Here is a 113,743-nt window from a genome sequence, read left to right on the forward strand (position 1 = left end):
CGCGATTTCAAGGGCGATATCGCAGGAGGTTTCCGGGATCGGGATCACCACGTCGATATCCAGATCTTCCCACTCGCGCGCGATTTTCTCGCCGAGCTTTTTACCCATTTCCACGCGAGCGCTGTAGACGGAAATCTTGTCGATAAAGGAGTCCGGACGCGCGAAGTACACATACTCAAACAGGCACGGGTTGCTGACCGGGTTGTCAGCGCACTGGCGCGTGAAGAGCTGGCCTTTTTCGCTGATATAAACCGCTTCGCCAGGCGCTACGTCGCGCAGGAACTCAAAGCCCAGCGTATCGAGCGCCACGCTTTCGGACGCCACCATGTACTCGGCGCGGCCGTTACCGGCGTCGCGTTTGCCAAGCACCAGCGGGCGGATGCCGTTAGGATCGCGAAACGCTACCATGCCGTGGCCGATAATCATCGCCACACACGCGTATGCGCCGCGGATCAGGCGGTTCATCGCCGCGATGGCCGCGAAAATGTTGTCCGCTTCCAGCGGGTAGTGACGGAAGTTATCCAGCTCGCTGGCGAAAATATTGAGCAGGATTTCAGAATCTGAGGTGGTGTTGATATGACGGCGCTTCTCTTCAAAGAGCATTTTGCGCAGTTCATGGGCGTTCGTCAGGTTGCCATTGTGGGCAAGCGTAATACCGTAGGGCGAGTTCACATAGAACGGCTGGGCTTCGGAGGCGCTGGAGCTGCCTGCCGTCGGGTAGCGCACATGGCCGATACCCATATTGCCCTGCAGACGCTGCATGTGGCGGGCTTCGAATACATCATTCACCAGGCCGTTCGCTTTACGCAGACGGAAGCAATTATTCGCATCGATGGTGATGATGCCTGCGGCATCCTGCCCGCGGTGCTGAAGCACCGTTAACGCGTCATAAATCGACTGGTTGACCGGCATAACACCGGCGATCCCGACAATACCGCACATGTTGTCTTTTCCTCAATTCAAAGACCGCCCCCGGCACGATTACCGGGGCAGGAAACTTGACGAGCTTTGCAGATAGTCAAAGAACCATCTGATGATGAAACTGAACTGCGGGATGAGCTGCGACTTTTGCCAGTCCTCGCTTTTGGACAGGCCCGTGAAGGTATCAAGAAAGAACAGAATGGCGGCGACAATCAGCACGCCTCGCAAGGCGCCGAAACAGATCCCCAACACCCTGTCTGTACCCGACAGGCCGGTTTTCTCCACCAGTGCGCCAATCACATAGTTGACTATCGCACCGACGATAAGCGTCGCGATAAACAGCACCGCGATAGCTATCCCATTACGTACCAGTTCGTCTTCAAAGCCGGTGAACCAGACTGCCAGGTAAGTGTAGTAATGACTGGCGACAAAGAAAGCACAGCCCCAGGTGACCAGCGACAGCGCCTCTCTCACGAAGCCGCGGATGAGGCTGACCAGACACGAGAAACCCACTACTGCAATGATGGCGTAATCTATCCAGACCATGAATGTGTCCCACGATAAAACGCCCTGACATCCGGTTCGGGGCGCATTCTAACAGAAAAAGAAAACGTTTGCGTAGGGATTTCCTTTCCACGCGTTAATAAAAAATGGCGTTGAAAAAATCTTCAACGCCATCCGTCCGTTACGCCCGCGGGCGGCAAAAAAGCGCCGTAAGCGGGCCGTCTGTGGCGCGATGCGGTTTCTCGGTGCGCCTTTAAAAAAGACGCCAGACCGCTTAATTCACGCTGTAATTCATTATTACGCCGTTAAGCCCTGACAGGCTGTTCAGCTCGCCAAGCGACGATTTTAACTTATCCTTCGACGCCTCCGGCCCTACCAGAATGCGGGTGATTTTCCCTTGCACCGGCGTGGACGGCGACGTATACGCCCGATAACCCGCCGAGCGCAGTTTGCCGACGATTTCATTGACTTTATCGGCGTTTTTCAGCGCGCCGAGCTGCACGACATACGCCTTGCCCGCAGGCGGCGTTTGCGGTTTCTCCGGCGGCGCGGTTTTCGCAGGCGCGGGCGCTTCGGCCTCGCTCACCATCGCGAGCTGCTCGTCGGTTTTATCACGCTGCGGCTTGCTCTGGGGCTTATCGGCAGTCCGTGTTTTCGCAGGCTCCGTCGCTTTAGGCTTCGCAGGCGTCACCGGCACTTCATCCAGATCCGCGCCGGTATCGGCAGGCAGTCGCGTGGTGTCTATCGATGTCGCCGCCGCGTTACCGGCTCTCACCTCTTCCGCCGCGCCTTCCGGCGGCTGAGACGGCAGCGCCTGCGTTGCAGCCGGCAGCATATCCGGCTCGTCGCGATCGCCAGGTTTCGGCACCAGGGGGATCGCCGCGAACTCATCCTGATAATGTTTTTTCTGGCCGTCCAGCAGCCCTGGCAGCACGATAACGCCCAGCGCCACCAGCACAATTGTGCCGACTAATCGGTTCTGAAACTTACTCGCCACCTCGTCTCCCCGCGTCCATCTCTTCCATTACCGCTGCGACGGTATGAAACGACCCGCATACCAGCACCGTATCGGCGGGCTGCGCGTCGGCCAGCGCCGCGTGCCAGGCCTGCGCCACGCTATAAAAGACAGCGCTGGCCTGCAGATGTTCCGCAAGCTCTTCGGCGCGGGCGCCGCGCGGCCCGTCCAGAGGGGCACAATACCAGCTATCCACGACCCTCTCCAGACAGGCGAGCGTTCCGGCGATATCTTTATCATGCAGCATGCCGATAACCGCGAGCACGCGCCCGGCGGATGGCGACTGCGCGAGCCGCTGCGCCAGATAGCCCGCCGCGTGCGGATTATGGGCCACATCCAGAATGATGCGCGGGGCCTCGCTCACAATCTGGAAACGCCCCGGCAGCGCGGCGCGCGCGATGCCGTCGCGGTAAGCCTGCTCGCTAATCGCAAGACCGCTTGCGCGAAGCGCGGCGAGCGCAGTCGCCGCGTTAGGCTGCGGCACCTGCGGCAGCGGAAGATGAGTCAGTTCGCCGTCGCCATCACTAAAGCGCCAGCCGTCGCGTTCCGCCTCATAGCGCCAGGCGTCGTTCACACAAAGCAGTCGTGCGCCCTTCTCCTGCGCCACCTGCGCGATGGTGTGCGGCATATCCGTCTCGCCCACGACCGCCGGTTTGCCTGCGCGGAAAATACCGGCTTTCTCGCGCCCGATGCTTTCACGATCCGGACCCAGCCAGTCGGTATGATCGAGCGCGATGCTGGTGATGACCGCTACATCGCAATCCACCAGGTTGGTGGCGTCCAGACGCCCGCCGAGCCCGACTTCGAGGATAACGACATCCAGCTGCGCCTGCTTAAAGAGCCACAGCGCGGACAGCGTGCCGTACTCAAAGTACGTGAGGGACGTTTCACCACGCGCGGCTTCAATCTCCGCAAAGGCGGCGGTGTGCTGGCTTTCGGCAAGCTCCTCGCCCTGCACGCGCACGCGCTCGGTGTAGCGCACCAGGTGCGGCGAGCTGTAGACGCCCACGCGATAGCCTGCCGCCATCAGCACCGCTTCGAGCGTGCGGCAGGTGGTGCCTTTGCCATTAGTGCCCGCGACGGTAAAGACAAACGGCGCGGGTTTCGCCACATCAAGCAATGCCGCCACGCGCGAGACGCGCTCAAGGCCCATGTCGATGGTTTTACCGTGCAGGTTTTCCAGATAAGAAAGCCACGTGGCCAGAGGCGACGTGGCTTGGGGAAGGTGTTGCTTTTCCATGATGCCCGTATCCTGGTTACGGTTCATAAACAAGAAGGGCAGTGCCTTATGGCCCTGCCCTTCATGACTATCAGGCCTCGTGATCCTGGTCCGGTACCGGCGGCACGACCACCGCTTCACGCGGCGCGTCCGGGCTTGGTGCCGGAAGGTTCATCAGCTTCGCCAGAATGCTGGCAAGCTTGAGGCGCAGCTCCGGGCGACGCACGATCATATCGATAGCGCCTTTTTCGATCAGGAACTCACTGCGCTGGAAGCCAGCAGGCAGTTTTTCGCGCACGGTCTGCTCGATAACGCGCGGGCCAGCGAAGCCAATCAGCGCTTTCGGCTCGGCGATGTTGAGATCGCCAAGCATCGCAAAGCTCGCAGAAACGCCGCCCATGGTCGGGTCGGTCAGCACGGAGATGTACGGCAGTCCACGCTCCTGCATTTTCGCAAGCGCCGCGGAGGTTTTCGCCATCTGCATCAGCGACATCAGCGCTTCCTGCATACGCGCGCCGCCGGAGGCGGAGAAGCAGATAAGCGGGCAGTTGTCTTCCAGCGCCTGCTCAACCGCTCGCACGAAACGCGCGCCCACGACGGAACCCATTGAGCCGCCCATAAAGGCGAACTCGAACGCCGCCGCAACAACCGGCATACCGTGCAGGGTGCCTTTCATCACCACCAGCGCGTCTTTCTCGCCGGTTTCCTTCTGGGCGGTGGCCAGACGATCCTTGTATTTTTTGGAATCACGGAACTTCAGCACATCTTTCGGCTCAAGCTCACTGCCCAGTTCCACCAGCGACCCTTCGTCTAACAGGCTGTGCAGACGGTCGCGCGCCGCCATGCGCATGTGGTGATCGCATTTCGGGCAAACCTCAAGGTTACGCTCCAGCTCGGCACGGTAAAGTACCTGGCCGCAGCTGTCGCACTTGGTCCACACCCCTTCCGGGATGTTTGCCCTGCGAGTGGGAGTAATATTGCTTTTATTGAGAATTCGTTCAATCCAGCTCATTGATAACCTTTCTGCCTGAACCTGGTCGATGCCAGTTTTTCTGTGGGGGCGCATAATGCCATTATTGCCTTCCACAGACCATAAATGGTGCTCATTAAACCATAACGGCCCGCAACTTTGGATAAAAAAGTGGTCGAACCGCCAGAGGGCTTATTTTGTCTGGCGCGCCGCGGCGCGTTTGTGACGCACCACTTCATATACGCCCGGCAATACCGAGAAGATGATAATGGCGACGATCAGCAACTTCAGATTGTCCTGAATAAACGGCATCGCGCCAAAGAAATAGCCCGCGTAGGTAAACAGCAGCACCCACAACAGCGCGCCCACCACGTTATACAGGGCAAAATGACGATAGGACATATGCCCCATCCCGGCGACGAACGGCGCGAAAGTGCGCACGATCGGCACGAAGCGGGCGAGGATAATCGTTTTACCGCCGTGACGCTCATAAAACGCGTGCGTTTTATCAAGATAGCTCTGACGGAAGATTTTTGAATCCGGATTGCTGAACAGCCGCGCGCCAAAGAGTCGGCCTATAGTGTAGTTCACCGCGTCGCCGAGTATCGCCGCGATAACCATTAAAAGCGCCATCAGGTGCACATTAAGATCGTTGGACGGCAGCGAGGAGAGCGCGCCCGCCACAAACAGCAGCGAATCGCCTGGCAGAAACGGCGTCACGACAAGCCCCGTTTCGCAGAACAGGATCAGGAACAGGATCGCGTAAACCCAGATTCCATACTGCGCCACCAGCTCCGCCAGATGCACGTCGATATGTAAAATAAAATCAATCAGAAAGCGAATAATGTCCATACTGGTTCTTCTTCCCCGACTGCTGTCAGTCAGCTAAAAAAAGTGGGCCCATCGGCGGCTTCGGAAGCTCAAACTGCGCCGGATAATCCACCGACACCAGATAGAGCCCTTCCGCCTTCGCCGTCGCTGCCGCAAGCGTTCTGTCCTTAGCCGCCAGCAGTTCTGCCATCCAGCTCTCCGGCTGGTTACCGCAGCCTATTTCCATCAGGCTGCCAACGATATTACGCACCATATGATGCACAAACGCGTTAGCCTTGATATCCACCACAATGTACGCCCCGAAGCGCTCAACGTTGATATGCATCAGGTTGCGCCAGGGCGTGCGGGACTGGCACTGCACCGCGCGAAACGAGGTAAAGTCGTTTTCGCCGATAAGACACTGCGCCGCCCGGTGCATACGCTCTGCGTCCAGCGGCAGGTGGTAATGCGTCACCCCTTGCGAGAGCACCGCCGGTCGCAAACGGTGATTATAGATAACGTAGCGGTAACGGCGAGCCGTGGCGCTGAACCGGGCGTGAAACTCTGCGGGCACATCTTTCACCCAGCGCACCGCGATGTCACCAGGTAAATTCGCATTTACGCCGAGCGTCCAGGCGGCATCCTTGCGGATGGCGGTGGTTTCAAAGTGCACCACCTGTCCGGTGGCATGCACGCCCGCGTCGGTACGGCCCGCGCAGAAAACGTTAATCGGTTCGTTCGCCACCTGCGAGAGCGCCTTTTCAAGCTTCTCCTGAACGCTGCGCACTTCCTGCTGACGCTGCCAGCCGTAATATTTACTGCCGTCGTACTCAATGCCAAGCGCGATTTTAACTACCGGCTTTTCCAGACTCTCCGACATCAGTACAGGTACTCCTGCAGCAGTTTTTCCGCCGTTTTGATGGCCATCAGCGCGCCGCCGAAGCGCACGTTATCAGCGACCGACCAGAACTGGATCTGCTCCGGCATGCCGTAGTCGTTACGCACGCAGCCGATGGAAAGATGCACGCTGCCGGAGGCGTCGCCCACCTGCGTCGGATAATCGTTCTCTTCAGAGAGCGCGATGTCCTGATCGCGCTCCAGCGCGTCGCGGGCTTCTTCCGCCGCGAGCGGGCGCAGCGCTTCGAAATTCACCATCTGGGCATGACCGTAAAATACCGGTGCCTGTACGCTGGTGACGGAAATCATCAAGCCTTCGTCCTGCAACACCTTGCGGACTTCATCCACCAGACGGCGATCCTGACGCACGCTGCCTTCGCGGTCCGGCAGCAGCGGCAGCATGTTGAACGCCAGCTGGCGGCCAAAATGATCGTCTTCATCGACCGGCATCCCGTTCAGCAGGCGCGCGCTCTGGCCCGCCAGCGCGTCCACCGCCGTTTTACCCTGCGCGGAAACGGACAACAGGTTCGTCACCTGAATGCGCGACAGCCCGCCCGCTTCCATCAGCGGACGCAGCGCCGTCAGAAGCTGGCTGGTCAGGCTGTCGGCCACCGCCACTACGTTGCGGTTGCGGTAATCCGCCAGTACATACGGGTTGACGTCCGGCACCACCAGCGGCACGTCCGGCTCCAGCGCGAACAGGCCGCTGGAATCGATAACCAGACAACCGGCGTTGGTCGCGTCATCCACGTAGCGGGCGCTTGCTTCCTGGCCTGCGACGAAAAAGGCGAGCTGCGCCTGAGTCCAGTCGAACGCGTCGGCATCCTGCACCTGCACGCTTTTACCGTTGAAGCGCAGCGTTTCACCCGCGCTTTCATTGCGCGCCAGCGCATAAAGTTCACCCACCGGGAACTGACGCTCGGCGAGTTGCTCAAGCAGGGCCTCTCCCACGGCGCCCGTCGCGCCCAGTATGGCGATATTCCAGCCTTCAGACATGGTGGTTTTACTCCAGAAAATAAAATGCCTTCCCCGCGGGTTTGCGGGGAATAAGAGAATCAGTGATTAACGGATCGGATGATGGGTCGCGTTAAAACCCAGCTTTTGCAGCAGCGCGGCGGCGGCTTCGTCATTGCACTGCACATAGAGCGACGACCATTCGCGGCGCTCCTGGTAATTTTTGCGAAGCTTATCAAACTCGCCCGGCATGCCCGCCACACGGCGAAGCGGCGCGTCGTCGCGGCGCACATCATACACCAGATGCACCAGCCGTTTCAGCGTCGCCTGATCGAGCGGCCCCTGAAGCGTGATGCGGCCAAACTCCGGCGGCGGCAGCAACGTGGCAAGCGCCACCTGCTGCGGCGTGCCGAGAAACTGGCTGTACGCCTCAAAGACCTGCGTGGTGCCGCGCGCTTTGCCTTCCAGCGTATAGCCCGCGATATGCGCGGTGCCGATATCAACACGCTTTAAAAGCTCAACGTTAAGCGCAGGCTCCGGCTCCCAGACATCCAGCACGACACTGAGCGGCTGCCCCGCCTCAAGGCGCGCCAGCAGCGCGGCGTTATCGACCACCGGGCCGCGGCAGGCGTTAATCAGAATAGCGCCGGGCTTAAGGCGTGCGATGAGCGCCTCGTCGGCCAGATGCAGCGTTTTGTACGGCCCCTCTTTAAAGAGCGGCGTGTGGAAGGTGAGAATGTCTGCTTCGCGCACCAGCTCGTCGAGCGTGCGGAAATCGCCGCTGTCGCCGCGATCGGCACGCGGCGGATCGCACAGCAGCGTGCGTACGCCGAGCGCCTCCAGCCGCGCCTGCAAACGAGAGCCGACATTACCCACGCCGACAATGCCGACAGTGCGGTCGGTAAGCGCAAAGCCGTCGCGCTCAGCAAGCATCAGCAGCGCGGAGAATACATATTCGACGACGGCGATAGCGTTGCAGCCGGGCGCGGCGGAAAACCCGACGCCCGCCTCGCGTAAGTAATCTTCATCAACGTGATCGGTGCCCGCCGTGGCGGTGCCGACAAACCGGATGTTTTTGCCTGCCAGCAAATCGCGATTGACCTGCGTGACCGAGCGCACCATCAGTGCGTCGGCATCGTCCAGCGCCGCCTGCGGGATCGGGCGGCCAGGCACGGCCTGCACCTCGCCAAGACGGCTGAACAGCTCGCGTGCGTAAGGCATATTTTCATCAACGAGGATTTTCACGTTTCTCTACCTGTTTATGTGCGGGAGATAGCCGTTAAGTGTGCCATAATCTCGCCGCCAGGCATACTTAACAGCGTGGTTAGTTTCGCGGCACCGTCCGGTCAGGTTAAGGATTATTGATGATGCAACCCATTCATGGCGCCACGCCCCGCCCGGCGGGGGAGCCTCCCACATCGCCCCACTCCGCAGGCGAACAGCCGCTTTCCACTCAGCAGCGCACGGTGCTTGAGCGGCTTATCACCCGGCTTGTGGCGCTAACCCAACAGCAAAGCGCCGAAGTCTGGGCCGGTATGAAGCACGATCTGGGCTTAAAGAGCGATGCGCCGCTGCTTTCGCGCCACTTCCCCGCCGCCGAGCAGAATCTTAACCAGCGGCTAGGCCAGGCGCAGCAGACCCACACCCAGCGCCAGGTGTTGTCGCAACTGACCGAGCTTCTGAACGTCGGCAATAACCGCCAGGCGGTGAGCGATTATATCCGCCAGCAGTTTGGGCACACCGCGCTGAACCAGCTTTCCGGCGAGCAGCTCAAAAGCGTGCTGACGCTGCTGCAAAACGCGCAGCTGAGTATCCCACAACCACAGCAGCGCCCGGCGACCGACCGCCCGATGCAGCCCGCGGAGCATAATACGCTCAACCAGCAGGTAACGAAGCTTGCCGCCGCCACCGGCGAATCGCCGAAGCTCATCTGGCAGTCGATGCTGGAGCTTTCTGGCGTGAAAAGCGGCGAGCTGATTCCGGCGAAGCATTTCGCGGCGCTCTCGACCTGGCTTGTCGCGCGCCAGACGCTCGCCGACCAGCCCGCGCCGACGCTGCACAGCATTCAGGCCGCGCTGCGCCAGCCGCTGGAATCGCGCGAATGGCAGGAAATAAGCGACTACGCGCAGCAGCGCTTTCAGGCCACGCCGCAAACGGTGCTGACCACCGCGCAGGTGCAGGATATTCTTAATCAGGTGTTTATTCGTCGCTCGGAAGGGTCGCCGGAGACGCTTGAAGTGCGCCATATTCAGCCGATCTACAGCCCGCTTATCGCGTTTTTCACCCAGCCGATGAAGCAGATTTCCGCGAAACCCGGCCTTGCGATGTTCCTGCTGGTGCTGGTTATTCTTCTGCTCTGGCTGGTTATCTGACAGACAGCAAAAAGGCGTCTTACGACGCCTTTTTATTTTCCCCATACCCTGTATCAGAAACTTAACGACACGCCGGCCATCACGCTGCGGTTGCTGTTGCGCCCGTCGCTGGTCTCCTGCTCGCCCGTCAGATTCAGATTCAGCGCCGGGTTCACCTGCCAGCCGAGCGACACCGCGCTGGTCAGCGTTTTCTCCGGTGCCGTCACGCCGTGCAGCGGCACTGGCTGATCCACGCCGGTAAAGCTCGCCTGATAGCGGCCTTCATCCTGGCTCAACGCACGCTGCAGGTGAGTCTGGAAGCTCAGATCCAGCCGCCCGTGGGTTTGCAGATCGAACGTGTACGCCGCCCGCAGCCCGGCGCCCGCCTGCCAGCGCGTGGTGGTCTGGTTGTCAGCGCGCAGGCCAAAACCTGAGCCGCTCTTCTCGCTAAACGCATCCTGCTTCAGCATGATGTATTGCGTATCGATAAACGGCGTCACGGCGAAACCGTCCACGTTGAAGCGATAGCCGGTCTCGCTGCCAAGCGACATCCAGCTGCCGCTCTGACGGCTGCTGACGCGCTCGGAACGGCTGCCGAGCCACAACATACGGCGCTGCTGGCCGTCGTAGTACCCGGACGCCAGACGGCCGGTCAGGTAGTAGCCGCCGTAGATCTTGCCGCCGTACAGCGCCGCTTCACTCAGCGTGCCGGTGTTGCGCTCGCCGCCGCTGCTCAGCGCGCTGAACGTGTCGGTGCGCGACAGCGACGTGCCGATAAACGTGTGCTCATCAATAAACCGGTCCTGGCCGGTCACCCACCCTTTCATGGAGTAACTCACTGGCGAATACCCGCTGCGTCCGAGGCTGCCGTTCCAGGAGAGCGTATCGCTCCAGCTGCGGCTTTGCGGCGCGTCCAGCAGCGCGTTGATGTGAGTCGCGCTGCTGCGCTGGTTCACATTAATCGCCTGCCAGGTGAGCGCCGCCGTCGCTGCCGGAAGCTGGCCGGAGAGGCTCTCCAGCGCCGCGCGGGCAGACGGGTTATTCGAGATGTGCTGCAACTCGCCCGCCGCGGACGCAAACGAACTGGCGCGTACCGCCACGCCGGTCGCGACTTGTTTATCAAGCTGCGTAAACGCCTGTTCCAGACGCACGGCGGCGGACTGCGTGGCCGCAGACGTGCTGGCGACTTTGGTCTGTGTGACCTGCAAACGTTTGATGTTCAGCCATACCTGTTTCGTGCTGTAGCCCAGTGAACCTGTCAGGAACACACCCACCGACTGCGTAAAACGGCTGAACTTGCCGGACACCGCGCCCGCGTTGACGACAGGCTGACGCGCCTGGGTGATGTAGCCTGCCGGTACGCCCAAAAGATGCAGGTTACCGGCGAGCGTCGCGCGCCCTGCCACATCCAGCGTCGAGCCGAGCATAAACGCCAAGCTGCCGGTGGTGCGCTGCGTATAGTTGGTCATAAAGCGCGTTTTGCCGTCGCGCAGCAGCACGAAACCGCTGTTATCGACATTGCCTTTTACCGTGCGCACATCCAGCGTGCCCGCGCGGCCAATGTTCACCGCGGAGGCCAGACTTTTCGCCGATGACAGGCTACCGCCCAGCACCTGCGTGGTGCCGGTATAGCTGGCGTCCTGCGTCAGCACCAGCTTGCCGGTACCGCTTTTAATCAACCCGCCGCTGCCGCTGATGGCGTTGCTCCAGGTCGAGGTGTAGCTGTTAAACGCGACGCTCACGGTGCCCCAGTTAAACTTCGCCGGGCCGTTAATCGCCTTCGCAGCGTTCAGCAGGCCATAACCAAATACCGCGTCCACGCCCGGTGCGCCGATATCGGTCGCGGTGCCGAGCACCGTCTGGCGAACCAGGTCGTTAGTAAAATACGGATATTTCTGCCAGACCATCGCTGCCACGCCGGAAACCTGCGGCGCGGCAAATGAGGTGCCGCTCACCAGGCGCAGCACCGCTTTACCGGTACTGTCTGTCGACTGCACATACACGCTGCCGGGTGCCGCGAGGCAGCTGTTTTTCATTACGCCGCAGCGGTTAGCGTAGCTTGCGATATAGCTCGGGTTAAAGGTGTCGACCGCCGTGGCCACCAGCCAGCCCTTATCCAGCCCGGAGGCGGGGGCCAGCGATGGCAGTTTCGCAACGCCTACCGGATTCGCCGCGCCATCGTTGCCGCTCGCAAACACAATCAGTCCGTTATACGACGAAATAAAGGGTTTCCAGGCGTTTACAAAATAGGTAGTCGTGGCGGTGCTGGTCGGGTTCCAGTCAGGAATACCCCAGGAGTTATTGATAATTTTCGCGCCTGCACGCGCGAGATCGTAGTTAATCTGCCCGAAATTCAGGCTCTGCCGGGTATTGGCGACATCAGGAATGATAAGCGTCGCGCCCGGCGCAGTACCGCCGGTGAACAGGCCTGTGGCGCGGCCCGCGAGCGTCTGGGCGACCATCGTGCCGTGGCCGCGCACATCGCCCACGCTCAGATTATTGGCGCTCGCGTCGACATAGTTCAGCGTGCCTTTCACCACCCCCAGCAGCGCCGGATGCGTGGTCAGAATACCGGTATCCGCCACGCCGACTTTTATCCCGGCGCCGTTGACGCCTGCCGCGCGCGCCGTCGCGGCGCTGGTGATAAACAGCGGACGATTATAGTTGGTGCGCGTGACGACATCCGCCGCCGCCACAGAGGGGACATACGTGAAAGTATCATCCGCATTCTTCTTTGCGCTGGCAGAGGCGGCCCCTGAGCAGGACAGAATAATAAGTGGAATTACTTTTCCTGTGGTCAAAAAAGTCCCTTTACCCAGAGATACGTCTGTGGGCATGGTTGGTTTCCCCGGCTGGCAAGGCCTCGTGAGAGGCAAACAACTATTCCCTGAATTCCGCAAACTGATTTCGGATTTCTTTTATGCTGCGTCCTTCACTCTTATCTTTTTGAAAAGATTGAGAATGGCATTATGTGATATGCGTTTCCGCTACGAGTTACCGTTAATGCAAAGAAAACGGCTACTCAGATATACACGGATATATCGACAAAAAATGCCATAACTTTAAGAAAGAAGCCAATAAAGGCATTTTCATTAAACTAAATTATATTTATCAGCAGGTTAGAATTATTATAAATATATTTTTTACGACTTAAGTTAAATTAAATAAAAACAGAAAAGTTTAAGCCATGGTTAAATAAGGATTTTCATGAAACGACACACATCAGGAAGGAACAGTGTTTAAAACTATTAAATCAAAAGGTTATTCTTAATAAGGCAGGAGAGATGTCAGTAACTACAGGGAGGAGGAGATTAAGCCTGTTTCGGATAAAGAAACAAGAAATGTTAAAGGCGGAGAGTAAATATAAAAAAAGGAGCCTTTCGGCTCCATTTCTTTTAAAGAGACGTTACGCCTGATATTTACGCATAACCAGCGTGGCGTTGGTGCCGCCAAAACCGAAGCTGTTGGACATTACCGTCGTCAGCTCACGCTCAACCGGCGCGGTGATGATGTTCATGCCTTTCGCCTGCTCGTCCAGCTCTTCAATGTTGATGCTCGGCGCGATAAAGCCGTGCTCCAGCATCAGCAGCGAGTAGATAGCTTCCTGAACGCCTGCGGCACCCAGCGAATGGCCGGTCATCGCTTTGGTTGCGGAGATAGCCGGCGTGTTGTCGCCGAAGACTTCACGAATAGCGCCAAGCTCTTTCACGTCGCCAACCGGTGTAGACGTACCGTGGGAGTTCAGGTAGTCAATCGGCGTATCCACGCCATGCATCGCCATCTTCATGCAGCGCACCGCGCCTTCGCCAGACGGGGCGACCATGTCAGCGCCATCGGAGGTTGCGCCGTAGCCAACGATTTCCGCATAGATGTGCGCGCCGCGCGCCAGCGCGTGCTCCAGCTCTTCTACCACGACCATACCGCCGCCGCCTGCGATAACGAAGCCGTCACGGCTCGCGTCATAGGTACGGGACGCTTTGTCCGGGGTCTCGTTGTACTTAGTGGAGAGCGCGCCCATCGCGTCGAATTCACACGCCATTTCCCAGCCCAGCTCTTCACCGCCGCCCGCAAACACGATGTCCTGTTTGCCAAGCTGGATCTGCTCAACCGCGTTGCCGATGCAGTGCGCGGAAGTCGCACACGCGGAGCTGATGGAGTAGTTAACGCCGTGGATTTTAAACGGGGTCGCGAGGCAGGCGGAAACCGCAGAGGCCATCGCTTTAGTCACCACGTAAGGGCCGACCGCTTTCAGGCCGCGCGGGCTGCGCATCGCGTCAGCGCCGAACACCTGGGCTTTGGACGAACCACCGGAGCCCGCCACGATACCGACGCGCGGGTTGTTCTGATACACCTCGTCGCTCAGGCCGGCATCTTTGATGGCTTCCTGCATAGAGAGATAAGCATAAATAGAGGCGTCGTTCATGAAACGCACCACTTTACGGTCGATAAGACCGGTGGTGTCCAGCTTCACGTTGCCCCAGACGTGGCTGCGCATACCTGCGTCGAGAAATTCTTGAGAGAAAGTGATCCCCGAGCGTCCTTCACGCAGGGATGCCAGGACTTCCTGCTGGTTATTACCGATGCTGGAAACGATGCCCAGGCCAGTAATTACTGCACGTTTCATTCAATACCTCTTCGAGTACGCTAAGTAAGTTGTCGTGTCGCAAGATAGCGTACAGTTGTACGCCGAACAAGTCCGATCAGCCAGATTGGCAAGAAATTTGCGATGTCTGACCGGGCTCGCTAAGATCGTGCGACTGCCTGTCATTCGAGCCATTTACGTGAAACCTATCGCCATACAGCCCGCCAGCCTGACGTTTAATAATGAGGGTACACCTGTTTCCCGAGATTTTGATGACGTTTATTTTTCCAATGATGACGGTCTGGAAGAGACCCGCTATGTCTTTCTGGACGGTAATCAGCTCCCTGAACGCTTTATGACACACCCGCGTGACAGCTTTATTGTCGCCGAAAGCGGATTTGGCACCGGGCTGAATTTCCTGACACTCTGGCAGGCGTTCGCGGCGTTTCGCGACGCGCACCCGGACGCTACGCTGCAACGCCTGCACTTCATCAGTTTTGAAAAATTCCCGCTGACGCCTGCCGATCTTAAAAGCGCGCACGCCCACTGGCCGGAACTCGCGCCGTGGGCGCAACAGCTCCAGGCACAGTGGCCGATGGCGCTGCCGGGCTGTCAGCGGCTGGTGCTGGATGGCGGACGCGTGACGCTCGATCTCTGGCTTGGCGATATCAACGAACTGGTCGATACGCTGGATGACACGCATAACCGCCAGGTAGACGCCTGGTTTCTGGATGGCTTCGCGCCGTCGAAAAACCCGGAAATGTGGACGCCCGGCCTGTTTACTGCGATGGCGCGCCTCGCCCGCCCCGGCGGTACGCTCGCGACATTCACCTCGGCAGGCTTTGTGCGCCGCGGGCTGATTGAGGCCGGGTTTGACGTGGTGAAGCGCAAAGGATTCGGGCGCAAGCGCGAAATGCTGACGGGCACGCTCAGCCATGACGCGCCGCCGCCTGCCCGCGCGCCCTGGTATGCGCGTCGTCCGGCAAGCGGTGATAAAGACGTAGCGATTATCGGTGGCGGTATCGCCAGTGCCCTGCTCGCGCTCGCCTTACAGAGGCGTGGCTGGCAGGTTACGCTCTACTGCGAAGATGACGCGCCGGCGCAGGGGGCATCGGGCAACCGCCAGGGCGCGCTCTACCCCCTGTTAAGCCATCACGACGCCGCGCTGGCCGCCTTCTTCCCGGCGGCCTTTACCTTCGCGCGCAGGCTCTATGACGCGCTGCCGGTCAGTTTCGATAAAGACTGGTGCGGCGTGACGCAGCTTGGCTGGGATGAAAAGAGCCAGACGAAAATCAACCAGATGCTGGAGCTCGGTCTGCCGGACGCGCTGGCGCGCGGCGTTGACGCGCGAGAAGTGCGCGAACGCTGCGGCGTGGAGACCGGCTGTGGCGGCATTGAATATCCGCAGGGCGGCTGGCTCTGCCCGGCTCAACTGACTGCAGGCGTGCTGGAACTTGCGCAGGCGAACGGCCTGCGGGTGCATTACGGGCGCAGGGTGAGCGCGCTGCATCAGGACAGTCAGGACTGGCAACTCGATTTCGCGAACGGCGCGCAGGCGCGCCACGCCGCTGTGGTACTGGCGAACGGGTATCAGCTCAGCGGCTTCCCGCAAACCGAAAAGCTGCCGGTCTACCCGGTCGGTGGCCAGGTAAGCCATATTCCCACCACGCCGGGCCTCGGCGCGCTGCGCCAGGTGCTCTGTTATGACGGCTACCTGACGCCGCAAAACCCGGCGAATGCGATGCACTGCATCGGCGCCAGCTATCACCGCGGCGTGAGCGAAATGTGCTACCAGGAGGAAGACCAGCAGCGCAACCGCCAGCGGCTTCTCGACTGCCTGCCCGCGGCCAGCTGGGCGCAGGAGGTGGACGTGAGCGCGGGCGACGCGCGCTGCGGGGTACGCTGCGCCACGCGCGATCATCTGCCCATGGTCGGCAACGCGCCGGATCACGCCGCCACGCTTCGCGATTACGCGACACTTTCCCAGGATGCCAGCGCGCCGGAGACGGTCATGCCCGCGCCGGTGCTCAAGAATCTCTTTGTGCTGGGTGCGCTTGGCTCGCGCGGGCTGTGCAGCGCGCCGCTGGCCGCTGAGATTTTAGCCTCGCAAATGAGCGGCGAACCGCTGCCGCTTGATGGCGCGACGCTCGCCGCGCTGAACCCCAACCGGCTGTGGGTGCGTAAGCTTCTCAAGGGGCGTGCGGCAGGTTAATACGATAATGTCGGGCAGGTGACGTGGCTGAAAGCGTAAACGCTAAAAAAACCTGCGCGCCGGGCGGCGCGCAGGCTGTGGGGCTTAGTTGAGCTTCGCCTGCTGGAACAGGTTGTCCCACATGCCCAGCACCAGCGCCTGGTCGCGCGGCGAGAGTTCGCCCGCGTGGATCGCCGTCTCAAGGCTGTTGGTTACTTTGGTGTACACCGCCTGCGGCGAGTGGTCGTCGCCCTGCTCCAGCGCCGCGACGGCAAGCGTCAGGTGTCCGCGCAGGTAGCCGCTGGCGAACAGTTCGTCGTCGCTCGCGTGCTCCACCATCTCATCAATCAGCGCCAGAATACGTGCTTCAAATTCGGCAATCATTCGTTTTCCTCGGTTAATAACATGGCGATTAGCACAAGTCTTCCGGCCATGGGAATTGTTGCGCCGCCAGCGGCGGCGTCTGGTAAAAATCCTGTAAGGCCGCGATAAAGCGCGCCGGACGTTCGGGAATGCCGTTGGTCAGATATTGCATCACCTGCGCGTGCACCCGGCGCTGAAACGCGATGCGATCCGGATCGAAATCGCCGTTAAGATTGTCGCAGCTGACGTTAAACGGAAAGCCCGCCGCCACGCAGAACAGCCATTCCAGCGCCTGCGGTTTGACTTCGACGTCTTCAAACTGGCTCTGGGTTTGCGCATCGCGCCCGTCCGGGCAATACCAGTAGCCAAAATCCACCAGCTCGCGCCGCGCTTTCCCCGCGATGCACCAGTGCGAAATCTCATGCAGGGCGCTGGCGTAAAAGCCGTGTGCAAACACCACGCGGTGATAAGGCGCATCGGCATCTGCCGGAAGATAGATCGGTTCGTCGTCGCCTTTAATCAGACGGGTATTAAAATCACCGGCAAAACAGCCGTCGAAAATAGTAATTAAATCCTGATAGTGGTGTTCACGCATTACGCCATCCCCAGCCAGTGGAGGATCTCCTGTCCGTGGCTGTCATATAACAATTTGGCGCTCATCACCGCCGAAACGATAACGATCATCGGGCGGATCAGGCGCTGTCCTTTACTTAATACCAGACGCGAGCCTAAGCGCGCGCCGAGAAACTGTCCGGCGAGCATCACAAAGCCGGTGCCCCAGATAACTTTGCCGCCAATGATGAAGAGCAGCAAACCGCCGACGTTAGACGTGGCGTTAAGCACTTTCGCATGGGCGGTGGATTTGGCGAGGCCAAAACCGGCGAGCGTCACAAACGCCAGCGCGTAAAACGAGCCTGCGCCGGGGCCGAAAAAGCCGTCATAAAAGCCGACGCAGCCGCCCGCCACCAGCGCGAAAGGCAGGCCATACAGCCTGCGCTGGCGATCGTCTTCGCCAAGGCGCGGCATCAGCAGAAAATAGAGACCAATGGCAATCACCAGCACCGGCAGGATCTGGCGCAAAATATCGGACTGCACATGCTGCACCAGCAGCGCGCCGCTGGTGGAGCCGATAAACGTCATCAGGATATTGAGCTTCTGGTCGCGCAGGCTGACCACGCCGCGGCGGATAAAATAGAGCGAAGCGGAAAGCGAGCCGCCGCAGGCCTGCAGTTTATTGGTCGCCAGCGCCTGGGCAGGCGACATGCCCGCCGCCAGCAGCGCAGGCACGGTCAGAAGCCCGCCGCCGCCCGCCAGGGCATCGATAAACCCTGCCAGCATCGCGACAAAGAAGAGTGCTGTGAGCAACAGCGGCGAAACCATAAACCAGTCCATCACGGCCATCCTTAGTCGGTGTTAAAGAACGTGTTTGTCGAGCAGCGCCTGACACGACGGCGGCAGTGGCGGCGGCGTGGTTTTCTCAGGCTTGCTGCTGCCAGGTGCCGCAGGCTTAAACCAGCTTTGCAGCTCTTCACCACAGCCATCGCCCGGCGGCGGCGGGTCTTGCTCCACGCACTCCAGGCTGTCCGGCGGGCAGCGCAGACGCACGTGCATATGAGCGCGATGCTGGAACCACGGGCGCACTTTACGCAGCCAGTCGCGATCCGGCCCGGCATCCAGGCAGAGCTGCTGTTTGATGGCCGGGTTTACAAAAATACGCGTCACTTCATCATCAAGCGCCGCAAGCTTAATCAGCCCGCCGATCTCCGGCTTCCAGAGTGACTGCACCACCGATTTCCCGTCGCTTGAGACTAAATCCAGCGCCTGCGGACGACGCAGCTGCGCCGCGCTCCAGCGCGTTTTCGGCAGTTGCAGGAAAATATCGACGTCGAGCCCCGTCTGGTGGCTGGCGTGGCCGCCGTTAAAGCGCCCGCCCGCAGGCATTCCCATATCGCCCACCAGTACCGTGCCGAGCTGCAACTCGCTCACCTGGTTGCTCAGGCGCTCGATAAAGCGCACCAGCTCCGGGTGACCGAAATAGCGGCGCTGGTCGGTGCGCATGATTTGATAGTGCTCTGACTCGATCGGCAGCGGCTGCGCGCCGACGATACAGCCGTTAGAAAAGGTGCCGATCGACTGGGCCGCGCCCGGGATCGGCTGGGTGATTTTCTGCCACGGCGTGGCGGCGCTTGCCGCGCTGCAGGCAAGCAGCGTCAGCAAGGCTAAGCAGAGTTTTTTCATGACATTACCAGCGAGGAAGCGTGGTGGTGACATCCGCGTTCTGGGCGCGGTGACGCAGCAGGTGATCCATCAGCACGATAGCCATCATCGCCTCGGCGATCGGCACCGCGCGAATACCCACGCACGGATCGTGACGCCCGCGGGTGATCATCTCGACTTCCTCGCCAAAGCGGTTAACGGTACGGCCCGGCACCGTGATGCTGGAGGTCGGCTTCAGCGCGATATTCGCGACTATCTGCTGGCCGCTGCTGATGCCGCCGAGAATGCCGCCCGCGTGGTTGCTCTGAAAACCCTCTTTGGTGATTTCGTCACGGTTTTCGCTGCCTTTGAGCGCCACCACGCCAAAGCCTTCGCCAATCTCCACGCCTTTCACGGCGTTGATGCTCATCAGCGCGTGGGCGATATCGGCATCGAGACGGTCAAATACCGGCTCGCCGAGACCCGGCGGCACGTTATCAGCCACCACCGTTACTTTCGCGCCGATGGAGTCGCCCTCTTTTTTCAGCGCGCGCATCAGTTCATCCAGCGCTTCCAGCTTATCCGCATCCGGGGAGAAGAACGGGTTCTGCTCTACCTGCGCCCAGTCTTTGATCTCCAGCGGAATATCACCCATCTGAGTCAGGCAGGCGCGGATGACGATGCCGAATTTTTGCGCCAGATACTTTTTGGCAATGGCACCTGCCGCCACGCGCATGGCGGTTTCACGCGCGGACGAGCGACCGCCGCCGCGATAATCACGCAGGCCATATTTCTGTTCGTAGGTGTAATCGGCGTGTCCTGGACGGAACACATCTTTAATCGCGCTGTAATCCTGGGAGCGCTGATCGGTATTTTCAATCAGCAGGCCGATGCTGGTGCCAGTGGTCACGCCCTCAAACACGCCGGAGAGAATTTTCACCTGATCCGGCTCGCGGCGCTGCGTGGTGTAACGGGAAGTGCCTGGGCGGCGGCGGTCGAGATCGTGTTGCAGGTCGGCTTCGCTCAGCGCAATGCCCGGCGGCACGCCGTCAATGATACAGCCGAGCGCCAGACCATGCGACTCGCCGAAAGTGGTTACGCGAAAGAGTTGTCCAAGAGTGTTGCCTGCCATCACGGCTCCGTTGTCGTGTCGTTGTGGTGTTTTTATGATTCAGCGGGCTTGCGCCCGCCTGTTGTTAATCTTTGTAGATGCTGAAGTGTTCGCGGGCGCTGATGAGCTGCGCTTTGGTCAGCATAAAGACGCCGTCGCCGCCGTTGTCGAACTCAAGCCAGGTAAACGGCACGTCAGGGTACTGCTCCATCAGATGTACCATGCTGTTACCGACTTCACAAATCAGAATACCGTTGTCGGTCAGGTAGTCCGGCGAGCAGGCGAGAATGCGGCGCGCGAGCTTCAGCCCGTCGCTGCCCGCCGCCAGGCCGAGTTCCGGCTCGTGGCGATATTCGTTCGGCAGATCGGACATATCTTCTTCATCCACGTACGGCGGATTGGTGACGATGATGTCGTACTGCACTTTCGGCAGGTCGCGGAACAAGTCAGAGCGGATAGGCGTGACGTGATGGATAAGCCCGTGTTCTTCAATGTTGTGCTCGGTCACGGCCAGCGCGTCGGCAGAGATATCCACCGCGTCAACTTCCGCGTTCGGGAAGGCGTACGCGCAGGCGATAGCGATGCAGCCACTGCCGGTGCACATATCAAGAATGTGCTGCGGCTCGTGGTCGATAAGCCCGGCGAAGCGGTTATTGATTAACTCGCCAATCGGCGAACGCGGCACCAGCACGCGCTCGTCGACATAAAACTCATGGCCGCAGAACCAGGCTTTATTGGTGAGATACGCCACCGGAATACGTTCGTTGACGCGGCGGATCACCCGCTCGACAATACGGTGACGCTCGCTGGAGGTCAGGCGCGCGGTGCGCATATCTTCCGGAATATCAAGCGGCAGGTAGAGCGACGGCAGCACCAGCTGCACCGCCTCATCCCAGGGGTTATCCGTGCCGTGACCATACCAGATGCCGGCCGCGCTGAAACGGCTCACCGCCCAACGCAACATATCCTGAATGGTATGCAGTTCACTGACTGCCTCATCGACGAAAATTTTATCCACACTGCCCTCCGCATGACGCTCCGCGTTAAATTCGGCGGCTAGTTTGCCATGAAGACGGCGATAAATCAGCAACCGGCGCGTCATCCCGGAAAAATGGCTTTTGTTTGGCGGCGCGCCAAACTCGGGTACACTGCCTGCGCAAAGAGAAAGAAGAGAAGAAGATGAAAAAGAAGCCATCGCTAAGCGAAGAAGAAAAGTCGCTGTTTCGCGCGCTGATGAGCGGAACGCGCGAGCTGAAACAGGACACCATCGTGCATCCGCCCGCGCGTAAAAAGCTGCGCGAAGTGCCGCCAAAACGCCTGTTACAGGAGCAGGTGGACGCGAGCCACTATTTTTCTGATGAATTCCAGCCGCTTCTGAACAGCGACGGGCCGATGCGCTATGTGCGCCCCGGCGTGGATCACTTCGAGCTGAAAAAACTGCGCCGCGGCGACTACTCGCCCGAGCTGTTTCTCGATCTCCACGGCCTGACGCAGATGCAGGCTAAACAGGAGCTGGGCGCGCTTATCGCCGCCTGCCGCCGCGAACATGTGTTCTGCGCCTGCGTGATGCATGGCCACGGTAAACATATTCTTAAACAGCAGACGCCGCTGTGGCTGGCCCAGCACCCGCACGTGATGGCCTTTCATCAGGCGCCGAAAGAGTATGGCGGCGACGCCGCGCTGCTGGTGTTAATCGAAGTGGAAGAGTGGCAGCCGCCGCAGTTGCCTTAAGCGTCACCTGCACTGCAGAAACAGAAAGAGCCGCATCAGCGGCTCTTTTCTTTTATGGTTCAGGCTTGAGTTAAATCGCTTTCGCCATTTTGAGATTGCAGGGGCTCATCTGCCAGTTAAAGACGCCCTTGTCGTTATCGCCCTCAACCGTCACACAGGCGATAGCGGACGTGGAGAACATCGGCGGCGTTTCGCCAGGACAGAGTTCCGCCACCAGATAACCGACCAGCGGCAGGTGGGAGATAACCATGACCGCGCTGACGCCATCACGGGCCAGAACGTGGAGGTAATCGCTCACCAGACCGACATCGCCGCACGGCGTGAGCTCCGGCAGAACTTCGGTTTTGACAGGCAGGCTCATGGCCTCTTTCACGACGTCCAGTGTCTGTTCGGCTCGCAGGAAAGGGCTCACCAGAACACGTTCGATATCCACCTTTTGACCTTTTAACCAGGTCGCCATTTGACGGGATTCATCACAACCGCACGCGGTCAGAGGACGAACCGAATCACTGGCGGCATCGAGTGCTGCGTCGCCGTGACGCATGATAAAAACTTGCATATTGCACCGCTTTTGTTGACCAGAAGCGCCAGCGAGAGCTTAAAAAGCAACGCGCTTTTTAAGGGTATCGTCTGGCGGTCGGGCATTGTGCCTGATCCGTACTTCGAATGAAACGCTGTTTTTTACCTTATTGACGTAAGTATAGTCAATCACTGTTTACAAATTAGCCAGCGCTGCGTTTTCGATATCAGGAACGTTCTTATATCAGACCGTCATTTCAGCTTGCGGGTTCCCCGCGAGCCAAAATGTTTGTCCGGTCTGCGCCATGCGCAACAGCCTGTCGCACGGGGTAAAACGGTCTCCATAACGGGTGGCAAGACGTGTGAGCGTCGCCACCACGGCCGCCGCGCCGAGCGTGTCCATATAGCGGAACGGGCCGCCAAGAAACGGCGGAAAACCGATACCAAACACCGCGCCGATATCGCCGTCTCGCGCGGAACGCACCACGCCTTCATCCAGACACCGCGCCGCCTCGTTAAGCATCATCATGACGCAGCGCTCGGCAATCTCCTCGCCGCTCAGTTTCCCGCCGGGTTTAACGCCAATAAGCCCGTAAACCGCAGGGTCAACCTGTTTTTTGCTTTTACGCCCTTTCGCCGGATAAAGATAGAAACCGCGGCCATTTTTTCTGCCTTTGCGATCGTCATTCAAAATTGCTGCAACGGCGTCTCCCGGCGCGCTGAATCGCGGCCCGTAAGCGCGCTCCAGCACCGGCATAATTTTGGTGCCGACATCAATGCCCACTTCATCAAGCAACTGAATCGGCCCCACCGGAAAGCCTCTTTTGACCAGCGCCTCGTCGATTTTCTCAATGCTCTCCCCTTCTATCAGGCAACGCATTGCCTCATTGATGTAGGGCGCCAGGATACGGTTAACGTAGAATCCGGCGCAGTCGGCCACCACGATCGGCGTTTTGCCCTGTTTTTTGGCAAGCTGAACGGTGGTGGCAATGGTTTCCGCGCTGGTGCCCGCGTGCGGGATAACTTCCACCAGCGGCATTTTATCCACCGGGCTGAAGTAGTGCAGGCCAATGACCTGCTCCGGGCGCGCGGCACCTGCGGCGATATCGCCGATAGGCAGCGACGAGGTGTTAGAGGCGAAAATCGTATGCGGCGCGGTGTGCGCCTCGATCTCTGCGACCATCTTTTGCTTGAGCGTTAAATCTTCGAAAACCGCTTCCACGACGATATCGCGCTGGTAAAAACCACGGTAATCGGTGCTGGCGGAGATGAGCGCCATCTGTGCGTCGCGCTCGCTGGCGCGCAGATGACGGCGACGCACTTTTTTCTCAAGCAGATCCCAGCTGTATTTCAGGGCATGGTTAATGCCTTTTTCGCTGATGTCTTTGATACGCACCGGCAACCGGGCTTTGGTGGCGGTGACACAGGCGATCCCGCCGCCCATCAGCCCGCCGCCCAGCACACCGACAGAATGCAGCGCGCGCGGGGCGGCCTCGCTGCCGGTCTCTTTTTTAAGCTCGGTAGTGGCGAAGAACAGCCCTCGCAGCGCGGCGGATTCCGGCGTCATCGCCAGTTCGCCAAAGGCGCGGGCCTCGGCCTGATAACCGCTGGCGCTGCCCTGCTCAAGGCCGGTGCGCACCACGTCAATAATGCGCTGCGCCGCCGGATAGTTACCGTGGGTTTTCTGGTGCGTTTTCTGGGTCACCATGCGAAACAGCAGCGCGCGGCCAATCGGGCCTGCAAGCAGACGCTCGCGAACCGGCAGGCGGCGCGGCGCGGGACGGTGCTTTTTCGCCAGTTCGGCAGCGGCTTCCAGCAAAATAGACTGCGGCACCACATCATCCACCAGCCCAGCTTTCAGCGCCTGACGCGGCCTCAGCTGTTTGCCCGCAAGGATCATCTCAAGCGCGGTGCTGACGCCAACGAGGCGCGGTAACCGCTGCGTGCCGCCGGAGCCCGGCAGCAGCCCAAGCTGCACTTCCGGTAGCCCGAGCAGCGTTTTCACATCATCGGTACAGATGCGGCTGTGGCAGGCGAGCGCCAGCTCCAGCCCGCCGCCGAGGCACGCGCCATGAATAGCCGCCACCACATGCACCGGCAGCGCGTGGATCTCCGCCATGATCTGCTGGCCCTGGCTTGCCAGCGCTTCAGCCTCCTGCGCGCTCTGGCAGTGCGCAATCATGTTGATATCCGCACCGGCGATAAAGTTATCCGGCTTGGCGGAGATAAATACCACGCCCGCGAGATCGCGGTTTTCCCGCAGCGTTTTGACAATCGCGCGGACGTCGCGGGCAAACTCCGCCTTCAGCGTGTTCATTTTCTCGCCCGGCACGTCGATGGTGACCACCGCAACATTGTCCGGGCGCATCTGTAAATTAAATGCGGATGTCGATTCCATTATTCGGCCTCCAGTACCATTGCCGCGCCGAGCCCACCCGCCGCGCAGGCGGTGACCAGCCCGAAACCGCCGCCGCGGCGGCGCAGTTCATTGAGCGTCTGGGTGATCATTCGCGCGCCGGTGGCCGCGAACGGGTGCCCGTAGGCGATTGAGCCGCCGAGCACGTTAAATTTGCTTTCATCCACCTCACCGGTAGCCTGGCTGCGGCCCAGCACCTCGCGGGCGAAGCGGTCGCTCGCCATCAGCTTCAGGTTAGTGAGCGTTTGCGAGGCGAACGCCTCATGCATATCAATAAGCGTGAGATCGGCCATCGTCAGTCCGGCGCGCTCGAGTGCCAGCGGCGTCGACCAGGCCGGGCCCAGCAGCATGTCCTGCCAGACATCGACCGCGGTAAAAGCGTAGCTGCGCAGATAGCCGAGCGGCGTCAGGCCAAGCTCGCGGGCGCGGGATTCCGTCATCAGAATGACCGCCGCCGCGCCGTCGGTGAGCGGCGTGCTGTTCGCGGCGGTCACGGTGCCGTGTTTACGGTCAAATGCCGGGCGCAGTTTCGCGTAATCGGCCAGCGACGAAGTTTTGCGGATGTTGTTGTCTTCGCTGAGCGGCTCGCGGTACGGCGGCGTGTAAGCGGTCATCACTTCTTCACGCAATTTGCCTTCCGCCCACGCCTGCGCCGCCAGCTGGTGCGAACGATGCGCCAGCGCGTCCTGCTGTTCGCGGGTGATGCCGTGCGTTTTCGCCATCTGCTCGGCGGTGTCGCCCATGCGAAGCCCGGTGGAATATTCCGCCACGGCGGGCGGCACCGGCAGCAGGTCACGCAGACGCAGGCGCGAGAAGAGTTTCAGTCGCTGTCCGGCGGTGCGGGCTTTATTCGCGTCCACCAGCGTGCGCGCCAGTTTTTTACTGACGCCAATCGGCAGCACGGAGGAGGAATCGGCCCCGCCGGCGATCCCGGCGCGGATAGTGCCCGCCATCAGGCTTTCGGCGACGTTCGCCACCGCCTGGAAACTGGTGGCGCAGGCGCGGCTGACGCTGTAGGCGTCGGTATGGACGCTCATGCCGGTGCCGAGCACGATTTCGCGCGCGATGTTGGGCGCTTCCGGCATCTGCACCACCTGGCCGAAAACAAGCTGTTCAATGACTTCAGGCGGGATTTCGCTGCGGGCCAGCAGTTCGCCGACCACCATTTTACCGAGATCGACCGCCGGAACGCCGTGGTACGCCGTTGCCTGACGGGCGAAAGGCGTGCGCAATCCACTGACAATGGCAATGCGATCCCCCTGCCGGGTGACCAGCGGTAGTGCCTGACTCATAACGTTCCCCTGTGAAAAGGCTAAAGATGAATTAAGTGGTCTGACCTGATAACAGTTTTAACCAGAATTTTACATTCAGCCAATCACATAAAGGAAAAATTGCGAGGCAAAACACGAATTACGTAACAAGAGATGCGCCCCGGAGTGCCGGGGCGTAAGCGATGGGATTAACGCAGACCTAACTGGAAAATAACGGTTTCCGCCTGGCAGGCGAAAACAAAATCGATATCCAGACGCACGCCGTCGGCTTCTTCAGTAAAGCGCGGGGTGATCTGGCACGGCTCAGATTCGACTTCACGCGCTTTGGCGGTGAGGGCCGCGAGCGTGGCTTCGGCGTCGGCGCGGTTTTCAAACACGCGGCTGTAAGAGGCGACGCAATCGGTATTATCAATAATGGTGCCTACATCAATACAGCAGCAAACCGGGGTTTCATCAGCACTGCATTTGGTCATGGTGATTTCCTCTGTATTTCCTGAAAAGGGATAAGGCTATTTTACGCCCCGCGCCGCCACCGCTCTACCTGTTCTTCCCGTTTACGCTTATAAGTGACCGAAATCACACTTAAAAATGATCTAAAACAATAATCACCAGATTGATGAATTTCTGAACCCCAAAATTTTGCTAAACGGATCGCGTTTCTTAGATCACAATTGAAAAAACTTATAAACATACTTGCAACATCTCTGCTGGTCGGACCTATACTCTCGCCACTGGTCTGATTTCCATGCCGTACCTCAGACCCTACACTCCGCGCTCCTGTTACGTCACGTAACATTATTTGAATAAAAATAAATGGATGAGGTTATGGTCATGCGCCAGAAAACCCTGTTTACCAAATCTGCTTTAGCAGTCGCAGTGGCAATCGTGTCTTCTCAGGCCTGGTCCGCAGGTTTCCAGTTAAACGAATTCTCTGCCTCCGGTCTGGGCCGCGCCTATTCCGGGGAAGGCGCTATTGCGGATGACGCGGGCAACGTCAGCCGCAACCCGGCGCTGATTACCATGTTCGATCGCCCGACATTCTCCGGCGGCGCGATTTTCGTTGACCCGGATGTGAATGTGTCTGGCCGTTCCCCGACGGGACGTAGCCTTAACGCCGATAACATCGCGCCGACCGCCTGGGTGCCGAACCTGCACTTTGTCGCGCCGATCAACGAGCAGTTTGGCTGGGGGGCGTCCGTCACCTCCAACTACGGCCTCGCCACCGAATATAGCAACAGCTATGCCGCAGGTTCTGTCGGCGGTAAAACCGATCTCGAAACGCTGAACCTGAACCTCAGCGGCGCGTATCGTCTCGATAACCACTGGAGCTTCGGCCTGGGCTTCGACGCCGTGTATGCGCGCGCCAAGATCGAGCGTTACGCGGGCGATCTGCCGCAAATCATCGCAGGCGGCTTACCGGGACTCGTGCAGTCCGGCAAGATCGATCCGCAGACTGCGGCACAGCTTGGCGCGGCTGCAGGCGGTATTAACAGCGACACCCAGATTGCGCACCTGAAGGGCGACGAGTGGGGCTTTGGCTGGAATGCCGGTATCCTGTATGAACTGGATAAGAACAACCGCTACTCGCTGACCTACCGCTCTGAAGTGAAAATCGACTTCGACGGCGACTATAAGAGCAGCCTGCCGGCAGCCCTTAACCCTGTTAACGCCGCGCTGGGCCTCGGCCTGCCTTACGGCACGGGTGGCAGAACCACCGGCGGCTCGCTGACCCTGAACCTGCCTGAAATGTGGGAAGTGTCTGGTTATAACCGTATCGCGCCGCAGTGGGCGATTCACTACAGCCTGACCTACACCAGCTGGAGCCAGTTCCAGGAGCTGAAAGCGACCAACAGCAACGGCGACACCCTGTTTAAGAAAGAAGAGAAATATAAAGACGCGTACCGCATCGCCCTCGGCACCACCTATTATATGGACGACAACTGGACCTTCCGTACCGGTATCGCCTTTGATGACAGCCCGGTGCCAGAACAACAGCGCTCTATTTCCATTCCTGACCAGGACCGTCTGTGGCTGAGCGCCGGTACCACTTACGCCTTCAATGAAGACGCCTCTGTCGATGCCGGTGTTTCTTACATGCACGGCCAGCACGTGGAATTCACCGAAGGCCCGTACACCTTCAAATCTGAAGGTAAAGCGTGGCTGTATGGCGTGAACTTTAACTACCGTTTCTGATTGCTCTGTCACGACAAAGGCGAGCTGCGGCTCGCCTTTTTTATTGCGCTTTATCGTTCGGAAATAAAAAAAGCGAGCCTCGGCCCGCTTTTTTTATTTACCTTAAGAATGATCGCATCCGGCGTTTTATTCCGAATCGATATCCTTGAGATCGCCTTCAATCGCCTGCGCGTTCGGGTTTTCATTTGGCTTAAGCTTACCGCCGTTGGCGATAAAGTCGTGACGCTGGAAATAGGCCTCACGCACCAGAATGTAAGGATCGGAAGACTGGCGCAGCAGGCCGTCGGAATCGAGCAGTTGCGCGCGGGTCTCCACGCCTTCCACCGCCCATTTGCCGAGCGACAGCGGCCAGGTCAGCCAGGAGAGCACCGGATAAGTGGTGTCCGCCATATCGCCGACATCTTCACGCAGCGTAAAGCTGCCGTAGAACGGCAACTGCACATACGGCCCGTAACCGACGCCATAGGTGCCGAGCGTGCTGCCGAAACGGTGCGGCTCTTCGCGCTGCAGTTTCGGGTTCGCCATACCGGCCACGTCGATGAAACCGCCCATCCCCAGCAGGGTGTTCAGGAAGAAACGGGTAAAGTGCACCATCCCCTGGTAGGGGTCGCCCTGCAGAAATTTATTAAGCATTGAGGCGGGTTCTTCAAGGTTGCTGGTGAAGTTGCCCAGCCCGTTGCGCGCCGGTTGCGGCACGTAGTCGCGCCAGGCGACAGCCACCGGGCGCAGCACATAAGGGTCCACCACGTCATAGTTAAAAGTAAACATGGTGCGGTTGAACCCTTCAAAGGGGTCGGAACGCCCTTGCTGCGGCTCTGACGAACTGGCGCAGCCCACTAAAAGCGTGGCCGCCAGCGCAAGCCCGGTAAGGCGAAAGTTCATAGCAGTCTCCCTGTAAATGGTAACTAACCCGCTCCTGATGGCGAAGGCGCGACCAGGACGTCCACCGGCGCTGCCGGGTTGAGCGTGGTGAAGCGGCGCTCGCCTGTCCAGTCTCCGGGTTGTACGGCCGCGTTGCCGTCCCGGGAAATATGCACCTTCACAATGCCCTGCGTGACGTGTTCAAGCCCCCTGTCCGGGAGCATCGCGTCAGCGTCATCAAGCGTAATTGTCAGCGGAAAATGGCCCAGCGGCAATTTTTTCACCAACACCGGTACGTTTGATGCGCCATCCGTCACGCTGATAAAGAGTATCCCTTTATCTGGTAAGGCTTTTTTCGAAACGGGTGAGAGCGTGATTTTAACAGCCAGTCTCGCGTTGTCCATGCCGCTGTCCACGCGCGCCTGCGCAATGCCGCGCACGACCGCCGCCCGGCGCGCATCGCCCGGCGGCAGGCGCGTCAGCATCGACTGCCAGACGGCAATCGCCTCCGTATAGCGCTGCTGGCGAAACGCGCTGAAGGCAAGCAGCCCCTGCGCGCGCAGATTATCAGGTGCCTGCGCCGCGACGTCTTTTAGCATTTGCTCGCCGAGGCGGTTATCGTCCGGCTGCGGCGAGCGCGCCAGCACTTCAGCATAGTCGAGCCGCGCTTCGATGCTTTGCGAATTGAGCTGCCAGGCGCGTTTAAACGCTTCTGTAGCGGTATCAGCATTATTGAGCACCATACCAATGCGCCCGAGCATCGCCCAGCCCGCGCCATTATGCGGGTCGTCCTGCAAACGCGTGCGCAGCCCAAGCCCGAGGCGCGTCAGCTCCTCCACCGTGAGCGGTGTTGCGTGCGGATCCATCACGCGCGCCACCAGTGAAGGCGTCTCGCGCACCGCCGCTTGCCAGTCATTCACCTGTTTAAGGCTATGCGTCGCCATGAACAGCCCGCCGCTCACCGCCACGACCAGCAGCACGCCTGCCAGCAACGCACCATTACCCGTGTGACTCGTTTTCTGCCCGCGCGGCTCGGGGATATCCGCCAGCAGGCTGTGTTGTAATTCCACCACCAGCGCCTGACGAGCCTCGGGCGGCTCCTCGTCAAGCTCCCGCAGGCGCGAGTAATAGAGTGTGCGGTTCAGCGCATCGCGGCTGACCGCGCCCCGCTCGCGCCACGGCCAGAAGACCAGCGCCGTAACGCCCACCAGCAGGACGACGATAACCATGATTAACGCGCTCACGGGCGTTTTCCTTCTTCGCGAAGCAGCGCGCGCAGCCGCTCCTGTTCGTCTTCGTCAAGCGCGAGCGGCTCCCGGCGGGTGCGACGCGCGCGGGTCACCAGCACGGCAACGCCGCCTGCCGCAAAGAGCGCGGGCAGCAGCCAGAGAAGGATCGTGCCGGGCGTAACGGGCGGATCGTAGGTCACGAAATTCCCGTAGCGCGCCACCATATACGCCACAATCTGTTCGCGGCTCTGCCCCTGCTGCATCAGCTCATAGACCTTCTGGCGCATATCGGCCGCGATCATCGAACCGGAATCAGCGATGCTGTTGTTCTGGCATTTCGGGCAACGCAGCGCGCTGGTCAGCTCGCGGAACTGCTGCTCCTGCGCCTCGTTCTGAAAAGGGTACGCCTCAATGGCGGCAGAAACATGACACGCCAGCAGCAGGCCAGCCAGCAGGCTTAACAGACGTTTCACGGCTCGACCTCCTGATTCAGCGCATCCCACAGTGGTTTGACGTCCTGCCGCCACACCTGGTCATTCAGATCGCCCGCGTGGCGATAGCGAATCACGCCGCGCCCGTCGATAACAAACGTCTCCGGCGCGCCATACACGCCCAGATCAAGCCCGAGCATTCCGCTGCCGTCAAACAGGCTCAGCGCGTAAGGGTTGCCGAGCGTGTTGAGCCAGGCCACGGCTTTAGCGCGATCGTCTTTATAGTTAAGCCCGACGATCCGTACGCCCTTCGCGGCCAGGCCGTTGAGAAACTGATGTTCGGCGCGGCACGTCGGGCACCAGGTCGCCCAGACGTTAAGCAGCAGCGGTTTGCCGTTCAGGAGAGCGGCGCGATCGTAGGTCACGTTCGGGTCATCAAGCGCGGCGAGCCGGAATGCGGGCAGCGGTTTGCCCACCAGCGTGGATTCGAGCTGAGACGGATCGTCCCCCGCCGCGTTGCGCGTCAGTTGCCAGAACAGCACGGCGGCGAGCAGCAGAAACAGCGCCAGCGGGAGAAGTAAAATACGGCGTCTCATGCGGCCTCCTGGATTTTTTTCAGCCGGTAACGCGGGTCGAGCAGACAAAGCAGCCCGCCGAACGCCATCAGCAGCCCGCCGTACCAGATCCAGCGGACAAACGGTTTGTAATAAAGGCGCACCGCCCAGCTGCCGTCATCGAGTTCTTCACCGAGCGCCGCGTAGAGATCGCGCGTCAGCCCGCCGTCGATGGCGGCTTCGGTCATCACCACGCGGTTGCTGTTATAGGCGCGTTTTTCGGCGCGCAGCGTTGCCTCGGGTTTACCGTCGCGCAGCACATCGATAATCCCGACCGCGCCGCGCCAGTTCGGCCCCTGCGCGTCGCGCACTTCGCGAAACACAAAACGGTAATGATGAATATCAACGCTGTCGCCCGCCGTCATGCGCACGTCGCGCTCCACGCTGTAGTTCTGGCTGAACGCGATGCCGATAACCGTTACCGCAAGCCCTACGTGCCCGAGCGTCATCCCCCACTGGCTGCGACTTAATTTCCCCAGCCCGCGCCACAGGCTATGACGGTGCGTGGCGCGCTCAAGCAGCTCCATCAGCGTTAACACCAGCACCCAGACCGCCATCATCAGCCCGGCGACCGTCATCGCGTTAATGCTGTCCTGCAAAAGCCAGGGCAGCATCAGCGAGGCAGCGAGCGTAACGACCAGCGCCACCAGCAGGCGACGGCGCAGCTTTTGCGGCTCATCGCGCCGCCAGCGCACCAGCGGCCCGACGCCGAGCAACAGCGCGAACGGCACCATCAGCGCGCTGAACAGCACATTGAAAAACGGCGCGCCGACGGAAATCGACCCCAGCCCCAGCGCCTTATGCACCAGCGGCAGCAGCGTGCCGAGCAGCACTACCAGCATGGCGGTGATAAGCAGAATATTGTTGCCGAGCAGAAAACTTTCGCGCGACCAGAGCGCATTGCCCACCCGCGCCCTGACGCTGCCGCCTTTCACGGCATAGAGCAGCAGCGAGCCGCCGATAACAATCACCAGCAGCGCCAGAATAAACATGCCGCGCGCCGGATCGGAGGCGAATGCGTGCACGGAGACCAGCACGCCGGAGCGCACCAGGAACGTGCCGAGCAGACAGAGCGAAAACGCGGTGATGGCGAGCAGCACTGTCCAGGCGCGGAAGCTGCCGCGCTTTTCCGTCACCGCCAGCGAGTGCATCAGCGCGGTGCCTGCGAGCCATGGCATCAGTGAGGCGTTTTCTACCGGGTCCCAGAACCACCAGCCGCCCCAGCCGAGTTCGTAATAGGCCCAGGCGGAGCCAAGCACAATGCCGATGGTCAGAAACACCCACGCCGCCTGCGTCCAGGGGCGCGACCAGCGCGCCCAGGCGGTGTCGAGCCGCCCGGTTAAAAGCGACGCCACCGCAAAGGCGAACGCGACCGAAAACCCGACATACCCCATATACAGCAGCGGCGGATGGAAAATCAGCCCGATATCCTGCAGCAGCGGGTTGAGATCGCGCCCTTCAATCGGGTATTCCGGCAGTGTGCGCGTGAAGGGGTTTGAGGTCAGCAGAATAAACAGCAGGAAACAGAAATTAATCCCGCCCATCACCGACAGCACGCGGGCGATCGCCTCCTGCGGCATGGCGCGGCTGAACATCGCGACCGCCAGCGTCCACGCGCCCATCAGCAGCACCCAAAGCAGCAGCGAGCCTTCGTGCGCGCCCCAGGTCGCGGCCACGCGATACCAGACCGGCAGCTCGGTGTTGGAGTTGCTCGCCACATAGAGCACCGTGAAATCGTTCACCACAAAGGCATGCACGAGGATAAGAAACGCGCCCAGCAGGCAGGCGAAAAGCGCGCAGGCGAGCGGGCGCGCCAGCGCCATCAGCCGCGGTGCCTGACGCATCGCGCCCCACTGCGGCCAGAGCGTGAGCAGCAGCGCGAGGCCTGCGGCGAGGCACAGCAAGAAATTCCCGATTTCCGGCATCATGGGCGGTTGTCCTTATACGCCTGCGGCGGACGCGTGTGGTTGGCATCCATCGCCGCTTTCACCTCCGGCGGCGTGTAGTTTTCGTCATGTTTTGCCAACACTTCGCGCGCGTGAATGCGCTGATCCTCGCCCAGCACGCCCTGCGCCACCACGCCCTGCCCTTCACGAAACAGATCGGGCAGAATGCCGTCGTAATCCACATCGACCACACCGCGCGCGTCATAGAGACGAAAGCTCACCTTCAGGCTCTGGCTGTCGCGCTTCACGCTCCCTGGCATCACCATGCCGCCGACGCGCAGCCGCTGGCCCGGTTGTGGTTTCTCCTGCGAGGCACCTTTGCCGTAGAGAATTTCACCCGGCGTATAGAAGAGATCGATATTGGCGCGCAGCGCGTAGAGCACCAGCGCCATCGTCAGCCCGAGGCCTGCCAGCACCGCAAGCGCGACCCACAGGCGCATTTTACGACGCGGGTTCATCGCGACACCTCCGCGCCCTGGCGTCGGCGCTCACGCGCCTGACGTTTCGCGATATCCCGGCGCAGCGCGCGGCGCGCCAGACGCGTATGCGCTATCAGCATCGCCAGCGGAATCACCGTCATCGCCACCGCCAGCCAGACGTAAAAGGCGTAGCCGCCCATCAGGAAAAATGAGGTCAACGCGGCGGTCATGATTTTTTCTCCAGCATCGCGGCCACCCACGGGCGATGGCGCTCCTGAAGCAACAACAGGTTGCCGAGGCGCATCAGCGTGAGCGTCACAAACAGGCACAGAAAACCGGCGATATTCCAGCGCAGCGGCGCGCGCATGCTCGGGTCGATACTCTGCTGCATATTGGTGGAGCCCTGATGCAGCGTGTTCCACCACTCCACCGAGTAGTGGATGATGGGCAGATTCACCACGCCCACCAGCACCAGTACGCCCGCGGCGCGGCCCGCGAGGCGGCGGTCGTCAAAGGCGTGCCAGAGCGCGATGACGCCCGCGTATAAAAAGAGCAGCAACAGCTCGGAAGTGAGCCGCGCATCCCAGATCCACCAGGTGCCCCACATCGGTTTCCCCCAGGCGGAGCCAGTCGCCAGCGCGATAAAGGTATAGACCGCGCCCACCGGGGCCATCGCCATCACGGCCAGGTCGGCCGCCCGGTTCTGCCACACCAGCCCGATAAACGCCGCGACCGCCATTGAGGCGTAAATGCCCATCGAGCCCATCGCCGCCGGAACGTGCAGATACATGATGCGGTAGCTGTCTCCCTGCTGGTAATCGGGCGGCGCAAAAACAAAACCCCAGATACAGCCCGTCGCGAGCATCACGGCGCCCGGCCACGCGAACCACGGCGTGAGCCGCTGGCAGAGGCCGTAAAGCCGTTCAGGCCGCGCCCAGGGGTGTAAGAATTTCCACATGCTATTGCTCACATAAAATTATCGCCCGCGAAACCGGGCCTACTGAATAGTGATACGCAGCGCCGCTGCCGTCGCGAACGGCATTAGCGTGACGCTTGCTGTTAAAAACGCGCCGGAGAGCGCGAAAAACCCGCCGACCGGCAACTGCATCACGGCGGCATCCACCGCGGCGGTGGAGAAAATCAGCAACGGGATCGCAAGCGGCAGAATAATCAGGCTCAACAGGATGCCGCCGCGGCGCAGCCCGGCCGTCAGCGCCGCGCCCAGCGCGCCGAGAAAGCTCAGCGTCGGCGTGCCAAGCAGCAGCGTCAGCATTAGCGTCAGCGTCGCATAGCCGTTCAGTCCCATCAGCAGCGCCGCCAGCGGCGAGAGCACGACCAGCGGCAGCCCGGTCGCCACCCAGTGAGCGGTCACTTTCGCGATAACCACCACCGGCAGCGGTGTTGGCAACAGCATGAGCTGTTCCAGCGCGCCGTCGCGCGCGTCGTCGCGAAACAGCCGGTCCATCGCCAGCAGCGAGGCGAGCAGCGCCGCCACCCACACCACGCCTGGCGCGATGCGCGCGAGCAGCTGCGGCTCCGGGCCTGCGCCAAGCGCGAACAGGACAATCACCACCAGAAAAAACCACAGCGGGTTAAGGAGTTCCGCCCGGTGACGCGCGGCGAGACGCAGCTCGCGGCGGATAATGCGGCCCATCATGCGGCGGGCTCCGGCGTCAGGGTTAATGTGCGGTGCGCAACGTTAAGCGCCAGCGGTTGGTGAGTGGTGACTATCACCGCGCCGCCGCGTGCCGCGTGCGCCTCAAGACGCCTCGTCAGCGTCGCCACGCCTGCGGCATCAAGCGCCGTTAGCGGTTCATCCAGTACCCACAGTGATGCTTCGCTAAGCCACAATCTTGCCAGCGCTACGCGGCGCTGCTGGCCTGCTGAGAGTTGTTCAACCGGGAGATCTTCATACCCGCCAAGCCCGATGGCGGCAAGCGCCTGCCAGCGCGCCTCGCGCCGGGTCTGCGTGTGATAAAACGCGAGATTTTCATCGGCGGTAAGCGCCACTTTGATACCCGGCAGATGGCCGAGCCACAGCAATTCCTGATGAAAGGCAGAGCGCTGATGCGCAAGCGGTTCGCCGCGCCAGTACACCTCGCCCTCTTCCGGGCGCGCCAGCCCGACCAGCAGGCGCAACAGCGAGGTTTTCCCGGCCCCGTTCGCGCCGGTCAGGTGCACAATCTCGCCCGGCGACACGCGAAACGAGAGCGCGCGAAACAGCAGCCGCTCGTCGCGCAGGCAGGCAAGATTCCGGGCTTCTAACATGGGACAGCTCCTTTCAGGCGAGTCGGGAATAGTACCACAGGGCAATGACGCGGCCACCCCGCGGACTGCGCAGGCGGTGAAACCCTGCGCGATGCCTCGCAAAATATTCATCACGCAGGCTGAATTGTCTGTTTTTCCTGATAACGTTCGCCGACGCGCTACGCTTAATGCATTCCCTTATTTAACTGGAGTACATAATGAGCAAACCTGGCGAGGAAAAAATCGGCGAGGCGGATGAGCTGGAAGTCGAAAGTGAAGAAAAAGAGAGCGGAGAAGAAATAGAAGTGGATGAAGAGGAACTGCCGTCGCGCGCGATGGCCATCCACGAGCACATCCGCCAGGATGGCGAGAAAGAGATGGAACGCGACGCGATGGCGCTGTTCTGGTCGGCCATCGCCGCCGGGCTGTCGATGGGCGCGTCGCTGCTGGCCAAAGGTATTTTCCACGTCCACCTGGAAGGCATTCCCGGCGGATTTTTGCTGGAAAGCCTCGGCTACACCTTTGGTTTTATCATCGTCATCATGGCGCGCCAGCAGCTCTTTACCGAGAATACCGTCACGGCGGTGCTGCCGGTGATGCAGAACCCGACCGGCACCAATATGCTGTTGCTCCTGCGCCTCTGGGGCGTGGTGCTGCTCGGTAATATCATCGGCACCGGCCTTGCGGCGCTGGCGTTTGAATTTATGCCGATTTTTGATGAGACGACGCGCGATGCGTTTGTGACCATCGGCATGGAAGTCATGCACAACACGCCAGGGGAAATGTTCGCGAACGCGATTATCTCCGGCTGGATCATCGCGACGATGGTGTGGATGTTCCCGTCTGCGGGTGCCGCGAAGATCGTGGTGATTATCCTGATGACCTGGCTTATCGCGCTCGGCAACACAACGCATATCGTGGTGGGCACCGTCGAGATCCTCTATCTCGTCTTTAACGGCACCATTCACTGGAGCGAATTCTTCTGGCCGTTCGCCCTGCCGACGCTTGCGGGCAACATCATCGGCGGTACGTTTATCTTCGCGCTGTTAAGCCATGCGCAGATCCGTAACGACATGAGCAATAAGAAGAAATCGGAAGAGAAAGCGCGTCTGAAAAAGGAACAAAAAGCGCGTGAAAACGAAACCGGGCGCGGCTCACAAAACCGCTGACGATGGCGATTGTTTAACCGAACAGGCGGCTAAGCCCTTAACGGCGGTGTAAAAATCGGTATACTGACGCCGCCTCGTCCCCTTAGTTAAATGGATATAACGAGCCCCTCCTAAGGGCTAGTTGCAGGTTCGATTCCTGCAGGGGACGCCATTTTGTTTGTGCTGCTTTTCTCTCACCATCGCGCTCACCGCAGACTCTGTCGCCGTACTGCTGTATTTATTCCAGAAAAACTCTTGTGCCTGAAAAGAGCATAAAAAATGCGGGCACAATAAAGAGATTATGCCCGCACGCTTTTAGTGATTTTCCCGGTAACGGGTTCGGCGTCAAAAGCCGAATCTTTATCCCGCTGATTCAGGCCGGTACGTCCCACCTTGTGAAGTAGCGCTTCAGTTTATCAACGGTGTGACGCCATTTCGGTGTGGTCGGTTTGCAGACGGTATTCTGGTTACCGAAGAAACCCACCTCGTTTACCGCATCCTGTTCACTGCGCGTCTCAAGCCATTTTACCGGCACAAAATATTCGGACTTGTCAGGGTCATCAGCATTACGCCGGTAGAGATCGCTGTATTTCAGCACCTCTGTTGCGAGCTTTTCGCCTTCTTCGGTATTAATTGTATAACTGCTGGCAGGCTCGACGGCGCTCTGCACGATACCGACGCCCACATACCCCTTCGCCGGAATTTTTACCCAGACGCGGTCGCCGGGCGCAAGCTGTTTGAACGTCTGGCTGTACCAGCTTCCACCGCCGGCGCTGACAAATCCGTAGAGGCGCGCCTCTTCCCAACATCGGCTGAGCGGATCACCAAACGAGACATAAAACTCGCCGTTCCACGGCTCTTTGGTACTGGCCCCGGTCGTCGACTGCACGGCGTTGGTTTGCGTCTCGCCTGGGTCAATAAGCCAGGCGCGGCTCAGGAACTGTTCCTCACCGTGCTGAAACACTTTAAAGAACATCACGTTAATCGAGATACCATTTTTACTGAGATAATCAACGATACGCTCGGTAGACGGATCCAGCTCCGCCGCCACGATGATGATTTGGTGCGACTGATTGAGCGACTCTTCTTCCAGTTCGGTGTTAAACCGTTGTTTGAAGGCGTCGCCGAGGTTGCCGCCGCCTGAAAATTTCTCATAGATTTGCGAGAGGCGATCGCCCGTTAAGTCATCCACCCAGGAGGCGTAATCCAGTGCCTGGGCGACCACCTCGCGCGGCGTGCGGTCGCACTTAAGCTCAATCAGGATCAGCGAGGCATCCGGCGCTATCGCCAGCAGGTCGATACGCCCTTTATCAAGGGTATTTTCCTGATGACCGATGATCATCCACTGGTCTGAGAGAATGGTCGGATCGTTGAGGATCATTTTCTCCAGCAATTGTTCGCTGGAGAGTTTGCTGATGGACAGCGGCTGAGGGTTTTCCCCCACCCGCCAGATAGCATGATGAACCGGCATTGTCTGTTCCCTTCCTTAGTTTAAGGCCGCGTCAGTGAGCGCATCCGCCAGGTGGAGCTGGGTTTGTTGGGCAGACTGGAGGCGGGATTTGAGGGTGTCGCAAACTTGAATAAGTTCATTCGCTTTCGAGATTATTTTATCCTGTTCATTTTGAGATAATAGAGGAAAAAGGGTCATTTCAAGCTGCTTAGTAGAAATGTGTGGCACACCATTACTTCTACCGGGATCAATGGCATTAATAAAATAATTAGACTCCAACCATTTACTTAAAAAGCCACTAAGTATCATATTTCCCACACTGTTAAACTTAGCTACTCGCTGTAGTAAAAGGCAGGGTAAATCGCACTCGCGTATAAATGCATATTTTAACCCACTATTAATTATAGGCCTATCAAGTGATATGACAATATCTCCAACATTCAAGCTAAATCCTTCAAACTCAGAGAGCCTAGACTCAGGCAATCTCGCTGAATCAGCCCAATTAATATGCCCATGGGATATATTGGCATTTCTGACCAATCGAATTCCATTATCGCTAAACCATTCACTTTTAAATGCATAGCCATTTAGGAAGTAAAATAATACACCCAACCGGCACCACTCCCACCCCTGCGGCAATTCAAAGGGTTTTTCTTCATCACTGACTGGCGGCAACGGTTTTTGTTTTTTAATTTTTCCTTCTTTCACCAGTTGCGCTTTTTCCTGCTCAATACGCTTAAGCAGTTCAGAAGCCGGTTCGTCGCTAGGATCCTGCGGCACCAGTTTTCCCATCACCGCCAGTTGCAGAATGGTTTGCTTAAGCGCGTCGATACTCGCTTCGGTGGTAAACAGCGTGTCGAAATGCTGGCTGATTCGCGCCCAGTTCTCAGTGAGTTCTTCGGCATTCTGGCTGTCGGTGAGCGTCGCCAACAGCGTTTCCACCAGTTGCTGATGGGCATCCAGGCTGGTCAGAGATTGTTGTTCCAGTTGGTCGCAGAGGGACATTAATTCATTGACTTTTAATACAATATTTTCTTGCTCATTTTGAGGAGGGATTGCAACCGCTAATCCATATGCATCATTTCGATTCAATCCTGGTTTAATTCCTTTACCCAATGAGTCAAGACCAAGTGTATGAAACTGCAGAAATACGAAATCGAGATTCATTGCTATAGGAGGGATAGTGCTATATGCAACATCTGTTACCCAACATCCGGGATTAAGAGATAAGTTCAATGCACCCGCAGAACCTTTTCTTCCAATAATTATACATGGTGAATTAACGCAGGCTGCGTTGTGCGTACCAACAACCCCATTGGAGCCATAAACATTATATTGACCAGTATTAGTTCTTTTTTCTTGAGGTAAGTTGTCGCCATATTCCATTTCGTAAATATTACCAAACCTCACCCACTCCCACCCGCTCGGCAATTCAAACGGTTTTTCTTCCTCGCGAATTTCCGGCAGCGGCTTCTGCTTTTTAATTTTCCCCTGCTTAACCAGCTCGGCTTTTTCCGCAGCAATACGCTTTAACAGCTCAGATGCCGGTTCATCGTTCGGGTCCTGCGGCACCAGTTTGCCGCGCACCGCCAGTTCCAGAATCAACTCGCGCAGCTTCTTAATGCCGTAGAGATCGATTTTGCCACTGCTGCCGCGCCCGGCAGTAGAGCGGGTTTGCAGCGCGGAAGACCAGATGTCGATATGGTCGGTTAATAATTTCTCAACGCGCATCAGTTCGCCTCCTTGTTACCAGAGAGTGCAGCGCCGAGGATATCGCGCAACTGGTTGCGCAGTTCGCGGATTTCCGTCTGTTGCGCCTGGTACTGTGCCAGCAGCTCATCCGGGTCGTGGCTGATGGTTTCACCCTGGTACGGGTTTTTAATATCAAGGTTGAAATTGCGGGCAATGACCTCATCGATGCTGACTTTCCACGCCTGATTGTTATCTTCGCGGCTGGCGAAGCCGTCGGCTTCATTGCCCCACCAGTCGATTTCCGCCTGGAACTCTTCAAACTTCATCGGTCTGGTTTTGCTGTAGTTCTTCACGCCATCTGGATACGGATGCTCGTAGAACCAAATCTCTTTGGTTGGCTGGCCTTTGGTGAAGAACAGAATATTGGTTTTGATACTGGTGTACGGGTTGAATACGCCGTTAGGCAAACGCACGATGGTGTGCAGGTTGCACTCTTCGGTGAGCAGCTTTTTGATTTTGGTTTTTACGCCTTCGCCAAACAGCGTGCCGTCCGGCAACACCACCGCCGCACGGCCTTTGTCGGCCAGCACTTCGATAATCAGCTGCAGGAACAGATCTGCCGTTTCACGGGTCTGCATCTCTGCCGGGAAGTTTTTCTCAATGCCGTCTTCTTCGGTGCCGCCAAACGGCGGGTTGGTGACAATCACATCAACCTGCTCATCCCAGGAGGAGAGCGGTTTGTTGAGCGTGTTGTCATGGCGGATTTGCACCGGCACTTCAATTCCGTGCAGCAGCATATTGGTGGTGCATAGCAGGTGCGGAAGCTGCTTTTTCTCCACGCCGTGGACCTGTCGTTGCAGCGTTTTATGGTCTTCAGTGGTTTTGACGTAATGCTCTTTTACGTGGTCAAACGCACAGGCGAGAAAGCCGCCGGTGCCGCACGCCGGATCCATAATCGACTCGCCCAATTTAGGGTCGATACGGTTAACCATAAAGCGCGTTACGGCACGCGGCGTGTAGAACTCGCCCGCGTTACCGGCGCTTTGCAGATCTCTTAAGATCTGCTCGTAAATATCGCCAAACAGGTGGCGTTCCTGACTGCTGCTGAAATCGATTTCGTTGAGCTTGTTGATCACCTGGCGCAGCAACGTGCCGTTTTTCATGTAGTTGTAGGCATCGCTGAACGCCTGTTTGACCACAAAGCCGCGCGGGTTTTTATCGATAGGCGCAGTGAGGTTTTTAAGCGTCGGGAACAGATCGTCGTTAACAAATTCCAGCAGCGCATCGCCGGTGATGCCCTCGCTGTTCGCCGCCCAGCTGCGCCATAAGTAGCGCTGCGGGATGGGGAACTGGTAATCATCCTGCTCCAGTTCCAGCTCTTCTTCTTGGGTATCGAAAATTTTCAGAAACAGCAGCCATGAAAGCTGCCCGAGGCGCTGAGCATCGCCGTCAACGCCAGCGTCTTTGCGCATAATGTCCTGAAGGGATTTAATGACTGAGCTAATCGACATGTGTTCTTTCCATACTTAAAAAAGGATGCCACCGGGCGCAGGCGCGGCCAGTGGCAACAGGGTTGTTCGTTATCAGGCTGAGCGCGGCGGTAGCTGGTAGATCTCGTTTTCCAGTTCGTTAACGGCTTTCTCATAAGCCTGTTTGTCGCCAAAGCGGGTTTTGATTATCTCTATTGGTCGGCCCAGCGTATCAAAGGGCTTTAGCTTCAACACTTTAACGTCTTCGATTTCCTGAACGCCGTCATCGGCATATTTATCAAGCAGTGTGCTAAGTACCTGCTGCGCCGGTTCAGCATATTTCGTGAAGTAATTGCGCTTACGCACGTTGGCGGCGCGTTCCTTACGCGTTAACGGCGGCTGACCGTACACGACATGGCAGAGCAAATCAAACGGGTCGAGATCTTTGCCCACCTCTTCCGCCAGGACATCCCACAGGATGCCCAATTGTTCCAGCTCTTCGATGATGACCTGCTTGCGTGGCGCTTCCTGCCATTTGCGCACGAAGCTATCCAGAGACGCGTACTCACTCTCTTTAAGCAAGGTTTTACGGGTGTAGTCCTGGAAGGATTCTGTCACGAGTTTGCCGTCGGCATCATAGTACTGGACACGTTTTGCCAGCACTTTCACCTGTACGCCATTTACATAGAACTTACGGGTTTTGCTTTCGTCATCGTCATAGAATTCACCGCTGCCTGCCATTTTGTGGCGGTCCACCTGATATTCTGCCAGGTCTTCCCGCGCTTCGCTGGCGGCGTCACTGGCATCATCAACGCTATCTTCTGAATCTAACCGATCGTTAAAATCGGAATCTTTATCAGAAATGTCGTTGGGTTTCACTACCAGCACTTTTTCTGGCACGCCGTCAAAACGTGGATCGGCAAACAGTTCTGTTGCCTTTTTGAAGTCGAGAATGGTAAACCACAGCTTGCCGTGTTTTTCGTTGATGCGCGTGCCGCGACCGATTATCTGCTTAAACTTGGTCATCGACTGGATGTTTTGATCCAGCACCACCAGCTTACAGGTCTGGGCATCGACACCGGTCGTCATCAATTCTGATGTCGTGGCGATGACGGGATAGGCTTTTTTGGGATTGATAAAGTTATCGAGCTGCGCCTTGCCGATATCGTCATCGCCGGTGATTTTCATCACGTATTTGTCGTTCTTCAACACTTCTTCTGCGTTCAGCACCACCAGCGCATGACGCATACGGTCAGCGTGATCGATGTCATTACAAAAGACGATGGTTTTATCCATCGGGTTTGTGCGTTTGAGATAATCAGTTATAGTTTGTGCCACCAGCATGGTGCGTTCATCTATCACCAGCGTGCGGTCAAAATCTTTTAGGTTGTAGATACGGTCTTCTATCTCTTTACCGTATTTATCAAGCTGGCCTTTAATCGGTCGCCAGCCCTGCATGTCGATGTCGATATCAACGCGGACGACTTTGTATGGCGCGAGAAAGCCGTCTTCAATGCCTTCTTTCAGGGAATAGGTATAAACGGGTTCACCGAAGTAATCGATATTGGAGACTTCTTCGGTTTCTTTCGGCGTCGCCGTCAGGCCAATCTGTGTGGCACTACTGAAATACTCCAGAATTTCCCGCCAGGCGGAATCTTCCGACGCGCTGCCACGGTGGCATTCATCAATCACAATCAGATCAAAAAAATCTGGAGCCACCTGCTTATAGGCTTTTTGATGCTCTTCCGGCCCGGTAATGGCCTGGTAGAGCGCCAGATGGACTTCATAGGCCGGGTCAATCGTGCGTCCGGTCACTTTAGTCATGGCGTTGCCGAACGGCTGAAAATCGTTGCGTTTAGTTTGATCGACCAGAATGTTACGGTCCGCGAGGAACAGGATGCGTTTTTTGTTTTTGGCTTTCCAGAGCCGCCAGATTATCTGGAAAGCGGTATAGGTTTTGCCGGTACCGGTCGCCATAACCAGTAAAATACGGTTCTTACCCGCTGAGACGGCATCTACCGTCCGGTTGATCGCCTGCATTTGATAGTAACGCGGGGATTTTCCGCTACCGTCATCATAGTAATCCTGACTGATGACGGGCAGTTGTTCCTGCGTAAATCCTTTCCAGGCGCAATATTTTTGCCAGAGCAGTTCGGGCGCAGGGAAGTCACTGAGAGCAATTTCAGTTTCGAGATGCTGCGGGTTGGTCTTATCGTGGAAAAGGAACCCGTCACCATTGGAGGCAAACACAAAGGGCACATCAAGCAGGCTGGCGTAATCCAGGCCCTGTTGCATTCCTTTGCTGATGGCGTGCTTATTGGCTTTGGCTTCGATAACTGCTAACGGTAAGTTCGGCTTGTGGTACAGCACGATATCGGCGGATTTTACTTTGATTCGCGAGGCAAGCTTACCGCGCACCACAATCTTACCATCACGAAGTTTCACTTCCTGGCGGATCTGAGACATCACATCCCAGCCCGCATCCTTAACTGCGGGCAAAATGTATTTCGTGATGATGTCTGTTTCCGTCAGGTGAGTTTTATTCACGCCAGCCATAGCATAGTTCTCAACGATATTGGGTGGGCTCTGATTTTACAGAAATTTGTACGCCAGATAAGGACTTCACAAAAAATTTCAGGCACAGGCCCGGTTTTTTGCTCTACGTTGTAATTCTATCAGTCTGTACCACGTTACAAGAGCAGTTCTGGCGGGGTTATAAGCTTTACTACAGTAATCATCACACGTGATCGCGCCCCTCTCCCGGGCTGGTTTTTGCAACACAACGACGCTTAGAGAATCACAAATAGTTTGTACATAGAGTTCATAGAAAAATCATACGGTATTTCTGATTAAATTTTTTACATCAGCATATATTAAAATATTTTTTCTTTTTTAATTAACTGTGAGATCAGGTTTATTAAGTGAATCAGGTTTTATGCATACTATAAAAGCCAAAGTAAAACTCATATTTAACTAATTTAAAATAAACATTAACTCAACAACACCTTAGCACAGGATAAATTCAACCTTTTAAATTCACATTGAATTATCATTTTTGCACAACTCGCAACATTTCCTTCCTGATTAAGAATAGCGCCTGGTTCCGTTATTTATTTTAAACGCTATGATATTCCGCCGCTAAATAAATACGTAGCGGTCATAGTGTAAATAAGGACAAATAATATGTTGAGAAAAAGTGCGGCTGAATTTTTCGGCACATTCTGGCTGGTGTTTGGTGGCTGCGGGAGCGCGGTGCTTGCCGCCGCGTATCCTGAGCTGGGCATTGGTTTTACGGGGGTTGCGCTGGCGTTTGGTCTGACCGTCCTGACCATGGCGTATGCCGTAGGGCATATTTCCGGCGGTCATTTTAACCCGGCCGTCACGCTGGGTTTATGGGCGGGTGGACGTATTACCTTTCAGGATGTCATTCCTTACATCATTTCCCAGGTCATTGGCGGTATTGCCGCGGCGGGCGTGCTGTATGCGATTGCCAGCGGTAAACCGGGCTTTGACGCCGTCGCGAGCGGCTTTGCCGCCAACGGCTATGGCGAACACTCGCCGGATGGCTATAGCCTTTCGGCAGCCATCCTGACTGAGCTGGTACTGACGGCGTTCTTCCTGCTGATTATCCATGGCGTCACGGATAAAAACGCGCCGGCGAAATTTGCGCCGCTGGCGATTGGTCTCGCCCTGACGCTGATTCATCTCATCAGCATTCCTGTCACCAACACGTCGGTGAACCCAGCGCGAAGCACCGCTGTGGCTATTTTCCAGGGCGGCTGGGCTTTACAGCAACTGTGGGTTTTCTGGGTCGTTCCGGTGGTTGGCGGCATAGTGGGCGGTCTGATTTATCGCTTCCTGTTGCAGAGCAAAGACTGATTACTGTCATTTGTTGAAGGTATGAACGGCGTTATTCAGCGCCCGGTAATAAACGCTACGCGTCTTTATTAAAAAGCCCCGACAGGGGCTTTTTATTGTTCGGGAATGGCTGCTCTGGCGAATTTATGGCATCAAAAAGTTCACTTCAATAATGCGTTCTCGTTCATCACGCGGATTATCCACGCTGTAATACGCCACATATTTATTGCCGCTTTCGAAATGATAACCCAGCGTCGGCAGACACTCGCCCTGCTGCGGATACAGCGCATCTTCACGCACAATTTTTTGAAAACTGTCACCTGCGCTGCTGTGATTAGCGATTTCAATGTATGAGAGACGATCGCCAGGCTTAACCGCATAAGTGATGCAGGGCGTATTGCCGTTCATTTCTACATGACCCGGCTGAATATCCGGTAAACGATCGCCTGGCCCTGCGCAGCCTGCCAGCAGTACTAATGAAAATTTCAGGAGATGTTCTTTCATCTGTCAGCCTCGTCCGGTGGCAATTTTCTGGTAAAGACGGGGAATATCGGCAAGCCGGTCTTTACCTCTGTATCTGCCCTGTTTTCCTTCGGCCTGGAAAGCCAACCAGGTTTGCATACCGTAAACAAGAAGTAACCAGTAGTCAGCAATAATCGAAGCCTGCTGCTCAAGTGAATAATCGATAAGCGTACTTTTATCAAGCTGATAAAAGTAATTTGCGGCCCAACTGAACAATCCCCGGGTTCGTACCCATTGTCCATGTTGATGCTGCCAGACATGACCAAGTTCATGGATAAAGACATGCCTCGACTGAATTAACACATTGCTGGCAGAAAAATCAGGCTTATAGCCCTCCTTCCTGAACCACAACTCTCCATCGGGTGCCATTGCAACGCCTTTACTTTGTAAGCCAAACGGAAAATAGCTGTCACAATGTATCCAGACACGGCTATACACAATGCTATTACCAAACACGCGTCGGGCCATCGCTATTTCGCCCAGCGTCATCAGCCGGAGGGTTCCCTCCCTGATATCGAAATTACTATTTCTCATTTTCATAAATCCTTTTACGTAAAGTTGGAACACGCATGCATAATGGAATAACTTCAACATCCATCTTAGAATCCAGAAGTGAATCACTGAAAACAAGCGCAACGGTATAAATATATTCTGATTTGAATACAGTTAGTGCCTGCATAGCATAACGAACATTAAAAACATACCGCATAATTAAAGTCCGGAAACAAAATAAATGTGACCACTATTACGCTAAAGGATCGTTGAAATGAAATTAAAGACAGTGGTTATTATAAATTTTACAATGATACTGCTACCGTCTTGTATTCAATGCAAGGTAACGAGAAAGTTGACATTGTGGACGTGCATCGCGACGATTTTGCGCCTGTGATAGTGGTTAAAAAGCTCCCCTCATCGCCTGAAGAAAAAATCACATGGTGGGTTAAGCAAAGGTCGGATCTTCTGGCTCGCTATTCGCTGAAAAATAAATCCGTTGCGATTTTCAGAAACTATTATATTTACGATTTTAGCAAAGGTTATCAAACGCTGGGTAAAGAAGATCGTCTCTGCTTTGACGGAATCAAAGCCCCTGATAATTGCCTCGATAAACACATCCTGATGATTGTCCGTGAACGCAAATATGGTCATACGCAGTTCGATATTAATAATGAAACCTGGCAAACAGACAGCCACGATAACATCGAAAAACACCACGAATAAACCTTTTACCTCGCCATAAAAAAACCCACCGCAGTAACGGTGGGCTTTCGGCATGTCCGAAAAGATAGATGATAAGAATTAACTAAATACCATACCGCCGTCGATCAGCAGTGACTGGCCGGTCATGTAGTCGGAATCCGGGCCTGCCAGGAACGAAACGCAGGCGGCGACATCTTCCGGCTCGGAGAGGCGGCCAAGCGTGATGCGTTTGGCGAACTCTTCGGTGCCGTAGCCGAGCGGTTTGCCGGCGGCTTCGGAGATCTGACGGTCGATTTCCGCCCACATCGGGGTTTTCACAATGCCCGGGCAGAAGCCATTTACGGTGATACCGAGCGGCGCCAGGTCGCGCGCGGCGGTCTGGGTCAGGCCGCGCACCGCGAATTTACTGGAGCTGTAGACCGCCAGTTCCGGGTTGCCGACGTGGCCCGCCTGCGAACAGGCGTTGATGATTTTCCCGCCGTGGCCTTCGGCTTTGAACGCTTCAATCGCCGCCTGCATGCCCCAGATAACGCCTTTAACATTAATGTCATAGACTCTATCGATCACCTCTTCGGTGATGGTCTCAATCGGCGTTGACGGCGCGATACCCGCGTTGTTGACGATAACGTCGAAGCCGCCGAGCGCTTTACGGGTCTGCTCTACTGCGGCGAACACCTGGTCGCGTTTCGACACATCCACGGTCACCGCCACGGCGCTGCCGCCCTGCTCGTTGATTTCCTGCGCCACGGCATTGGCCGTTTCAGCGTTGTAATCGGCAATCGCGACCGCAAAACCGTCTTTGACCAGTCGAAGGGCGATGGCTTTACCAATCCCCTGCCCTGCGCCGGTAACCAGTGCTACTTTTTTCATAATCCGTTCCTTTTGGTAAGTCAGAGAATCTGGCTGAGATGGAGCTGGCCCATCAGCAGCGGGTTATCGCTGTAGTCCACCGGAATGGCGACCACCGCCGGCCCGTCGACATCCATCGCGGCGCGCAGCGTCGGCTCCAGCGCTTCCGCGCTTTCCACCGCGAACCCGGCCGCGCCGAATGCTTCGGCGTAAACTTTGAAATCCACCGGCCCGAAGCTCACCCCTGAAAGCCGCTGGTATTTTTTCTCTTCCTGAATCGCCACCATGTTGTAGGCGTTATCCACCCAGATGATGTGCAACACGTTGGCTTTGAGGCGCACCGCGGTTTCCAGCTCCATGCTCGATTGCAGAAAACCGCCATCGCCGGAAACAGAAACCACTTTGCGCGACGGATCCACCAGCCATGCGCCGATGGCCCACGGCAGCGCCACGCCCATGGTCTGCTGACCGTTCGAAATCATTACCTGGCGGGCGCGGAAGCTGTAGAGATAGCGGGCGATCCAGATATGGAAACTGCCCATGTCTACGGTCAGCGTCACGTCGTTGTTAATGATGTCCTGCATGGCGCGCACGATACGCAGCGGATGCAGGGCGAACTGGTTTAACTGCGCGCCCCGGCGCGCCAGCAGCTCGCGCTGATTTTGACGGTCGATCAGGATTTCAGACGCGCGGTCGCTTAACACCAGCGGCTGTTCGATGCGCCCGGCCAGTTTTTCCAGCGTGCCCGCGATATCTCCCACCAGCTCGATTTCCGGCGCATAGTGGCTCTCTTCATACGCTGGCAGCACGTCGATATGCACCAGCGTGGCGTTACCGCAGTTCCACATGGCAGGTTCATATTCCACCGGGCTGTAGCCGATGCAGATAATGAGATCCGCCAGATGCAGCAAGCGGTCGCCCGCCTGGTTGTTGAAAAGCCCGACGCGGCCCGCAAAGCGCGTGAAGTGCTCCTGATTCACCGCGCCCGCTGCCTGATAAGTGCTGGTAACGGGAATATGGCTTTTCTCCAGCAGGCGATGCAGCGCGCGGCTGTTCTCCGGCTGGCTCGCCATCAGGCCCAGCAGGATGACCGGGTTTTTGGCATTGCGAATCAGCCCGGCGACGTGGTCGATACACGCATCCGGCGCTGGGCCCAGTTTCGGCGCGTTGCCCGCAGGCAGAATGTTGCCCTGCGCCGGTTGATCGACGATGTCCTGCGGCAGGCTGACAAAGGCGCTGCCCGGTCTGCCGTGCTCCGCCACGCGAAAGGCGTTAGAAACCACTTCGGCGATAGCGTCCGAGGACGAGACTTCAACGGAATATTTGGTGACCGGGCTGAACATCGCCACGGTATCCATGCTCTGATGCACCTGGCGTGCTTTATCCGCGCGCTTAACCGCCCCGCCGAGCGCGACCACCGGGTCACCTTCGCTGTTGGCGGTCGCCATGCCGGTGATGAGATTGCTGCACCCCGGCCCGGAGGTGACCAGCGCGACCCCGGCTTTGCCGGTGATACGCCCGACGGCGGCAGCCATAAACGCCGCGTTCGCCTCGTGGCGCACCGGGATAATCTGGATGCTGGAATCCAGCAGGGAGTCGAAAACTTTATCGATTTTCGCGCCGGGAATGCCGAAGACCTGTTTTACGCCCTGGGCCTCAAGCTGGCCGACCACCATGTCAGCGCCGTGCGCCCACTGGCGCATCCGGTTTTCGTTATCCATGATATTTCCCCTTTCTGACTGTTAGTTTTCAACCGAGCGGATGGCCGCATCAAGATTGTCGGGATGCAGGTTGGCGTTGAGGAACGCCGGGTCCGACGGCAGATCGATCATCAGTTTGTGGATCTCCCCGAAGGTGAGAACGCCATGCTCTAACTGGTAGTCGAGCAGATGTCCGCCGCCCTGACGATCGTCGGTGATGAAATGTTCGTGGTAGCCCGCGACGTTAATGCCCTGCATATGCTGCGGCGTGCGAAACCCGACTAACACGCCGTCGCGGCCGTCGAAGCGGAACACCGGCTGGTCGTCCAGCACATCGGTCATCGCGCGGTACGGCGGCGTCTGGCGCGGCACCGTGCGGGTGTGGGCATGGCGGAAGTGGCCGTCAATGCGCAGCGCGCAGAAGACGTTGTCGGACGGCACCTGGCGGTCGATCACGTCGTGGATTTGCTGGCGGCTCATCGGCCGGTCAAAGCGCTGGCGGTAATGCGGTTTAAACCAGGTCATTACCGCGAACGGTGTTTTCTGGTCGGGCTGCGCTTTACGGGCGCTGCCGTCGGCGCGCAGCTGGTGAACCTCATGGCTGAAGGCAATTAATTCGCCGTCCAGTTCGTTAAAGGTGCCAAGGCCAAAATCGCCTTTGGTCAGGAGATCAGCAATGGTGGTATTTCCTTCGTAAACCCCACTGAGCAATGCGCTCATCATGGATGTTTGATATATCACACATTCTGTATCTTTTTCCCGCAGCGCCCGCACGGTTTCCAGCAAGCTTTCCTCGCAAGAACAATCGGTTGCATGGCTCATCGCACTGATCCTCACTCATATTTCGTAAGAAAGATTAATCAAATGTTGACGCGATTCAGCGCAGGGTTCCAATATAGAAAGCATCCCGGTTTGAGTCGTATTTGATATGGAACTTCGATATTTGCGTTATTTCGTGGCGGTAGCCCAGACGCGACACTTCACCCGTGCCGCTGAATTACTGGGTATATCTCAGCCGCCGCTCAGCCAGCAGATCCAGCGCCTTGAGCGCGAAGTGGGCACGCCGCTGCTGCGTCGCCTGACGCGCGGCGTGGAACTTACCGAGGCCGGCGAGGCCTTTTATCAGGACGCGTGCCAGATACTGGCGCTTAGCGACGCGGCGCTGGAGAAAACCCGCGGCATCGCGCGCGGCGTTAACGGCACGCTGTCGGTCGGCATCAGCAGTTCTAATGCTTTTCATCCGCGTATTTTCTCCCTGCTGCATGAATTTCAGCACCGCTATCCGGCGATTACGTTGCTGCAACAGGAGGCGAATATGGCCTCGCTGATGCACGATTTGCAGGAAGGGTTGCTGGACGCCGCGTTTGTCCGCCTGCCGTGTGAGAGCAGCAAAGCGTTTAACCTGCGTCTGATTGACGTGGAGCCGATGGTGGCCGCGCTGCACCGCAGCCATCCTCTGAGCGAGCGTGATGAAGTAGCGCTGAGCGAGCTGGTCGGCACACCGCTGGTACTCTTCCCGCATGAAGTGGCACCGGGGCTCTATGAACTGGTGTTTAACGCCTGCCTGCGCGCGGGGCTCGCGCCTGCCGACAGCCAGCAGGCGTCGCAGCTCTCTTCCTCACTCAGCATGGTGGCGGCCGGGTTTGGCTTCGCGCTAGTGCCTGTCTCGATGCAGTGCATCGGGCACCCGGAGGTAACGTTCCACCGGTTAAGCGATCAGACGCTGAAAACCGATATCGCGCTGGCCTGGCGTAAGTTTGAGCGCTCGCCGTCGGTGCGCCGCCTGGTGGAGATGTTCTGAGCGCCAGAATCGCCTGAATTGACGCGAAAAAGAGGAAGACGGCACGCGCGGTGTTTATAGTTACCCGATAAGCGTACCGCCAGGGATGAGAAAATGATTGTTAACAGTATGGTGTACCGGCGCGACAAAAAGCCGGAAGTGATTAACCTCGAAGATATCAGCGAAGCGATTGAAGATCCTGACGCCTTTATCTGGCTGGGGTTGTGGCAGCCCGACGCGCCGTTTATGCATATCATCCAGCAGGAGTTCGGCCTGCACGAACTCGCCATCGAAGATGCGCTCACCGCCCATCAGCGCCCGAAAATCGAACAGTATGGCGAATCGCTGTTTATGGTGGTGAAAACGGCATGGATGAACCGCCAGGAGCAGATTGAATTTGGCGAAACACACCTGTTCATCGGCAAAAACTTTCTGATAACGGTGCGCCACGGTGCCTCCGAAAGCTATGCGCCCATCCGCGCCCGCGCCGAGGAAAAGCCCGACATGCTGGCCATTGGGCCGGGCTACGCGCTCTACTGCCTGCTCGATTTTATCGTCGATAACTATCTGGAAATCACCTCGTCTCTTACCAGCCGCATCGGCGAGATGGAAAACACGATGTTCCGCACCGAGTTCGACAAGCAGGCGGTGCAACAGGTTTATACGCTGCGCCGTCAGTTGCTGGCTATCCGTAACGCCGCGCTGCCGGTGGATGAAATCTGCAACCAGTTGATTCGCCTGCATGAAGATATCGTGCCGAAAACGCTGCGCCCTTACCTGCGCGACGTGCAGGATCACGCGCATCACGTGGTGATGGATGCCGAGGATATGCGTGAAATGCTGACCAGCGCCATGCATGTGAATCTGGCGCTGGTGACGGTGCAGCAAAACGAGGTGGTGAAAAAGCTCGCAGGCTGGGGGGCGATCCTGGTGGTGCCGACGGTCATCTTCAGCATGTACGGCATGAACTTTGAAAATATGCCGGAGATACGCTCGGCGTTCGGCTACCCGGTAACCATCGGCGGCACCATTGCCGTCTGTTATTTGCTTTACTGGAAGCTTAAACGTTCGGGCTGGTTGTGAGATCCACCCGGTCGCCCCGCGTGGTCGGCTGGGAGATAACCAGAAACTCCACCGCCTCCTGCCCGTCGTTACGCGCCTGGTGCGGTGCCAGCGGCGGAATTTCTATCGCTTCGCCTGCCGTAAGCGTGACGCGCTCGCCGTTCAGCGCCATTGTCAGCACGCCGCTCAGCACAAAAAAGCACTGGCGCGACTGCTCGTGATAGTGGCGCTGTTCCGCCCGCCCGACGGGCATCCGCTCGTGGATAACGCTAAGGTTTTGGTTTTTGACCAGATGCCAGCCATCGCAGTCGCCGCCCCACAGATAATGTTCCGCATTTGCCTTGCTGATTTTCATACATGCTCCTGTTTTTACCCCTTCCAGAATGGCAGTCAGCGAAGCTGCTGGCAAGCGCCTGGAAGCGGGAGTTACGCCCCGTAATTAATTTCTTTTTAATTGTTTTTTAAGGAAAAAAGCAGAATGAAAAAATTTCTTTTAACGAGCCCGCGCGTCGCTTGTCACCTCTGAAATAAAGGATTACATTAGCGCCCGCTGACGTCATTTGACGCGCACGATTTTAGAGAGCGGCAGCCGGATTGGGGAATAGTCCCAAAGTGATTCGGCTGCGGCGTCAACTTTGTATACTGTGACCTTGCGTATTGATTCAGGCGTGTTTTAAGACATGCGGAGCGATGTAACGTGAAATATTTCTTTATGGGCGTATCGGTGATTTTACTGTTGTGGGCCGGCACGTTTGCCCTGATGATTTAGTAAAACACCTGAGTAAAAAAAACAGGAGCCACTGGCTCCTGTTTTTTTATTCGGCGTCCTGCGCCGCGGCGCTCTTCGCGCTTGCCGGTAACAGCCCGTCGGCGCGGAACATCGCTTTAATGCCGCGCACCGCCTGGCGAATGCGATCGCGGTTTTCAATCAGCGCGAAACGCACGTGGGTGTCCCCGTAGTCGCCAAAACCAATCCCCGGCGACACGCAGACTTTCGCGTCCTGCAGCAGCTTTTTGGCAAATTCCAGCGAGCCCATCGCCGCGTAAGGCTCCGGGATTTTCGCCCAGACATACATCGAGGCTTTCGGGCATTCGACCATCCAGCCAGCCTCGTGCAGCCCTTTCACCAGCACGTCGCGGCGGCGTTTATACTGCTCAGCGATATCGCGCACGCACTGCTGATCGCCTTCCAGCGCGGCGATGGCCGCCACCTGGAGCGGCGTAAAGGTGCCGTAATCGTGATAACTTTTGATACGCGCCAGCGCGCTGACGAGCTCCTGATTGCCGACCATAAAGCCGATGCGCCAGCCCGCCATATTGTAGCTTTTCGAGAGCGTAAAAAATTCCACGGCGACATCGCGCGCGCCCGGCACCTGCATGATGGACGGCGCTTTCCAGCCGTCATAGACGATATCGGCGTAAGCCAGATCGTGTACCACCAGCACGTCATAGCGCTTCGCCAGCGCCACGACTTTCTCGAAAAATTCCAGCTCCACGCACTGCGCCGTCGGGTTCGACGGGAAGCCTAAAATCATCATTTTCGGCTTCGGATAGCTTTCGCGAATCGCGCGCTCCAGCTCGTTGAAGAAATCCACGCCCTCCACCAGCGGCACCGAACGCACCTGCGCGCCGGCAATCACCGCACCGTAGATGTGGATCGGGTAGCTTGGGTTCGGCACCAGCACCGTGTCGCCGTGATCGAGCGTGGCGAGCATCAGGTGCGCCAGCCCCTCTTTCGACCCGATGGTGACGATGGCTTCGGTTTCCGGATCGATCTCCACCTCGTAGCGCTCCTGATACCATCGCGAAATGGCGCGGCGCAGGCGCGGAATGCCGCGCGAGGTGGAGTAGCCGTGCGTATCCGGGCGCTGGGCCACGGTGCAGAGTTTTTCGACGATATGCGGCGGCGTGGGGCCGTCCGGGTTGCCCATGCTGAAATCGATAATATCTTCGCCGCGCCGACGCGCAGCCATTTTTAGCTCAGCGGTGATGTTAAAAACGTAAGGGGGAAGGCGTTCGATACGCGAAAAACGGCGTTTGGGACTGAAGTCAGCCATAGGTTCCTCGATGTGACGTAAGCGCCCGGACCGTCCGAGCGACGCTGCCGCTGATGCGGCTTTAAGAACATAGCCTGGAAAATTTTCTGCTGTCGAGAGGCAATCGCAAAAATAATTTACGGAACAAAAAAACGGGAACTTTCATTTGAAAGTTAACCCTGTTTTATTTGATGATGCGTAGCTATATTAACTTCGACGTAACAAAACTATAACCCCTGTTCCCGATTGCCGGAGTACACGCTATGACCCTGCACATTCCCGATCTTCCCACCGCTATCCGCGGGATAAAACAGCAGCTACGTGCGGCGCTGCCGAACTATCAGGCCGTGTTTGCCGAACTGGAAGCCGATATCGCGCGCCAGATTGACACCATCAAAAGCGAAACCGCGCGCGGCGAAAGCCCGGTACCGCAGATCCATGCCGACGACATCATTAATGGCCGCATCAGCGACGCGCAGAAAGCCCGCATCCGCGAGCGCGGCTGCTGCGTGATTAAAGGCGTCTTCCCGGAAAACCAGGCGCGCGCCTGGAATCAGGAGATTGGCGATTACCTGGAGCGCAACGATTTTGTCGAAAAGCTCAAGAACGCGGCGGAAGATAACTATTTCGGCACGCTTGCTGACAGTAAGCCGCAAATTTACGGCATTTACTGGTCTAAGCCGCAGGTCGAGGCGCGCCAGCACGAGCATATGAAAGCCGCGCAGGTGTTTCTCAATAATCTCTGGCAGACGGAAAGCCACGGCAAACAGCATTTCGACCCGAATCGCGTGGTGACGTACGCCGACCGCACCCGCCGCCGACCGCCGCGCTCGTCGTCGCTTGGCCTGTCGCCGCATGTCGACGGCGGCTCGGTGGAGCGCTGGCTTGATGAGAATTTCCGTCACGTTTACCGTCACGTCTTTAGCGGCGAGTGGCAGCGCTACAACCCGTTTGAAGCCGAGGGTCGCGTCGAGGCGCGGGAGATCCCCTCACCTGCCGTCTGCTCGATGTTCCGTACCTTTCAGGGCTGGACGGCGCTCTCCGAGCAGCGCAAGCACGGCGGTACGCTCACACTGCTGCCAGTCGCTAACGCGATGGCGTATATCCTGCTGCGCGCATTACAGGACGACGTGCCGGAGGATTCGCTGTGCGAGGCAAAGCCTGGCCGCGCGTTATCCATTAACGAACGCTGGCATCCCCTTTTACTGACCGGGATTTCCTCAATTCCCGATATGGAGCCGGGCGATACCGTCTTCTGGCACTGCGACGTTATTCACGCGGTGGAAAACGAACATCAGGGCGAGTTTGACAGCAACGTGATGTATATCGCCGCCGCGCCGTGGTGTGAGAAGAACGACGCCTACCTGAAGCGCCAGTGGCCGGCGTTTGTGGAAGGCCGTTCGCCGCCGGACTTCGCGCCGGATGATTTCGAAATCGATTTCAGCGGACGCGCCACCGAAGCGGATCTGACCCCTGTCGGACACGAACAGCTCAAAGGCGCATAACCGGCAACACCTGGCGGCTGGTCAAGGGCCGTCAGGTTTTCTATCATGTGCGCTTTCCTGCCAGACTTCGGGTTTTCCGTGCACGAGATTTTCGACATGCTGCTGGCGGTCTTCGACCGCGCGGCGCTAATGCTGATTTGCCTCTTTTTCCTGATTCGCCTGCGGCTGTTCCGCGAGCTGCTGCATAAGAGCGCCCACACGCCGAAAGAGTTGCTGGCTGTCACCGCGATCTTTTCGATGTTCGCGCTGTTCAGTACGTGGTCCGGCGTGCCGGTGGAAGGCTCGCTGGTGAACGTGCGCATTATCGCCGTGATGTCCGGCGGTATTCTTTTCGGCCCGTGGGTCGGCATCATTACCGGCGTTATCGCCGGGCTGCACCGTTACCTGATTGATATCGGCGGCATCACCGCCATTCCCTGTTTTATCACCAGCATCGTCGCGGGTGTGATCTCCGGCTTTATCAGCCGCCGGGTGCCGAAAGCGCAGCACTGGCGCGCCGGTATTCTCGGCGGCATGCTGTGCGAAACGCTGACCATGATTCTGGTGGTGGTCTGGGCGCCAACCACGGCGCTCGGGCTGGATATCGTCTCGAAAATTGGCGTGCCGATGATTTTAGGCACTGTGTCCATTGGCTTTATCGTGCTGCTGGTGCGAAGCGTTGAGGGCGAGAAAGAGGCCAGCGCCGCGCGTCAGGCCAAACTGGCCCTGGATATCGCCAACAAAACGCTGCCGCTGTTTCGCCATGTGAACAGCGAATCCCTGCGCCAGGTGTGCGATATTATCCGCCGCGATATCAACGCCGACGCGGTCGCCATCACCAATACCGAAAAGGTGCAGGCCTATGTCGGCGTCGGCGAGCATAACTATCAGGATAACAGCGACGCGCTAAGCCCCACCACGCAGCAGGCTCTCCGCTACGGTAAAATCATTATCAAAAATAACGACGAAGCCCACCGCACGCCGGAGATCCACTCCATGCTGGTGATCCCGCTGTGGGAGAAAGGCGTCGTCACCGGAACGCTGAAAATCTACTACTGCCACGCGCATCAAATCACCTCGTCGTTGCAGGAGATGGCCATCGGCCTGTCGCAGATTATCTCCACACAGCTTGAGGTGTCGCGCGCCGAGCAGTTACGCGAGATGGCGAATAAAGCGGAGCTGCGCGCGCTGCAGAGCAAAATTAACCCGCATTTTCTGTTTAACGCGCTGAACGCCATTTCTTCGTCGATCCGCCTGAACCCGGACACCGCGCGCCAGCTGATTTTTAATCTCTCGCGCTACCTGCGCTATAACATCGAACTGAACGACGACGAGCAAATCGATATCAAAAAAGAGCTGTACCAGATTAAGGATTATATAGCGATCGAGCAGGCGCGCTTCGGCGACAAGCTAACCGTGATTTACGATATCGACGACGAAGTGAACTGCCGCGTCGCCAGCCTGCTTATTCAGCCGCTGGTGGAGAACGCTATCGTGCATGGCATCCAGCCTTGCCGCGGCAAAGGCGTGGTGACGATTAGCATTGCGCAAAGCGGCAGCCGGGTGCGGATCGCGGTGCGGGATACCGGCCACGGCATCGACCCACACATTATCGAACAGCTGGATACCAACGAGATGCCGGTCAATAAAATCGGGCTGGTTAACGTACATCACCGCGTGAAGCTGTTATATGGCGAAGGGCTGCACATTCGCCGCCTGGAGCCAGGCACCGAGATTGCGTTTTACGTGCCCAATCAACCGCCGCGCCCTGACGCCGCGATGTTGTTGTAGAGAGAGAATGCGATGAAAGTCATTATCGTTGAGGATGAAGTCCTCGCGCAGCAGGAGCTGAACTGGCTGATTAAAACGCACAGCCAGATGGACGTGGTCGCCACGTTCGAAGACGGGCTGGATGTGCTGAAATATCTGCAGCAGCACGATGTGGACGCCATTTTTCTCGATATCAATATCCCGTCGCTGGATGGGGTGCTGCTGGCGCAGAACATCAGTAAATTCGCCCGCAAGCCGTTTATCGTGTTTATCACCGCCTGGAAAGAGCACGCGGTAGAAGCGTTCGAACTGGAAGCTTTTGACTACATTCTGAAACCGTATCAGGAGTCGCGCATTATCGGCATGCTGCAAAAGCTGGAAGCCGCCTTTGCGCAGCAGAGCGCGCCGCACGCCGCCGCTCCCGCCGGGCGTGAGAACGCGACCATTAATCTCATCAAGGATGAGCGGATTATCGTTACCGATATTAACGATATCTATTATGCCGAAGCGCACGAGAAGATGACGTTCGTCTATACGCGCAAAGAAGCGTATGTGATGCCGATGAATATCACCGAGTTTTGCAGCCGTCTGCCGGAGGCGCATTTCTTCCGCTGCCACCGCTCCTACTGCGTGAATCTCAATAAGATCCGCGAGATTGAGCCGTGGTTTAACAACACTTACGTGCTGCGCCTGCGCGATCTCGATTTTCAGGTGCCGGTGAGCCGCAGCCGGGTAAAAGCATTCCGCCAGCTGATGCGGCTGTGAGGGAAAAAGAAAAGGCGCCGCGTGGCGCCTTTTTTCTCAGAGGATCTGTCCGAGCGTCTGGCGCAGATGCGCGCCCGCGCCGAGCAGCCCCGGCTGGTCGTGAACAATCAGATAGACCGGAATATCCTGCACGTACGCTTTAAAGCGGCCTTTATCTTCAAACCCGCCGCGGAAACCGCTGGAGGTGAAGAAATCCAGGAAGCGCGGCACGATACCGCCTGCGATATAGACGCCGCCGAAAGTGCCGAGCGTCAGCGCCAGGTTGCCGCCGAAACGGCCCATGATGACGCAGAAGAGCGACAGCGCGCGACGGCAGTCGGTGCAGCTGTCATCCAGTGCGCGTTCAGTGATGTCTTTCGGACGCAAATTATCCGGCAGACGGCCATCGGCTTTAACAATCGCGCGATAGAGATTCACGAGCCCCGGCCCTGAAAGCACACGCTCGGCGGAGACGTGCCCGACTTCGGCGCGCAGCTGTTCAAGGATAATCGCTTCTTCTTCGCTGTTCGGCGCGAAATCGACGTGACCGCCCTCGCCCGGCAGGCTGACCCAGCGTTTATCCACATGCACGAGGTGCGCGACGCCAAGCCCGGTGCCCGCGCCATAAACGGCGATCGGTTTATTGGGCTGCGGTTCGCCGCCGCCAAACTGGATCAGATGGTCGGTTTTGAGCATTGGGATCGCCATAGAAACGGCGGTGAAATCGTTAATAATTTCCAGATGATCGAAGCCGAGATTCTTTTTCATTTCGGCGACAGAAAACGCCCAGACGTGGTTGGTCATCGCCACCCAGTCGCCGGTAATCGGACACGCGATGGCGATACAGCCATCCGTCACCGTGACGTTATGCTCTTCCAGATACACCCGCACCACCGCTTCCAGGCTCGGATAATCAAGGCCGGAATAGGTTTTCGCCTTGAGTATCTCGCCGCTGTCTACGTCGCACAGCGCTAAGCGTGCGTTGGTGCCGCCTACGTCTCCCACCAAAGCATATTTGGTCATTCTGTTGCTGCTCCGCTAAATACAAAATAATCTTGGCACACTCTAAATTCACGGCGCCTGAACAACAATGACCATAGCATAAGTGCCCCGCGTTTAGAGACTTACATCACAGATTACCTTGAACGTTTCAGCATCTTCTGTACCGAAAGGCGCTTATTCGTCCTGTGCGCCGTTGCGGGCCTCCAGCGCACGGCTGACGGCGTCGAGCAGCGGCGGCACATCGTCGCGCGGCAGCATCACCTCAATTAACGACAACCGCTCGGGCCGCGAGAGACGCTCCAGCACCTCTTTGAGTTGCGCCGCGTCGCTGACGCGCCAGCTTTGCGCCTGGCTGTCGGCATGCAGCGCGTGCGGCAGTTTCGTCCACTGCCACGGGGCGATGTCGTTATAACGCTGCGTCGCGCCGTGGATGGCGCGCTCTACCGTGTAGCCGTCGTTATTGAGCACGATAACCACCGGCGCCTGACCATCGCGCAGCATAGAACCCATTTCCTGGATGGAGAGCTGCGCCGCGCCATCACCGGTGATCAGCACCACGCGGCGGTTCGGGCAGGCCGTCTGCGCGCCGAACGCAGCAGGCAAGGCGTAGCCTATCGAGCCCCAGAGCGGCTGCACCAGGAAATCACAGCCAGCGGGCAGACGCAGCGCGGCGGCACCAAACGCGGCGGTACCCTGATCGACGGCGATGATGTCGCCCGGCTGTAAAAACGCCTCAATCAGCGGCCAGAAGTTTTGCTGGTTAAGCGCGCCTGCGGTGGTGGGTTTGGCTACAGGCGGCGCAACGTCCGGCGGCGGCAGGCGCGCACTGTGGCGTCTGGCGATGTCATGCAGAATCGCTACCGCCTGATCCATCGCGATCCCGCTGAACCAGCGGTCGCCTACGCGCGTCGCCCAGGGCTGGATGTCGATGGTCTGATCGCGCGTCAGACGCTGGGTAAACCCGGCGGTGATCGTATCGGCGAACTGCACGCCGACGCAGATAACGAGATCCGCCTCTTCAATGGCCTGACAGACCGCCGGATCGCTCGCCGCGCCGCTGTAAGTCCCGGTGAAACCGGGTTTGGTTTCATCCAGCACACCTTTGCCCATCAGCAACGAACTGTGCGGCATCGGCGTGTCGTCCAGCCACTGATGCAGCGCGTTTTGCACGCCGAAGCGCTGGGCCAGAAAATCCGCCAGCAACGCCACGCGTCCGGCGCTGGCGAACCGCGCCTGCGCCGCCTCACGAAATGCGGCCAGCTGCGCGTCGTCGCCCTGCGGGCGTGGCACGGTGATAGCGTTTACAGGCGCAACCGCCGGCGCACTTGCCACATCGGTGGGCAGCACCAGATATCCGGGGCGGCGGGTACGCAGCATTTCAGCAATCACCCTGTCAATTTCGCTGCAGGCGTTCGCGGGCGTCAGCCAGCCCTGGGCTGCGGTCACTTCGCGGGCGATGCGCATAAAGTGATGGAAATCGCCATCGCCCAGCGTGTGGTGCAGCACTTCGCCCTTACGCTGTGCCGACTGACACGGCGCGCCGACGATATGCAGCACCGGCACCGTCTCAGCGTAACTACCGGCAATCGCGTTGAGCGCGCTGAGTTCGCCAACGCCATAGGTCGTCAGCAGCGCGCCGATGCCGTTGCAGCGGGCGTACCCGTCGGCGGCATAAGCGCCGTTAAGCTCATTCGCGCAGCCGACCCAGGTAATACGCGGGTGGGCAATGACGTTATCGAGGAACAGCAGATTGTAATCTCCGGGCACGCCAAACAGGTGCTTAACACCACATCCTGCCAGACGATCCAACAGATAATCGGCAATACAATAGTGAGCTGGCATTTTTGCCATCCTTTTTCAGGGACCTGTAGTGAGTATTAATGAAGTGTGATCGCTGTCCAGAATGCGGCAGCAAAAAGCGGTGGCAAGCAAGATTTACGCGCGTCGGGCGTGTAGGCTGTCAGCTTTCGCGTTGAGTGTAAGCGTATACACTTGCGGTACGGGTGAGTCACTCAATTCGATAATTACACAGGGCAGTAACCACATACAGAGGTGAAGAAGCATGGTTTATCAGGCAGATCCGGCGCGCTACGCCACTATGGAATACCGCCGTTGCGGACGCAGCGGCCTGAAGCTCCCGGCCATTTCTCTCGGCCTGTGGCATAACTTTGGCGACGCTACGCTGGTCGAGACCAGCCGCCAGTTGCTGCGCCGGTCGTTTGATCTCGGCATTACCCATTTTGATCTCGCCAATAATTACGGGCCGCCGCCGGGCTCCGCCGAAAGCCATTTTGGTCGCCTCCTGAAAGAGGATTTTCTGCCGTACCGCGACGAGCTGATTATCTCCACCAAAGCGGGCTACACGATGTGGGACGGCCCTTACGGCGACTGGGGCTCGCGCAAATATCTGATTTCGAGCCTTGACCAGAGCCTGAAGCGCATGGGCCTTGAATATGTCGATATTTTCTATCACCACCGCCCGGACCCGGAGACGCCGCTCGAAGAAACCATGCGCGCGCTGGACCATATCGTGCGTCAGGGTAAAGCGCTGTATGTCGGCATCTCTAACTACCCGGCAGACCGCGCACGCGAGGCTATCGATCTGCTGGCCCAGCTCGGCACGCCGTGCATTATCCATCAACCCAAATATTCGATGTTTGAGCGCTGGGTAGAGGATGGCCTGTTGGATCTCTTGCAGGAAAAAGGCGTCGGCAGTATCGCCTTCTCGCCGCTGGCTGGCGGGCAACTGACGGACCGTTACCTGAACGGCATTCCGGCAGATTCTCGCGCCGCCAGCGGCAGCCGCTTCCTGAACCCGGATCAGATCACGCCTGAGAAACTCGATAAAGTGCGCAAGCTGAACGATCTCGCCCTACAGCGTGGGCAGAAACTGTCACAGATGGCGCTCGCCTGGGTGTTGCGCGATGAGAAAGTGACGTCAGTGTTGATTGGTGCCAGCAAGACCAGCCAGATAGACGATGCGGTGGGAATGCTCGCAAACCGGGGCTTTTCCGCCGAAGAACGGCAGGCAATCGAGGCGATACTCGCATAGTGCATCAGGTGACACTGCTTTAGCAAAAAGTGCGGTCATACCTGTTTTCAGAGTCGGAGCGATGCTGCAGGGATTTACAGGTCCGTAATATTACTGCAACAGGCCACTACGGCCCCGATCGTGAAGGAGATAAGTATGTTCAGGTCACTGATTCTTGCAGCAGCGTTACTGGCGGGCACCGCGCCGCTTATCGCCAGCGCTGGTGAAATCACCCTGTTGCCATCCATCAAATTACAAATTGGCGATCGCGACAATTACGGTAACTACTGGGACGGCGGCCGCTGGCGCGACCGCGACTACTGGCGTAACCATTATGAGTGGCGCGGCGACCGCTGGTGGCGTCATGACAATGGCCTGCACCGCGGATGGGATAAACATCGCGGCTGGGATGACCGCCGGGCGTATGAACGCGGCTATCGTGAAGGCTGGAACGATCGCGATGACCGTCGCGGCTGGGGTAAACATGGCCGCGGCCATGGTCATCACCACTGATTTCACACGCTACATCACAAAAAGGCAGGCTTAGCGCCTGCCTTTTTTACGTCGTTATAACCCGAGCGCCGTGCCCACCAGCAGCCAGATATTGAGTGCCACCACCAGTACGACAATCGCCCAGCCTGTACGTTTTACCCACGGCGTGTTCACCAGCTCGCCCATCAACGTTTTGTTGCTGGTAAAAAAGAGCAGCGGCACCAGCGCCAGCGCGATACCAAAGCTCAGCAGCACCTGGCTCATCACCAGAATACGCGTCGGATCAAGGCCCATCAGAATGACAATAAACGACGGTGCCATGGTGACCGCGCGGCGCACCCAGAGCGGAATACTGAAGCGTACAAACCCCTGCATCACTACCTGCCCTGCCAGCGTGCCCACCACTGTGGAAGAGAGACCCGCCGCCACCAGACTTAAACCAAAAATGGTTGCTGCCGCGTGGCTCAGCAGCGGTTCGAGTGTCAGGTACGCCTGATCAAGCTCCGCCACTTTGGTGTGTCCGCTGAAGTGAAACGCCGCCGCCGCGGTCGCCATCATCGCCAGATTCACAAAACCGGCGATGGTCATGGCAATCGCCACGTCCCATTTGGTCGCCGAGTAGCGCTCTTTGCGCGAGCCGTCATGCAGGTTTTGCGTGAGCGACGAGTGCAGATAGATAACGTGCGGCATTATAGTCGCACCCAGCACGCCTGCGGCCAGGAACACCGCTTCGGACGTCGGCAGGCTTGGGATCAGCATCCCTTTACCGAGTTCCGCCAGTTTCGGCTGCGAGAAGAAAAGCTCGACGATATAGGCCGCCGCCACAAACAGCAGCAGCCCGCCGATGACTTTCTCAAGCGGCTTTTGCCCGCGCTTTTGCAGCATCAGGATCAGAAACGTGGCGATACCCGTCAGTACCGCGCCCTGCAGAAGCGATACGCCAAGAATGAGTTTAAAGCCTATCGCCGCGCCAATAAATTCCGCGAGATCGGTCGCCATCGCGATGATCTCCGCCTGCACCCAGTAAAACCAGACAACCGGGCGCGGATAGTGATCGCGAATTTGCTCGGCGAGATTTTTGCCCGTCGCGATGCCAAGCTTGGCCGAGAGCACCTGAATCAGCATCGCCATCAGGTTCGCCCAGACGACGACCCACAACAGCTGATAGCCAAAGCTCGCGCCTGCCTGAATATTGGTCGCAAAGTTACCCGGATCGATATAGCCAATGGCAGCGATGAAAGCTGGCCCCATCAGCGCCAGCCTTAACTTCCGCGCTGTACGGCCACGATTTTGCTCAACGCGAGTGTGGTTCATGCTCTGCCTCTGAAATATAGCCTTTGCTATGTTTCATGCTACCAAAATGAGAATGATTATCAAGTTCATTAAACCGGACAATCCTTAATGGCTCTGATAGCTGAAATCAATGAAAGGTGGGTTAAGATCGAGGAATACGCGGAAAATTCTTTGCCGTGCGCCCACGTATGTTAAAAGTGTAGCAGCAAAAGATAACCTTTCACTGCTTTACGCAACATAACATTTTTGTATGTTTGATCACTCTTTTAGCGTTTGGTCACATGACGTAACTATAGTGTGTTGCAGATCTCGTTTTCTAAATGGTTGTTGCATAGAATGTGCACGGAAATTAAACCTGCCTCATATTTGGAGCAAATATGTCCCGCGTTCTTCATTTCGTTTTGGCGCTCGCCGTTGTAGCGCTGCTTGCTTTGCTGGTCAGTCATGACCGCAAAAAAATTCGTCTGCCTTATATTGGCCTGCTGCTGGTGCTTGAAGTGCTGCTGGCCTGGTTCTTCCTTAATTCAAATATTGGCCTGGGCTTTGTTAAAGGCTTTGCCGATATGTTTGAAAAACTGCTCGGCTTTGCTAATGAAGGGACAAACTTTGTCTTCGGCAAAATGAACGATGAAGGTCTGGCATTCTTCTTCCTGAAAGTGCTTTGCCCTATCGTCTTTATCTCTGCGTTAATCGGTATTCTGCAACACATTCGCGTACTGCCGATTGTTATCCGGGCTATCGGTACGGTTCTCTCTAAAGTGAACGGTATGGGTAAACTGGAATCCTTTAACGCGGTAAGCTCGCTGATTCTGGGACAATCAGAAAACTTTATCGCCTATAAGGATATTCTCGGCAAAATGTCACGCAACCGTATGTACACCATGGCCGCAACTGCGATGTCCACGGTGTCCATGTCTATCGTCGGCGCGTACATGACCATGCTGAAACCGCAGTACGTGGTGGCGGCGCTGATCCTGAATATGTTCAGCACCTTTATCGTCCTCTCCATCATCAACCCGTACCGCGTTGAGAATGAAGAAGATTTGCAGATGTCTAACCTGCATGAAGGGCAGAGCTTCTTCGAAATGCTGGGCGAGTACATTCTGGCAGGTTTCAAAGTGGCGATTATCGTAGCCGCGATGCTGATTGGCTTTATCGCGCTGATTTCTGGTCTGAACGCGCTGTTCGCCGCAGTGCTGGGCATCTCCTTCCAGGGTATTCTGGGCTACATCTTCTACCCGGTTGCCTGGGTGATGGGCGTGCCGGCTAACGAAGCGCTGCAGGTCGGCAGTATTATGGCGACCAAACTGGTCTCCAACGAATTCGTCGCGATGATGGATTTGCAGAAACTGGCAGGCACGATTTCTCCGCGCGCGGAAGGCATTCTGTCGGTATTCCTGGTGTCGTTCGCTAACTTCTCTTCTATCGGCATCATCGCCGGCGCTATCAAAGGCCTGAACGAAGAGCAGGGCAACGTGGTTTCCCGCTTTGGCCTGAAGCTGGTGTACGGCTCTACGCTTGTGAGCGTGCTCTCTGCGTCCATCGCCGCACTCGTGCTGTAATCAAAACGATACTTAAAAACCGGGGCAAGCCCCGGTTTTTTTATGCCTCGCGCTCAAGCCGTTCTGGCCGCCCCGGCAGATAGCCCTGAATGTATTCCACGCCAAGCGCAAACAGCAGATCGCGCTGCGCTGGCGTTTCCACAAACTCTGCCACGACAGTCAGCGAACGCGCTTTCGCCAGATCGCAAATCGATTTCACCACCAGCGCGTCAAAGGTATTGCTCACCACGTTACGTATAAAATAGCCGTCGATTTTAATAATGTCAGCCTGTAAATTTTTAAGCCGCTCGAAGTTAGCGTAACCGGTCCCAAAATCATCAATGGCGATGCAAAACCCTCGCGCCTGCAACAGCGCAATATTTTGAACGGTGTTTTCCGACCCCGAGAGCGCCTGCTCTTCTGTTACCTCCAGGATCACCGCGCTGATGGGCACCCGGTAGCGCTCAAACAGTGCGATAGCCTGTTGAGCGATGCCCTGCTGTTCCAGCGTTAAGGGCATCAGGTTCACGGAGAAGCGCGCGCCAGGACGCGTTTGCGGGTGGGTATGCAGGTAAATAAGGAGTTTCTCAAGCACCTGCATATCGAAACGCGCGCTGAGATTAAAGCGGGTGATAAGAGGAATAAATTTGGCGGGCATGATGAGTTCGCCATCGCACTCAAGGCGCGCCAGGATCTCGGCATACCCCTCGCCTTGTGCGTTTTGTATCGGTTGTGCAAACAGCGTAACGCCCCCTTCTGAAAGCGCCTGTTTGACTTTCTGCAGCATAAGCACCGGCTCGCTGGTTTGCCCGGAAAGCCCCTGACTGCGGCTCTCCAGCGCCACGACCGGATCGCCGGGGCCAGCAACCTCTGCCAGATAACTGAGTTGCCCAATGGTGCGGTAGAGCTCTTCTGGTGTCTGTGCCCGAGGCACGGGTGCCCAGGCGGCGCTATAGTCGAGCTCAAGCTGCGCGCCATTCCACTGAATACGTTTGCTGTTCAGCAAATCCACCAGGTGGCGCAACCGGCTCTGCGGCTCCGGGCCTGCCAGATAAATGAGCAGGTCGCTGTCGGGCAACTGAAAGACTTTCTCACCGGTGTTAAGCCAGGGCAGCAGCAGCGTCGTGACCTCTTTTTTGCACTGAATGCGCATCATGAGGCCATAGTGGCGGCTCAGAAACTCAAGATTAGCGACGCGCAGGCAGCAGAGCGCGCCCCCGGAGATGCCTTGCAGGTGCCGCTCCAGCGCACGCAGGTTCGGCAGGCGGGTAAGCGGGTCGGTCAAGGCGAGCATACGGTACTGCCGTTTCATCCATTCACTCTTGTTAAAAATGACCGTCATGAAACGCATTGAAACCGTAAATGCGATAAAGCCAGACAGCATAAACGCCAGTAAAAAGCCGTTTTTTTCAGCCGGTAAAAAGTTGCTGCTGCTGCCCAGTAATAATAACAATGAAAAAGACCACAACAGCGTAATTAACACCGGCCCAATAAGGAAAATTCCGGCGGTAAATAAAACAAAGATGACTGGCAGCGTATAGATCGAAATCAAAAATAGTTTAAAGGGCAACAGGAAGAGTATCAGCAGAATGAAGACGCCCGCAAACCACCCTGCGGCCAGCACTTTCTTTTCAGGTGCCAGCAGCGGAATAACGCAACGATGCCAGAAAGCCCGCGCAAAAGCCGGGCTTAACGCCATACGAACGGGATAATAAAAAATATCGACAAAAATTACCGAGGCCGCCATTAACCCCTGCACGGTGACAACACTATAAAACGAGGTGCTTTCACCAAAGTAAGATGAAATAACCTCTGGATAATCAAGCCAGTAGCCTGAAAACATCATTAAAAACTTTATCAGACAAGGGGCTAACAGACCGGGCAGAAACAGCCGCAGCCCGGTACTGTGACGGGAGAGCGCAAAGCGCCAGCGCGGGCCTTTTAACGCGCGAAGAATAGCGCAAGTCAGAATCACCGGTAATAAAAAACTCGCGATAAACGCCAGCAGTTGTTGGCTATTTAACGGGAAAAACCAGCCATAAAAAAATAAAAAAGTGATGACCAGAGGAAATAATGCATAGCGACCGAAAAGATAAATCATCGCCAGCATCAGGCTTAGCGGTAAAAACGTTAAATATATTCCCGCGCCATCGATAATGGCTTTGGGAGATAACAGGCGCGCTAGCGGCAACAGCAGGACGCAGAGCAATAACGCGATGCCTGACTTACGCAAACCGTAGCGAGCATTCATAGGGAGCTTCTCAGGCATCAGGGCGGCGTGTCGTACAGACTCTAATAATAAAAACCTTTCGACGGGCTGGCAAGGAAATGGCAGAGAACAAAGCACGAGCCGTCAGTGGCGAACCGCGCGCAAGATCCTGAAAGCAAAAACCCCCGCTATTAAGCGAGGGTTTCAATTTTGGTGGAGCTAAGCGGGATCGAACCGCTGACCTCTTGCATGCCATGCAAGCGCTCTCCCAGCTGAGCTATAGCCCCACGAGATTTTAGTGTTACTGACCAAACCTGATGGGATGTAGGTTTGGTGGAGCTAAGCGGGATCGAACCGCTGACCTCTTGCATGCCATGCAAGCGCTCTCCCAGCTGAGCTATAGCCCCGTCGGAACACCTTGTCGCGTTGACGGGCGGGATAATAAGAATTCCACCGGACAGTGTCAACGCCAAATTCATCTTTGCCTTTCAAGTGCCGAAAAAGGCAGCAAAAAGGTTCCAAAAACGCGGTTCTCCCGATACGCTGTAGTTATTCACGTCACAGTTTCATGTACTGTGTTCTTGTACGATTAACTACTAACAGGTTTACATTTTGTAAGGATTAGTCATGGTCAAGGATCGAATGACCCCGGACGAGCTGGCGCACTATACCGGATATAGCCGCCAGACGATCAATAAGTGGGTGCGTAGAGAAGGCTGGCATACATCGCCGAAGCCAGGCGTGCAGGGCGGTAAAGCGCGCGTTATTCATATTGATGAAGAGGTGCTGTCATTTATCCGCAGCGCCCGCCGCGTCTCTGACAACGTGGCCCCTTACACAGCCACGGTCGACGCGCCGCTGGAAAATCTGCTGCTAAATTCATTGCGAGAGATGAGTCAGTCAGAGCAAAAACAGCTGACCTCGTTACTGCTGCGCGAAGGCATAGCCGGACTGTTGCAGCGTCTGGATATTCGCCATACGGATTAACGCATGAACCAATTTACACGCTGGATGACAGCGGGAGAACTGGGCGAGCTGTCAGGCTACACGGCCCAGGCCATCAGCCGCTGGGCGCGAAAGTATGGCTGGAAGCGCATTCCGCTTAAAGGGCGTAAAGGCGGCGCGCTGTTAATTCTTATCACGCAGCAGGTGTATGACTATTTCCTTGCTACCGATAAGCTGCGCTATTCCGCGCATCTTTATAACCGCATTGAAGAGACCCCTGCGCCCTACGTGACCTGGGATAACGAGATGATGGCACAGTTTATTCGCACGCTGGAGATGCTGAGCCCTCAGGAGCAGGCGCGCCTGAGCGAACTCATCAGCGAAGAAGGAGCGGCGGGCCTGGTGAAAAGGCTCGGCCTTCGCGACGAAAAGTAAAAGCCGGCGTGCGCCGGCTTTTTTATTACTCCTGGTTTTCGCGCTCGGCGATAAACGCCAGCGCTTTATTGATACGTTCCACGCTTCGGGATTTGCCAATCGCGTGAACTGTCACATCCAGGCCCGGCGACTGCCCTGCCCCGGTCACTGCGACGCGCAGCGGCATACCGACTTTACCCATGCCCACTTCCAGCTCATCAGCCGTGGCCTGAATGGCGTGGTGCACGTTTTCGGCAGTCCAGTCGGTCAGGGCGGCGAGTTTATCGCGCACCACTTCCAGCGGCTGGCGCGCCACCGGGCGCAGATGTTTTTTCGCCGCGTCGGCGTCAAACTCGCTGAAATCTTCGTAAAAATAGCGGCAGGTTTGCGCCATTTCTTTAAGGGTTTTGCAGCGCTCACCCAGCAGTTTCACCAGCTCCGCCAGCTGTGGGCCGTTGCGGGTATCGATATTTTCCTGCTCGATATGCCACTGCAGATGCGTCGCCACATATTCCGGCGCCAGCGTATTAATATAGTGGTGGTTCAGCCACAGCAGTTTATCGGTATTGAACGCGCTCGCCGATTTACTGACCGCGTCAAGCGTAAAGAATTTGATCATCTCTTCACGAGAGAAGATCTCCTGATCGCCGTGGGACCAGCCCAGACGCACCAGATAGTTCAGCAGCGCTTCCGGCAGGTAGCCGTCGTCGCGGTACTGCATAACACTCACCGCGCCGTGACGTTTAGAGAGTTTTTTACCGTCATCGCCGTTGATCATAGAGACGTGCGCGTACAGCGGCACCGGCGCGCCCAGCGCTTTCAGAATGTTGATCTGGCGCGGCGTGTTGTTGATATGGTCTTCGCCACGGATCACGTGCGTGATTTCCATATCCCAGTCGTCCACCACCACACAGAAGTTGTAGGTCGGGGAGCCGTCAGTACGACGGATAATCAGATCGTCAAGCTCAAGGTTGCTGAACTCAATCGGGCCGCGGATTTGATCGTCAAACACGACGGAGCCATCCTGCGGGTTCGCAAAACGCACGACGCAAGGCTCATCGTCAGCATGATGCTCATGGCTGTGGCGGCAACGGCCGTCGTAACGCGGCTTTTCACCCTTCGCCATCTGCTCTTCGCGCAGCGCTTCCAGACGCTCTTTCGAGCAATAGCATTTATATGCCGTACCCGCCGCCAGCATTTCATCAATGACCGCGTTGTAGCGATCGAAGCGTTTGGTCTGGAAATACGGGCCTTCATCCCACTCCAGGCTCAGCCAGTTCATCCCATCCATAATGGCTTCGATGGCTTCCGGCGTGGAGCGCTCAAGATCGGTGTCTTCGATACGCAGCACAAATTCGCCGCCCTGATTGCGGGCGAAAAGCCAGGAATAAAGAGCGGTACGGGCGCCACCGACGTGCAGATAGCCGGTCGGGCTTGGCGCGAAGCGGGTTTTGATTTTCATTGATTGGCCTTAGTGTTAAACAATGCCATTAAGCGGCACATGCCAGGGAGTGACAAAGTGGGCAATATTCTACCACCGTGCGCTGATTCCTCAATGTTGATACCTTCCACCCCTTATTTTCCGGCGTTATCTGTTGAGAAATCATACCTTAACGACCATAAAATCAGCGCACTGTCTAATTTTACGACGAACAAACAAAAACTTTGGAAAAGGCGTTGACTCATTTTCAACTCTCCCTATAATGCGACTCCACACAGCGGGGGTGATTAGCTCAGCTGGGAGAGCACCTCCCTTACAAGGAGGGGGTCGGCGGTTCGATCCCGTCATCACCCACCACTCTAAGTGGTTCCCGCCGTGTAGATAAGAAATGAGAAGTGGGTGATTAGCTCAGCTGGGAGAGCACCTCCCTTACAAGGAGGGGGTCGGCGGTTCGATCCCGTCATCACCCACCACTTTCTCGCCAGCGAATTTCTTGTCATTAGTAACAGAAGTACCGAAGTGGGTGATTAGCTCAGCTGGGAGAGCACCTCCCTTACAAGGAGGGGGTCGGCGGTTCGATCCCGTCATCACCCACCACTTCGGGTCGTTAGCTCAGTTGGTAGAGCAGTTGACTTTTAATCAATTGGTCGCAGGTTCGAATCCTGCACGACCCACCAATGTAAAAAGGCGCCCTAAAGGCGCCTTTTTGCTTATCTGGACGTAAGAAAGATTCGAACCTGCAGCAGGTTTGAGTCGAGCCATTTATAGCGAGACAACGGAGCCGCTTGCGGCGACGGCCCGAAGGGCGAGCGAAGCGAGTCATCCTGCACGACCCACCAATGTAAAAAGGCGCCCTAAAGGCGCCTTTTTGCTATGCGCGTTATTCTCATCGCTCACGTCTTTCCATATCCACCCGCCCTGCTTCGCTTTTATCCATGATTTCTCCGTTAAACACTCAGTTTTCCCGTTGCGGTGCCGATACCTTCTCCAGGCTTATAAAAAAGGAGAACATGATGTCGACGACCATTACTGCATCAACCCCGTCAGTACAGACAAGCAGCAGCAGCGCATCCAGCGGCAACGATATTGCGTCACAGATCGCCCGCCTGACCCAGCAGATCACTAAACTTACGACCAAGCTTAAAGATCTCGCGACCAGCGAAGGCAGCGCGGAAGAGAAGCAGAAACAACAGCAGCTTATTCAAAACCAGATCAAAATGCTGCAGGCGCAGCTGGCTCAGTTGCAGCGTGAGCAGGCTGAACAGGCTGAACAGGCGCAGAAAAAACAGGAAAGCAAGCAGCTGGAAGCCTTGAAGCAGGCTTCCGGCGACCATCAGATTGACATCTACGTATAAGAACACGTTCTCACCGGCCGATAACAGGGCCACGGTGGAATGGCAGGAAAAATCACGGCGCGAAGGTTCGCGCCGTTTTTTCAGGGCTTTTTCAGCGGCTGAACCAGGTGGCCCAGCCCTTCTGATTTGATAAGCAGCGTCACCGCCATCAGCTCGCCGAGTTTGCCAGAGGGAAATTCATCCTTACGGGCAAACCACAGCAGGTACTCCTCCGGCAGGTCGATAAGCCGGCGGCCTTTGTATTTTCCAAACGGCATTTCCGTATTGGCGATAGCGATGAGTTGCTCTTTTTCCATATTACTCACCTAACAGACGCAGCATTTCCGCCTCGTCGATGACCTCAATGCCCAGCTCCTGCGCTTTCGCAAGCTTGGAGCCTGCCGCTTCACCGGCAATAAGCAGATCGGTTTTCTTCGACACGCTGCCGCTCACCTTCGCGCCCAGCGCGGCAAGCCGCGCTTTGGCGTCATCACGCGACATCTGGCTTAACGTCCCGGTCAGCACTACGGTTTTCCCGGCGAACGGGCTGTCTATCTCTTCGGCTTTCACCACCTGCGGCGCGGGCCAGTGAATGCCTACTTCTTCGGTAAGATCGCGAATGACAGCGCGGTTGCTCTCTTCTTCAAAGAAGTTGAACACATGCGTGGCGACCACGATGCCGACATCCGGTACTTTTTGCAGATCGTCAATCGAGGCGTTAATCAGCGCCTCCAGCGTGCCGAAATGCGCCGCAAGCCCGGCGGCGGTCGCCTCCCCCACTTCCCTGATGCCAAGGGCATACAGGAAGCGCGCAAACGTGGTCTCTTTGGCTTTCTCCAGCGCATTGACCAGATTTTGCGCCGATTTCGGCCCCATACGATCGAGCCCGGTCAGTTTGCCCGCCGTCAGACGGAACAGATCGGCAGGCGTATGCACATATTCTTTCTCAACCAGCTGATCGATGATTTTATCGCCCATGCCGTCTACATCCATCGCGCGGCGCGAGACGAAATGCTTGAGCGCCTCTTTACGCTGCGCGCCGCAGATAAGCCCGCCGGTGCAGCGCGTTACGGCCTCGCCTTCAACGCGCTCGACATCCGAGCCGCAAACCGGGCACTGCGCCGGGAAGACCACAGGCCGCGTCTCTTCCGGGCGTTCTGAGAGCACCACATTGACCACCTGCGGGATCACATCGCCCGCGCGGCGAATGACGACTTTATCGCCGATGCGCAACCCAAGGCGCGCTATCTCATCAGCGTTATGCAGCGTCGCGTTGCTCACCAGCACACCTGCCACCTGCACCGGCTCAAGGCGCGCCACCGGCGTGATAGCGCCGGTACGTCCGACCTGAAACTCCACGTCGCGTACGGTCGTCATCTGCTCCTGCGCCGGGAATTTAAACGCCACGGCCCAGCGCGGCGCACGCGCCACGAAGCCAAGCTGCTCCTGAAGCTCGAGCGAATCGACTTTAATCACCACGCCGTCGATATCAAACCCGAGCGTCGGCCTGTCGGCCTCGACCTGATGGTAAAACGCCAGCACCTCTTCCGGCGTTTTCACGAGACGAATACGATCGCTCACCGGCAGGCCCCAGGCTTTAAACTGTTGCAGACGTTCCATATGGCTGCGCGGCAGTTCGCCGCCTTCCAGCAGCCCGACGCCATAACAGAAAAACGTCAGCGGTCGTTTGGCCGTAACGCGCGGATCGAGTTGACGCAGCGAGCCTGCCGCCGCGTTACGCGGGTTCGCAAAAACTTTCCCACCGGTGCGCCGGGCTTCTTCGTTGATCTTTTCAAAGCCCGCCTGCGGCAGAAACACTTCGCCGCGCACTTCGAGGCGCGCCGGAATGTTGTCACCACGAAGCTTCAGCGGAATGGCGCGAATGGTGCGCACGTTGAGGGTGATGTCTTCGCCGGTGGTGCCGTCGCCGCGAGTGGCGGCGCGGACCAGCAGACCATTTTCATACAACAGGCTGACCGCCAGGCCATCAAGTTTCAGTTCGCAGCAGTACACCAGCGCATCGGTGCTTTTCAGGCGATCCTGTACGCGTTTGTTGAACGCCAGAAAACTCGCCTCGTCAAACACGTTGTCCAGCGAGAGCATCGGCACTTCATGTCGCACCTGGCTGAACTCGGTCAGCGGCGCGGCGCCAACGCGCTGGGTAGGCGAATCGGGCGTCACCAGCTCCGGATGCGCCTCTTCCAGCGCGCGCAACTCGCGCATCAGGCGATCGTATTCGGCGTCCGGCACTTCCGGCGCGTCCATAACGTGGTAGAGAAATTCATGATGGCGAAGCGTGGTTCGCAGTTGAGTCAGTTTTTCTTCGATTGATTCCATAACGCACCATCAATGATAAAAAACCCCCGACAGGCGGGGGTTAGGGGAGAAAACTTAACGGCGGGAGGTTAACCGTTCGCCTCTTTCACATCGCGAATTCTGTCCTGATATTCACGCAGCTTTTGCGGCGTCATCATACGGCGCTGATCGTCCAGCACCACGCCGCCGACTTCATCGGCAATATGCTGCGCCGACTGCAGCATTAGTTTGAAGTTTTGCAGTTCATCGCCAAAGCCCGGCACCTGCATGAAAATGGTGATGCCCGGCGTGGTGAAATCAGTCATGGTTTCTGGATCAAACGACCCGGGTTTAACCATATTCGCCAGGCTAAACAGCACCGGGCCACTGCCGTCCGGGCTCAGATGACGATGGAAAATATTCATGTCGCCAAACTTAAAGCCGGCCTGCTGAATACTGTTGAATAACACATCACCATTCAGCTGGCTGCCCGCGTGTGCCGCGACATTCATGATAATAACGGTTTCTTTCGGCTGCGGTTTTTCCGGGGTGCTCACAGGGGCCGGCTCAGCAACCGGCTCGGGCTGTGGCGCGGGCTCGGTGACCGGCTGCGGCGCAGGCTGGCGCATGGCAGGCTGTGCCGGTGCGGGCTGCGACGGTTGCGGCGCGGTCTGGCGAACCGGCTGTGGTTCTTGCGGCTGATGCAGGGGCGCTTGCGGCGCTTCCCTGTAAGCCACTTCTGGCTCCGGCTCGACCGGCTCGCGAACAGGCTGACGCGGCTGCGAAGGCGCGTAAGGCGGCTGATAGTTATGCTGAGGCTGGCGAGCAGGCGCGCTTTCCGGCACCGGCGCGCTGCGGCGCACGCGAACTTCGCCAACGCCGTCATCATCCGGCTCATCGACGTCGTCTTCGTCTTCATCCTCATCGCGCTTCGATTTCATGCGCTTCATCGGACGATCGCGGAACATAGAAGAACGCTCCTTACGGCTGGTCCACAGACCGTGCACCAGTAAGGCGATTATGGCGATCGCGCCAACAATGATTAATATCAGACGCAAATCCTGCATCATTATATTCTCTGTTGTTCTAACACCTTGCCATGACGGCAAACATTTACTCACTAAGAGTATTTGCCCATTACGGCAAGTGCAAGTGCGCGCTCGGTTTTCCGGACAGAAAGATGAAAGAAATCGTGCTTTTTGCTGTTTTTTCGACCATTTATCGGGTGGCGCAAATTTCCCTCTCGGTTAAGATAACCGGGCCCCGGTTCGGGGAGGCTAATAAGGAGCTTTGCGGAACTATGGTTTCAACGACAGGCGCGGGTTCGCGCAGCGGTCTGTACTACCTTTCAGAAGGATTCAGGCTGATAAGCCAGCCCGGCATTCGGCGCTTCGTCATCCTTCCCCTTCTGGTCAATTTCCTGTTGATGGGCGGCGCGTTCTGGTGGCTGTTTACCCGCCTCGATAACTGGATCCCGCAACTCATGTCCCATGTACCGGACTGGCTGCAGTGGCTTAATTACCTGCTCTGGCCCCTCGCGGTTATCTCCATTGTTCTTGTTTTCGGCTATTTCTTTTCGACGGTGGCGAACTGGATAGCCGCGCCGTTTAACGGCCTGCTGGCGGAACAATTGGAAGCACGCCTCACCGGCGCCACGCCGCCGGATACCGGTATTCTCGGCATCATGAAAGATTTGCCGCGCATTATGAAACGCGAATGGCAAAAGCTCGCCTGGTATCTGCCCCGCGCGCTGGTGCTGTTGCTGCTCTACTTTATTCCGGGTATTGGCCAGACCGTCGCACCCGTGCTGTGGTTCCTGTTTAGCGCCTGGATGCTCTCTATCCAGTACTGCGACTACCCGTTCGACAACCATAAAGTGCCGTTTAAAACCATGCGCGCGGCGCTGCGTGAGCGTAAAAGCTTAAATATGCAGTTCGGCGCGCTGGTCAGCCTTTTTACGCTGGTCCCGGTGCTGAATCTGGCGATTATGCCCGTCGCGGTTTGCGGCGCAACGGCGATGTGGGTGGATTGTTATCGCGGTAAACATGCGAGCTGGCGCTAGTCCGGCTGGCATATAGCCGGGCTTATTCCATACTCTTAAGCATTATTTCGCACGAGTATAACGATATACGAAATCCTTACTTCCTCACACGCGGTGAGCGGGTATGCTGGTGCGGTTCCCAAATTTCATACAGTTAAGGACGGGCTATGAGCAAGATTTTTGAAGACAACTCGTTGACTATTGGCCATACGCCGCTGGTTCGACTGAACCGCATCGGTAACGGACGCATTCTGGCGAAGGTGGAGTCACGTAACCCAAGCTTCAGCGTTAAGTGCCGTATCGGTGCCAATATGATTTGGGATGCGGAAAAGCGCGGCGTACTGAAGCCGGGCGTGGAGCTGGTCGAGCCGACCAGTGGTAACACCGGCATCGCGCTGGCGTATGTCGCCGCAGCCCGTGGTTATAAGCTGACGCTGACCATGCCGGAAACCATGAGCGTTGAGCGCCGTAAGCTGCTGAAAGCGCTGGGCGCAAATCTGGTACTGACCGAAGGCGCTAAAGGCATGAAAGGCGCTATCCAGAAAGCGGAAGAGATTGTCGCAAGCGATCCGTCGAAATATCTGCTGTTGCAGCAGTTCAGCAACCCGGCTAACCCGGAGATTCACGAAAAAACCACCGGCCCGGAAATCTGGGAAGATACGGACGGCCAGGTTGATGTATTTATCGCAGGCGTCGGTACTGGCGGTACGCTGACCGGCGTGAGCCGCTATATCAAAAATACCAAGGGTAAAACCGAGCTGATTACCGTCGCTGTTGAGCCGACCGATTCCCCAGTAATCGCCCAGGCAATCGCAGGTCAGGAGCTGAAACCAGGCCCGCATAAAATTCAGGGCATCGGCGCAGGGTTTATTCCGGGCAATCTGGATCTCAAACTGATCGATAAAGTTATCGGTATCACCAACGAAGAAGCCATCTCCACCGCGCGCCGCCTGATGGAAGAAGAAGGGATTCTGGCCGGTATCTCTTCCGGTGCCGCCGTTGCCGCTGCGCTCAAGCTTCAGGAAGATGAAACCTTTACCAATAAGAATATTGTGGTTATCCTGCCATCCTCGGGTGAGCGTTATTTAAGCACCGCGCTGTTCGCCGATCTCTTCACTGAGAAAGAACTGCAACAGTGATGCCAGATTGTTAAATATGCGCAAAAAAGCACCCAAAGGGGTGCTTTTTTGTGGCGTGCATCAAACTTTTGTCTTGTATGGCATTGCCTGGATCGGCCGGGTCTGGTATTTAACCAGCAATTATTTCGATGCGTGAAATTAATCCTGAGGCGAATTGATGTGTGCTGAATCGATTTAACGATTTGGTTATGCTACTTCGATCGCGTCATAATGATTAATGACGAGCGAAACGCGAGCCGCATGGAACAAAAAGCCATGCGTTTTTCGTGGTTCTGGCATCCGTGCTGCGTTCCGTTACGCCGACGCTAACAATACAGGCTAAAGTCACGCCGCCAGGCTAGACTTTAGTTCCACAAACTAAACCTATAAGTTGGGGAAATACAATGTTCCAGCAAGAAGTGACTATTACCGCTCCGAACGGTCTGCATACCCGCCCTGCTGCTCAGTTTGTAAAAGAAGCGAAAGGCTTCACCTCCGAGATCACTGTGACTTCCAACGGCAAAAGCGCCAGCGCAAAAAGCCTGTTTAAACTGCAGACTCTGGGCCTGACTCAGGGCACCGTTGTGACCATCTCCGCAGAAGGCGAAGATGAGCAGAAAGCAGTAGAGCATCTGGTAAAACTGATGGCTGAACTCGAGTAAGTTCCGGGTTCTTATTAAAATCAGTCACAAGTAAGGTAGGGTTATGATTTCAGGCATTTTAGCGTCTCCGGGTATCGCTTTCGGCAAAGCATTGCTGCTGAAAGAAGATGAAATTGTCATCGACCGGAAAAAAATTTCTGCCGATAAGGTTGATCAGGAAGTAGAACGTTTCCTGAGTGGTCGCGCCAAAGCCTCCGCTCAATTGGAAGCTATCAAGATCAAGGCCGGCGAAACTTTCGGTGAAGAAAAGGAAGCTATCTTCGAAGGCCACATCATGTTGCTGGAAGATGAAGAGCTGGAGCAGGAAATCATAGCCCTGATTAAAGATAAGCACATCACTGCCGACGCGGCAGCGCATGAAGTTATCGAAGGTCAGGCGACCGCCCTGGAAGAGCTGGATGATGAATACCTGAAAGAACGCGCCGCTGACGTGCGCGATATTGGTAAGCGTCTGCTGCGCAACATTCTGGGCCTGGCCATCATTGATTTAAGCTCCATCCAGGACGAAGTCATTCTGGTGGCAGCCGATTTAACCCCGTCGGAAACCGCACAGCTGAACCTGAAAAAGGTGCTGGGCTTTATTACCGATCTGGGCGGCCGTACTTCCCACACCTCCATCATGGCGCGCTCCCTTGAGCTGCCAGCGATTGTGGGCACCGGCAACGTCACCACTCAGGTGAAAAACGACGACTACCTGATCCTCGATGCGGTTAACAACAAAGTTTACGTTAACCCGACGAACGAAGAGATTGAATCCCTGCGCGCGATTCAGACTCAGGTTGCTGAAGAAAAAGCAGAGCTCGCGAAGCTCAAAGATCTGCCGGCCATCACCCTTGACGGCCACCAGGTTGAAGTCTGCGCGAACATCGGCACCGTGCGCGATGTCGCAGGCGCCGAGCGTAACGGCGCAGAAGGCGTAGGCCTCTACCGTACCGAATTCCTGTTCATGGACCGCGATTCTCTGCCAACCGAAGAAGAGCAGTTCCAGGCCTACAAAGCCGTTGCTGAAGCGTGCGGCTCGCAGGCCGTTATCGTGCGTACCATGGACATCGGCGGCGACAAAGAGCTGCCGTACATGAACTTCCCGAAAGAAGAAAACCCGTTCCTTGGCTGGCGTGCAATCCGCATCGCCATGGATCGTAAAGAGATCCTGCGCGATCAGCTGCGTGCCATCCTGCGCGCCTCCGCGTTCGGCAAACTGCGCATCATGTTCCCGATGATTATTTCGGTTGAAGAAGTGCGCGCGCTGAAAAAAGAGATCGAGATTTTCAAACAAGAACTGCGTGACGAAGGCAAAGCTTTCGACGAAACGATTGAAATCGGCGTCATGGTAGAAACCCCGGCGGCCGCGACTATCGCGCGCCACCTCGCTAAAGAAGTCGATTTCTTCAGTATTGGTACCAACGATCTGACGCAGTACACCCTGGCGGTTGACCGTGGTAATGATATGATATCGCATCTTTACCAGCCGATGTCACCGTCTGTCCTGAACCTCATCAAGCAAGTTATTGATGCATCTCATGCTGAAGGTAAGTGGACCGGCATGTGTGGTGAGCTTGCTGGCGACGAACGTGCTACACTTCTGTTGCTGGGGATGGGTCTGGATGAATTCAGTATGAGTGCCATTTCTATCCCGCGCATTAAGAAGATTATCCGTAACACGAACTTCGAAGATGCGAAGGTTTTAGCAGAGCAGGCTCTTGCTCAACCGACAACGGACGAGTTAATGACGCTGGTTAACAAGTTCATTGAAGAAAAAACAATCTGCTAATCCACGAGATGCGGCCCAAATTACTGCTTAGGAGAGAAGGCTAATGGGGTTATTTAGTAAACTGTTCGGTGATAAAGGCAATAGCGACACCGGAACCATTGAGATCGTTGCTCCACTGTCTGGTGAAATCGTTAATATTGAAGACGTGCCGGATGTAGTGTTCGCAGAGAAAATCGTTGGTGATGGCATCGCTATCAAACCGACCGGTAATAAAATGGTTGCGCCGGTTGATGGCACCATCGGTAAGATTTTCGAAACTAACCACGCTTTCTCTATCGAATCGGACAGTGGCATTGAGCTGTTCGTCCACTTCGGTATTGATACCGTTGAGCTGAAAGGCGAAGGCTTCAAACGCATCGCTGAAGAAGGCCAGCGCGTGAAGAAAGGCGATCCGGTTATCGAATTCGATCTGCCGCTGCTGGAAGAGAAAGCAAAATCCACGCTGACGCCGGTTGTTATTTCCAATATGGACGAAATCAAAGAGCTGACCAAGCTTTCTGGTAGCGTGACCGTCGGTGAAACGCCGGTAATCCGTATCAAGAAATAAGACTGACTCGTGTACAAAAATGGCGCCGCAAGGCGCCATTTTTTTATCCCTGCCCTTAACCGCGGGCTTCAACCAACCATGCGCCACCGGCGTTTCTTCTGACCGTTTCCGACCACCCTGCTGCTGGATCTTGATGGGTTACCGGAAAACGCGGCGGCTGAAATCCCCATCTGGCGTATGCCCGCCGTTATGGCGTTAAATCCCCGCGCCCTGGCTGTAAATCTCTTCGCTAAACACACCCGTGGAGAGATAGCGGTCGCCCCGGTCGCAAATAATCGCCACCACGACAGCCCCCGGATTCGCGCGCGCCACGCGCAGCGCGCCGCATACCGCGCCGCCGGAACTGACGCCGCAGAAAATGCCTTCTTTACGCGCCAGCTCACGCATCGTGCTTTCCGCATCACGATGATGAATATCCAGTACTTCATCCACCAGCGACGGGTCAAAAATCCCCGGCAGATACTCTGCGGGCCAGCGGCGAATACCCGGAATACTGCTGCCCTCTTCCGGCTGTAAGCCAACGATGGTCACCGGTTTGGCCTGCTCACGTAAGAAGCGGCTGACGCCGGTGATGGTGCCGGTCGTGCCCATGCTGGAGACAAAATGCGTGAGACGTCCTTCAGTCTGGCGCCAGATCTCCGGCCCGGTGGTCGTATAGTGCGCCCAGGGGTTATCCGGGTTATTGAACTGATCGAGAATAATCCCTTCGCCCCGTTTCGCCATTTCTGAGGCGAGATCGCGCGCGCCTTCCATTCCCTGTTCGCGGCTCACCAGCACCAGCTTCGCGCCATAGGCCTGCATCGCCGCCTTGCGCTCCATGCTCATGTTATCAGGCATCAGCAGCGTCATACGATACCCTTTGACGGCGGCGATCATCGCCAGCGCAATGCCGGTATTACCACTGGTGGCTTCAATCAGCGTATCGCCGGGCTTAATCTCACCGCGCGCTTCGGCGCGGGTAATCATCGCCAGCGCCGCCCTGTCCTTGACGGAGCCCGCCGGGTTATTGCCTTCGAGTTTGACCCAGATTTCACTGCCGTTGTCCGGCGCAAGGCGCTGGAGCTTCACCAGAGGGGTATTGCCGATCGTTTGTTCGAGTGTGTTCACGATGTTTACTCAATAAAAAAGCCGGGTATCGCTTCGCTTACCCGGCCTGAAAAATGCGTGATAACTGTCGGCACGGCAAGCGTAGCGCCACCGGGCGATAAACCTGCGCAATAAGCTATCAGGCAGACTTCGCCAGAGCAATATTCTCGCGCGTCTCGATACGCTCATTACCGTGGTAAATGCGCGCGTGCTGCAGGCCGACAAACAGCCGCTCGCCACGCTGCGGCACATAATCCTCGCGCAGCACCACGGTGAGCGGTTCGTCATACCAGCCCTGCGGCTGCACCACAAGCTGCATATAGTGGCCTTTCGGGCTCACTTCCAGCACGTGCACCGGCAGCGGCGAATCAAGGCTCGTGCGGCGGCTCACGTCCACTTCCCAGGGGCGTAAGAAGAGATCCACCGGCCCCTGGTATGCAGGCGTAAAGCCGAGCGGCCAGCGATGCGCGCCGACGTGGAATTGCCCGCCGCGCACGGTGCCCTTGAGCCGGTTCACTTCGCCTAAAAACTCAAGCACGAAGCGGGTCGCCGGTTCACGCCACACCTGCTCCGGCGCATCGGCCTGTTCGATATCGCCCTGGCTCATCACCACCACGCGGTCGGCCACTTCCATCGCCTCTTCCTGGTCATGGGTCACGAAGACGCTGGTGAATTTCAGCTCTTCATGCAGCTGACGCAGCCAGCGCCGGAGCTCTTTACGCACCTGGGCGTCAAGCGCGCCAAAGGGCTCATCGAGCAGCAGAATTTGCGGTTCAACGGCGAGCGCGCGCGCCAGCGCCACGCGCTGTTTCTGGCCACCCGAAAGCTGTGCCGGGTAGCGGTCGGCCAGATGCGCCAGTTGCACCATTTCTAAAAGCTGCGTCACTTTTTGTTTAATCGCGGCGGCGTTCGGACGCTCGCGGCGCGGCAGAACGCTCAGGCCGAACGCGATGTTGTCAAACACCGTCATATGGCGAAACAGCGCGTAATGCTGGAACACGAACCCGACTTTACGCTCGCGCGCGTGCAGGCGGCTCACGTCGGTGCCGTGAAAGCGGATCTGCCCGCTGGTCTGGTGTTCAAGCCCGGCGATAATGCGCAGCAGCGTGGTTTTCCCGGAGCCGGACGGCCCCAGCAGCGCCACCATCTGGCCGGAAGGGATATCCAGAGAGATATCATTCAGCACCTGGGTGCGACCAAAAGACTTCTTAATATTGGCAATCTCAATGCTCATGATTTCCCTCCTGTTGCACGCGTTTCTCCTGATTATTCAGGCGCCATTGCAACGCACTCTTTAAAAACAGGGTCAGAATCGCCATCAGCGTCAGCAGCGCGGCGGCGGTAAACGCGCCGACGGTGTTGTAGTCCTGCTCCAGCAGTTCAATCTGTAACGGCAGCGACAGCGTCTCGCCGCGAATAGAGCCGGAGACCACCGACACCGCGCCGAATTCGCCGATGGCGCGGGCGTTGGTCAGCACCACGCCATAGAGCAGCGCCCAGCGAATATTCGGCAGCGTCACGCGGCGGAACATCTGCCAGCCCGAAGCGCCCAGCAAAATCGCCGCCTCATCTTCATGGCTGCCCTGGCTTAACATCACCGGCACCAGCTCGCGCACGACGAACGGACAGGTCACAAATATCGTTACCAGCGCCATGCCCGGCCAGGCGAACATAATCTGCATGTCGTGCGCGTCCAGCCAGCCGCCGAGCGGGCCGTTGGAGCCGTAAAACAGCAGATACACCAGCCCCGCTACTACAGGCGAGACGGCAAAAGGAATATCCAGCAGCGTCAGCAGCAGCTGACGACCGGGGAAATTAAAGCGCGTCACCAGCCAGGCCAGCAGCGTGCCGAAGACCAGATTCACCGGCACGGTAATCAGCGCGATCAGCACCGTCAGCCAGATGGCGTGCAGCATATCCGGGTTAGCGATATTCTCCAGCACCGGCATCAGGCCGTCGGAAAAGGCTTTGGCAAAGATATAGACCATCGGCACCACGAGAATAAACGCCGACAGCAGCATCCCGATGCCGATAAGCAGCCATTTACCCCAGTTTATGCGCGCGCCTTCGCGCGCCTGTGTCATCATCGTCATCAGTGTCCCACCACCCTGCGTCCAAACCGGCTTTGCAGCGTGTTAATCGCAAACAGCAGCAGCAGCGACGCGGCAAGAATCACGGAGGCAATCGCGCTCGCGGCCGGGTAGTCAAACTCCTGCAAACGAACAAAAATCATCAGCGAGGTCACTTCGGTTTTCCAGGCGATGTTGCCCGCGATAAAAATCACCGCGCCGAACTCGCCGAGGCTGCGGGTAAAGGAGAGCGCCACGCCCGCCATTAGCGCCGGCGAAAGCTCCGGCAGCACCACTTTACGAAAGCTTTGCAGGCGCGTGGCACCTAAGGTTTCCGCCGCCTCTTCATACTCCGGGCCCAGCTCTTCGAGCACCGGCTGAACGGTACGCACGACAAAAGGAATACTGGTGAACGCCATCGCCACCGCGATGCCAAGCCAGGTATACGTCACTTTGATATCAAACTTCGCCAGCCACTCGCCGTAAAAACCATTAACCGAGAACAGCGAGGCGAGCGTCAGGCCAGCCACGGCGGTCGGCAGCGCGAACGGCAGATCCATCAGCGCGTCGAGCAGCGTGCGGCCCGGAAAACGGTAGCGCGTTAAAATCCAGGCCATCAGCAGGCCAAACGCGCCGTTAAAGAGCGAGGCGACCGCCGCGGAGAGCAGCGTCACTTTGTACGCCGCCACCACCTGCGGATTAGAAATCACGTCCCAGTACTGCGCCCAGGTCATCTGGGAGAGCTGCATTACCAGCGCGCTCAGCGGCAGCAGCAGGACAAGGCAGACAAACAACAAACTGGTGCCGAGGCTTAAGGTAAACCCCGGCAGCACGCGTTTAGACACAGCAAACATCACTTACGCCCCGCCGCCACCAGCTTGTCGAATTCACCGCCGCTCGCGAAATGGGTTTTCATCACGTCCGGCCATTTGCCGAAGGCGTCTTCCACGCGGAACAGCTCAGTTTGCGGGAATTTATCTTTCAGCGATTCCATCACCTGCGGGTTATTCACGCGGTAGTAATAGCTGGTGATAATCTGCTGCGCCTGTGGCGTGTAGAGCCAGTTCAGGTAGGCTTTGGCCGCTTTTTCCGTGCCGTTGGCCTTGACGTTTTTATCGACCCACGCCACCGGGAACTCCGCCAGGATATTCACCTTCGGCACCACGACTTCGTAGCCTTCTTTGGCGTACTGATTACGGATGTTATTGACTTCCGATTCAAAACTAATCAGCACGTCACCCAGGCCGCGCTCGACAAACGTGGTGGTCGCGCCGCGCCCACCGGTGTCGAACACCTCAACGTTTTTCAGGAACTGGGTCATAAACTGCTCTGTTTTGGCTTTATCGCCGCCGTCGGCTTTATCCGCCGCGCCCCAGGCCGCCAGATAGGTATAGCGCGCGTTGCCGGAGGTTTTCGGGTTCGGGAAAATCAGCTTCACGTCCGGGCGCACCAGGTCATTCCAGTCGTGAATGTTCTTCGGGTTTCCTTTACGGACCAGGAACGCCATGGTGGAGTAAAACGGCGAGCTATTGTTCGGCAGACGCGCCTGCCAGTCGGCCGGGATCAGATTGCCTTTGTCATGCAGGATCTGAACGTCGGTCACCTGGTTATAAGTTACAACGTCTGCTTTTAAGCCCTGTAAAATCGCGAGCGCCTGCTTTGAGGAGCCTGCGTGAGACTGTTTGATCGTCAGCTTGTCGCCGTTGTTCTCCTTCGCCCACTGCTGTTCAAACGGCGGGTTCAGGGCAGCGAACAGCTCGCGCGAAACATCATAAGAGCTGTTAAGCAGTTCAGTCGCCTGCGCGGAACCCGCCATCAGCAGAGAAATCGCCAGCGCGCCCCATGCTTTTTTCACTGATTTCACGGCCATTTTGCACCTTATAAATGTGATAACGATCGAGCCATCAGTGTATTTATACGGGTGAGAAAGCTATACCGCTTTTATATACCGTTTAGTGATTTGCAAGCGCAAAAGGATATAAGACGAAAGGCGTGACGGCGCGGCCCGTAAGGCCGCGCGCGAAGGGAATTAAAGGGCAAGCAGCCGGGTCAGTGAAGGCGCGAAATAGTAGCCGCCGGTCACCGGACGCGTGAAGCGCAGCATGGCGTCGCGCTTGCCGTCAGTATCGCCGAACATGCTCAGGAGCTGCTGTTCGATGTTATAGAGTCGCGCGCAATAGGCGCAGAAGTAAAGGCCATGCACGCCGCTGGCCGTGCCGTAAGGCAGGCTCTGGCGCACAATCTTCAGCCCTTTGCCGTCTTCTTTCAGATCAACGCGTGAAAGATGCGACGTGACAGGACGCGCGTCGCCGTCGATCTCTTCGTTAGCAACTTTGGTGCGCCCTATCATCATCTCCTGATCCGGCACGCTCATACGATTGAGCTGTTTCAGGTTATGCTCCCAGCGCTGCACGAAGACGTAGCTACCGCCCGCGTCGACGCCGTTCTGAATCACTGCCACTTCGCGGCGCGTCTCTTCGCCCGCCGGGTTTTCGGTGCCATCGACAAAGCCGCTCAGATCGCGCTCTTCCACCCAGCGAAAACCGTGGGTTTCCTCTTCGATTTTCAGCGCGTCGCCGAATGCTTCCAGCGCCGCCTGGGCCACGGAGAAATTCACATCGTGACGCAGAGAGAGAATGTGGATCAGCACGTCATGCTGCGTCGCGGGCGCGAGCCCTTTACCGAGCGGCGCAAAGTCTTTCAGCTCCGCCGCGCTGTCATCTTTCGTCAGCGCCCGCCAAAGGGTGTGGCCGAACGCCACGACAACGCCAAGATTCGCCTCGGGAAACTGCGCCTGAAAGGTCGCGACTTTATCGGCGAAAATTTTACTCGCCGCGCGCAGCGCCTCACGCTGGCTTTCATCAACGCTCGCCTCAAGCCAGATAGCCGCACGACAATGCTCCGGCAAAATGCCGCTTTGAACCACAGACATCACTCCTCCTGATAAACCGCTGCCACCGGGTGGCAAAACCGGGCGTATTGTACCCGATTTCGCGGTTCAGGCGTTGCGTTTACGCAAGACTCAGCGACGCCAGATAATCTTTTTCAGCGTCCAGCCTTTGAGCGTGTCATCCGGCGGCATCAGCTCCTGCGGGCCGCGCCATTCACCGCTGAACACATAGCTGATGTGCTCGCTGTCAGGCGCTTTGCACTCCACGCCCTCATCATCCGGCGCGCTGGCTTTCTGGCAGACGCCCTGCGCTTTTTTATAGAGATCGCCAAACGGCGTGCCAATCTCCACACCGTTGTCTGCAGGAATCGCTTTATCCAGCACGTCGATGCGGCTCACCGTGCCGTTTTCGCCGTCAATGACCAGCGCCAGCTGGTTCTCTTTCATCGCTTCGAAGTAGCGCACAATCGTGCCACCATTAGCGCGCATGCCGCTGCGCAGGCGATAATCGTCACCCAACGCCTCGCTTATCGCGCCTTCCTGCAGCGGCGTCTCGGCAGTGATATCGCCGACGCCCTTTTCGGTGACTTCCAGCGACGATCCCCACCAGTCAAACCAGTGCCAGGGCGCCGCCTTTGACCAGTTAACGTTAGAGAGCGTTGAGCAGCCGCCCAGTAACAGCGACGTTCCACAGAGCAGCAAAGGCAATTTCTTCATCCCGGTTCCTTTTATCAGTCGACAATGTCTCGTTGGAGCGTAAAGACGGCAAAAAGTGCCGTTCAGGGCTGTGGTGTTTCAAAACAGGCACGCAGTCGGCGATGCGAGGCCAGCAGCCAGAGCGCCCAGGCGTCCAGCACGAGCAGGGCCAGCGCGATGCCGCCCGGCGTATCGCGCCAGAGCAGCAGCGCCTGCGATAGCAGCATCACGGCCTGCGTCAGCATTAACAGATAACGCGCGCCGCGCCACAGGCGGGGGAAATCGTGCCGCCGCCCGCTTAATAGAAACGTCAGCAACGCAGGCAGGCCAGCAGCCAGCCCCAGCCAGAAGCTCTGGCGGTCAGGGTAGAAGAGCCCCAGCAATGCCTCGCCCTGCCCGCGCGACGCGCCCGCCAGCACAAACAGCGCCCAGGTGCGCGCCTGCAATAACAGCACCGCCCAGAACAGTAACGGAAGCTTCAGCCAGCCGCGGCTGTCGTAATCGGAAGGTAAATACACGTATAAACCCTGGACTCTTTCGTTATCAGGTCCAAAATTATGTCTTGTCTTATCCGACGAAGAAAGGTCTTCGTCGTACATCACTCAAGGAGATGGAGATGAAAAAACAGCTTATCGCTCTGTGTATCGCCGCTTGCGCGCTGTCAGCGACGCCCGTGATGGCGCAGAAAGGCGGTTTCTCAGGTCCGGATAACAGCGCCAGCGCGACGGCCACCAAAGGCGGTTTCCAGGGGCCGGACGCCGCAAGCACGACCGTCAGCGAAGCGAAAAACCTGCGCGATGACGCGTGGGTGGTGCTGGAAGGCAACATCGTGCGCAAGATGGGCAAAGAGCTTTATGAGTTCCGCGACGCCAGCGGCAGCATCAACGTAGACATCGACGACCACGTCTGGAATGGCGTCACCGTCACGCCGAAAGACAAAGTGCGCATCGAAGGTGAAGTGGATAAAGACTGGAACTCCGTCGAAATCGACGTGAAGAAAATCACCAAAGGCTAAACGCCTGGTTCACCCGGCCGCGGCCGGGTGAAGGGTTATCAGTACTCCTGATCCTCAATGAGCCGTTTGCCAAGGCTAATCACATCCTGATGTTCATAGCCCAGCCGCTCGTACATGCCGAGCACGACGTCGTTTTCTTCGCGGATCTGGATATTGATTTTCGGGCAGCCGCGCGCGATGAGTTTTTTCTCCAGCCGGTTTAACAGCGCGTTGGCGATGCCGCGGCCGCGAAACTCCGGGTGTACGCCCAGGTAATACGCCGAACCGCGATGGCCGTCATAGCCGCCCATAATGGAGCCGACGATTTCGCCGCTCACTTCCGCCACCAGGAAAAGATCGGGGTCATGGTTAAGTTTACGTTCGATATCCATTTCAGGATCGTTCCACGAACGCAGCAGATCGCAGCGCTCCCACAGGGTGATGACTTCTTCAAAGTCGGCCTGGCGAAAAACGCGTATCTCCATGGTATTCCCCGTCTTTTGTGGCGTAAAAACTCCGATTATGGCGCTACCGACGTCAATAGCCAATATCTCCGGCAAAAGTTCCCTGAAAATGGCATACTGATGAATCATCACGCCCTGAAATGAATAGTAAAACTTTTGTTGCAACAGGGTGTCGTTCCACCCCGTTACGCCAGGTTATAACACTCCAGGACAGTAAAATCAGAAGTCAGGACGCATGAGCACTTTCAAACCCTTAAAAAAACTCACCTCGCGACGTCAGCTGCTGCGTACCGGCCTTGCCGCGCTGGCGCTGACCGGTCTTAACCAGGCGCTGGCGAAAGAAGAGAGCCCGGCGCTCAGCACGCGTAACAGCCACAGCAAGCCTAAAGCGAAAAAAGCGGGCGCGCGCCGCCTCGTGATGCTCGATCCGGGCCACGGCGGCATTGATACCGGCGCCATCGGCCATAACGGCTCGAAAGAAAAACACGTCGTGCTCGCCATCGCGAAAAACGTGCGCGCCATTCTGCGCGCCCACGGCATCGACGCCAAACTGACGCGCAGCAATGACACCTTCATCCCGCTCTACGATCGGGTTGAAATCGCGCACAAGCATGGCGCGGATCTGTTTATGTCGATTCACGCCGACGGCTTTACCAGCCCCAGCGCCGCGGGCGCGTCGGTCTTTGCGCTCTCCAACCGCGGTGCCAGTAGCGCCATGGCGAAATACCTCTCCGAGCGCGAGAACGCCGCCGACGACGTGGCGGGCAGCAAGGTCAAAAATAAAGATCACTATCTGCAACAGGTGCTGTTCGATCTGGTGCAGACCGACACCATTAAAAATAGCCTGACGCTCGGCTCGCATATTCTGCGCCAGATAAAACCGGTTCACCGCCTGCACAGCCGCAACACGGAACAGGCGGCGTTTGTGGTGCTGAAATCGCCGTCGATCCCGTCCGTGCTGGTGGAAACCTCGTTTATTACCAACCCGCAGGAAGAGAAGCTGCTGGGCACGGCCGCCTTCCGCCAGAAAATCGCGACCGCCATCGCCAATGGGGTCATCAGCTATTTCAACTGGTTTGATAATCACAAAGCCCACTCGAAACGAGGCTAACGATGGCACCCGATATTCAGCGCGTAAAAGCTTTCCTGCTCGATTTACAGGACCGTATCTGCCAGCAGTTGTCGGCGGTGGATGGCGATGATTTCGTCGAAGACGCCTGGCAGCGCGAAGGCGGCGGCGGCGGGCGCAGCCGTGTACTGCGCGACGGCGTGGTGTTCGAGCAGGCGGGCGTCAACTTCTCCCACGTGCATGGCGACGCGATGCCCGCGTCCGCCACCGCGCACCGCCCGGAGCTGGCAGGCCGCAGCTTTGAGGCGATGGGCGTGTCGCTGGTTGTGCATCCGCGCAACCCGTATGTACCGACAAGCCACGCCAACGTGCGATTTTTCATTGCCGAAAAACCGGGTGCCGATCCGGTCTGGTGGTTTGGCGGCGGCTTCGATTTAACGCCGTTTTACGGCTTTGAAGAGGACGCGGTGCACTGGCACCGCACCGCGCGGGATCTCTGCGCGCCTTTCGGCGATGACGTCTACCCGCGTTATAAAAAGTGGTGCGACGACTACTTCTATCTGAAGCATCGCCAGGAAGCGCGCGGCATTGGCGGGCTGTTCTTTGACGATCTGAATACGCCCGATTTCGACACCTGCTTTGCGTTTATGCAGGCGGTGGGCGACGGCTATCTTGAGGCGTATCTGCCTATCGTGGAGCGCCGTAAAGCGCTGCCCTGGGGCGAGCGCGAGCGCGAATTCCAGCTTTATCGTCGCGGCCGCTATGTGGAGTTCAACCTGGTGTGGGACCGCGGCACGCTGTTTGGTCTGCAAACCGGCGGTCGCACCGAATCGATACTGATGTCAATGCCGCCGCTGGTGCGCTGGGAATATGGCTATCAGCCGGAAGAAAACAGCCCGGAAGCGGCGCTGTACCGCGATTTCCTGCCGGTGCGCGACTGGGTGAAATAACGCGGCGTCCGCCTCGCGCGGACGCCCTTTTTACCCGGCGAAACGTCCGTTTGCCACATCCTCCGGCGTCACCACGCCGCTGTCCAGCACCCAGCCGCTAATCAGCGCGGCGGGTGTGACGTCAAATGCCGGGTTATAGACCCGCGCATCTTCCGGCGCCCACTGTACCGCGCCGAAACTGCCCGCCACGCCGGTCACTTCCGCCGCAGAACGCTGCTCAATCGGGATCGCCGCACCGTTCGGGCACGCCGGATCGAGCGTGGTCTGCGGGGCCGCCACGTAAAACGGCACGTTGTGGAATTTCGCCAGGACGGCAAGCGAATAGGTGCCGATTTTATTCGCCACGTCGCCATTGGCCGCGATGCGATCCGCGCCCACCCAGACGGCGTCCACCTGCCCCTGCGCCATCAGGCTCGCCGCCATCGAATCGGTAATCAGCTGATACGGCACGCCAAGCTCGCCGAGCTCCCAGGCGGTTAAGCGCCCGCCCTGCAACAGCGGCCGGGTTTCATCAACCCACACATTCGCCACCTTGCCCGCTTCATGCGCGCGCGCAATCACGCCCAGCGCCGTGCCGACGCCCGCCGTCGCGAGCCCGCCGGTATTGCAGTGGGTGAGCAGACGGCTGCCCGGCGTCACAAGTTCACTCCCGGCGAGCGCGATGCGCTCGCACAGCTCGCGGTCTTCCTGCACCAGACGTAAGGCCTCCGCGCCCAGCGCCGCCACGAAATCCGGCTGCGTAAGCGCCTGTTTCATGCGGTCGAGATTATTCATCAGGTTGACCGCCGTAGGCCGTGCCGCACGCAGTACCTCCAGCGCCTGGCCGAGCGCGTCGCGCGTCATGCCATGTTCGGCCAGCAGCGCCAGCAGCAGGCTCGCCGAAAGCCCAATCAACGGCGCACCACGCACTCTCAGCGCGTGAATGTGCCCCACCAGCGCCTCTGTGTTATCGGCGGGCAGCCAGTTTTTCTGCTGCGGCAGCGCCTGCTGGTCGAGGATCCAGAGCTTGTTATCCACCACCCGCAGGCTGGTCGTCTGAAGTGTCTGCATGCGTTAAATCCTTGTTGCGTTATTGTGTTCTATTGTGTCAGGATGAAGTCCAGATGTATAGACGTCCGTACGTCTTTATAACCAGATTGAATGAGGATATCAGCAATGTCGCAATACCGAACCTTTACGGCCAGCGATGCGGTGGCTTATGCGCAACAATTTGGCGGACTCAGCGCGCCGGAAGAGCTGGTGAGCGCGCAGGAGGTCGGCGACGGCAATCTCAATCTGGTCTTTAAAATCTTTGATAAACAGGGTATTAGCCGAATTGTCGTTAAACAGGCGCTGCCCTATGTGCGCTGCGTGGGGGAATCCTGGCCGCTGACGCTCGATCGCGCGCGCCTCGAAGCCCAGACGCTGGTGGCGCACTATCAGCACTGCCCGGCGCACACGGTTAAAATTCATCATTACGATCCCACGCTTGCCGTTATGGTGATGGAGGATCTCTCCGATCACCGCATCTGGCGCGGCGAACTCATCAAAGGCGTGCATTACCCACAGGCGGCCCGCCAGCTTGGCGAATATCTGGCCCAGACGCTGTTTCACACGAGTGATTTTTATCTGCATCCCCATGCGAAAAAGGCCGAAGTGGCGCGCTTTATCAACCCGGAGATGTGCGAGATCACCGAAGATCTGTTCTTTAACGACCCGTATCAGGTTCATGAGCGCAATAACTATCCGGCTGAACTTGAAGCTGACGTCGCGGCGCTGCGCGACGATGCCGCGCTGAAGTGCGCCGTTGCCGCACTCAAGCACCGCTTTTTCTCCCATGCCGAAGCGCTGTTGCACGGCGATATTCACAGCGGCTCCATTTTTGTCGCCGACGGCAGCCTGAAGGCTATTGACGCCGAGTTCGGGTATTTCGGCCCGGTGGGCTTTGATGTTGGGACGGCCATCGGCAACTTGCTGCTGAACTACTGCGGCGCGCCGGGCCAGCTCGGCATTCGCGAAGCCGCCGACGCGCGCGAGCAGCGCCTTATCGATATCGCCACGCTGTGGCACACCTTCGCCGAGCGTTTCCAGACGCTGGCGCGCGAGAAAACCCGCGACACGGCGCTGGCAGAGCCTGGCTACGCCAGCGAGTTTTTGAAGAAGGTATGGGCAGACGCCATTGGCTTTGCCGGTACGGAGCTTATCCGCCGAAGTGTCGGCCTGTCGCATGTAGCGGATATCGATACCATTCGGGATGAAGAGATGAAGCTGTCGTGCCTGCGCCACGCCATCGGGCTTGGCAAGGCGCTGATCCTTCTTGCCCCGCGCATTGAGAGCGCCGACGAGTTTATCGCCCGCGTGCGGCAGTACGGGTAATCGGCCCCGGTGGGTGCGCTACGCTTACCCATCCTACAAACCCAGTTTCGACCTTCTTTCCCGTAGGGCGGGTAAGCGCAGCGCACCCGCCACCATATCTCCCCCGCCCCGTAGGGCGGGTAAGCGTAGCGCACCCGCCGTCATGCCGCCTACCGCGCGATGCCCCTACCCCTGATACTCAATTACCGACAACCCGCCGTTATAATCCGTGCTGTAAATAATCCCCTGCGCATCCACAAACACATCGCATGACTGAATCACCTGCGGGCGTCCGGGCCGCGTATCCATCATTCGCTCTGGCGCGGCGGGCACCAGCGCGCCGGTCTCCACTGGCCGGTACGGGTTCGAGATATCGTACGCACGCACGCCCGCGTTCTGCCAGGTCGCGAAAATCAGCGTTGAACTCACAAAACTGCCGGGGCGATTCTCATGCAGATTATGCGGCCCGAAGTGCGCCCCTTTCGCCACATAGTCGGTTTCATCCGGCTGCGGGAAGGTCGAAATACTCACCGGGTTTGACGGCTCGCGAATATCAAACAGCCAGATATGCTTTTCGCCATCCTGCTGGTTATCCAGCACGGCTTCATCCAGCACCACCAGCAGGGAGCGATCCGGCAGCGGCAGTGCGGTATGCGTGCCGCCGCCAAACGGCGGGCTCCAGTTACGGTGCGCGATAAGTGTCGGCTGACTGCGGTCTTTCACATCCAGAAGCGTCAGCCCGCCGTCGCGCCAGCTCCCGTAGGCTGTATCGCCTGCAATAATCGCATGGTGCAGCGCGTAGCGTTTGCCGTCGGGCCAGTCGGGCGTTTCCCCCGCCGCCTGATGCATCCCCGGCAGCCACCAGCGCCCCGCCACTTCGGGCTTACGCGGGTCGGCAAGATCGATGGTGAGGAAAATGTAATCGGTAAAGCCATCGAGAAGCGCCGAGACATACGCCCAGCGCCCGCCCACATACCAGATGCGGTGAATGCCGATGCCGTTGAGCGGCAGAAAGCCGATTTCGCGCGGCTTTTCGGGTGTGGCGATATCAAACACGCGAAGCCCCGCGCTCCAGCCTTTGTCGTGGACATCGCGCACCGTCTCGCCGACCGAACGGGTGTAATAGACTTTTTCGTCGGCGAAACGCGCATCGGCAAAGAGATCGCGGGCGTTAATCACCAGCAGCAGATCGTCGTGCGCCTGGAGATGCACATTCCAGGTGCCGGGCGGCGCGGGCACATAGCCCGCCGCTGTCGGGTTTTTCGGGTCGCGCACGTCAACGATGGAAAAGCCCTGCGACACCATATGGCCGATATACGCAAAGCCCCGGTGCACCATCACCTGCACGCCGTCCGGGCGGCCGCCCTGGTCGGAGTGGCCAATCAGCCGCATATTGCGGCTGTAGTCCGGGCGCGGTAAATCAGTCGCCATTATTTGTGCTTCGCTTCAAGCGTCGCAAACCACGGCGCGATGAAATCCTCCGTCTGGCCCCAGCCCGGAATGATTTTACCGAGGGCCGCCACGTTCACCGGCCCGCTCTGGCTTGCCAGCAACGCCTGCGGGATGGCCGCGGCTTTAAAATCATAGGTGGCAGGCGTCGGCTCACCGGCGATTTTATTGGCGACAAGCCGCACGTTGGTCGCGCCAATCAGCTTCGGATCGACCGCCACGCTCACTTTCCACGGGCTGCCCGCTTCGCGCATCAGTTGCAAATCCTGGTTGGAGATATCGATGCTGTAGAGCTTGATCTCGGTGCGGCCATTCTCTTTCAGCGCCTTGTAAGCGCCCTGGCTGAAGGCGTCCCAGGTGCCCCAGATGGCGTCAATCTGGCCTTTCGGGTATTTCGCCAGCACCGCGCCCACTTTGTTGGCGGTATCGCCCTGCACGTCTGACGAGACCGCGCCTATCGATTCCAGCTCTTTGATGCCGGGGTTTTGCTTCAGGATCTCCTGGTACGCCGCCTGGCGACGCTCCATCGGCGGGAAGCCCGCTACCCAGAGCTTGATAATGTTCGCCTTGCCGTTGAAATCTTTCACCAGCTGGCCTGCGGAGAGCTGCGTGAGCGACGCGTCATCCTGCTGGGTGACGGTGACGCCCGGGATCTCGCCTTTCACCGCGGTATCAAACACTGAGACTTTAATGCCCGCGTCCACAATACGCTTCACCAGTTCGGTGGAGTACGGATCGCGCCCCTGAGAGAGAATAATGCCATCATATTTCTGGCTGATGGCCTGATTGACGAAATCCTGAAATTTCGCGTCGTCGCCGTTGCTTAAAAAGGTGCTGACCTTAAAGCCGAGCTTTTTGCCTTCCTGAATCGCGCCCGCCACAAACTGCGTGGTGTTGTCATCCGACCCTAAATTGCGGATAACGGCGATGCGCACCGGCCCGTTATGACTGGCGATGGCGTCCGGCACCGGCGCGGGCGTGGCGGCGAAACCGGGTAGCGATGAGAGCAGGCCCAGCGCCAGTAAAGAGAGCGTCAGTTTTTTCATTCTGTTTATTTCCCTGTCTGTGATTAACGTCGCTGGATGTAAGTGATGGCAAGCGCCCCAGCGAGCACCAGCCCTTTGATAATGTCCATTGCGTAATACGGCACCGAGAGCATCACCAGGCCGTTGGAGAGCACGCCCAGAATTACCGCGCCCACTAACGTACCGAGCGCGTTCGGCTTGCCCGAGCCCGCCAGCGAAAAGCCAATCCACGCCGCCGCGACAGCATCCATCAGATAACCGCTGCCCGCGCTCACCTGCGAGGAGCCAATGCGCGAAGCAAGCAGAATGCCGCCAAGGCCCGCCAGCAGCGAGGCGATGACATACGCCGCCACTTTGTAGCGCGTGATGCGAATGCCGGAGAGGCGCGCCGCCTCCGGGTTGCCGCCGATGGCATACATGCGCCGCCCGTGAGTGGTCAGCGACAGCCCAAGCTGCGCCACGACCGTCACCACCAGCATCACAATCACAATCACCGGCACCTGGCCGAGCAGGCTGAAGGCGTCAGGGATAACGCCCTCCGCCATCTCGCCGCTCGGCAGAACCATGTTCTGGGTGATTGAGCCGCCGTAGCTGTAGGTCATCGCGACGCCCTGAATCACAAACAGGCTGGCAAGCGTGGCGAGCATGTCCGGGATTTTCAGCACCACAATCAGAAACGCGTTAAACAGCCCGACCAGCGTGCAGAGCGCAAGCGTGATGACAATCGCCTCCGTTGTGCCGAAGCCGTGCCAGACGAACAGCGAGATCACCAGCGCATTGGCCAGCGACGCCGTCGATCCCACCGAGAGATCGAACCCGCCGATGGTCAGCGAGATAGAGACGCCGATGGCGATCACCGTCACGATGGCGATCGAGCGCAGAATGTTGATGATGTTGAACGGATCGAGAAAGTTGTCCGAGGCGATGCCGAACAGCGCGACCAGCGCCACGACCGTCAGCAACATCCCCCACTTATAGAAAAACTCAAACAGCTGGTGGCGCGCCGACGGCGTGCTCTTCAGGGTTGCGGCCTTGCTCACGCGGGGGTTCCTCCGGTGGAATAGAGTAATAAGGTTTCTTCGCTGGCGTCACGGCCATCCAGCTCCGCCACAATGCGCCCGTCCCACAGCACGCAAATGCGGTCGCACAGGCCCACCAGCTCGGCGAACTCGCCGGAGGCGTAAATAATGCCCTTGCCCTGGCGGGCCAGCCCGTCAATCAGGTTGAAGAGATCGGTTTTGGCTTTGACGTCCACGCCTTTTGTCGGCTCGTCGAAAATCAGCACGTCGCTATTGCCGCGCAGCCATTTGCCGATAGCGACTTTCTGCTGGTTGCCGCCGGAAAGCCTGCGCAGCCGCTGCCCTGGCCCGCTGGCGCGAATGCCGAGACGCGAAATCACCTCCTGCGCCCAGCGCCAGGCGTCGCGGTGACCAAACAGCCCCCAGCGGGTGAAGCTGCCGTCGGCGCTGGCGGCGAGATTCATGGCGATCGGCTCGTCGATAAAAATGCCCTCTTTGCGTCGCTCTTCCGGCACCAGCGCCAGCCCGCGCGCCACCGAATCCGCAGGATCGGTGGGCCGCCACGGACGCCCCGCAAGCTCGCCCTGGCGCAGCGTACTTTTGCTCGCGCCAAAGAGTGCCTTGCACAGCTCCGTTTTCCCGGCCCCCGCCAGCCCGGCGATCCCCAGGATCTCCCCTTTACGCAGGTGCAGCGAAATGTCCTGTAGCAGCGTGTCGTCATGCAGCCCGTCCACCGCCAGCAATACGGCATTTTCAGGCGTCGGGCGGCGCGGCGGGTAGAGCGTGTCGAGCGCATGTCCCAGCATTTTCTCGACGATCTGCGAGCCAGAGAGCGACGCCATCGGCCCGCTCTCAATCAGCCTGCCGTCGCGCAGCACCGTCAGGGTGTCGCAGATGGCTTTCAGTTCATGAATACGGTGAGAGATAAACACCACGCCCATGCCCTGCGCCTGGAGGCGTCTGACCACCGCGAACAGGCGTTCGCTTTCGTGCTGATCGAGGGGCGCGGTCGGTTCATCAAGGATCAGGTAACGGCAGTGATGCGAAAGCGCGCGCGCCAGCAGCACATGCTGTTTTTCGGCAAGCGAGCAGCTGTCGATGCGGCGGTTAACGTCCATTTCCACATCAAGCTGCGCCAGCGCCGCGCGGGCGCGGCGGCGGGTTTCGCCCCAGCGGTAGCGCAGGCCGCCTTCACGCAGGCTGTCGAGCATAATGTTTTCCGCAACGCTCAGCCCCGGTACCAGCGCGGCGTCCACCTCCTGCTGCACCAGATGAATGCCGAGCGCTTTGGCGTCGCGCGGCGAGCGGATGTGTACGGGTTCGCCATCCAGCAGGATCTGGCCCTGATAGTGATCCCAGGCACCGGAGAGCACCGCCATCAGCGTCGATTTTCCGGCACCGTTCGCGCCGGTGAGCGCGTGTACGGAGCCTGCCCGCAGGGTGAAATCCACCTGCGTCAGCGCCGGAAAGCCGCTAAAGGCCAGGGATATCGCGCGCATCTCAAGGCGCTGGTTCAGGGACATAGCAGGCCGTCTCCACATGAATGATTAATCAGCTAAGGCAATCATTCACGCGGATATATCCGCTTGCAATGAATGAATCGGCATAAGATAAAGCAAAAAATTATTAGCCGTCCAGATGTCTGGACGTAACATTAGAATTTTTCAGGTTGCCGCTGCGTTTCGCTGCCAACGTGAAAAGATTGCATGCGCGAGGACGACAATAATCAGACGTCCGGACGGCTTTCTGTGGCAGGATGGTAAAAAAGACAAGGACAACTCTCATGAGCGATACCGACATCCGCGTGGTTCCCGGCCCGGCAAATTACTACTCCCACCCAGGCGCCCTGGCGCGACTCCACGATTTCTACACCCCGGCGCAACTCGTGCGCGCCGTCTGGGTCTATGGCGAACGCGCTATTGCCGCCGCGCGCCCTTTTCTCTCTGACGCCATTGACGCGCCTGGCGCTACGCGGATTTTGTTTCGCGGGCATTGCAGCGAAAGCGATGTCAGCGCGCTTGCGGCCCAGGCGGGTGACGATCGGGCGGTGGTGATTGGCGTTGGCGGCGGCGCGCTGCTGGATACCGCCAAAGCGCTGGCGCGACGTCTTGGCCTGCCGGTGGTCGCCATTCCGACCATCGCCGCCACGTGCGCCGCCTGGACGCCGCTCTCCGTCTGGTACAACGACGCTGGTCAGGCGCTGCATTTTGAGATTTTCGACGACGCCAACCATCTGGTGCTGGTGGAGCCGGAGATTATCCTGCGCGCGCCGGCGGAATATCTGCTCGCGGGCATCGGCGACACGCTCGCCAAATGGTATGAAGCCGTGGTGCTGGCGCCTGCTCCCGCCACCCTGCCGCTTACCGTACGGCTCGGCCTCAACGCCGCGCTCGCTATTCGTGACGTGCTGCTGGAACAGAGCGAAGCGGCGCTTGACTGTCAGCATCGTGGCGCACTGACGCAGGATTTCCGCGATGTGGTGGATGCCATTATCGCGGGCGGCGGCATGGTCGGCGGGCTTGGCGAGCGCTATACGCGCGTGGCGGCGGCGCATGCGGTACATAACGGCCTGACCGTGCTGCCGCAGACGGAAAAATATCTGCATGGCACCAAAGTGGCTTACGGCATCCTGGTACAGAGCGCTCTGCTCGGCCAGGACGAAGTGCTGACGCAGCTGATTGACGCCTGGCGGCGCTTCAGGTTGCCCACCACGCTTGCAGAGCTGGATGTCGATATTCATAACGCGGCGGAGCTGGACCGTGTTATCGCCCACACGCTGCGCCCGGTGGAATCGATCCACGCCCTGCCGGTGGCGCTGTCGCCCGCAGCCCTGCGCGCGGCCTTTGAAAAAGTGGAAACCTTCGCTCGCTAACTAAATCGCACAGGGTGCGATGCCACTTTTTGCGAAATCCCTGTAGGCTTAAACCTCGCTCACGCGGCGATAACTATTCTTTCACGCCGCGTTTTTATACGTTCGGGATGGTTTATGGCTTCTGTACACTCTGATGGCGGCGCGTCGCTGATGGCGCACCGCTCGTTTGTCGCGTTCTGGCTGGCGCGTACCTGCTCCGGCTTTGGTTTCCAGATGTTGTCTATCGTGGTGGGCTGGCAGATTTACGCCCTCACCCACAGCGCGTTTTATCTCGGTCTGATAGGCCTGGTGCAGTTTCTTCCCTCTATCACGCTGGCGCTCTGGGCAGGGCACATTGCCGATCAGCGCGATCGCCGCCGGGTGGTGTTGATTGGCCAGTTGGTGGAATGGCTCGCCATCGCCGCGCTGGCCGCCGCCACCGTGGCGCATCTCGCGGATGTGAAGATTATCCTCGGCCTGATTTTTATCATTTCCGTTGCCAAAGTGATGGAAGCGCCGTCATTGCAGTCGATGCTGCCGGCGCTGGTGCCGCCTGCTCTGCTGGCGCGCGCCACGGCGGCGAGCGCGGTATCAAGCCAGGCGGCGATGATCATGGGCCCGGCGCTGGGCGGCCTGCTGTATGTCTTCGGCGCACAGGTGGTTTATGCACTGACCGCCGTGCTGTATCTCATTTCGGTCGTGATGGTGAGCCGCCTGCGCTATGAACAGGCACCGCCTGCGCGCCAGCCCGCGAGCCTCGCCACGCTGTTTGCGGGCGTGAAGTTTATCCGCGAGCGCCCGGACGTGCTGGGCGTGATTTCGCTCGATCTCTTTGCGGTGCTGCTGGGCGGCGCCACTGCGCTGCTGCCGATTTACGCGCACGATATTCTGCACACCGGCCCGTGGGGGCTGGGGCTGTTGCGCGCCGCGCCTGCCGTGGGCGCGCTGCTGGTGGGCTTCTGGCTGAGTCGCCGGTCGCTTGAGAAACATGTCGGGATGATTATGTTTTTGTCGGTAGCGGGCTTTGGCGTGGCGACGCTGGTGTTTGCGCTATCAAGCAACCTGTGGCTGTCGCTTATCGCCCTCTTCGCAACAGGCGGGTTTGATATGGTGAGCATGGTTATTCGCGGCGCGCTGGTGCAGCTCGATACCCCCAACGAGATGCTGGGCCGCGTGAACGCGGTGAACTCGATATTTATCAATACCTCGAACCAGCTTGGCGAATTTGAATCCGGCATGCTGGCGGCCTTGCTGGGCACCGTGCCCGCTGCGGCCATCGGCGGTATCGGCACGCTGGTGGTCGTCGGGCTCTGGATGCGCCTGTTCCCGTCGCTGCGTAAACGCCAGCGCCTGGAAGAAACCCCCGCCTGATCCCACGCAACGCCTTCTTCGGAAGGCGTTTTTGCGAGACGTCACGAAGAATCTTTCCCTGCTGCTTCCCCTGTACCCTGACCGGGTTTAACGTTGCCATATAAGAAAACGCTTTTCGGATAAAAGCTTATATTCTTATATTTTACTTATAAAAAGGAAACGGATAAAGTGAGGGAACCACATGGAGATCAGATGGACGAAGCGGGCGATTGCGCAGTTGCAGGCCATTAGCCAGAACGACCAAAAAGCCATTGTGAGTAAAGTCGCGGCGATAGCGTCTCCCGGCCAAACGAGACTGGATATCGTCAAACTGGCGTGCCGTCAGGCTCGCTACCGGCTGCGGGTGGGAGATTACCGGGTAATTTTTGAACGCCGTCAGGGCGTGCCGGTTATCTGCCTTATCATGGAAGTCAAACGCAGAACGACAACCACGTACCTTAACTAAATCAGGGTGGCGCTATGTTTAATGCACAGGTGATTCACGATAAAGAAGGGAAACCAGAATATGTCGTTATCCCTTATGAGCTTTACTTATCGCTGCTTACGCAGCTTGAAGACAACGAAACGCTCATGCCGTTACCTTTTGAAATGAGCGATGAAAACGACGTCACCGTGCCGCATGAAGTGGTGGGGATTTCCGTCGAGCAGAACGTGAGCTTACAGGCCGCCTGGCGCATCTGGCGCGGCCTTTCCCAACAGGACGTGGCGGAAAAACTCGGTATCAGTCAGTCCGCCGTTTCTCAGTTAGAATCACCGGATTCACGTCCACAAAAACGCACCCGCGAAAAACTGGCAGCGCTGTATGACTGCCAGCCAGAACAGCTAATCCTTTACCGTTGAGGTACGGGGCTCAGCAACATTTCGCGCCGCCTTTCGCGCCGTAACGGGCGTCCTGGCGTTCGCGAAAGAACTCTTCATAAGTCATCGGCGTCTGGTCCGGGTGGTTCACACGCATATGCTCGACGTAGTTGTCGTAGTCGGGCACGCCAACCATCATTTTCGCAGCCTGACCGAGGTATTTACCGGCTTTGGCGAGGGTATCGAACATATCTTTATCCTTACGCGTTGGCTCTGATTCATTGTGACCCGTGGCCGGGTTTTGGACGGCGGGTGCGCTCCGCTTACCCGCCCTACAACAACAAATAGCGCGGTAGTCGCACGTAGGGTGGGTAAGCGTTAGCGCACCCACCTGCCCGGGCCACCTTTCCACCACCCACCTTACCATTACCGGCACCTACCGTTCCCCACGCCTCAATCAATGCGCGTTCTTCGCCTGCGCGACTACCTGCTCCGCGCTGGCGGGCATCGGCTCATACGGCGTCTCGTTGGCAGTCGGCTTATCCTGCTTCAGCGCCGCCAGCGCCGTTTTAATCGAGAACACCGCCAGCACCACGACCACCACCATAAAGAAAATGGTCAGGCCCGCATCAAGACGGTTATTGAACACCAGCTGGCTCAGTTGCGCCTCGGTGTACTGCGGCGGAATGGTGCCGCTGTCCAGAATCGCCTGGAACTTATTGGCGATGGCGAGGAAGCCCACTTTATTATCCGGGCTGAACGCCTTCTGCCAGCCGGCTGTCAGCGTACAGACCAGCAGCCACGCGGTCGGCACCAGCGCCACCCACGCATAACGCTGGCGCTTCATCTTAAATAGCACCACCGCGCAGAGCATCAGCGCCATGCCCGCCAGCATCTGGTTGGCGATACCAAACAGCGGCCAGAGGGTGTTAATACCGCCAAGCGGATCCACCACGCCCTGATGCAGGAAATAACCCCACGCCAGCACACATAGCGCTGTCGCCAGAAGGTTCGCGGGCAGTGAATCGGTACGCTTGAGGCCGGGCGAAATCACGCCTAGCAGATCCTGCAGCATAAAGCGCGCGGCGCGGGTGCCCGCATCCACCGCCGTCAGGATAAACAACGCCTCAAACAGAATGGCGAAGTGATACCAGAACGAGACATCCATCAAGCCGCCGAGCGCCCCGTGGAGAATATACGCCATGCCGACCGCAAGCGTCGGCGCGCCGCCTGCACGCGAGATAATCGTCTGCTCGCCCACTTCATTCGCGATCTGATTCAGCGTATCCGGCGTTATCTGGAAACCCCAGCCGCTCACCACCTGGGCGGCCGACGCGACCACATCCGCCGTGCCTGCGGGTGCCAGCACCGCCATCGGGCTGTTCATCGCAAAATAGACGCCGGGGTCGATAACGCAGGCCGAGACCAGCGCCATGATCGCGACAAACGACTCCATCAGCATGCCGCCATAGCCGATGAAACAGGCCTGATTTTCATTGGCGAGCATTTTCGGCGTGGTGCCGGAGGCGATAAGCGCATGAAAGCCCGACACCGCGCCACAGGCTATCGTGATAAACAGGAACGGGAACAGGTTACCGGTCCAGACCGGGCCGGTGCCGTCGATAAATTTAGTCATCGCGGGCATCGTCAGCGTCGGGCGCATGATCAAAATGCCGATGGCGAGGCCGACAATAGTGCCGATTTTCAGGAAGGTAGAGAGGTAATCGCGCGGTGCCAGCAGCAGCCAGACCGGCAGAACCGCCGCGACAAACCCGTAACCGACCAGCATCCAGGTCAATTGCACGCCGGTGAAATCAAACCACGGTGCCCAGGTCGGGCTCTCTGCCACCCACCCGCCGGAAACAATCGCAAACACCAGCATCACAAGGCCGATGACCGACACTTCGCCGATGCGTCCTGGCCGCAGATAACGAATATAGATGCCCATAAAGAGCGCGAGCGGAATGGTAAAGGCGACGGTGTAAGTGCCCCACGGGCTGTGGGTCAGCGCTTTCACCACAATCATCGCCAGCACCGCCAGGATGATTATCATAATCATAAAGCAGGCGACGAGCGCGATGACGCCCGCCGTGTTGCCCATCTCCTCTTTCACCAGTTCGCCGAGCGAGCGCCCGTCACGGCGGGTGGAGACAAACAGCACCATGAAATCCTGCACCGCCCCTGCCAGTACAACGCCTGCGAGGATCCAGATCATGCCTGGCAGATACCCCATCTGCGCCGCCAGCACCGGCCCAACCAGCGGCCCGGCACCGGCAATCGCCGCAAAATGGTGACCGAACAGCACTTTTTTATCGGTGGGTACATAATCGAGCCCGTCGTTATGGCGCACCGCAGGCGTCATGCGCGTCGGGTCGACGGCCAGCACCTTTTTCGCGATATACAGACCATAAAAACGGTAAGCGATGAGATAGATACAAACAGCAGCAACCACGATCCAGAGCGCGTTGATCTGTTCGCCGCGATTAAGCGCGATATAGCCAAGCGCAAACGCGCCCACGACAGAGAGCGCTGCCCAGATAAGGTATTTCCCTGAGTTCGTCATAATAGTTATCCATTCAGTGAAACAGTAAGTGAAACACAGGTGTTACATTTTGTTTCTATATCACCAAAATGAATTTAACAACTTGGCCACCCGAGAAACGCGGGATGGCGTCAGGGATTTACGTGAGTCTGCTAGCGGGATCACGGGATGATGGCGGGTGCGCTGCGCTTACCCGCCCTACGAAAACAAGATTTCCGAAATTGCACGCCGATACGTGGGGGTTTCCCGGCGGCTGCCCTTTGGCCGCGAGCCGGGATTGTTAAGGGGGCGGCGGCGAGCCCCCTTAACACGTTCGCGTCAGGAAAGGCGACAGAGAAAGACAGCGTGTCGGCGAACGGAACCGTTCACCGAGCGTATATATTCGCCGCTCATCACGATACAGACCATCGCCTTCTGCAATGGCGGGTGCGCTTCGCTTACCCGCCCTACAAAAGCCCGGTTCACAAAGGATGTAGGGTGGGTAAGCGGAGCGCACCCGCCAGATGTGAAGGCGCACCCGCCGTGTTAAAAATCTACCCCAGGATCGCCGTGCTTAACCGGCTGGTACAGCAGCGCCGTCCCTGTTCGTCATAAATCACGATCTCCCAGCACTGGCTCTGCCGCCCCAGATGCAGCGGCTGGCAGACGCCACGCACCTGGCCCTGCGACACCGCGCGATGATGAGACGCGCTGATTTCGGTGCCCACCACGCACTGCCCGTCGCGGGTGGTCAGGTAACCGGCCATCGAGCCGAGCGTTTCGGCAAGCGCCGCGGAGGCGCCACCGTGCAGGAGACCAAACGGCTGATGCGTGCGCGTATCAACCGGCATCGTCGCCTCCAGCAGATCATCACCGAGGCGGGTGTAAACAATCCCGAGATGCTCCACCATCGTGCCGACACTGGTCGCGTTCAGCGCCTCAAGCGTCATGTGTCGTTTCCAGATCATCTATGCTCCAAGCGTTGAGCCGCCGTCGATAACGATATCCTGCAGCGTAATATGGCTTGCAAGATCCGAGGCGAGAAACAGGATGGTGTTCGCCACTTCCTGCGGCTGCGCAATTTTGCCAAGCGGAATGCCGAGCTTAAATTGCTCCGCGAAACCGCGAATGCGCTGCTGTTCGGCATCGTCGCTTTTCCAGAGCGTGCGCTGCATATCGGTGTCGGTCGAACCCGGTGACACCAGATTTGCGCGCACGCCAAAGGAGGCCAGCTCCAGCCCCACGGTCAGCGCCAGGCTTTTGAGCGCCGCTTTCGACGCGCCATACGCCGACATCCCGATGCGCGGCGTATGGGCGGCGTCGGAAGCAACCGTCACAATAGCCCCGCCCTTCTGCGCACGAAACTGCGCCATCGTCTGCTGAAAGAAGTTAAACGCGCCGCCCACGTTTACCGCGAACGTCTGCTGCCAGTCGTCGGGAGCGAGTTCATCCGTCGCGCCCATGCGCAGAATGCCCGCCGCGTTCACCAGCACATCAAGGCGCGCGTCATTGCCGAGCAACCGCTCGCAAACGCCCGCCACCGCCGCGGCGTCCGCCACATCAAGCGTTTCACACGCGAACGGATAATCGGCCAGTGGAAACACGAGATCAAAACCGGTCACGTTCGCGCCCGCCGCGGCAAACGCCAGCGCGGTGGTATAGCCAATGCCTTTGCCCGCGCCGGTCACCCAGACGTTTTTCCCCTGGAAATCGAGCGTCATGCCTGCGGCTCCCGGCTTAACAGCGCCCACCAGGCATCGATGGTCGGGTTTTTCGCGAGCATCACGAAGTCGATATCGCCATGCACTTTGCGCCAGCGTGCCGCCAGCGCCATCATGCGCACCGAGTCGAGACCGTAGTCGATCAGGTTTTCGTCATCTTCCGGCTCGTCGGACTCATCCAGCAGCGGCAGCACCAGCGCACGCAGCGCCGCTTTGCTGCCCGGCGCGTCCGGCTCACTGGCAGGCAGCAGATCGGCGGTCATGACCACGCGCCCGGCGCGGCCCGCGACGTAATTAAGCGCCATCAGGTGCTCATCCCGGCTGAAATCCGCCAGCGCGTCGGCCACCATAAACGGTTGAATATCACGCATAAACGCGTCGGTGGCGGTGATCATGCAGCCGATATGCGCATACACCCCGCAAATAATCAGCTGATCGCGGCCCGTCTCTTTCAGCGCGTGCTCAAGCGGCGAGCGATGAAACGCGCTATAGCGCCATTTCACCAGCACAGTGTCGTCAGCATCCGGTGCCAGCGCCGCGACCACTTTTTGTTTCTCCGGATGGTTATTCAGCCCCGGCCCCCACATGTCGTTCAGCAGCGCGCGGTCGGCGTCGCTCTGATTATTGGGCTGCGCGGTGTAATAAACCGGAATGCCCTGCGCCTTACAGTACGCTCGCAGCGCGGCGATGTTCGCCACCACCTGCTCGATCATCGGGCAGTTTTCGCCCCAGAAGTTAAGGAAATACTCCTGCATATCATGAATGAGCAGCGCCGCGCGCGGCGGCTCCAGCGCCCAGCTCACTTTATTTTGCGGGAGATCCGCCGCCGTGGGCAGCGTATAGGCGTTCAGTTTTGGGATAGCCATCTTCTTTCCTTACTCAGAGACGGGCTGACGCGCGGCCAGCCACAGACGCAGTTGTTTTTTATCTACTTTGCCGACCGGCGTAAGCGGCAGTTCATCGACGCGCTCCACGCGATCCGGCAGTTTGAAATCGGCGACGCCCAGCTCGCGTAAAAAACGGCGGATTTCCACCGCCTTGACCGGGCGGGTGGTGACGATATACGCGCAGCTTTTTTCGCCGAGCAGGCTGTCTTCCATCGAAACCAGCCCCGCGTGCACAATGGCCTCGTGGCCGAGCAGCAGGTTCTCGATCTCTTCCGCGGCGATCTTCTCGCCGCCGCGGTTTATCTGATCTTTCTCGCGCCCCTGAACGGTGATGTAGCCCTGCTCATCGATGGCCACCAGATCGCCGGAGCAGTAAAAGCCGTTCTCATCAAAGGCGCTGGCGTTGTGTTCCGGGCTGTTGTAATAGCCGCGGAAGGTGTACGGGCCGCGCGTCATCAGCCGTCCTGTCTCACCGCGCGGCAGCGGATTGCCGTTTTCATCGGCCACCCAGACCTCATCATCCGGGCTCATCGGGCGGCCCTGGGTGGTGAAGATGCGCTCGTCCGGGTCGTCCAGGCGGGTGTAATTCACCAGCCCTTCGGCCATGCCGAACACCTGCTGAAGCTGGCAGCCGATTTCCGCCGGAATGCGCGCGGCGAGCGTGTCGGAAAGCCGCGCGCCGCCGACCTGCAACAGTTTCAGCGATGCCAGCTGGCGGTTGTCGCCCCACTCCTGAATGGCCTGCAGCCAGAGGCTGACGGCGGGCGGCACCAGCGCGGTGACGTTAATCTGGTGCGCTTCGATAAGCGGGAAGCAGAGCGTCGCGCTCGGGTCGCGCGCCAGCACCACGCAACCTTCGGCGAAGAAGACGCCGAGCGCGCCGGGGGAGCTTAGCGGGTAGTTGTGCGCCGCGGGCAGCGCGCAGAGGTAGCGCGTTTCGCGGCTGAATTCGCAAATCTCCACGCTGCGGCGAATGCTGTAGTAGTAGTCGTTGTGCGTGCGCGGGATGAGCTTCGGCGTGCCGGTACTGCCGCCGGAAAGCTGGAAAAACGCCACTTCATCGGCAGCGGACGGCGTGGGAATGAAATCCGTCGTCGGCGCTGTAATGAGCGCGTCCAGCCCGTCGCCACGCAGAAGCGTCATGCGCAGCGACGAATGCTGCGCTTTCAGCGCCGTGATATACGAGTCGTCGCTAAAGAGCGCGTGCTCGCGGTCGGCAATCAGCAGCGCGGGGGCAATCTGGCGCGCGTAAGCGTCAAGCTCGGTGCGCTGATGGCTGAACAGCGCGTTAACCGGCGCCACGCCGATTTTCAGCAGCGCGAAGAACACGATGTAAAACTCCGCCACATTGCCAAGCTGCACCAGCGCGGTATCGCCACGCTGAAGCCCGCGACGCGCCAGCGCGCCCGCAAGACGTGTGGCCGCCGCGTCCAGCTCGCGGTAGCTGTAGCGGCGCTCGCCGTCGATAAGCGCCGTCGCGGCACTCTGCGCGTGGCGGCTTAAAATATCGGTGAGCGGCAGGTCAAGCCAGTAGCCGCGGGCGCGGTAGCGTGCGGCGAGATCGTCCGGCCAGCGGGTGTAAGGGATCGTCATGCGTAAAACCTCAGTGAAGACCTAAAACGTGGAGCATGGTGGAGAGCTTGACGCCGGTTTCGCGCCACTCGGAAGCTGGATCGGACGCCGGAACAATGCCCGCGCCCGCAAACAGCCGCACCTGGTTTTCCCGCAAACGCGCGCAGCGGATAGTCACCGCCCACTCGCCGTTGCCGTCGGCATCGCACCAGCCAACGATCCCGCCGAACAGTTCACGATCGAACGGCTCCAGCTCAGCGATATACGCTTTCGCCGCCTCGTGCGGGTAACCGCTCAGCGCGGGCGTCGGGTGCAGCAGGCAGGCGAGCGACAGCGCGTTGTCATCCGCAAAGCGCATTTCGCCCTCCACGGGCGTCGCGAGATGCCAGAGCGTCGGCGTGGTAATCAGCTCCGGCGCGCCCGGCATCGCAAGGCGCTGGCTGCGCGGCGCGAGAACGTCGCGCATCGCCTGCGTCACCAGCTCATGCTCGTGGCGATCTTTGGCCGAACAGAGCAGCGCCTGGCCTGCGCTTTTATCCTGCGCCGCGTCGGCATGGCGGCGCGCGGAGCCCGCCAGCGGCAGCGAGCTGAACGTATTGCCATCTTTGCGCAGCAGCAGTTCCGGGCTTGCGCCGAGCAGCGCGCCGCCGTCCGGCAGCGGCACGTGAAAGTTAAAACTCGCGGGGTTCTGCGCCACCAGACGCGCCAGCAGCGCGAGGCTGTCCGGAGCCTGTTCGGTGGTGATGTCGATAAGGCGGGAGAGCACGATTTTGCTGACCGCAGGCGTCGCGGTCAGCGCGGCGGCGCGCGCCACCATCGCCATAAACGTCTCTTCATCCGGGAGCGCCTCACGGCTCATCACACGCGGCGCGGCGCTGTTGTCGATAAGCGAATAACCGCCGCGCGCGGTGTCACTGTAGCTTTCGGGAATAAACAGCGCGGACGGCTTGCGCGTATCGAACGGAATAGCGCCGACGACTATCGGGCGCGCGATGCCCTGCCGGCGGGCGCGGTCAAACGCGTTACGCAGTGCGGTCTGAAATACGCCGTGACGCGCTGCGCCGTCGGCCGCGGGCGTCTCCAGCCGCATAAAACAGCCGCGGGTGGTGAAGCTGCGATAAGGCGACATGAAGAAAAAGCTGTCAGATGAAAGGGTTGCGGCAGCGTCGCAGCGTTCCCCGGCCAGTGACGTGTCCATGCGCTCCTCCTGTACCAAAAAAGTGAACTGATAATTGTTATCATTTGTATTTGGAGGCGTAACCTAAGGCGAAATGACGGGGTTGTCAACCACAGGGGCGAAACAGAGGCGACAGCGCCGCTTGCATCCTGTCGGCAAATGATGAAAATGAGAAGCATTATTAACTCATCGTACAGGAATTGTTGCCGTGACGTTCACTTCCGCCCTGCGCGCCGCCCTTGCCGCCAGCCTGCTGCTTTTAGGAATATCCTCAGTCTCACAGGCGGCGTCGTGGCCGCGTCAGGTGACCGACAGCCGCGGCGTACATACGCTCGAAAAAGCGCCGCAGCGCATTGTTTCTACCAGCGTCACGCTGACCGGTTCGCTGCTGGCGATTGACGCGCCGGTGGTGGCGAGCGGCGCGACGTCGCCCGGTAATCGCGTTGCCGACGACCAGGGGTTTTTGCGCCAGTGGGGTGACATCGCCAAAGCGCGTCATGTTGAGCGGCTGTACATCGGCGAGCCAAACGCTGAAGCTGTCGCCGCGCAGATGCCGGATCTGATACTGGTGAGCGCGACCGGCGGCGATTCGGCGCAGGCGTTGTATGAACAGTTTTCCGCTATCGCGCCGACATTAATCATCAATTACGACGACAAAAGCTGGCAGGCGCTGTTAACGCAGCTTGGCGAGATAACAGGCCATGAGAAGCAGGCCGCCGCGCGCATCGCGCAGTTCGATCAGCAGCTTGCGCAGGCAAAAGCGCAGATGACGCTGCCGCCGCAGCCCGTGAGCGCGCTGGTTTATAACCCTGCCGCGCACGGCGCGAATCTCTGGACCGCCGAATCGGCGCAGGGGAAATTGCTCGGCCAGCTCGGCTTTACGCTCGCGCCGCCGCCCGCCGCGCACGGCCTCACCAGCATGGGCAAACGCCACGACATTATTCAGCTCGGCGGTGAAAATCTGGCGGCGGGGCTGAACGGCGAGACGCTGTTTTTGTTCGCGGCTGATGATAAAGACGCGGCGGCACTGATGCGCGACCCGTTGCTCGCGCACCTGTCGGCGGTGAAAAATAAACGCGTTTACGCGCTTGGCACCGAAACCTTCCGGCTCGATTACTACAGCGCCAGCCTGTTGCTGAAACGGCTTGAAGCGTTGTTCAAAGAGTAAAAGACGGGGCCGACTGGCCCCTTTTTTAATGCGGCGCGGGTTCCGGCGGCTGGCGTAGACAGCGCAGTTCCGCCAGCAGCAGTGCCAGCGCAAGGGTAATAATCGCAAGCCCCATCCCGCCCACGCTCGCTGCGCTCACGGGCGACAGCCACGCGCCCATCCCACCGAGTGCCGCCGCACCGATGGCGTCGCCCGTCACGTTTTGCGCCGTCCAAAGCCCGTTAATGCGCCCGAGCATGTGATCCGGCGTGCGGGTCTGGATAAGCTGGTACTGAATCAGCGAACTCACGCCGCTCAGGTAGCCGAACAGCGTCAGGCAGATAAACGCCAGCGGCCAGAACGGCATCAGGCTGAACACACTCACTGCCGCCAGCGCCAGCACGGAAGAAACCAGCATTGTGCGGCCAGGGCGTGGCGCGTGCGCGAGCCCGCCGCTGGTGAGCGCGCCCAGCGCCGCGCCGAGCGGCACGGCGGCGTACAACACGCCGATTTCGCCGCTCGCCATCTGCCAGTGGTTCGCAAGCGCCGGATAGAGCACGCGCACCGCGCTCGCCATCGTCAGCAGCGCGCCGATCAGCGCCACGCCGCCCACCACCGGGCTTGCCGCGAGAAAGCGCAGCCCGTCGGCCAGCGCGCGCAGCGGATGCTGGCGCTGCATCTGCGGCGCGGGCAACGCCGGAAGGGTCAGCAGCGGCAGGAGCGTGAGAAAGGTGCCGAGCGCCGCCAGCGCGTAGTTCCAGGCCACACCGCCCCAGGCCAGCAGCACGCCGCCGAGCAGCGGCGAAATCACCGAACCCAGGCGCACCGTCAGCATGGTAATCGCCCCCGCCTGCATCAGGTTTTCACGCCCGACAATAGCGGGCGTCGCCGCCAGCAGCGCCGTCACGCCGATCGCCCCGAAAAACCCGTCCCACAGCCCGAGCGCGTAAATCGCAATAACCGACGGCGCGGGCAGCATGGCGTTGATCCAAAGCCCGATAAACCCGAGGCCGCAGGTGGAGCGCGCCAGCAGAATGAGCGTTTTGCGCTCGTAGCGGTCGGCCAGTACGCCGCCCGTCATCAGCCCGATAAACATCGCCGCCCCCGTCAGCGTGACCGCAAGCCCCACCTGAAAAGGCGAGCCGGTGAGCGTCTGGATCTGTACCGGCACCGCCACGCCAAGCAGACCAAGGCCGAGAATGGAGATAAAGCGCGCCAGAAAGACGGCGCGGTAAGCGGGATGAGTTTTCAGTAACGAGAGGTTGAGCAACAGCGAATGTCGGTTCATTACAGGGCCTTAACGCGAATTTTCCTTGCCGGATAACGGGACGGCCATGCTAACATAGCCAGATAAGAGTGATAATAACTATCATTATCGATTCCAGGATGTGCGTTATGTCGGCCTCGCGCCTTTCCTCCAGGATGGTTGTCCTGTTGTGTCTCTTGTTATTGCTGCTGTTGATGGCCGCCCTCAGCCTGCGGGTGGGTGCCAAATCCCTGCCCTTTTCTCTTGTGATGGACGCGCTCACCGGCACCTGCCGCGAGGCGGACTGCACCATCGTGCTTGATGCACGCCTGCCGCGCACCCTTGCGGGGATTGTCGCCGGGCTGTCGCTCGGGCTTGCCGGCGCGCTGATGCAAACGCTGACCCGCAACCCGCTCGCTGACCCCGGCCTGTTAGGCGTGAACGCCGGTGCCAGTTTCGCCATTGTACTGGGCGCGGCGCTGTGGGGCGTGAGCGATCCGCTGCCTGTTCTCGCGCTGGCGCTGTGCGGCGCGCTGGCCGCCACGCTCATCGTGGCGTTTACCGGCAGCGCGGGCGGCGGACAGCTTAGCCCGGTGCGCCTGACGCTCGCGGGCGTGGCGCTGGCCGCGGTGCTGGAAGGGCTTTCCGGCGGTATCGCGCTCTTAAACCCGACAGTGTATGACCAGTTGCGCTTCTGGCAGGCGGGCTCGCTTGATATCCGTACCCTGACGACGCTTAAAGCCATCGCGCCGCTCGTGCTCCTGGGCGCGGTTATCGCGCTGCTGCTGGGGCGCGCGCTGAACAGTCTCAGTATGGGAGCCGACACAGCGACGGCGCTCGGCAGCCGCGTGGCGCGCACGCAGGTGCTAGGGCTTGTCGCCATTACGCTTCTGTGCGCCAGCGCCACCGCCGTGGTCGGCCCCATCGCCTTTATCGGCCTGATGATGCCGCACCTGGCGCGCTGGCTGGTGGGCGCGGATCACCGCTGGTCGCTGCCGGTGACGCTGCTCGCCACACCGTCGCTGCTGCTACTCGCGGATATCATTGGCAGGCTGATAGTGCCGGGCGAGCTGAGGGTCTCAGTGGTCAGCGCGTTTATTGGCGCGCCCGCGCTCATTTATCTGGTGCGCCAGCGGCGCGGCGCAGGCGCATTATGAGATCCGTTCCCCCTCGTTTAGGGCTCTTTTGCCTGCTGACGCTGAGCCTGTGCACAGGTCTCGGCCTCTGGGCGTTGACGCAGGGCGCGGTGACGCTTGAGGCCCGCAAGGTGCTGGACGCGCTGACCGGCCACGCGCCGCGCAATGTTTCGCTTATCGTCACCGAATGGCGGCTGCCGCGCGTGGCGATGGCGCTGCTGCTGGGTGCCGCGCTCGGCGTGAGCGGCGCGATTTTCCAGTCGCTGATGCGCAACCCTTTAGGCAGCCCGGATGTGATGGGCTTTAACACCGGCGCGTGGAGCGGCGTGCTGGTGGCGATGGTGCTGGCGGGCCAGCATCAATCCGCTATCGCGTTCGCCGCCATCGCGGGCGGCACGCTGACGGCGTTTGTC

The 113,743-nt window shown here is 58.2% G+C and carries 107 protein-coding genes, 7 tRNA genes and 1 other RNA gene (2 of these 115 running past the window's edge); 41 read left to right on the forward strand and 74 right to left on the reverse strand.

Features of this window, described 5'->3' with window-relative positions:
• The 9 genes from purF to pdxB form a co-directional block, all read right to left on the reverse strand.
• Positions 1–942, reverse strand: the 5' portion of a protein-coding gene (gene purF / locus G9X48_RS18260; RefSeq protein WP_004386646.1) for an amidophosphoribosyltransferase. 576 nt of this gene lie to the left of the window's left edge; only the first 942 of its 1,518 coding nucleotides appear in the window; its start codon is at positions 940–942; the stop codon falls past the left edge of the window.
• A gap of 39 nt (positions 943–981) precedes the next feature.
• On the reverse strand, positions 982–1,467 hold the full coding sequence (gene cvpA, locus G9X48_RS18265; RefSeq protein WP_004386645.1) for a colicin V production protein: 486 nt from the start codon (positions 1,465–1,467) through the stop codon (positions 982–984).
• 232 nt (positions 1,468–1,699) lie between these two features.
• On the reverse strand, positions 1,700–2,422 hold the full coding sequence (dedD, locus tag G9X48_RS18270; RefSeq protein ID WP_012124144.1) for a cell division protein DedD: 723 nt from the start codon (positions 2,420–2,422) through the stop codon (positions 1,700–1,702).
• Positions 2,412–3,680 carry a bifunctional tetrahydrofolate synthase/dihydrofolate synthase gene (gene folC, locus G9X48_RS18275; RefSeq protein ID WP_038880562.1) on the reverse strand — a complete coding sequence of 423 codons (1,269 nt, stop codon included), beginning with the start codon at positions 3,678–3,680 and terminating at the stop codon, positions 2,412–2,414. Before folC ends, dedD begins: the two co-directional genes overlap by 11 nt.
• Positions 3,681–3,750: 70 nt before the next feature.
• Complete coding sequence (gene accD / locus G9X48_RS18280) at positions 3,751–4,671, reverse strand: acetyl-CoA carboxylase, carboxyltransferase subunit beta (RefSeq protein ID WP_007892032.1); 921 nt, start codon at positions 4,669–4,671, stop codon at positions 3,751–3,753.
• A 150-nt stretch (positions 4,672–4,821) separates the two neighbouring features.
• The gene (locus G9X48_RS18285) at positions 4,822–5,481 is read right to left on the reverse strand and encodes a DedA family protein (protein ID WP_004388556.1); all 660 of its coding nucleotides are present in this window, start codon (positions 5,479–5,481) and stop codon (positions 4,822–4,824) included.
• A 25-nt stretch (positions 5,482–5,506) separates the two neighbouring features.
• Positions 5,507–6,319 carry a tRNA pseudouridine(38-40) synthase TruA gene (truA, locus tag G9X48_RS18290; protein WP_007776862.1) on the reverse strand — a complete coding sequence of 271 codons (813 nt, stop codon included), beginning with the start codon at positions 6,317–6,319 and terminating at the stop codon, positions 5,507–5,509.
• Positions 6,319–7,332, reverse strand: a complete 1,014-nt coding sequence (locus G9X48_RS18295; RefSeq protein WP_007892029.1) for an aspartate-semialdehyde dehydrogenase — start codon at positions 7,330–7,332, stop codon at positions 6,319–6,321. Before G9X48_RS18295 ends, truA begins: the two co-directional genes overlap by 1 nt.
• 66 nt (positions 7,333–7,398) lie before the next feature.
• The gene (gene pdxB, locus G9X48_RS18300; RefSeq protein ID WP_038879961.1) at positions 7,399–8,535 is read right to left on the reverse strand and encodes a 4-phosphoerythronate dehydrogenase PdxB; all 1,137 of its coding nucleotides are present in this window, start codon (positions 8,533–8,535) and stop codon (positions 7,399–7,401) included.
• Positions 8,536–8,654: 119 nt separating this feature from the next.
• On the opposite strand from pdxB, the gene flk reads away from it, so the two are divergent.
• The gene (gene flk, locus G9X48_RS18305) at positions 8,655–9,662 is read left to right on the forward strand and encodes a flagella biosynthesis regulator Flk (RefSeq protein WP_007869596.1); all 1,008 of its coding nucleotides are present in this window, start codon (positions 8,655–8,657) and stop codon (positions 9,660–9,662) included.
• A gap of 53 nt (positions 9,663–9,715) precedes the next feature.
• Here the strand turns inward: flk and G9X48_RS18310 are convergent, their stop codons facing one another.
• Positions 9,716–12,337: an autotransporter serine protease gene (locus G9X48_RS18310; protein WP_239986825.1), complete on the reverse strand. Its 2,622-nt coding sequence runs from the start codon at positions 12,335–12,337 to the stop codon at positions 9,716–9,718.
• Between the two features lie 13 nt (positions 12,338–12,350).
• On the opposite strand from G9X48_RS18310, the gene G9X48_RS21680 reads away from it, so the two are divergent.
• A complete protein-coding gene (locus tag G9X48_RS21680; RefSeq protein WP_337740029.1) occupies positions 12,351–12,701 on the forward strand; it encodes a hypothetical protein in 351 nt (116 codons plus the stop codon).
• A 346-nt stretch (positions 12,702–13,047) separates the two neighbouring features.
• Here the strand turns inward: G9X48_RS21680 and fabB are convergent, their stop codons facing one another.
• Positions 13,048–14,265, reverse strand: coding sequence for a beta-ketoacyl-ACP synthase I (gene fabB / locus G9X48_RS18315; protein ID WP_032988674.1), 1,218 nt, complete (start codon positions 14,263–14,265; stop codon positions 13,048–13,050).
• A gap of 157 nt (positions 14,266–14,422) precedes the next feature.
• Between fabB and mnmC the strand changes: the two genes are divergently transcribed.
• Positions 14,423–16,435: a bifunctional tRNA (5-methylaminomethyl-2-thiouridine)(34)-methyltransferase MnmD/FAD-dependent 5-carboxymethylaminomethyl-2-thiouridine(34) oxidoreductase MnmC gene (mnmC, locus tag G9X48_RS18320; RefSeq protein ID WP_038879956.1), complete on the forward strand. Its 2,013-nt coding sequence runs from the start codon at positions 14,423–14,425 to the stop codon at positions 16,433–16,435.
• A gap of 84 nt (positions 16,436–16,519) precedes the next feature.
• Here mnmC and G9X48_RS18325 read toward each other — a convergent pair whose 3' ends face one another.
• The 6 genes from G9X48_RS18325 to prmB form a co-directional block, all read right to left on the reverse strand.
• Positions 16,520–16,798, reverse strand: a complete 279-nt coding sequence (locus G9X48_RS18325; protein WP_004388549.1) for a YfcL family protein — start codon at positions 16,796–16,798, stop codon at positions 16,520–16,522.
• Positions 16,799–16,826: 28 nt separating this feature from the next.
• Positions 16,827–17,372, reverse strand: coding sequence for an elongation factor P hydroxylase (locus G9X48_RS18330; protein ID WP_004388548.1), 546 nt, complete (start codon positions 17,370–17,372; stop codon positions 16,827–16,829).
• Positions 17,372–18,169: a sulfite exporter TauE/SafE family protein gene (locus G9X48_RS18335; RefSeq protein ID WP_014728378.1), complete on the reverse strand. Its 798-nt coding sequence runs from the start codon at positions 18,167–18,169 to the stop codon at positions 17,372–17,374. The genes G9X48_RS18330 and G9X48_RS18335 overlap by 1 nt, the downstream gene beginning before the upstream one ends.
• 21 nt (positions 18,170–18,190) lie before the next feature.
• Positions 18,191–19,015 carry a penicillin-insensitive murein endopeptidase gene (gene mepA / locus G9X48_RS18340; RefSeq protein WP_007869619.1) on the reverse strand — a complete coding sequence of 275 codons (825 nt, stop codon included), beginning with the start codon at positions 19,013–19,015 and terminating at the stop codon, positions 18,191–18,193.
• A gap of 4 nt (positions 19,016–19,019) precedes the next feature.
• Positions 19,020–20,105: a chorismate synthase gene (gene aroC / locus G9X48_RS18345; protein ID WP_007700103.1), complete on the reverse strand. Its 1,086-nt coding sequence runs from the start codon at positions 20,103–20,105 to the stop codon at positions 19,020–19,022.
• Between the two features lie 64 nt (positions 20,106–20,169).
• Positions 20,170–21,102: a 50S ribosomal protein L3 N(5)-glutamine methyltransferase gene (gene prmB / locus G9X48_RS18350; RefSeq protein ID WP_004387044.1), complete on the reverse strand. Its 933-nt coding sequence runs from the start codon at positions 21,100–21,102 to the stop codon at positions 20,170–20,172.
• A 161-nt stretch (positions 21,103–21,263) separates the two neighbouring features.
• Here prmB and smrB point away from each other — a divergent pair, with 161 nt between their 5' ends.
• Entirely contained in the window at positions 21,264–21,815 is a 552-nt protein-coding gene (gene smrB / locus G9X48_RS18355) for an endonuclease SmrB (RefSeq protein ID WP_004387043.1), read from the forward strand.
• Positions 21,816–21,885: 70 nt separating this feature from the next.
• Here smrB and sixA read toward each other — a convergent pair whose 3' ends face one another.
• From sixA to G9X48_RS18375, 4 genes are all read right to left on the reverse strand, one after another.
• Entirely contained in the window at positions 21,886–22,374 is a 489-nt protein-coding gene (sixA, locus tag G9X48_RS18360; protein WP_014728374.1) for a phosphohistidine phosphatase SixA, read from the reverse strand.
• A gap of 204 nt (positions 22,375–22,578) precedes the next feature.
• Positions 22,579–24,732 (reverse strand): fatty acid oxidation complex subunit alpha FadJ, encoded by a 2,154-nt coding sequence (gene fadJ / locus G9X48_RS18365; RefSeq protein ID WP_105629534.1) that lies wholly within the window; start codon positions 24,730–24,732, stop codon positions 22,579–22,581.
• Positions 24,732–26,042 carry an acetyl-CoA C-acyltransferase FadI gene (gene fadI / locus G9X48_RS18370; RefSeq protein ID WP_012124132.1) on the reverse strand — a complete coding sequence of 437 codons (1,311 nt, stop codon included), beginning with the start codon at positions 26,040–26,042 and terminating at the stop codon, positions 24,732–24,734. The genes fadJ and fadI overlap by 1 nt, the downstream gene beginning before the upstream one ends.
• Before the next feature lie 167 nt (positions 26,043–26,209).
• Positions 26,210–26,494: a YfcZ/YiiS family protein gene (locus G9X48_RS18375; protein ID WP_004387038.1), complete on the reverse strand. Its 285-nt coding sequence runs from the start codon at positions 26,492–26,494 to the stop codon at positions 26,210–26,212.
• A gap of 358 nt (positions 26,495–26,852) precedes the next feature.
• Here G9X48_RS18375 and fadL point away from each other — a divergent pair, with 358 nt between their 5' ends.
• On the forward strand, positions 26,853–28,214 hold the full coding sequence (gene fadL, locus G9X48_RS18380) for a long-chain fatty acid transporter FadL (protein ID WP_032976169.1): 1,362 nt from the start codon (positions 26,853–26,855) through the stop codon (positions 28,212–28,214).
• Positions 28,215–28,340: 126 nt separating this feature from the next.
• Here fadL and mlaA read toward each other — a convergent pair whose 3' ends face one another.
• Genes mlaA through ccmA form a run of 10 tightly spaced genes read right to left on the reverse strand, consistent with a single transcriptional unit; the run spans position 28,341 to position 35,982 of the window.
• Complete coding sequence (mlaA, locus tag G9X48_RS18385) at positions 28,341–29,096, reverse strand: phospholipid-binding lipoprotein MlaA (protein WP_004387036.1); 756 nt, start codon at positions 29,094–29,096, stop codon at positions 28,341–28,343.
• Between the two features lie 23 nt (positions 29,097–29,119).
• Positions 29,120–30,319, reverse strand: coding sequence for a c-type cytochrome biogenesis protein CcmI (gene ccmI / locus G9X48_RS18390; protein ID WP_038879950.1), 1,200 nt, complete (start codon positions 30,317–30,319; stop codon positions 29,120–29,122).
• Positions 30,316–30,777: a cytochrome c-type biogenesis protein gene (locus G9X48_RS18395; protein ID WP_038879948.1), complete on the reverse strand. Its 462-nt coding sequence runs from the start codon at positions 30,775–30,777 to the stop codon at positions 30,316–30,318. The genes ccmI and G9X48_RS18395 overlap by 4 nt, the downstream gene beginning before the upstream one ends.
• The gene (locus tag G9X48_RS18400; protein WP_007869645.1) at positions 30,774–31,331 is read right to left on the reverse strand and encodes a DsbE family thiol:disulfide interchange protein; all 558 of its coding nucleotides are present in this window, start codon (positions 31,329–31,331) and stop codon (positions 30,774–30,776) included. The genes G9X48_RS18395 and G9X48_RS18400 overlap by 4 nt, the downstream gene beginning before the upstream one ends.
• Positions 31,328–33,277: a heme lyase CcmF/NrfE family subunit gene (locus tag G9X48_RS18405; protein WP_038879946.1), complete on the reverse strand. Its 1,950-nt coding sequence runs from the start codon at positions 33,275–33,277 to the stop codon at positions 31,328–31,330. Before G9X48_RS18405 ends, G9X48_RS18400 begins: the two co-directional genes overlap by 4 nt.
• On the reverse strand, positions 33,274–33,753 hold the full coding sequence (ccmE, locus tag G9X48_RS18410; protein WP_007869651.1) for a cytochrome c maturation protein CcmE: 480 nt from the start codon (positions 33,751–33,753) through the stop codon (positions 33,274–33,276). Before ccmE ends, G9X48_RS18405 begins: the two co-directional genes overlap by 4 nt.
• Entirely contained in the window at positions 33,750–33,944 is a 195-nt protein-coding gene (gene ccmD / locus G9X48_RS18415) for a heme exporter protein CcmD (protein WP_038879943.1), read from the reverse strand. Before ccmD ends, ccmE begins: the two co-directional genes overlap by 4 nt.
• Entirely contained in the window at positions 33,941–34,672 is a 732-nt protein-coding gene (locus G9X48_RS18420) for a heme ABC transporter permease (RefSeq protein ID WP_038879940.1), read from the reverse strand. Before G9X48_RS18420 ends, ccmD begins: the two co-directional genes overlap by 4 nt.
• Before the next feature lie 39 nt (positions 34,673–34,711).
• Positions 34,712–35,371 (reverse strand): heme exporter protein CcmB, encoded by a 660-nt coding sequence (ccmB, locus tag G9X48_RS18425; RefSeq protein ID WP_038879938.1) that lies wholly within the window; start codon positions 35,369–35,371, stop codon positions 34,712–34,714.
• Positions 35,368–35,982: a cytochrome c biogenesis heme-transporting ATPase CcmA gene (gene ccmA / locus G9X48_RS18430; protein WP_007869663.1), complete on the reverse strand. Its 615-nt coding sequence runs from the start codon at positions 35,980–35,982 to the stop codon at positions 35,368–35,370. Before ccmA ends, ccmB begins: the two co-directional genes overlap by 4 nt.
• 197 nt (positions 35,983–36,179) lie before the next feature.
• Between ccmA and G9X48_RS18435 the strand changes: the two genes are divergently transcribed.
• Both G9X48_RS18435 and G9X48_RS18440 read left to right on the forward strand, forming a co-directional pair.
• Positions 36,180–37,130: a formate/nitrite transporter family protein gene (locus G9X48_RS18435; RefSeq protein ID WP_014728364.1), complete on the forward strand. Its 951-nt coding sequence runs from the start codon at positions 36,180–36,182 to the stop codon at positions 37,128–37,130.
• Between the two features lie 76 nt (positions 37,131–37,206).
• Positions 37,207–37,281: transfer RNA gene (locus tag G9X48_RS18440), tRNA-Arg, on the forward strand.
• Positions 37,282–37,482: 201 nt separating this feature from the next.
• On the opposite strand, the gene G9X48_RS18445 is transcribed toward G9X48_RS18440, so the two are convergent.
• From G9X48_RS18445 to G9X48_RS18465, 4 genes are all read right to left on the reverse strand, one after another.
• A complete protein-coding gene (locus G9X48_RS18445) occupies positions 37,483–38,580 on the reverse strand; it encodes a nuclease (protein ID WP_038879935.1) in 1,098 nt (365 codons plus the stop codon).
• A 15-nt stretch (positions 38,581–38,595) separates the two neighbouring features.
• The gene (locus tag G9X48_RS18455; protein ID WP_007869734.1) at positions 38,596–40,290 is read right to left on the reverse strand and encodes a restriction endonuclease subunit S; all 1,695 of its coding nucleotides are present in this window, start codon (positions 40,288–40,290) and stop codon (positions 38,596–38,598) included.
• On the reverse strand, positions 40,290–41,762 hold the full coding sequence (locus G9X48_RS18460; protein ID WP_038879929.1) for an N-6 DNA methylase: 1,473 nt from the start codon (positions 41,760–41,762) through the stop codon (positions 40,290–40,292). The genes G9X48_RS18455 and G9X48_RS18460 overlap by 1 nt, the downstream gene beginning before the upstream one ends.
• A 72-nt stretch (positions 41,763–41,834) precedes the next feature.
• Positions 41,835–44,276, reverse strand: a complete 2,442-nt coding sequence (locus tag G9X48_RS18465; RefSeq protein ID WP_007869747.1) for a DEAD/DEAH box helicase family protein — start codon at positions 44,274–44,276, stop codon at positions 41,835–41,837.
• Positions 44,277–44,903: 627 nt separating this feature from the next.
• On the opposite strand from G9X48_RS18465, the gene aqpZ reads away from it, so the two are divergent.
• The gene (aqpZ, locus tag G9X48_RS18470) at positions 44,904–45,599 is read left to right on the forward strand and encodes an aquaporin Z (protein WP_004385019.1); all 696 of its coding nucleotides are present in this window, start codon (positions 44,904–44,906) and stop codon (positions 45,597–45,599) included.
• Between the two features lie 123 nt (positions 45,600–45,722).
• Here aqpZ and G9X48_RS18475 read toward each other — a convergent pair whose 3' ends face one another.
• Complete coding sequence (locus G9X48_RS18475) at positions 45,723–46,082, reverse strand: putative T6SS immunity periplasmic lipoprotein (RefSeq protein WP_007847727.1); 360 nt, start codon at positions 46,080–46,082, stop codon at positions 45,723–45,725.
• Positions 46,083–46,085: 3 nt separating this feature from the next.
• Positions 46,086–46,634, reverse strand: a complete 549-nt coding sequence (locus G9X48_RS21555; RefSeq protein ID WP_032988796.1) for a hypothetical protein — start codon at positions 46,632–46,634, stop codon at positions 46,086–46,088.
• Between the two features lie 294 nt (positions 46,635–46,928).
• On the opposite strand from G9X48_RS21555, the gene G9X48_RS18485 reads away from it, so the two are divergent.
• Complete coding sequence (locus tag G9X48_RS18485) at positions 46,929–47,318, forward strand: DUF943 family protein (protein ID WP_015386461.1); 390 nt, start codon at positions 46,929–46,931, stop codon at positions 47,316–47,318.
• 78 nt (positions 47,319–47,396) lie between these two features.
• Here the strand turns inward: G9X48_RS18485 and G9X48_RS18490 are convergent, their stop codons facing one another.
• Genes G9X48_RS18490 through budA form a run of 3 tightly spaced genes read right to left on the reverse strand, consistent with a single transcriptional unit; the run spans position 47,397 to position 50,668 of the window.
• Complete coding sequence (locus G9X48_RS18490) at positions 47,397–48,167, reverse strand: (S)-acetoin forming diacetyl reductase (RefSeq protein WP_004388540.1); 771 nt, start codon at positions 48,165–48,167, stop codon at positions 47,397–47,399.
• A gap of 20 nt (positions 48,168–48,187) precedes the next feature.
• A complete protein-coding gene (alsS, locus tag G9X48_RS18495; protein WP_007847733.1) occupies positions 48,188–49,867 on the reverse strand; it encodes an acetolactate synthase AlsS in 1,680 nt (559 codons plus the stop codon).
• 21 nt (positions 49,868–49,888) lie between these two features.
• A complete protein-coding gene (gene budA / locus G9X48_RS18500) occupies positions 49,889–50,668 on the reverse strand; it encodes an acetolactate decarboxylase (protein ID WP_004388539.1) in 780 nt (259 codons plus the stop codon).
• A 106-nt stretch (positions 50,669–50,774) separates the two neighbouring features.
• On the opposite strand from budA, the gene G9X48_RS18505 reads away from it, so the two are divergent.
• Entirely contained in the window at positions 50,775–51,647 is an 873-nt protein-coding gene (locus G9X48_RS18505) for a LysR family transcriptional regulator (RefSeq protein ID WP_032968337.1), read from the forward strand.
• 93 nt (positions 51,648–51,740) lie between these two features.
• The gene (locus G9X48_RS18510; RefSeq protein WP_004388537.1) at positions 51,741–52,709 is read left to right on the forward strand and encodes a magnesium and cobalt transport protein CorA; all 969 of its coding nucleotides are present in this window, start codon (positions 51,741–51,743) and stop codon (positions 52,707–52,709) included.
• Here G9X48_RS18510 and G9X48_RS18515 read toward each other — a convergent pair.
• Entirely contained in the window at positions 52,687–53,043 is a 357-nt protein-coding gene (locus tag G9X48_RS18515; protein WP_038879921.1) for a cupin domain-containing protein, read from the reverse strand. The genes G9X48_RS18510 and G9X48_RS18515 overlap by 23 nt on opposite strands.
• Before the next feature lie 460 nt (positions 53,044–53,503).
• Entirely contained in the window at positions 53,504–54,745 is a 1,242-nt protein-coding gene (gene alaC, locus G9X48_RS18525) for an alanine transaminase (RefSeq protein ID WP_004388535.1), read from the reverse strand.
• 242 nt (positions 54,746–54,987) lie between these two features.
• Here alaC and G9X48_RS18530 point away from each other — a divergent pair, with 242 nt between their 5' ends.
• From G9X48_RS18530 to G9X48_RS18540, 3 genes are all read left to right on the forward strand, one after another.
• The gene (locus tag G9X48_RS18530; protein ID WP_038879919.1) at positions 54,988–56,229 is read left to right on the forward strand and encodes a DUF1479 domain-containing protein; all 1,242 of its coding nucleotides are present in this window, start codon (positions 54,988–54,990) and stop codon (positions 56,227–56,229) included.
• A 78-nt stretch (positions 56,230–56,307) separates the two neighbouring features.
• On the forward strand, positions 56,308–57,999 hold the full coding sequence (locus tag G9X48_RS18535) for a sensor histidine kinase (RefSeq protein ID WP_087601199.1): 1,692 nt from the start codon (positions 56,308–56,310) through the stop codon (positions 57,997–57,999).
• A 12-nt stretch (positions 58,000–58,011) separates the two neighbouring features.
• Positions 58,012–58,743: a LytTR family DNA-binding domain-containing protein gene (locus tag G9X48_RS18540; RefSeq protein ID WP_004388532.1), complete on the forward strand. Its 732-nt coding sequence runs from the start codon at positions 58,012–58,014 to the stop codon at positions 58,741–58,743.
• A gap of 36 nt (positions 58,744–58,779) precedes the next feature.
• Here G9X48_RS18540 and glk read toward each other — a convergent pair whose 3' ends face one another.
• Positions 58,780–59,745, reverse strand: a complete 966-nt coding sequence (gene glk, locus G9X48_RS18545) for a glucokinase (RefSeq protein WP_032988693.1) — start codon at positions 59,743–59,745, stop codon at positions 58,780–58,782.
• 153 nt (positions 59,746–59,898) lie between these two features.
• Complete coding sequence (locus G9X48_RS18550) at positions 59,899–61,566, reverse strand: thiamine pyrophosphate-binding protein (protein ID WP_038879914.1); 1,668 nt, start codon at positions 61,564–61,566, stop codon at positions 59,899–59,901.
• A 220-nt stretch (positions 61,567–61,786) separates the two neighbouring features.
• On the opposite strand from G9X48_RS18550, the gene mgrA reads away from it, so the two are divergent.
• Together mgrA and G9X48_RS18560 are read left to right on the forward strand one after the other, a co-directional pair.
• Positions 61,787–62,776 carry an L-glyceraldehyde 3-phosphate reductase gene (gene mgrA, locus G9X48_RS18555; protein ID WP_007869775.1) on the forward strand — a complete coding sequence of 330 codons (990 nt, stop codon included), beginning with the start codon at positions 61,787–61,789 and terminating at the stop codon, positions 62,774–62,776.
• Positions 62,777–62,911: 135 nt separating this feature from the next.
• Positions 62,912–63,268, forward strand: coding sequence for a DUF2502 domain-containing protein (locus G9X48_RS18560; protein WP_004388528.1), 357 nt, complete (start codon positions 62,912–62,914; stop codon positions 63,266–63,268).
• Between the two features lie 54 nt (positions 63,269–63,322).
• Here G9X48_RS18560 and G9X48_RS18565 read toward each other — a convergent pair whose 3' ends face one another.
• Positions 63,323–64,561, reverse strand: coding sequence for an Nramp family divalent metal transporter (locus G9X48_RS18565; protein WP_007869776.1), 1,239 nt, complete (start codon positions 64,559–64,561; stop codon positions 63,323–63,325).
• Between the two features lie 356 nt (positions 64,562–64,917).
• Between G9X48_RS18565 and G9X48_RS18570 the strand changes: the two genes are divergently transcribed.
• Positions 64,918–66,102 (forward strand): NupC/NupG family nucleoside CNT transporter, encoded by a 1,185-nt coding sequence (locus G9X48_RS18570; protein ID WP_007851542.1) that lies wholly within the window; start codon positions 64,918–64,920, stop codon positions 66,100–66,102.
• 40 nt (positions 66,103–66,142) lie between these two features.
• Here the strand turns inward: G9X48_RS18570 and G9X48_RS18575 are convergent, their stop codons facing one another.
• From G9X48_RS18575 to G9X48_RS18585, 3 genes are all read right to left on the reverse strand, one after another.
• Positions 66,143–68,332 carry an EAL domain-containing protein gene (locus G9X48_RS18575; RefSeq protein WP_007869783.1) on the reverse strand — a complete coding sequence of 730 codons (2,190 nt, stop codon included), beginning with the start codon at positions 68,330–68,332 and terminating at the stop codon, positions 66,143–66,145.
• A gap of 169 nt (positions 68,333–68,501) precedes the next feature.
• Positions 68,502–68,577: transfer RNA gene (locus tag G9X48_RS18580), tRNA-Ala, on the reverse strand.
• A 44-nt stretch (positions 68,578–68,621) separates the two neighbouring features.
• Positions 68,622–68,697 (reverse strand) — tRNA-Ala (locus G9X48_RS18585).
• A 220-nt stretch (positions 68,698–68,917) separates the two neighbouring features.
• Here G9X48_RS18585 and G9X48_RS18590 point away from each other — a divergent pair.
• Both G9X48_RS18590 and G9X48_RS18595 read left to right on the forward strand, forming a co-directional pair.
• Entirely contained in the window at positions 68,918–69,277 is a 360-nt protein-coding gene (locus G9X48_RS18590) for a YfeC-like transcriptional regulator (RefSeq protein ID WP_004388524.1), read from the forward strand.
• A 3-nt stretch (positions 69,278–69,280) separates the two neighbouring features.
• Entirely contained in the window at positions 69,281–69,670 is a 390-nt protein-coding gene (locus G9X48_RS18595) for a YfeC-like transcriptional regulator (protein ID WP_004388523.1), read from the forward strand.
• Between the two features lie 25 nt (positions 69,671–69,695).
• Here G9X48_RS18595 and gltX read toward each other — a convergent pair whose 3' ends face one another.
• Positions 69,696–71,111, reverse strand: coding sequence for a glutamate--tRNA ligase (gene gltX, locus G9X48_RS18600; RefSeq protein ID WP_054625766.1), 1,416 nt, complete (start codon positions 71,109–71,111; stop codon positions 69,696–69,698).
• Positions 71,112–71,371: 260 nt separating this feature from the next.
• Here gltX and G9X48_RS18605 point away from each other — a divergent pair.
• The 6 genes from G9X48_RS18605 (at position 71,372) to G9X48_RS18630 (ending at position 72,445) form a co-directional block, all read left to right on the forward strand.
• Positions 71,372–71,447: transfer RNA gene (locus tag G9X48_RS18605), tRNA-Val, on the forward strand.
• Between the two features lie 40 nt (positions 71,448–71,487).
• Positions 71,488–71,563: transfer RNA gene (locus G9X48_RS18610), tRNA-Val, on the forward strand.
• Between the two features lie 48 nt (positions 71,564–71,611).
• Positions 71,612–71,687 (forward strand) — tRNA-Val (locus tag G9X48_RS18615).
• Positions 71,688–71,691: 4 nt separating this feature from the next.
• Positions 71,692–71,767, forward strand: a tRNA-Lys gene (locus G9X48_RS18620).
• A 29-nt stretch (positions 71,768–71,796) separates the two neighbouring features.
• Positions 71,797–71,929, forward strand: a non-coding RNA gene (locus G9X48_RS18625) — RtT sRNA.
• A 174-nt stretch (positions 71,930–72,103) separates the two neighbouring features.
• Positions 72,104–72,445, forward strand: a complete 342-nt coding sequence (locus G9X48_RS18630; RefSeq protein ID WP_054625793.1) for a FlxA-like family protein — start codon at positions 72,104–72,106, stop codon at positions 72,443–72,445.
• A gap of 80 nt (positions 72,446–72,525) precedes the next feature.
• On the opposite strand, the gene G9X48_RS18635 is transcribed toward G9X48_RS18630, so the two are convergent.
• The 3 genes from G9X48_RS18635 to zipA all read right to left on the reverse strand — a co-directional run bounded on the left by G9X48_RS18635 (position 72,526) and on the right by zipA (position 75,789).
• Positions 72,526–72,741 carry a DUF3820 family protein gene (locus tag G9X48_RS18635; RefSeq protein ID WP_007763006.1) on the reverse strand — a complete coding sequence of 72 codons (216 nt, stop codon included), beginning with the start codon at positions 72,739–72,741 and terminating at the stop codon, positions 72,526–72,528.
• A 1-nt stretch (position 72,742) separates the two neighbouring features.
• Positions 72,743–74,761, reverse strand: a complete 2,019-nt coding sequence (gene ligA, locus G9X48_RS18640; protein WP_012124102.1) for an NAD-dependent DNA ligase LigA — start codon at positions 74,759–74,761, stop codon at positions 72,743–72,745.
• A gap of 68 nt (positions 74,762–74,829) precedes the next feature.
• Positions 74,830–75,789, reverse strand: coding sequence for a cell division protein ZipA (gene zipA, locus G9X48_RS18645; RefSeq protein ID WP_038879905.1), 960 nt, complete (start codon positions 75,787–75,789; stop codon positions 74,830–74,832).
• 230 nt (positions 75,790–76,019) lie between these two features.
• Here zipA and cysZ point away from each other — a divergent pair, with 230 nt between their 5' ends.
• From cysZ to crr, 5 genes are all read left to right on the forward strand, one after another.
• Positions 76,020–76,781, forward strand: a complete 762-nt coding sequence (cysZ, locus tag G9X48_RS18650; protein ID WP_004385845.1) for a sulfate transporter CysZ — start codon at positions 76,020–76,022, stop codon at positions 76,779–76,781.
• A 146-nt stretch (positions 76,782–76,927) separates the two neighbouring features.
• A complete protein-coding gene (cysK, locus tag G9X48_RS18655) occupies positions 76,928–77,899 on the forward strand; it encodes a cysteine synthase A (RefSeq protein WP_004385844.1) in 972 nt (323 codons plus the stop codon).
• 383 nt (positions 77,900–78,282) lie between these two features.
• Positions 78,283–78,540: a phosphocarrier protein Hpr gene (ptsH, locus tag G9X48_RS18660; protein ID WP_000487600.1), complete on the forward strand. Its 258-nt coding sequence runs from the start codon at positions 78,283–78,285 to the stop codon at positions 78,538–78,540.
• A gap of 43 nt (positions 78,541–78,583) precedes the next feature.
• Complete coding sequence (ptsI, locus tag G9X48_RS18665; protein WP_007795342.1) at positions 78,584–80,311, forward strand: phosphoenolpyruvate-protein phosphotransferase PtsI; 1,728 nt, start codon at positions 78,584–78,586, stop codon at positions 80,309–80,311.
• 43 nt (positions 80,312–80,354) lie between these two features.
• Positions 80,355–80,858 (forward strand): PTS glucose transporter subunit IIA, encoded by a 504-nt coding sequence (gene crr / locus G9X48_RS18670; RefSeq protein ID WP_004385842.1) that lies wholly within the window; start codon positions 80,355–80,357, stop codon positions 80,856–80,858.
• Positions 80,859–81,053: 195 nt separating this feature from the next.
• On the opposite strand, the gene cysM is transcribed toward crr, so the two are convergent.
• The 8 genes from cysM to G9X48_RS18710 form a co-directional block, all read right to left on the reverse strand.
• A complete protein-coding gene (gene cysM, locus G9X48_RS18675; RefSeq protein ID WP_007869807.1) occupies positions 81,054–81,965 on the reverse strand; it encodes a cysteine synthase CysM in 912 nt (303 codons plus the stop codon).
• A 118-nt stretch (positions 81,966–82,083) separates the two neighbouring features.
• The gene (cysA, locus tag G9X48_RS18680; RefSeq protein ID WP_007893753.1) at positions 82,084–83,178 is read right to left on the reverse strand and encodes a sulfate/thiosulfate ABC transporter ATP-binding protein CysA; all 1,095 of its coding nucleotides are present in this window, start codon (positions 83,176–83,178) and stop codon (positions 82,084–82,086) included.
• The gene (gene cysW / locus G9X48_RS18685) at positions 83,168–84,037 is read right to left on the reverse strand and encodes a sulfate/thiosulfate ABC transporter permease CysW (protein WP_004388575.1); all 870 of its coding nucleotides are present in this window, start codon (positions 84,035–84,037) and stop codon (positions 83,168–83,170) included. The genes cysA and cysW overlap by 11 nt, the downstream gene beginning before the upstream one ends.
• On the reverse strand, positions 84,037–84,867 hold the full coding sequence (gene cysT, locus G9X48_RS18690; protein ID WP_004388574.1) for a sulfate/thiosulfate ABC transporter permease CysT: 831 nt from the start codon (positions 84,865–84,867) through the stop codon (positions 84,037–84,039). The genes cysW and cysT overlap by 1 nt, the downstream gene beginning before the upstream one ends.
• Positions 84,867–85,883, reverse strand: coding sequence for a sulfate ABC transporter substrate-binding protein (locus G9X48_RS18695; protein ID WP_004388573.1), 1,017 nt, complete (start codon positions 85,881–85,883; stop codon positions 84,867–84,869). Before G9X48_RS18695 ends, cysT begins: the two co-directional genes overlap by 1 nt.
• Before the next feature lie 159 nt (positions 85,884–86,042).
• Positions 86,043–86,945 (reverse strand): Dyp-type peroxidase, encoded by a 903-nt coding sequence (locus G9X48_RS18700; protein WP_007869810.1) that lies wholly within the window; start codon positions 86,943–86,945, stop codon positions 86,043–86,045.
• 90 nt (positions 86,946–87,035) lie between these two features.
• Positions 87,036–87,620, reverse strand: a complete 585-nt coding sequence (locus G9X48_RS18705) for an RpoE-regulated lipoprotein (protein WP_007869813.1) — start codon at positions 87,618–87,620, stop codon at positions 87,036–87,038.
• Between the two features lie 62 nt (positions 87,621–87,682).
• Entirely contained in the window at positions 87,683–88,117 is a 435-nt protein-coding gene (locus tag G9X48_RS18710; protein ID WP_012124094.1) for a DUF2919 domain-containing protein, read from the reverse strand.
• A 98-nt stretch (positions 88,118–88,215) separates the two neighbouring features.
• Here G9X48_RS18710 and G9X48_RS18715 point away from each other — a divergent pair, with 98 nt between their 5' ends.
• A complete protein-coding gene (locus G9X48_RS18715; RefSeq protein ID WP_007869820.1) occupies positions 88,216–88,614 on the forward strand; it encodes a YgiW/YdeI family stress tolerance OB fold protein in 399 nt (132 codons plus the stop codon).
• 38 nt (positions 88,615–88,652) lie between these two features.
• Here G9X48_RS18715 and G9X48_RS18720 read toward each other — a convergent pair whose 3' ends face one another.
• Positions 88,653–89,078, reverse strand: coding sequence for a GNAT family acetyltransferase (locus tag G9X48_RS18720; protein ID WP_004388568.1), 426 nt, complete (start codon positions 89,076–89,078; stop codon positions 88,653–88,655).
• A gap of 214 nt (positions 89,079–89,292) precedes the next feature.
• Between G9X48_RS18720 and amiA the strand changes: the two genes are divergently transcribed.
• Together amiA and hemF are read left to right on the forward strand one after the other, a co-directional pair.
• Positions 89,293–90,168: an N-acetylmuramoyl-L-alanine amidase AmiA gene (gene amiA, locus G9X48_RS18725; RefSeq protein WP_004388567.1), complete on the forward strand. Its 876-nt coding sequence runs from the start codon at positions 89,293–89,295 to the stop codon at positions 90,166–90,168.
• Between the two features lie 2 nt (positions 90,169–90,170).
• A complete protein-coding gene (gene hemF, locus G9X48_RS18730; RefSeq protein ID WP_004388566.1) occupies positions 90,171–91,076 on the forward strand; it encodes an oxygen-dependent coproporphyrinogen oxidase in 906 nt (301 codons plus the stop codon).
• A 30-nt stretch (positions 91,077–91,106) separates the two neighbouring features.
• Here hemF and mtnA read toward each other — a convergent pair whose 3' ends face one another.
• Positions 91,107–92,126 carry an S-methyl-5-thioribose-1-phosphate isomerase gene (gene mtnA, locus G9X48_RS18735; RefSeq protein WP_038879898.1) on the reverse strand — a complete coding sequence of 340 codons (1,020 nt, stop codon included), beginning with the start codon at positions 92,124–92,126 and terminating at the stop codon, positions 91,107–91,109.
• 105 nt (positions 92,127–92,231) lie between these two features.
• Here mtnA and mtnK point away from each other — a divergent pair, with 105 nt between their 5' ends.
• Positions 92,232–93,431, forward strand: coding sequence for an S-methyl-5-thioribose kinase (gene mtnK / locus G9X48_RS18740; RefSeq protein ID WP_105629533.1), 1,200 nt, complete (start codon positions 92,232–92,234; stop codon positions 93,429–93,431).
• Positions 93,432–93,596: 165 nt separating this feature from the next.
• Here mtnK and G9X48_RS18745 read toward each other — a convergent pair whose 3' ends face one another.
• From G9X48_RS18745 to G9X48_RS18760, 4 genes are read right to left on the reverse strand one after another with little or no spacing between them, the layout of a single operon-like run.
• Entirely contained in the window at positions 93,597–94,841 is a 1,245-nt protein-coding gene (locus G9X48_RS18745; RefSeq protein WP_097641423.1) for an LVIVD repeat-containing protein, read from the reverse strand.
• Entirely contained in the window at positions 94,841–95,905 is a 1,065-nt protein-coding gene (locus G9X48_RS18750; protein WP_097641424.1) for a sugar ABC transporter substrate-binding protein, read from the reverse strand. The genes G9X48_RS18745 and G9X48_RS18750 overlap by 1 nt, the downstream gene beginning before the upstream one ends.
• A gap of 23 nt (positions 95,906–95,928) precedes the next feature.
• A complete protein-coding gene (locus G9X48_RS18755; RefSeq protein ID WP_097641425.1) occupies positions 95,929–96,924 on the reverse strand; it encodes an ABC transporter permease in 996 nt (331 codons plus the stop codon).
• Positions 96,921–98,426, reverse strand: coding sequence for a sugar ABC transporter ATP-binding protein (locus G9X48_RS18760; RefSeq protein WP_097641426.1), 1,506 nt, complete (start codon positions 98,424–98,426; stop codon positions 96,921–96,923). The genes G9X48_RS18755 and G9X48_RS18760 overlap by 4 nt, the downstream gene beginning before the upstream one ends.
• A gap of 260 nt (positions 98,427–98,686) precedes the next feature.
• Here G9X48_RS18760 and G9X48_RS18765 point away from each other — a divergent pair, with 260 nt between their 5' ends.
• The 4 genes from G9X48_RS18765 (at position 98,687) to G9X48_RS18780 (ending at position 101,965) form a co-directional block, all read left to right on the forward strand.
• On the forward strand, positions 98,687–99,775 hold the full coding sequence (locus G9X48_RS18765; protein ID WP_097641427.1) for an oxidoreductase: 1,089 nt from the start codon (positions 98,687–98,689) through the stop codon (positions 99,773–99,775).
• 114 nt (positions 99,776–99,889) lie between these two features.
• Positions 99,890–101,125: an MFS transporter gene (locus G9X48_RS18770; RefSeq protein WP_015386455.1), complete on the forward strand. Its 1,236-nt coding sequence runs from the start codon at positions 99,890–99,892 to the stop codon at positions 101,123–101,125.
• A gap of 181 nt (positions 101,126–101,306) precedes the next feature.
• Entirely contained in the window at positions 101,307–101,570 is a 264-nt protein-coding gene (locus tag G9X48_RS18775; RefSeq protein WP_004387583.1) for a type II toxin-antitoxin system RelE/ParE family toxin, read from the forward strand.
• Between the two features lie 14 nt (positions 101,571–101,584).
• On the forward strand, positions 101,585–101,965 hold the full coding sequence (locus G9X48_RS18780; protein WP_004387582.1) for a helix-turn-helix transcriptional regulator: 381 nt from the start codon (positions 101,585–101,587) through the stop codon (positions 101,963–101,965).
• Between the two features lie 10 nt (positions 101,966–101,975).
• Here G9X48_RS18780 and G9X48_RS18785 read toward each other — a convergent pair whose 3' ends face one another.
• From G9X48_RS18785 to entC, 7 genes are all read right to left on the reverse strand, one after another.
• Positions 101,976–102,173, reverse strand: a complete 198-nt coding sequence (locus tag G9X48_RS18785; protein ID WP_004387581.1) for a YbdD/YjiX family protein — start codon at positions 102,171–102,173, stop codon at positions 101,976–101,978.
• A gap of 207 nt (positions 102,174–102,380) precedes the next feature.
• On the reverse strand, positions 102,381–104,486 hold the full coding sequence (gene cstA, locus G9X48_RS18790; RefSeq protein WP_014728339.1) for a pyruvate/proton symporter CstA: 2,106 nt from the start codon (positions 104,484–104,486) through the stop codon (positions 102,381–102,383).
• 512 nt (positions 104,487–104,998) lie between these two features.
• On the reverse strand, positions 104,999–105,412 hold the full coding sequence (gene entH / locus G9X48_RS18795) for a proofreading thioesterase EntH (protein ID WP_012124082.1): 414 nt from the start codon (positions 105,410–105,412) through the stop codon (positions 104,999–105,001).
• Positions 105,413–106,165, reverse strand: coding sequence for a 2,3-dihydro-2,3-dihydroxybenzoate dehydrogenase EntA (gene entA / locus G9X48_RS18800; RefSeq protein ID WP_015386454.1), 753 nt, complete (start codon positions 106,163–106,165; stop codon positions 105,413–105,415). It abuts the gene before it with no gap.
• A complete protein-coding gene (locus G9X48_RS18805; protein WP_004387540.1) occupies positions 106,162–107,031 on the reverse strand; it encodes an isochorismatase in 870 nt (289 codons plus the stop codon). The genes entA and G9X48_RS18805 overlap by 4 nt, the downstream gene beginning before the upstream one ends.
• Positions 107,032–107,040: 9 nt before the next feature.
• Complete coding sequence (locus G9X48_RS18810) at positions 107,041–108,645, reverse strand: (2,3-dihydroxybenzoyl)adenylate synthase (RefSeq protein ID WP_097641428.1); 1,605 nt, start codon at positions 108,643–108,645, stop codon at positions 107,041–107,043.
• Between the two features lie 10 nt (positions 108,646–108,655).
• The gene (gene entC / locus G9X48_RS18815; protein ID WP_097641429.1) at positions 108,656–109,822 is read right to left on the reverse strand and encodes an isochorismate synthase EntC; all 1,167 of its coding nucleotides are present in this window, start codon (positions 109,820–109,822) and stop codon (positions 108,656–108,658) included.
• 187 nt (positions 109,823–110,009) lie between these two features.
• Between entC and fepB the strand changes: the two genes are divergently transcribed.
• Positions 110,010–110,969, forward strand: a complete 960-nt coding sequence (gene fepB, locus G9X48_RS18820) for a Fe2+-enterobactin ABC transporter substrate-binding protein (protein ID WP_097641430.1) — start codon at positions 110,010–110,012, stop codon at positions 110,967–110,969.
• Positions 110,970–110,994: 25 nt separating this feature from the next.
• Here the strand turns inward: fepB and entS are convergent, their stop codons facing one another.
• Positions 110,995–112,236 carry an enterobactin transporter EntS gene (entS, locus tag G9X48_RS18825; protein WP_097641431.1) on the reverse strand — a complete coding sequence of 414 codons (1,242 nt, stop codon included), beginning with the start codon at positions 112,234–112,236 and terminating at the stop codon, positions 110,995–110,997.
• Between the two features lie 107 nt (positions 112,237–112,343).
• Between entS and fepD the strand changes: the two genes are divergently transcribed.
• Positions 112,344–113,351, forward strand: coding sequence for a Fe(3+)-siderophore ABC transporter permease (gene fepD / locus G9X48_RS18830; protein WP_097641432.1), 1,008 nt, complete (start codon positions 112,344–112,346; stop codon positions 113,349–113,351).
• Positions 113,348–113,743: the beginning of an iron-enterobactin ABC transporter permease gene (gene fepG, locus G9X48_RS18835; RefSeq protein WP_097641433.1), read on the forward strand. Its footprint extends 597 nt past the window's final position; 396 of the gene's 993 nt are visible here — the first part of the coding sequence; its start codon is at positions 113,348–113,350; its stop codon lies beyond the right edge, outside the window. The genes fepD and fepG overlap by 4 nt, the downstream gene beginning before the upstream one ends.

Source organism: Cronobacter sp. HA18006 (genome assembly GCF_011605445.1).
In the GTDB taxonomy this organism is placed as follows: Bacteria; Pseudomonadota; Gammaproteobacteria; order Enterobacterales; family Enterobacteriaceae; genus Cronobacter; species Cronobacter sakazakii.

Bases quoted from the DNA above. Each gene is read 5' to 3' on its own strand.
- cvpA (WP_004386645.1), bottom strand. From the start codon at position 1,467: ATGGTCTGGATAGATTACGCCATCATTGCAGTAGTGGGTTTCTCGTGT.
- folC (WP_038880562.1), bottom strand. From the start codon at position 3,680: ATGGAAAAGCAACACCTTCCCCAAGCCACGTCGCCTCTGGCCACGTGG.
- accD (WP_007892032.1), bottom strand. From the start codon at position 4,671: ATGAGCTGGATTGAACGAATTCTCAATAAAAGCAATATTACTCCCACT.
- G9X48_RS18285 (WP_004388556.1), bottom strand. From the start codon at position 5,481: ATGGACATTATTCGCTTTCTGATTGATTTTATTTTACATATCGACGTG.
- truA (WP_007776862.1), bottom strand. From the start codon at position 6,319: ATGTCGGAGAGTCTGGAAAAGCCGGTAGTTAAAATCGCGCTTGGCATT.
- G9X48_RS18295 (WP_007892029.1), bottom strand. From the start codon at position 7,332: ATGTCTGAAGGCTGGAATATCGCCATACTGGGCGCGACGGGCGCCGTG.
- flk (WP_007869596.1), top strand. From the start codon at position 8,655: ATGATGCAACCCATTCATGGCGCCACGCCCCGCCCGGCGGGGGAGCCT.
- fabB (WP_032988674.1), bottom strand. From the start codon at position 14,265: ATGAAACGTGCAGTAATTACTGGCCTGGGCATCGTTTCCAGCATCGGT.
- G9X48_RS18325 (WP_004388549.1), bottom strand. From the start codon at position 16,798: ATGATTGCCGAATTTGAAGCACGTATTCTGGCGCTGATTGATGAGATG.
- G9X48_RS18330 (WP_004388548.1), bottom strand. From the start codon at position 17,372: ATGCGTGAACACCACTATCAGGATTTAATTACTATTTTCGACGGCTGT.
- G9X48_RS18335 (WP_014728378.1), bottom strand. From the start codon at position 18,169: ATGGACTGGTTTATGGTTTCGCCGCTGTTGCTCACAGCACTCTTCTTT.
- mepA (WP_007869619.1), bottom strand. From the start codon at position 19,015: ATGAAAAAACTCTGCTTAGCCTTGCTGACGCTGCTTGCCTGCAGCGCG.
- aroC (WP_007700103.1), bottom strand. From the start codon at position 20,105: ATGGCAGGCAACACTCTTGGACAACTCTTTCGCGTAACCACTTTCGGC.
- smrB (WP_004387043.1), top strand. From the start codon at position 21,264: ATGAAAAAGAAGCCATCGCTAAGCGAAGAAGAAAAGTCGCTGTTTCGC.
- sixA (WP_014728374.1), bottom strand. From the start codon at position 22,374: ATGCAAGTTTTTATCATGCGTCACGGCGACGCAGCACTCGATGCCGCC.
- fadJ (WP_105629534.1), bottom strand. From the start codon at position 24,732: ATGGAATCGACATCCGCATTTAATTTACAGATGCGCCCGGACAATGTT.
- fadI (WP_012124132.1), bottom strand. From the start codon at position 26,042: ATGAGTCAGGCACTACCGCTGGTCACCCGGCAGGGGGATCGCATTGCC.
- G9X48_RS18375 (WP_004387038.1), bottom strand. From the start codon at position 26,494: ATGACCAAATGCAGTGCTGATGAAACCCCGGTTTGCTGCTGTATTGAT.
- fadL (WP_032976169.1), top strand. From the start codon at position 26,853: ATGCGCCAGAAAACCCTGTTTACCAAATCTGCTTTAGCAGTCGCAGTG.
- mlaA (WP_004387036.1), bottom strand. From the start codon at position 29,096: ATGAACTTTCGCCTTACCGGGCTTGCGCTGGCGGCCACGCTTTTAGTG.
- G9X48_RS18400 (WP_007869645.1), bottom strand. From the start codon at position 31,331: ATGAGACGCCGTATTTTACTTCTCCCGCTGGCGCTGTTTCTGCTGCTC.
- G9X48_RS18405 (WP_038879946.1), bottom strand. From the start codon at position 33,277: ATGATGCCGGAAATCGGGAATTTCTTGCTGTGCCTCGCCGCAGGCCTC.
- ccmE (WP_007869651.1), bottom strand. From the start codon at position 33,753: ATGAACCCGCGTCGTAAAATGCGCCTGTGGGTCGCGCTTGCGGTGCTG.
- ccmD (WP_038879943.1), bottom strand. From the start codon at position 33,944: ATGACCGCCGCGTTGACCTCATTTTTCCTGATGGGCGGCTACGCCTTT.
- G9X48_RS18420 (WP_038879940.1), bottom strand. From the start codon at position 34,672: ATGTGGAAATTCTTACACCCCTGGGCGCGGCCTGAACGGCTTTACGGC.
- ccmB (WP_038879938.1), bottom strand. From the start codon at position 35,371: ATGATGGGCCGCATTATCCGCCGCGAGCTGCGTCTCGCCGCGCGTCAC.
- ccmA (WP_007869663.1), bottom strand. From the start codon at position 35,982: ATGTTAGAAGCCCGGAATCTTGCCTGCCTGCGCGACGAGCGGCTGCTG.
- G9X48_RS18435 (WP_014728364.1), top strand. From the start codon at position 36,180: ATGAGCAAACCTGGCGAGGAAAAAATCGGCGAGGCGGATGAGCTGGAA.
- G9X48_RS18445 (WP_038879935.1), bottom strand. From the start codon at position 38,580: ATGCCGGTTCATCATGCTATCTGGCGGGTGGGGGAAAACCCTCAGCCG.
- G9X48_RS18455 (WP_007869734.1), bottom strand. From the start codon at position 40,290: ATGCGCGTTGAGAAATTATTAACCGACCATATCGACATCTGGTCTTCC.
- G9X48_RS18460 (WP_038879929.1), bottom strand. From the start codon at position 41,762: ATGTCGATTAGCTCAGTCATTAAATCCCTTCAGGACATTATGCGCAAA.
- G9X48_RS18465 (WP_007869747.1), bottom strand. From the start codon at position 44,276: ATGGCTGGCGTGAATAAAACTCACCTGACGGAAACAGACATCATCACG.
- aqpZ (WP_004385019.1), top strand. From the start codon at position 44,904: ATGTTGAGAAAAAGTGCGGCTGAATTTTTCGGCACATTCTGGCTGGTG.
- G9X48_RS18475 (WP_007847727.1), bottom strand. From the start codon at position 46,082: ATGAAAGAACATCTCCTGAAATTTTCATTAGTACTGCTGGCAGGCTGC.
- G9X48_RS21555 (WP_032988796.1), bottom strand. From the start codon at position 46,634: ATGAGAAATAGTAATTTCGATATCAGGGAGGGAACCCTCCGGCTGATG.
- G9X48_RS18485 (WP_015386461.1), top strand. From the start codon at position 46,929: ATGCAAGGTAACGAGAAAGTTGACATTGTGGACGTGCATCGCGACGAT.
- G9X48_RS18490 (WP_004388540.1), bottom strand. From the start codon at position 48,167: ATGAAAAAAGTAGCACTGGTTACCGGCGCAGGGCAGGGGATTGGTAAA.
- alsS (WP_007847733.1), bottom strand. From the start codon at position 49,867: ATGGATAACGAAAACCGGATGCGCCAGTGGGCGCACGGCGCTGACATG.
- budA (WP_004388539.1), bottom strand. From the start codon at position 50,668: ATGAGCCATGCAACCGATTGTTCTTGCGAGGAAAGCTTGCTGGAAACC.
- G9X48_RS18505 (WP_032968337.1), top strand. From the start codon at position 50,775: ATGGAACTTCGATATTTGCGTTATTTCGTGGCGGTAGCCCAGACGCGA.
- G9X48_RS18510 (WP_004388537.1), top strand. From the start codon at position 51,741: ATGATTGTTAACAGTATGGTGTACCGGCGCGACAAAAAGCCGGAAGTG.
- G9X48_RS18515 (WP_038879921.1), bottom strand. From the start codon at position 53,043: ATGAAAATCAGCAAGGCAAATGCGGAACATTATCTGTGGGGCGGCGAC.
- alaC (WP_004388535.1), bottom strand. From the start codon at position 54,745: ATGGCTGACTTCAGTCCCAAACGCCGTTTTTCGCGTATCGAACGCCTT.
- G9X48_RS18530 (WP_038879919.1), top strand. From the start codon at position 54,988: ATGACCCTGCACATTCCCGATCTTCCCACCGCTATCCGCGGGATAAAA.
- G9X48_RS18540 (WP_004388532.1), top strand. From the start codon at position 58,012: ATGAAAGTCATTATCGTTGAGGATGAAGTCCTCGCGCAGCAGGAGCTG.
- glk (WP_032988693.1), bottom strand. From the start codon at position 59,745: ATGACCAAATATGCTTTGGTGGGAGACGTAGGCGGCACCAACGCACGC.
- G9X48_RS18550 (WP_038879914.1), bottom strand. From the start codon at position 61,566: ATGCCAGCTCACTATTGTATTGCCGATTATCTGTTGGATCGTCTGGCA.
- mgrA (WP_007869775.1), top strand. From the start codon at position 61,787: ATGGTTTATCAGGCAGATCCGGCGCGCTACGCCACTATGGAATACCGC.
- G9X48_RS18560 (WP_004388528.1), top strand. From the start codon at position 62,912: ATGTTCAGGTCACTGATTCTTGCAGCAGCGTTACTGGCGGGCACCGCG.
- G9X48_RS18565 (WP_007869776.1), bottom strand. From the start codon at position 64,561: ATGAACCACACTCGCGTTGAGCAAAATCGTGGCCGTACAGCGCGGAAG.
- G9X48_RS18570 (WP_007851542.1), top strand. From the start codon at position 64,918: ATGTCCCGCGTTCTTCATTTCGTTTTGGCGCTCGCCGTTGTAGCGCTG.
- G9X48_RS18575 (WP_007869783.1), bottom strand. From the start codon at position 68,332: ATGAATGCTCGCTACGGTTTGCGTAAGTCAGGCATCGCGTTATTGCTC.
- G9X48_RS18590 (WP_004388524.1), top strand. From the start codon at position 68,918: ATGGTCAAGGATCGAATGACCCCGGACGAGCTGGCGCACTATACCGGA.
- G9X48_RS18595 (WP_004388523.1), top strand. From the start codon at position 69,281: ATGAACCAATTTACACGCTGGATGACAGCGGGAGAACTGGGCGAGCTG.
- gltX (WP_054625766.1), bottom strand. From the start codon at position 71,111: ATGAAAATCAAAACCCGCTTCGCGCCAAGCCCGACCGGCTATCTGCAC.
- G9X48_RS18630 (WP_054625793.1), top strand. From the start codon at position 72,104: ATGTCGACGACCATTACTGCATCAACCCCGTCAGTACAGACAAGCAGC.
- G9X48_RS18635 (WP_007763006.1), bottom strand. From the start codon at position 72,741: ATGGAAAAAGAGCAACTCATCGCTATCGCCAATACGGAAATGCCGTTT.
- ligA (WP_012124102.1), bottom strand. From the start codon at position 74,761: ATGGAATCAATCGAAGAAAAACTGACTCAACTGCGAACCACGCTTCGC.
- zipA (WP_038879905.1), bottom strand. From the start codon at position 75,789: ATGATGCAGGATTTGCGTCTGATATTAATCATTGTTGGCGCGATCGCC.
- cysZ (WP_004385845.1), top strand. From the start codon at position 76,020: ATGGTTTCAACGACAGGCGCGGGTTCGCGCAGCGGTCTGTACTACCTT.
- cysK (WP_004385844.1), top strand. From the start codon at position 76,928: ATGAGCAAGATTTTTGAAGACAACTCGTTGACTATTGGCCATACGCCG.
- ptsH (WP_000487600.1), top strand. From the start codon at position 78,283: ATGTTCCAGCAAGAAGTGACTATTACCGCTCCGAACGGTCTGCATACC.
- ptsI (WP_007795342.1), top strand. From the start codon at position 78,584: ATGATTTCAGGCATTTTAGCGTCTCCGGGTATCGCTTTCGGCAAAGCA.
- crr (WP_004385842.1), top strand. From the start codon at position 80,355: ATGGGGTTATTTAGTAAACTGTTCGGTGATAAAGGCAATAGCGACACC.
- cysA (WP_007893753.1), bottom strand. From the start codon at position 83,178: ATGAGCATTGAGATTGCCAATATTAAGAAGTCTTTTGGTCGCACCCAG.
- cysW (WP_004388575.1), bottom strand. From the start codon at position 84,037: ATGACGATGATGACACAGGCGCGCGAAGGCGCGCGCATAAACTGGGGT.
- cysT (WP_004388574.1), bottom strand. From the start codon at position 84,867: ATGTTTGCTGTGTCTAAACGCGTGCTGCCGGGGTTTACCTTAAGCCTC.
- G9X48_RS18695 (WP_004388573.1), bottom strand. From the start codon at position 85,883: ATGGCCGTGAAATCAGTGAAAAAAGCATGGGGCGCGCTGGCGATTTCT.
- G9X48_RS18700 (WP_007869810.1), bottom strand. From the start codon at position 86,945: ATGTCTGTGGTTCAAAGCGGCATTTTGCCGGAGCATTGTCGTGCGGCT.
- G9X48_RS18705 (WP_007869813.1), bottom strand. From the start codon at position 87,620: ATGAAGAAATTGCCTTTGCTGCTCTGTGGAACGTCGCTGTTACTGGGC.
- G9X48_RS18715 (WP_007869820.1), top strand. From the start codon at position 88,216: ATGAAAAAACAGCTTATCGCTCTGTGTATCGCCGCTTGCGCGCTGTCA.
- G9X48_RS18720 (WP_004388568.1), bottom strand. From the start codon at position 89,078: ATGGAGATACGCGTTTTTCGCCAGGCCGACTTTGAAGAAGTCATCACC.
- amiA (WP_004388567.1), top strand. From the start codon at position 89,293: ATGAGCACTTTCAAACCCTTAAAAAAACTCACCTCGCGACGTCAGCTG.
- hemF (WP_004388566.1), top strand. From the start codon at position 90,171: ATGGCACCCGATATTCAGCGCGTAAAAGCTTTCCTGCTCGATTTACAG.
- mtnA (WP_038879898.1), bottom strand. From the start codon at position 92,126: ATGCAGACACTTCAGACGACCAGCCTGCGGGTGGTGGATAACAAGCTC.
- mtnK (WP_105629533.1), top strand. From the start codon at position 92,232: ATGTCGCAATACCGAACCTTTACGGCCAGCGATGCGGTGGCTTATGCG.
- G9X48_RS18745 (WP_097641423.1), bottom strand. From the start codon at position 94,841: ATGGCGACTGATTTACCGCGCCCGGACTACAGCCGCAATATGCGGCTG.
- G9X48_RS18750 (WP_097641424.1), bottom strand. From the start codon at position 95,905: ATGAAAAAACTGACGCTCTCTTTACTGGCGCTGGGCCTGCTCTCATCG.
- G9X48_RS18760 (WP_097641426.1), bottom strand. From the start codon at position 98,426: ATGTCCCTGAACCAGCGCCTTGAGATGCGCGCGATATCCCTGGCCTTT.
- G9X48_RS18765 (WP_097641427.1), top strand. From the start codon at position 98,687: ATGAGCGATACCGACATCCGCGTGGTTCCCGGCCCGGCAAATTACTAC.
- G9X48_RS18770 (WP_015386455.1), top strand. From the start codon at position 99,890: ATGGCTTCTGTACACTCTGATGGCGGCGCGTCGCTGATGGCGCACCGC.
- G9X48_RS18775 (WP_004387583.1), top strand. From the start codon at position 101,307: ATGGAGATCAGATGGACGAAGCGGGCGATTGCGCAGTTGCAGGCCATT.
- G9X48_RS18780 (WP_004387582.1), top strand. From the start codon at position 101,585: ATGTTTAATGCACAGGTGATTCACGATAAAGAAGGGAAACCAGAATAT.
- G9X48_RS18785 (WP_004387581.1), bottom strand. From the start codon at position 102,173: ATGTTCGATACCCTCGCCAAAGCCGGTAAATACCTCGGTCAGGCTGCG.
- cstA (WP_014728339.1), bottom strand. From the start codon at position 104,486: ATGACGAACTCAGGGAAATACCTTATCTGGGCAGCGCTCTCTGTCGTG.
- entH (WP_012124082.1), bottom strand. From the start codon at position 105,412: ATGATCTGGAAACGACACATGACGCTTGAGGCGCTGAACGCGACCAGT.
- entA (WP_015386454.1), bottom strand. From the start codon at position 106,165: ATGACGCTCGATTTCCAGGGGAAAAACGTCTGGGTGACCGGCGCGGGC.
- G9X48_RS18805 (WP_004387540.1), bottom strand. From the start codon at position 107,031: ATGGCTATCCCAAAACTGAACGCCTATACGCTGCCCACGGCGGCGGAT.
- G9X48_RS18810 (WP_097641428.1), bottom strand. From the start codon at position 108,645: ATGACGATCCCTTACACCCGCTGGCCGGACGATCTCGCCGCACGCTAC.
- entC (WP_097641429.1), bottom strand. From the start codon at position 109,822: ATGGACACGTCACTGGCCGGGGAACGCTGCGACGCTGCCGCAACCCTT.
- entS (WP_097641431.1), bottom strand. From the start codon at position 112,236: ATGAACCGACATTCGCTGTTGCTCAACCTCTCGTTACTGAAAACTCAT.
- fepD (WP_097641432.1), top strand. From the start codon at position 112,344: ATGTCGGCCTCGCGCCTTTCCTCCAGGATGGTTGTCCTGTTGTGTCTC.